The following is a 92894-nucleotide window of genomic DNA, read 5'->3' as shown; positions in this document are numbered from 1 at the left end:
ATCCGCTACGAGGCCATCACCACGCAAGCCGCGCTGGAGGCCTTCATGCGCCGCGTGGAAACCGCGCCGCTGGTGGCCATCGATACCGAGACCACTTCACTTGATCCGATGCAGGCACAGCTGGTCGGCATCTCGATGTCGATCGAGCCGGGCGAGGCCGTCTATATCCCCGTGGCCCACGTCGGTCCCGACGTGGCCGGCCTGGAAGCGCGCGGGCAGCTGGCGCGCGAGTTCGTGCTCGAACGCATGCGCAAGTGGCTGGAGGACCCCGCGCGCGCCAAGCTCGGCCAGCACCTGAAGTACGACGTGCACGTGTTCGCCAACCACGGCATCGCGCTGCGCGGCGTCGCGCACGACACCATGCTGCAAAGCTACGTGCTGGCATCGCACCGCAACCACGGCATGGACAGCCTGGCCGAGCGCGTGCTCGGCCTCAAGACCATCACCTACGAAGAAGTGTGCGGCAAGGGCGCGAGCCAGATCTGCTTCGACCAGATCGATATCGCGCGCGCCACCGAGTACGCTGCCGAGGATGCCGACGTCACGCTGCGCCTGCACGGCAATATGTACCCGCAGGTGGAAGCCTTGCGCGGGCTGCACTACGTCTACGAGCAGATCGAGATGCCGGTCTCGGTGGTGCTGCAGAAGATCGAGCGCAACGGCGTGCTGATCGATGCGGAGCGCCTGGGCGCGCAGAGCGCGCAACTCGGCCAGCGCATGCTGGAGCTGGAAAAGGCCGCTTACGAGGCCGCCGGCCAGCCGTTCAACCTCGGCTCGCCCAAGCAGATCGGCGAGATCCTGTTCGGCCAGATGAAGCTGCCGGTGGTCAAGAAGACCGCCAGCGGCGCGCCGTCCACCGACGAAGAGGTATTGCAGAAGCTGGCCGAGGACTACCCGCTGCCCAAGCTGCTGCTGGACTACCGCGGCCTGGCCAAGCTCAAGTCGACCTACACCGACAAGCTGCCGAAGATGGTCAACGCGTCCACGGGCCGCGTGCACACCAGCTACGGGCAGGCCACCGCGGTGACGGGCCGGCTCGCGTCAACCGAGCCGAACCTGCAGAACATTCCCGTGCGCACGGAGGAAGGACGGCGCATCCGCGAGGCCTTCATCGCCGGCCCCGGCAACGTGATCGTCTCCGCCGACTACTCGCAGATCGAACTGCGCATCATGGCCCATATCTCGGGCGACGAGAACTTGTTGCGCGCCTTCGCCGAAGGCGCCGACGTGCACCGCGCCACCGCGGCGGAGATCTTCGGCGTGGAACAGGCCGCCGTCAACAGCGAGCAGCGCCGCTACGCCAAGGTCATCAACTTCGGCCTGATCTACGGCATGAGCGCGTTCGGCCTGGCCAGCAACCTCGGCATCGAGCGCGAGGCCGCCAAGCATTACATCGACCGCTACTTCATGCGCTATCCGGGCGTGGCGCGCTATATGGAGGAGACACGCCAGACCGCGCGCGAACAGGGCTTCGTCGAGACCGTGTTCGGCCGCCGCCTGTGGCTGCCCGACATCAACGGCGGCAACGGCCCGCGCCGCCAGGGCGCCGAGCGCGCGGCCATCAACGCGCCGATGCAGGGCACCGCGGCCGACCTGATCAAGCTGTCGATGATCGCCGTGCAGGGCTGGCTGGAGCGCGACGGGCTCGGTACGCGCCAGGTCATGCAGGTGCACGACGAACTGGTGCTGGAAGTGCCCGAGGCCGAACTGGAGCTGGTCAAGGTCAAGCTGCCGGAACTGATGTGCGGCGTGACGGAGCTGCGCGTGCCGCTGGTGGCCGAGGTGGGCAGCGGCAGCAACTGGGAGGAAGCGCACTAAGCGCTGCGCCTGCTCCCGCCTCTGCGCTTTTCCCAACACATGGGCTGCGCGCCGGCATTGCCGGCGCGGTGGTATTCCTGCATTCTGGTTTCGATTGAAGCGACCGCTGAATCGGTGAATGGCGTCTTGCCAGTCGTGCTGCTGTGCAGCAAACTGGCGAAAAGCCATGCCGGCCGACGCGCGTCTGGCCCTGCGGCTATAAGCATTTCGACGACACTGGGTAGATCATGAGCACAGAGAGGGCGCATCGCATCATCGTAGTGGGAGGAGGCGCAGGCGGGCTGGAACTGGTGACGCGGCTGGGCGACAAGCTCGGCAAGAGCGGGGCAGCGCAGGTGGTGCTGGTGGACCGCTCGCCGACGCACATCTGGAAACCGCTGCTGCATGAAGTCGCGGCCGGCAGCATGGATCCCAACACCCACCAGCTCGAATACGTGGCGCAGGCGCGCTGGCACGACTTCGAGTTCCAGCAGGGCGAGCTAACCGGGGTCGACCGGTCGCGCAAGACCATCTCGGTGGCCGCCTGCGTCGATCTCGATGGCATGGAGCTGCTGCCCGCGCGCGAATTGCCCTATGACACCCTGGTGCTGGCGATCGGTTGCGTCACGCATTTCTTCGGCGTGCCGGGCGCCGCCGACAACGCCATCGCCCTCGATACCGTGGCCCAGGCCGAGCGCTTCCGCCGCCGGCTGATCGCGGCCTGCGTGCGCGCGCAGAACGCGCGCGGACGCGTCGGCGAGGACGGGCGGCCACGCGTGGACGTGGCCATCATCGGGGCCGGCGCAACCGGCGTCGAGCTCTCCGCGGAGCTGCGCAATACCGCGCACGTGCTCAGCGCCTACGGCCTGCACCAACTCGATCCGCGCCGCGACGTGCGCATCCACGTGATCGAGGCCGGCCCGCGCATCCTGCCTGCGCTGTCCGAGCGCGTCTCCAGCGAAACCACCAAATTGCTGCACAAGCTGGGCATCGATGTCTTCACCGCCGAGCGCGTCACCGAGGTCACCGCGAATGCGGTGCTGACCGCCAGCGGCAAGCGCATCGACGCCGACCTGACGGTGTGGGCCGCCGGCATCACTGCGCCGCCGGTGCTGGCCAGTCTCGGCCTGCCGGTCAGCCGGATGGGGCAGATCGTGGTCAAGCCCACGCTGCAAAGCGAGGGGGATCCCGATATCTTCGCCTTCGGCGACTGCGCCAGCTGCCCGTGGCCGGAGAAGCAGACGGCCGTGCCGCCGCGCGCCCAGGCCGCGCACCAGCAGGCCACCTTCCTCTTCGGCGCGCTGCGCGCACGCATCGAGGGCAAGCCGCTGCCCGCGTTCCAGTTCAAGGACCTGGGCTCGCTGGTGTCGCTCGGGCACTTCAGCGCGGTCGGCAGCCTGATGGGCGGGCTGATCGGCGGCTCGATGTTCATCGAGGGCCTGATGGCGCGGGTGATGTACAGCTCGCTGTACCGCATGCATGTGCTGGCGCTGCACGGCGCCGTGCGCATGGGGCTGGACACCGTCACCCACTGGCTGCGCAGCAAGACCAGCCCGCGCGTCAAGCTCCACTGACGGGGGGCGACAGCCCTCTTGCCCCGCCGCGTGCGTTTCACGCCATGTTTGCTTAGAATCGGTCTCCCGCCCACTCTCCAAGCAGGAGACCGCATGCTGAAGCCAGAAGTGGAAAGCCTTGTACCCGGCCAGTCCTTCGACCGCCGGACGTTCGTCAAGACGGCACTGGGTTCGGCGTTTGCCGCGGCCGCCCTGCCGGTGATGGCGCAGGCCATCAAGACCGACTTCGCCGGGCTGACCGCCGGCGAGGTCACCATCGCCTCGGGCGGCTTCCAGATGCCTGCCTACCGCGCCCAGCCGGAGGGCAAGACCAACCTGCCGGTGGTGCTGGTGGTCAGCGAGATCTTCGGCGTGCACGAGCATATCGCCGACATCTGCCGGCGCTTCGCCAAGCTGGGCTACCTCGCCATCGCGCCCGAGCTGTTTGCGCGCCAGGGAGATCCGGCCAGTTTCGGCACCATCCAGGAACTGCAGGCCAAGCTGGTCTCCAAGGTGCCCGACGAGCAGGCCGTGGGCGATCTCGATGCAGCCGTGGCCTGGGCCGCCGCCAATGGCGGCAATACCAGCCGCCTGGCCATCACCGGCTTCTGCTGGGGCGGGCGCATCACCTGGCTGTATGCCGCGCACAGCAAGCAACTGAAGGCCGCCGTGGCCTGGTATGGCCAGCTGGTAGGCGAGCCGAACCCGCTCAAGCCGAAGAACCCGTCCGACCTGGCAGCCGAACTCGAGGTGCCCGTGCTGGGCTTGTACGGCGGCAAGGATACCGGCATCACGCAGGAACACGTGGCCAGGATGAAGGCGGCCCTGGCGGCGACGGACAATCCCAACGCCCGTGCGTCGGTCTTCGTGGTCTATCCGGATGCCGGGCATGCCTTCAATGCCGACTACCGGCCAAGCTACCGCGAGGCCGATGCCAGGGACGGCTGGCAACACTGCCTGACCTGGTTCAAGCAGCGCGGCGTCTAGGCGCCGCGCGGGGCGCCGTACGACGCATTTGCAAAGTCGGCGCCAATCTACGTACAATGCGGGCTTCGTTTCTTGCAACACTGTTGCGTTTGAGATCGATGCGGCTCCCCAGGGGGCGCATAGCCGATCCCTGGAGCCCATCATCGATTCCACCCTTGTCTACATCCTGCTAGCTGCCACGATTTCGGGGGTGGGCAGTATCTTCGGGGCGGCCCTGCTGTCGCTGACGGTGGCCTCGCGCGTGGTGGAGCGCATGGTGAGCTTCTCGGTCGGGGTGCTGCTGGCTACCGCCTTGCTGCATTCCCTGCCCGAGGCGTTCGAGTCGGGGGCCGATCCGCGTGCCCTGTTCGGCACGCTGCTGGCCGGCTTGCTGGGCTTCTTCCTGCTGGAGAAGATCGCGCTGCTGCGCCACTCGCACCATCACGAGGGCGACGGGCACCACCATCACCACGGCCATGACCGCGAGGAAGCCGGGCGCAGCGGCCTGACCATCCTGGTCGGCGATACCTTCCACAACTTCGCCGACGGCATCGTGATCGCCGCGGCCTTCCTGGCCGACCCGCATATCGGCCTGGTCACCGCGCTGGCCATCGCCGCCCATGAAATCCCGCAGGAAGTGGGCGATTTCATCGTGCTGCTCAATGCCGGCTTTTCCAAGGCGCGCGCCTTCGCGTTCAACTTGCTGTCCAGCCTGGCGGCCATCGCCGGCGGCCTGGTGGGCTACTACCTGCTGGACCAGATGAGCGGCTGGATTCCCTACGTGCTGGTGATCGCGTCAAGCAGCTTCGTCTACATCGCGGTGAGCGACCTGATGCCGCAGATGCAGCGCAAGCCGCGCTGGCGCGAATCGATCATCCAGGTGGTGCTGGTGGCAACCGGCATCTGCGCCATCGTCTTCATCACCAACGGCGTGCACGAGGGGCATGGCCACCGCCACGCCGGCGCGGTGGCGTCGGTCCGTTAAGGAACTACGCGCCGCTCGCCACCGGCCTGGCCGGATCGGCGCACCATTCGCTCCAGGAGCCCGGGTACAGGGCGGCGCCGCGCAGGCCCGCCACTTCCAGCGCCAGCAGGTTGTGGCAGGCGGTCACGCCGGAGCCGCACTGCATGACGGCCTCGCTGGCCGGCCTGGCGCCGAGCACCTGCGTGAATTCCTGCCGCAGCGCGGCGGCGGACTTGAAGCTGCCGTCGGCCAGCAGGTTGTCCTTGAAGAACCGGTTGGCCGCGCCGGGAATATGTCCGCCGACCGGATCCAGGGTCTCGTTCTCGCCGCGGAAGCGGTCGGGCGCGCGGGCGTCCACCACCAGCCGGCCCCGCTCGTCGATATTGGCAAGCACCAGGTTCGCGTCCACCGTTGCCGCCAGCGATGCCTTGCCGGTGAGCGTGCCCGCCGTCGCGGGCTCGGGCGTGCTGCCCGCTTCCAGCGGCAGGCCGGCTGCCACCCACGCGTTCTTGCCGCCGTCCAGCACCGCCACCGCCTCATGTCCCAGCCAGCGCAGCAGCCACCACAGGCGCGCCGCATACATGCCGCCCTGGGCGTCGTAGGCAATCACCTGGCTGTCTTCGTTGACGCCGAGCACGCGCAGGCGCGCGGTCAGCGCGTTGGGGTCGGGCAGGGGATGGCGGCCGTTGCTGCCGGTCTTCTCGCCGGACAGTTCATTGTCCAGGTGCAGGTAGAAGGCGCCCGGCAGGTGGCCGGCATGGTAGGACTCGCGGCCGGCGGCCGGGTTTGCCAGGTCGAAGCTGCAGTCGATCACGACGCTGTGGCGGCCGCTGTCTTCGCGCAGCGCGCGCAGGTCCTGGCTGGAAATCAGGGTGGTGAACATGGAATAGCCTCTGGTTGTGAAAGCACTCTGGCGCGACGCGGGACGGGCACGGCGCGCCACGTTGGATGCTACACCTCGGGGTGGACTTCGGCCTCCGCCGACTTGACCGGGGTATTGCGCGTGGGCTGCTGGTTGGAACCCTCCCGCGCGCGCGTCAGGGTGGTGACGATGCCGCTGGCGATAATGAGGGCCATGCCCAGCCACGACAGCCAGTTGAGCTTGTCGCTCCAGACCAGCATGCCCCACAGGCTGGAAAACACGATGCCGGCGTATTGCAGGTTGGCGGTAAGCAGCGTGTTGCCGCGCTTGTAGGCGCGCGTCATGGCGGTCTGGCCCAGGGTGGCGAGCACGCCGATCCCCAGCAGCAGGCCCGCGCCGTGCCAGCTATGCGCGCTGTGGCCGCTGAACAGCATCCAGGCCAGCCCGACCACCATGCCCACCGCGGAGAAATAGAACACGATGCGGCCCTCGGGCTCGCCCAGCTGACCGAGCTGGCGCACTTCCACATAGGCCAGCGCGGTGAAGATGCCGGAGATCAGGCCGATCAGGCCGCCGGTGAGCTGATCGTGGCCCACCGACGGTTGCAGCAGGCACAGCACGCCGGCGAAGGACATCAGGATGGCGCCGATCAGCTTGCGGTCGGCGCCGCCGGTGCCGGTCAGCGCGGCGCCGGCGCCCAGGATCAGGGCGATCCATACCGGCGACATGTAGTTCAGCGTCATCGCCGTGGCCAGCGGCAGCAGCGTGATCGAGGTGAACCACAGCAGCAGCGCGGTCACGCCGAACAGGCTGCGCTTGATATGCATGACCATGTGCGGCGTGCGTACCGAGACGCCCGACGATGACAGCACCACCCACATGATGATCACGCTCACCAGGCTGCGGTAGAACACGATCTCGCCCGTGGTGTACAGCTCGGACGCCAGCTTGACGCCCACCCCCATCAAGGAAAAGGCGAAGGCGGCGAACAGCATCCAGAGCGATTGCATGGCGGGGGCGAAAAGGAGGAATGAACAGCGCGCGGACCCGGCCCCCGGCGAGAACAGGAGGCCGCGCCCGCGAAAGGCTTCGCGCAGGCGAAGGGCCGGCGCGCGCCGGCGAGGCGTCGGGCGCACACCGGATGGGCGATTGTATCAGTGCGAGTGCACCGCAACAAAGGCAAAACGGACCGCCGGGGCGGTCCGTTTCATCGGTTTTGGGGCTTTTGCCACGGTGGCGGCCGCCAGGCGATCAGTCCTGGAAGGACATGGCGCGGCGATACCATTCATGGAAGTGCTGCATGCCGTCTTCCATGGGGGACTGGTACGGGCCGGTTTCGCTGACCCCGCGCCTGAGCAAAGCCTTGCGGCCCGCATCCATGCGCTCGGCGATCTCGTCGTCTTCCACGCACGTTTCCATGTAGGCCGCGCGCTCGGCCTCGACGAATTCGCGCTCGAACAGCACGATTTCCTCGGGGTAGTAGAACTCCACCACATTGCGCGTCTTGTTCGGTCCGAGCGGATGCAGCGTCGAAACCACCAGCACATGCGGGTACCACTCCACCATGATGTTGGGGTAGTAGGTCAGCCAGATCGCGCCGTACTTCGGCAACACGCCGTTGTTGAAGCGCAGCACCGCCTCGTGCCATTTCTGGTACGTCGGGCTGCCCGGGCGCTTGAGCCCGGCGTGCAGTCCCACCGTCTGGACGCTGTGCCAGTCGCCGAACTCCCAGCTCAGGTCGTCGCAGGAAACGAAGCTGCCCAGGCCCGGGTGGAACGGCACGACGTGATAGTCCTCCAGATAGACCTCGATGAAGGTCTTCCAGTTGTAGTCGCACTCGTGGATCTCGACGTGGTCGAGCATGTAGCCGTCGAAGTCCAGGTCTTCGGCCACGCCCAGGCGGGCGAGGTCGGCGCGCACGTCGCGCTGGCCTTCGAACAGCAGCCCGTTCCAGTTCTGCAGCGGCGAGCGGTTCAGGTGCACGCACGGCTGCTTGTCGAAATGCGGCGCGCCGAGCAGTTCGCCCTTCAGGTCGTAGGTCCAGCGATGCAGCGGGCAGACGATGTTCGGCGTATTGCCGCGGCCGTTGAGCATGATGGCCTGCCGGTGGCGGCAGACATTGGACAGGAGCTCGATTCCATCCGGGTTGCGGACCAGGATGCGGCCCTCTTCCTCGGCGGCGAGCGCCTGGTAGTCGCCTGCTTCGGGGACCATCAGTTCATGGCCGACGTAGCCGGGGCCCTTCTTGAACAGCAGTTCCAGTTCTTGTTGATGCAGCGCCTCGTCGAAGTAGACGTTGACGGGCAGTTGCGAATCAGCCGGCACCAGTTTCAGCGCGGTGCTGAGATTGGACATTATCCCCACTCCCTATGACAGGCGAAAGCAGTGAACAACCCAACCATCGAAAGAAATCGATTTGGGAAAGACAGTCAGTCGCGCCCAGGCCTGCTTCCCGGCCGTGGAGTTGAGATCGCGCTGACGAACCGCGGATTGTACCCGAGCCAAAATGTTAAGGGACTGATTATTTTGCCTTTTTAGCGAAAAAGTCGACCCGGGTCGTCATGGGGGTGCGGTTGCGGGCGCATTCGGAAAGACGACCCAAGCGCACAAGTCACTTTCCGGCAACGCCATGCACACACGCATGCATGGATGGGGCCAATCTCGCGCTTTGGCGTAAAATCCCAGCTTCCCCAGATTCAATGTCCGCAATGCCCAAGACTACGAGCTCCCCGGCCCAGGCCGATCCGGCCTCGGCCGACCAGCGGTCCGCCACCGCGACGCCCGCATCCTATGAGGCCGCCATGGCCGAACTGGAGGCACTGGTGGCCAGCATGGAAGGCGGGGCACTGCCGCTGGAAGATTCGTTGGCGGCGTACAAGCGCGGCGCGGAGCTGGTGAGGTATTGCCAGCAGACGCTCGAGCGCGTGGAACAGCAGGTCAAGGTGCTGGAGGGCGATGTACTGAAGTCCGCCCCGGCCGAGGCCACGATGGCGGGAGAGCAGGAATGAGCGAATCCAGGCAGAATCTCGACGCCGGCGATTTCGCCGGCTGGATGCGCGCCCGGGGCGCCAGGACCGAAACGGCGCTCGAGGCCGAGCTGCCCGCCGTCGATACCGTGCCCGGCAAGCTGCATGACGCGATGCGGTATGCTGTGCTCGGCGGCGGCAAGCGAGTACGGCCGTTGCTGGTGCACGCTGCCGGCGAAGTGGCTGGTGCCACACCCGAGGCCTGCGATGCCGCGGCCTGCGCGGTGGAGATGATCCACGCGTATTCGCTGGTGCATGACGACATGCCTTGCATGGACGACGACGACCTGCGTCGCGGGCGTCCCACCGTGCACAAGGCCTATGATGAGGCGACGGCGCTGCTGGTAGGCGACGCGCTGCAGACCCAGGCGTTCATGGTCCTGGCCGAATCGGCTTCGCTGGCCTCGCTCGATGCTGCCGCGCGCATGCGCCTGGTGGCGGAACTGGCCCGGGCCTCCGGCTCGGTCGGCATGGCGGGCGGGCAGGCAATCGACCTGCAGCACGTCGGCCTGGCCATGTCGCTGGATGAACTCGAAGCGATGCACCGCATGAAGACCGGTGCCCTGTTGCGCGCCAGCGTGCGCATGGGCGCCTATTGCGGCAAGGTGGACGAAGCCGGCCTGGCCGCGCTCGACCGTTATGCCGCGGCTGTTGGGCTGGCGTTCCAGGTGGTGGACGATATCCTCGACGTGACTGCGGATACCGCCACGCTGGGCAAGACCGCCGGCAAGGATGCCGCCAACGACAAGCCGACCTATGTCTCGCTGATGGGCCTCGAGCCCGCCCGCGAGCTGGCAGCGAAATTGCGCGCCTCGGCGCACGAGGCGCTGGCGGTGTTCGGCGCGCGCGCCAAACGCCTGGGCGAACTGGCCGATCTGATCGTGCTGCGCTCGAATTGAACTGATAAGCAGAAAACCGATAACCGGGCACAAGAATCCGGCCGCCGAACGGACATTATGACCTACGCACTGCTCAAAACCATAGAAGACCCCGCCGCCCTCCGCAGGCTGGACCGGCGCCAGCTCCAGACGCTGGCCGATGAACTCCGCGCCTACGTGCTCGAATCCGTGTCGCAGACCGGCGGCCACCTGTCGTCCAATCTCGGCACGGTCGAGCTGACCATCGCCCTGCACTATGTGTTCGACACCCCCGAGGACCGCGTGGTATGGGACGTCGGCCACCAAAGCTACCCGCACAAGATCCTGACCGGACGGCGCGACCGCATGCATTCGCTGCGCCAGTGGGGTGGCATCTCGGGCTTCCCGCGCCGCTCGGAAAGCGAATACGACACCTTCGGCACCGCCCATTCCTCGACCTCGATCTCGGCCGCGCTCGGCATGGCGCTGGGCGCGCGCACGCAGGGCGAGAAGCGCGTAGCGATCGCCGTGATCGGCGACGGCGCGATGACCGCGGGCATGGCCTTCGAAGCCATGAACAATGCGGGCGTCTACAAGGACCTGCCGCTGCTGGTGGTGCTCAACGACAACGACATGTCGATCTCGCCCCCGGTCGGCATGCTCAACCGCCACCTCGCGCGCCTGATGAGCGGCCAGTTCTATGCCTCGACCAAGAAGCATATCGAACGCGTGCTGTCGGTGGCGCCGCCGGTGCTGGAATTCGCCAAGCGCTTCGAGGAACACGCCAAGGGCATGATGGTGCCGGCGACGATGTTCGAAGAGTTCGGCTTCAACTACATCGGCCCGATCGACGGCCATGACCTCGAGTCGCTGGTGCCGACGCTGCAGAACATCCGCCAGCGCGCCCTCGAAGGGGGCGGCCCGCAGTTCCTGCACGTGGTCACCAAGAAGGGCCAGGGCTACAAGCTGGCCGAGGCCGACCCGATCCTGTACCACGGCCCGGGCAAGTTCAATCCGGCCGAAGGCATCCGCCCGTCGGCCAAGCCGGCGCGCAAGACCTACACCCAGGTGTTCGGCGACTGGCTGTGCGACATGGCCGCGGCCGATTCGCGCCTGGTGGCGGTGACGCCGGCCATGCGCGAAGGCTCGGGCATGGTCGAGTTCGAGAAGCGCTTCCCGGACCGCTACTACGACGTGGGCATCGCCGAGCAGCACGCGGTGACGTTCGCCGGCGGCCTGGCCTGCGAGGGCCTGCACCCCGTGGTGGCGATCTATTCGACGTTCCTGCAGCGCGGCTACGACCAGCTGATCCACGACGTGGCGCTGCAGAACCTGCCGGTGGTGTTCGCGCTGGACCGCGCGGGCCTGGTCGGCGCCGACGGCGCCACCCACGCGGGTGCCTACGATATCGCCTTCCTGCGCTGCATCCCCAACATGATGGTGATGACGCCGGCCGACGAGAACGAATGCCGCCAGCTGCTGACCACCGCGTTCCAGCAGGATTGTCCGACCGCCGTGCGCTATCCGCGCGGCGCGGGCGCCGGCGTGGCGACCGAGGCGGCACTGACCGCACTGCCGGTGGGCAAGGGCGAGATGCGCCGCACTGGCGGCGCGCGCGCCGGCCAGCGCGTGGCCATCCTGGCCTTCGGCTCGATGCTGCATCCTGCGCTGGGCGCGGCCGAGGCGCTCGACGCTTCGGTGGCCAACATGCGCTTCGTCAAGCCGCTCGATGAAGAGCTGGTGAAGAAGCTGGCGCGCGAGCACGACTATCTCGTCACCGTCGAAGAAGGCTGCGTGATGGGCGGTGCGGGCAGCGCGGTGCTCGAAGCGCTGGCCGCTGCCGGTGTCGCGGTGCCGGTGCTGCAGCTCGGCCTGCCCGACCGCTTCGTCGACCACGGCGACCCCGCCTTCCTGCTCTCGCAGTGCGGGCTGGACGCTGCCGGCATCGAGCACTCGGTGCGCGAACGCTTCAACCTGGCCGCGGCGACGGTCGCCACGCGCGCGGCCTGATCCTGCCCCGCATGCCCGCTGCCGGCGGGCGTGCGCTTGCCGCGCGCTGATCCCCCTGCGCATCCCCGCGCTCCGTGTGCGGGTATCGTCTCCGCCCGGGCAGCCCCGGGCGATTTCACTTAGAATCCCACGTTCTGTGTTCGCAGCTGCGGGAGGCATGGGTTGCCGTCGCCCGCGGTTTCACACTCGTTGCGCGGCAGTGTTGTCTGCGAAAAATGCCGCGACCGTAGAGGAAACCTAGGAATCCGGTATGAATGACATCAATCCCGCCTTCGTGATGCCCGACGTGCAGTCGAGCCTCGACACCCGCCAGATCCCCATCCAGCGGGTCGGCGTGAAAGGCGTGCGTTATCCCCTGTCGCTGAAGACGCCGGCTGGCGTGCAGGCCACCGTTGGCACCTTCAATCTCGACGTGCACCTGCCCGCCGACCAGAAGGGCACGCATATGTCGCGCTTCGTGGCCTTGCTCGAGGAAGAGCGCGAGCCGCTCGAACCGGCCACCTTCCGCAGGCTGCTCGACAAGATGCTGCTCAAGCTCGAGGCCGAGGCCGGCCGCATCGAAGTCACCTTCCCGTATTTCATCAACAAGGTCGCGCCGGTATCGGGCGTGCAATCGCTGATGGACTATGAGGTCACCCTGGTCGGCGAAGTGCGCAACGGCGCCGCCAAGGTATCGCTGAAGGCATTGGTGCCGGTCACCAGCCTGTGCCCGTGCTCCAAGAAGATCTCGCAGTACGGTGCGCACAACCAGCGTTCGCACATCACCATGAATGTCGAGCTGGCGGGCGACCTGCCGGTCGAGGCGCTGGTGCGCATGGCCGAGGAAGAAGCCTCGTGCGAGCTGTGGGGCCTGCTCAAGCGCCCGGACGAGAAGTTCGTCACCGAGCGCGCCTATGAAAATCCGAAGTTCGTCGAGGACCTAGTGCGCGACATCGCCATGCGCCTCAATGCGGACGAGCGCATCGTGGCGTACGTGCTCGAGGCGGAGAATTTCGAATCCATCCACAATCACAGCGCCTACGCCGTGATCGAGCGGGACAAGCGGGTCGCCTGATCGTCTGCATGCTGCCGGCGGGCGCAGGCAGCATGCGGTCCGCCGGACCTGCCGGGCGCTAGGCCGGCAGCCGGATATCCGACAGTTCCCAGCGCGGCGTCACGCCATAGCTGTAGTCGCGCTGCGCCAGCTGCGGCGCGGCCTGCAGGCGCATCGCGCCGGCGAAGGCGATCATCGCGCCGTTGTCGGTGCAGAACGCCAGGTCGGGGTAATGCACCTCGATCTTCTTCTGCGCGGCGAGCTGGTTCAGCCGCTCGCGCAACTGCCGGTTGGCGCCCACGCCGCCGGCCACCACCAGCCTGCGGTGCCCGGTCTGCTTGAGCGCGGCCATCGACTTGGCGGCCAGCACGTCGACGATGGCGTCGACGAACGAGCGCGCCAGGTTGGCGCGGTCCTGCTCGCACACATTGCCGAGCTTGCGGGTTTGCGTCAGCACCGCCGTCTTGAGTCCGGCAAAGGAAAAATCCAGGTTGCCCGAATGCAGCATCGGCCGCGGCAGCGCGAAGGCGCCGGGCGTGCCGAATTCGGCCAGCCGCGATACCTCGGGCCCGCCCGGATAGTTCAGGCCGAGCAGCTTGGCGGTCTTGTCGAAGGCTTCGCCGGCGGCGTCGTCCAGCGTTTCTCCCAGCAGCGTGTAGTCGCCGATGCCGCGCACCTCCATCAGTTGCGTGTGCCCGCCGGACACCAGCAAGGCAACGAAGGGGAAGGGCGGCGGATCGCGCGTCAGCAGCGGCGACAGCAGGTGGCCTTCGAGATGGTGCACGCCGAGCATCGGCACATTGAGTGCGAAGCCCAGCGCATTGGCGACCGATGCCCCTACCAGCAGCGCGCCGGCCAGGCCGGGTCCCTGCGTGAACGCGATCGCGTCGATGTCGGCGCGGGTGCGCCCGGCCTCGCCGAGGATCTGCTGCAGCAGCGGCAGCACCCGGCGGATGTGGTCGCGCGAGGCGAGTTCGGGCACCACGCCGCCGTAGTCGCGATGCATGGCGATCTGCGAATGGAGTGCGTGGGAGAGCAGGCCGGCCCCGGTGTCGTAGAGGGCCAGGCCGGTTTCGTCGCAGGAGGATTCGATGCCGAGGACAAGCATGGGAAGCGCCGGGCCGGCCTCGGGCGGGGCCGGCAAATCAAGGGGTTGGCGCAGGCCGCGGCCCGTGTGGGCGGTGGCCTGGCGCAAGGCCAGCAGGGTAGCACAGCGGCGCTGGCCCCGCTTTTCGCTACAATCGCCGCTTCTTCAGCAGGCAGGATGGACATGAGCAGCAGGCAGACCACGGGAGCCGGGCAGGGTAGCGCGCGCGCCGGGCGCTTCGACGTGGCGGTGCTCGGCGCCGGGGCCGCGGGCATGATGTGCGCCGCGGTGGCGGGGCAGGGCGGCGCCAACGTGGTGCTGGTCGACCACGCCACGAAGCTGGCGGAGAAGATCCGCATCTCCGGCGGCGGGCGCTGCAACTTCACCAACCTGCAGGCTGGCCCGGCCAATTATCTGTCTGGCAATCCGCACTTTTGCCGCTCGGCGCTGGCGCGCTACACGCCGCAGGATTTCCTCGGCCTGATGCGCCGCCATGAGATCGACTGGCACGAAAAACACCGCGGCCAGCTGTTCTGCAACGACAGCGCCGAGCAGGTGATCGACATGCTGGGCGCCGAATGCGGGGCTGGCGACGTGGCCTGGCGCACCGGTTGCAGCGTCGAGGAGGTGCGCCGCGAAGGCGACGATTTCCTGGTGATGACCACGCAGGGGCCGATCCGGGCCGGCGCGCTGGTGGTGGCGACCGGTGGCCTGTCGATTCCCAAGATCGGCGCCACCGACCTGGGCTACCGGATCGCCCGCCAGTTCGGCCTCGGCATGGTCGAGACGCGCCCCGCGCTGGTGCCGCTGACCTTCGACGGGCAGGGCTGGGCGCCGTTCGCGCCGCTGGCCGGCGTTTCGATGGAGGTGGACATCGCCTCCGGCGGCGGCAAGGCCGCCGGCGCCTTCCGCGAAGACCTGCTGTGGACGCACCGTGGCCTGTCCGGCCCCGCCGTGCTGCAGATTTCCAGTTTCTGGCGGCCGGGTACGCCCATCACCATCGATCTGTTCGACGGCAACGATGCGAGCGACTGGCTGCTGGAGCACAAGGGCAGCAGCCGCAAGCACCTGGCCAACCTCCTGGCCGAGCGCCTGCCGGCGCGGCTGGCCGACGCCTGGTGCGCGGCGGCCGGCCTGAACGGCGCCCAGCCGCTGCACGACATGCCCGACAAGTCCCTGCGCCGGCTCGGCGCGGCGCTCAACGGCTGGCAACTGGTGCCGTCCGGGACCGAGGGCTACCGCAAGGCCGAGGTGACGCTTGGCGGCGTGGACACCCGCGGCTTGTCGTCGAGCTCGATGATGGCGCGTACCGTGCCCAATCTCTATTTCATCGGCGAAGTGGTCGACGTGACCGGATGGCTGGGCGGCTACAACTTCCAGTGGGCGTGGGCATCCGGGGTGGCCGCAGGCCAGTCTGTTGCGGAAATCGCACGGGCCGCGGGACAGGGCGCTGCCTAGGCTGCGCCCTGCGATTTCCTGCAATGCGGACTTGACAACCCCTGTGCTAAACTTTGCGCTTTCGCAAAAACCTCGCAGTACCGTTTAACCGCTGCTACATATTTCAGCACATGACTACCATCCGCCTTAAAGACAATGAGCCGTTTGAAGTCGCCATGCGCCGTTTCAAGCGCACCATCGAAAAGAATGGGTTGATTACCGAGTTGCGGGCTCGCGAGTTTTACGAAAAGCCGACGGCCGAGCGCAAGCGCAAGAAGGCCGCTGCCGAGAAGCGCCACTACAAGCGCATCCGCAGCCAGATGCTGCCGAAGAAGCTGTACTGACCGTACCTTCGCATCTGCGTCAGAACCCGCTGCGGGCAAGGCCCCGGCGGGTTTTTGCATTGGCGGCCGCGCGGCAGGCCGTGTTCCCCGGTCGCCCCCGTCCCGCATCACTCTATCTGGAAGATTGCCATGTCCCTCAAAGCCCGTATCAGCGATGACATGAAGGCCGCCATGCGTGCCCGCGAGTCCGAGCGCCTCGGTACCATCCGCCTGCTGCTGGCCGCCATCAAGCAAAAGGAAGTGGATGAGCGTATCGAGCTCGACGATGCCGCCGTGCAGGCCGTGATCGACAAGCTGATCAAGCAGCGCAAGGACTCCATCACCCAGTTCACGCAAGCCGGCCGCACCGATCTCGCGGACAAGGAAAGCGCCGAGGTGGAAGTGCTCAAGGCCTATATGCCCGCGGCCCTGTCCGACGCCGAAGTGGCCGCCGAAGTGCAGAAGGCCGTGGCCGAGAGCGGCGCGGCCGGCCCGCAGGATATGGGCAAGGTGATGGCCGTGCTCAAGCCCCGCCTGGCAGGCCGCGCCGACATGACGGCGGTTTCCGGCCTGGTCAAGGCCGCGCTGGCCCCGCGCTGAGCGGCAATGCATGCTGCCCCGGGGCGACGGGCGGCCGCTCATCGATGCGCTGCAAAAGTATGTCTTGCGTCGCATTCGGGCCACTACCCCTCGCCGGAGCTCCCTGCAATCCGTTGCGTCTGCACTACAATATAGAGTTAAGGGCCGGGAAAGCGCAGTTCCGGTCACGCTTTTCATCGCCATCATATCGCCGCCGCCCGCTCCCGACGGGCGGTTCGGCACAAGGACGAACAGCCGGGTGATTCCGCAATCCTTCATTCAGGACCTGCTCAACCGTGTCGACATTGTCGACGTGGTGGGCAAATACGTGCAGCTGAAGAAGGGCGGCGCCAATTTCATGGGGCTGTGTCCCTTTCACAACGAGAAGTCGCCGTCGTTCACGGTGTCGCCGACCAAGCAGTTCTATCACTGCTTCGGCTGCGGCGCGCATGGCTCGGCCATCGGCTTCCTGATGGAATACTCCGGCCAGGGCTATCCGGATGCCGTGCGCGAGCTGGCGCAATCGGTCGGCCTGTCGGTGCCGGAGGAGCGCGATCGCCTGCCGCCGGCCCAGCGCGCCGAGCAGCAGGCACGTTCGCTGGCGCTGTCGGACGCCATGACGCGCGCCACCGAGTTCTACCGCAAGCAGTTGCGCGGCGCGCCCCAGGCGGTCCAGTACCTGAAGGGCCGCGGGCTGACCGGCGAGATCGCCGCGCACTTCGGCCTCGGCTATGCGCCGGATGACTGGCAGGGGCTGGAAGCCGTATTCGGCAGCTACCGCGACGACGCCATCGCGGGGCCGCTGGTGGAGGCTGGCCTGCTGATCGAAAGCAGCGAAAAACGCGATGCCGACGGCAAGCCGCGCCGCTACGACCGCTTCCGCGACCGCATCATGTTCCCCATTCGCAACACCAAGGGCCAGGTCATCGGCTTTGGTGGGCGGGTGATGGGGCAGGGCGAGCCCAAGTACCTGAATTCGCCCGAAACGCCGCTGTTCAGCAAGGGCACCGAGCTCTATGGCTTGTTCGAGGCGCGCCATGCGATCCGGGAAACCGGCTACGTTCTGGTGGTCGAAGGCTATATGGATGTGGTCGCGCTGGCCCAGCTGGGCTTTGCCAACGCGGTTGCCACGCTGGGCACCGCGTGCACGGCAGTGCACGTACAGAAGCTGCTGCGCCAGACCGACGCGGTGGTCTTCTCGTTTGACGGCGATGCCGCGGGGCGCCGGGCCGCGCGGCGCGCCCTGGAAGCCTGCCTGCCTTACGTGGCGGACAACAAGACCATCCGCTTCCTGTTCCTGCCGGCCGAACACGATCCGGACAGTTATGTGCGCGAACAGGGGACCGATGCCTTCGCTGCCCAGGTGCGCGACGCCATGCCGCTGTCGCGCTTCTTGCTGCAGGTGGTTGCCGAGGGGCAGGACCTGCGCCAGCCAGAAGGCCGCGCCCGCGCCCAGTATGAGGCCAAGCCGCTGTTGCAGGCCATGCCGGCCGGGGGCCTGCGCCTGCAGATCGTGCGCGAGCTGGCCGATGCCACCGGCACCACGCCGGCCGAGATCGAGGCGGTCTGCGGCCTGGCCAGCTACCCGGCGCGGGTAGGCCGGTTCGCGCAGCCGCGGCCCCGCACCAAGCGTCAGGCGCCCACGGGGCTCGAGCAGCGCGTGTTGCAGCTGCTGATGTGCTACCCGCAGCTCTCGGCCCGGCTCGACGCCGACAGCCGCGCACTGTTGCTGGAAGACGAGCAGGCCGGCGCCGAAGTCCTCGCGCATCTGGTGTCCGCTTGCGACGAGTTGCGTGGCGAAGTGAACTTCGCGGCCTTCAGCGAGCATCTGGCGCAGTCGCCCTACGCCGAGGTCTATGCCAATGTGCGCGCGGCCGTGCTGCGCGAAGAGATCGAAGAGGAGCCCGCCGAGCAGGAGTTCGACGCGGCCATCGCGAAGCTGCTGGCGGAGCCGCTGCGGCGCGAGCTCGATGGCCTGCAGGCGGCGGTGATCGCGGGCACGGCCGATGAGGCCGCCAAGAGCCGCATGCGCTGGCTGGTCAGCGAGATCAACCGCCGGCGGCAGCTGGGATAGGCGCCGCCAGGCCTGCCCGGCGAGGTGCGCCGAAGCGGGCGTGGCGGTGGATGCATTAGGAACAAGTGAAGGCTTGGCCTGGTCGTTTTGAGCTTAAGCCTTGATTTTTCAGGTGAAAACCTCACCTGATGGGAAGCCGGCTAGCTGCAACGTGCTACAATAGTCGGTTTGGATAGCGAAATCTTTCTCTCCAGTTCTGGTGAAAGTGAGCGTGCCAATGGCAAAGGCCAAAGCAACCGAAAAGGTTTCCACTAAAGCTCCCCAAGCGGGGAGCGGCAAGGCGTCCGTGAAATCAACGGCGGCTGCGACGTCAGCCGCGTCAGTCAAGACGCCCGCCCAGCCTGTGCCAGCTAAGACCGCTCGGAGCGCCAAGGCGCCCGCTGCGAGCACTTCCTCCGGAACCCGCATATCCGAAAATTTGAGGCCCTCGACTTCGGCACGCGAGAGCGGCGATAGCGCCAATACAAGCGGCAAGTACGCCGCATCTGTACCAGTGAAAGGCAAGAGTATCACCGTGGCGAAACAGCAGATTACCGAAGTCGAGAGCAAGCGAGCGGCAGCAGCCAGTGCCAAGACCGGAGGCGCCAAGTCGGCCGCCCCCGAGTCGGAGGCCCCGGCACCTGCCACCACTTCCGCCCCCGTTGCATCCGAGCGTCCCGCCGCTCCGGCAGTCAAGCCGGAGCCGAAGAAGCGTGGCCGCAAGCCCAAGGCCGGCATGCAGCACGACGACAGCACCACAGACGACGTGACTGAAGAGCTTTACGAAGATGATATGCCCGCAGCAGCACCTGCTGCGGCGCCCAAGACCGAAAAGCAGAAGGCCCGTGACCGCAAGGCCAAGGAAAAGGCCCTGCTCAAGGAGTTCGCCTCGACCCAGCAGGGCACCGAGGAAGAACTCGAAGCTCGCCGCCAGAAGCTCAAGGCGCTGATCAAGCTGGGCAAGTCGCGCGGTTACCTGACCTACGCGGAAATCAACGATCACCTTCCGGACGACATGGTCGATTCGGAAACGATCGACACCCTGGTCGCCACGCTCAACGACATTGGCATCGCTGTCTACGAACAGGCGCCCGACGCGGAAACCCTGCTGCTCAACGACAACGCACCGTCGGCCACCAGCGAGGAAGAAGCGGAGGAAGAAGCCGAAGCGGCGCTGTCCACCGTGGACTCCGAATTCGGCCGCACCACGGATCCCGTGCGCATGTACATGCGCGAAATGGGTACCGTGGAGCTGCTCACGCGCGAAGGCGAAATCGAAATCGCCAAGCGTATCGAAGCCGGCCTGAAGGACATGGTCATGGCGATCTCGGCTTGCCCGGTCACCATTTCCGAAATCCTGGCCCTGGCCGAGCGCGTTGCCAGCGACGAGATCAAGATCGACGAATTCGTCGATGGCCTGATCGATCCCAACGCCGATGACGTTCCCGCCGCCCCCGCGCCGGTGGCAGCCGCTGCCGCCGCCGAGGAGGAAGACCTGGAGTCCGACGACGAAGAGTCCGAGGACGACGAGGACGACGACGCCGGCGGCCTGGCCGCTTCGGCACGCCAGCTCGAAGAACTGAAGCAGGCCGCGCTGGAGAAATTCCGCGTCATCGCCGAGCAGTTCGACAAGATGCGCCGCTCGTTCGAGAAGGAAGGCTACAAGTCCAAGGCCTACGTCAAGGCCCAGGAAGCCATCCAGGCCGAGCTGATGAGCATCCGCTTCACCGCGCGCAATGTCGAGCGCCTGTGCGACACGCTGCGTGGCCAGGTGGACGAAGTGCGCAAGTTCGAGCGCTCCATCCTCAAGATCGTGGTCGACAAGTGCGGCATGCCGCGCGCGGACTTCGTCGCCCGTTTCCCGGGCAACGAGACCAACCTCGACTGGATCCAGACCATCATCGACGACGGCAAGGGCTACAGCACCATCGTCGAGCGCAACGTGCCGGCCGTGCACGAACTGCAGCAGAAGCTGATCGACCTGCAGGCGCGCGTGGTGCTGCCGCTCAAGGAACTGAAGGACGTCAACCGCAAGATGTCCGAAGGCGAGAAGCGCGCCCGCGAAGCCAAGCGTGAAATGACCGAGGCCAACCTGCGTCTCGTGATCTCGATCGCCAAGAAGTACACCAACCGCGGCCTGCAGTTCCTCGACCTGATCCAGGAAGGCAACATCGGCCTGATGAAGGCGGTGGACAAGTTCGAATACCGTCGCGGCTACAAGTTCTCCACGTACGCCACGTGGTGGATCCGCCAGGCCATCACCCGTTCGATCGCCGACCAGGCGCGCACCATCCGTATTCCGGTGCACATGATCGAAACGATCAACAAGATGAACCGCATCTCGCGTCAGATCCTGCAGGAAACCGGCAACGAGCCGGATCCGGCAACGCTGGCCGAGAAGATGGAGATGCCGGAAGACAAGATCCGCAAGATCATGAAGATCGCGAAGGAACCGATCTCCATGGAAACGCCGATCGGTGACGACGACGACTCCCATCTGGGCGACTTCATCGAAGACACCAACACGCTGGCCCCGGCCGAAGCGGCGCTGCACGGTTCCATGCGCGACGTCGTCAAGGACGTGCTGGACTCGCTCACGCCGCGCGAAGCCAAGGTGCTGCGCATGCGCTTCGGCATCGAAATGAGCACGGACCACACGCTGGAGGAAGTCGGCAAGCAGTTCGACGTCACCCGCGAGCGTATTCGCCAGATCGAAGCCAAGGCGCTGCGCAAGCTGCGCCACCCGAGCCGCTCCGACAAGCTGAAGAGTTTCCTCGAAGGTAGCTGACCGGAGCGCGCTCAGCGCGCCGGTCTGACTTTCCAGGGCCTCTAGCTCATGCCTGGTTAGAGCAGCGGACTCATAATCCGTTGGTGCCGTGTTCGACTCACGGGAGGCCCACCAATGTTGAAAGGCCCCACAGCTTGCTGTGGGGCCTTTTCTTTTTTCCATTGCGCGAAGATCAGCGCTCGCCTAGCTTGCCCGCTCGAGCGCCCTGGCCAGCACCGGTTGCGATTCCAGGAAGCGCGCAAATACGTCGATGCCTTCGTTGGTCAGGTGTTCCTGATCGATAAAAAGAGGCTTGTCGTGCCGACCGTTTATCCAGAGCCTGCATTGCTGCGATGGGCAGAACATATCCGTGACACCGACGAAGGCGATGCCATGCCGGGCTGCCATCGACTGCGCCTCATGCGCGATATCGTGATAGTTCCAGCGCGTCAGGCTGGTGTCGGCCTCCGGGATCGTCTGCGGTATGGGGACGTTCTTCGGCAACGACTTGATGTACCGGGAGATCGGCAGGTAGAACATGGGCGACACGCCGAGCATGACCACGTCGTCCGTCACCGTCTTCGCCGCGACCAGGCCCGGCTCGACGTTTTCCCAGTTCTCGGGGACGTAGCTGAAATTGATCACGATCGCATCGATGTGGATGCGCTTCTTCAGCTGGGCGAGAAGGTCGGCGGAGTCGGGGAAGCACATGACGCCGCCGACCCGCTTGGGACGGTCCCCGGGCGGGCACGAGGATTGATGCAGCATGATGAAATTCAGCGCCGGGAATCCTCGCTGCAAGGCGTGCAAGGTATCGCGGCCAACGCTGTCGCCCATGACAAGGACGTTATGCCTTTTTGCCTGCGAGGTCAGGCAGCGAAGGATCCGTTCCGGGCTGTTGTCGTAGTCATAGCTGCATGTCCAGCGGCTGTCCTGAGCGGGATCATAGTCTCCCGATTCGCCGTCGTAGTTGAGATTCAACGTGTCGAGGTAGTAGGCTTCCTCATCCTCGATATGGGCGATGACCTGCGCCTTGCCGCCGGAATACAGGGCCTTGCGGATCTGGGCAAATGCGCTGTAGCGATAATCCTTGACGAACGGACTCGCGCCAATCGCCACCACCACCAGCATCGACGTGGTGAAAGCCAGGAAAAGCGCGTAGACATCCTTCGTCGCGGGAGCAGCGGCTTTCGTCCGTATGGGTTTCTCGACGTAGTGGTAGGAAATGACGGCACACAGCAGCGTTGCCAACAGGCTGGCGAAGATGAACTTGTTGTCGTCCGACGGCTTTGCCGTGCGTGCGAAGACGAGAATCGGCCAGTGCCACAGGTACAGGCCATACGAAATCAGGCCGATCCCGGCCATGGGCCGTGATTTCAGCATCGGTGCCACGAGGCGGCCACGCCCGAACGCCGCGATGATCAAGGCGGCGCCGATGGTCGGCGGCAGGGCGAACGCGCCCGGGAATGGCGTGCTGTCCGTGTACATCAAGACGGGTGCGATGATCATCGCCACGCCCGCCAACTCCATCGTGTCGGCCACGATGGCGCGGCGCGGCCCGGAGACGACAACGGTTGCGAGCAGGGCACCTGTCAGCAATTCCCAGAAGCGCGACAGGGAGCTGTAGAAGGCCGTGTCGACCAGCCCGTCTCCGATGAGGGTGCAGGCATAAGCGAAGGAGAGCAAGCCCGCCAGCGCCACGCCGAAGGCCAGCCACTTGCCCTTCATCTTGAGCAGCAGCAACAAGATGCAGGGGAAGAGGAAATAGAACTGTTCCTCGATGGCCAGGGACCATGTATGCAGCAACGGCGTGAATTCCCCGGGGCCTTCGAAATATCCGACCGTAGACAGGAAATACCAGTTGGAGGCAAAGCCGAGCGCGGCATATGCGCTCTTGCTGAAACTCTTGAACTGGGTGGCATTCAGCAGGAAGAATGCGCATCCCCATGTGAGAAAGAATACCGGGATAAGCGGCGGCAGCAGCCGGCGAATGCGGCGCTCATAGAACGCGCGTAAGGAAAATGTTCCTTCCCCTGCTTCCTTGAGTACCAGGGAGGTGATGAGGTATCCCGATATGACAAAGAAGACGTCGACGCCGACAAATCCTCCGGAAGCTCGCTCGATGCCGGCATGGAAGAGGATGACACTTAAGACGGCGAGCGCTCTTAGTCCGTCTATTTCGGATCTGTATGGGGGAGGCATTGTCAGTGAATTCTTATCTTGGCCGGGAATGTCCCGGGACATTCCGTGAAATACCGTTTGTATTTCCCGGAATGCGAGGAAGCCAGATATCGATGAGCGCGGCGCACGCGTAGCAGTGATATCTCGCCCAGCGCCGCTGCGCTGCCCGAAGGCAGCGGGCCGTGCGTGCGGCGCGGGCTTGTGCGGAATATCCGATGGGGTGCGTTTCGCGTGCCTGGGCAGTCATCCCTTGCAGGGGACATCGATCGGCGTCACCGATCGCGCGAACGCTCAGGCAGGAACGTTGCCGGGGAAGCTTGCGCAAGCGAATACGAGAGTTGGCATCGCTGGCTGCGGGCTCGCCTTCGGGAAGGTCGTGCTCGTCTGCTTGCTTTGCCGTGAATTGGACCTTGGCCACTGCTGCTACTTGTTGAGACCGGGATGCATGGCGCCATTCGACAGCCATGCGGGCCGATCATAAGGTAGGCAATTTGCGTGGGTCAACGCACGAACGCGCCGAAATACCCGTCTATTCCGCGTGAAACACGGGGCTTTCTGGGCTACGCCGGAACGGCGATGGAGGTGCCGGACTAAGCGGAATCGCTGGCGCGCTCCCACATGGAGATCCGCTACACGGATGGCGCGACGTACGCGAAGTACGCGGCGCAAGCGATGCGGCAGGAAAAGGCCGCGATGGAGAAGCCAGGCCTGGGCAAGCAGGGTGAACGGCGGCGGGCATGCGCAGTGCGCTCGCGCCTTCCGCCATCCGCCTTCGACGCCTAAAGCTGCTGGGCCGCCGCCAGCCCGATGATCTTCTCCCACCGCAGCGCTTCCTTGCGGCTCGCCATCGGTAACTCCCAGCTGGCTTGCGCGTGGTGCTCCAGCGCCAGGCCGACCGTCCACCTGCCGCCGATGTCCGCCGCCTTGGCGCCGGCGATATCGGCGAACAGGAATTTCGCTTGCCGCCCGCCCAGGTCGAGATAGCCGCGCTTGTTCTCGGCGTCGATGCGGATGCTGCCCCACGGGCCGGCCAGGGACACGACGCGTTCGCCGTTGATCTTCTTTCCGTGGATGGCGCGGTAGCGGCGCAGCAGGCTGGCGGCCAGCGCGGCCAGCAGCGCCACGCCGGTGGCAACCGCCGCCGTGCCGGCCAGCGAGCCGTACATGGCGGCCACGGCTGCGTAGAGCCGGACCGCGCCGTAGATGAGGGCCCCGATCAGCGCGAGGCCGGCAATGATGAATGGCACGTCTTCTTCCTTCTTGAGCGGCGTGGGACTTAACGCCGGTTGTGTCGATTATGCCGCCCGCCGCGCCTGCAGCCGGCTAGCGCACGCACAGCGCCGCGACGAAATCGATGAAGGCCCGTACCTTGGCGGGCAGGTGATGCCGCGAGGGATAGAGCGCGTACAGCGGAAAGCGCTCGTCGGGCCAGTCGGTGAGCACCGGCACGAGCCGGCCGTCAGCCAGCAGGCTCTCGGCGCCGAGCTGGAGCACCTGCGCGATGCCGTGGCCGGCCATGCAGACGCTGTGCATGGTGCCGACATCGTTGACCGTCAGCCGCCCCCTGGCCTGGATGAGGATGCGTTCATCGCCGCGATGGAATTCCCACTGGAAGGGCCGGCCTGTCTCCGGATCCCGGAAGTGGATGCAGGCGTGGGCGCCGCTCTCGAGGTCAGACGGCGTCTGCGGCGCGCCATGCCGCTTGAGGTACGAGGGCGCAGCCACGGTCAGCACCGGGATGTCGAGCAGCTTGCGCGCGACCAGCGTGGAGGCGCGCGGAAAGCCGAAGCGGAAGGCCAGGTCGAAACCGTCGCCGATCATGTCGCCGAGGTTGTCGCGCGTGACCAGGTCGAGCGTGAGGTCGGGGTGGTCTTCGACGAATGCGCCGAGGCGCGGGGCGATCACGAGACGCGAGAAGAGCGGGTCCATGTTGACGCGCAAGCGGCCGCGCACCACGCTCACGCCTTTGCCCGCGGAGGCGGTGGTTTCCTCGAGTTGCGCGAGCAGCGGCAGCATGTCTTCGTAGAAGCGGCGGCCATCGTCGGTGAGCGCGACGGTGCGCGTGGTGCGGTCGAACAGGCGGATGCCGAGCCGGGCTTCGAGCCGCGCGATGGCGCGGCTGACGCCGGATTGCGTCATGTCCAGCGCCTCGGAGGCGCGCGCGAAGCCGCCGTTGTCGACCACCGCCAGCAGCACGCCGATGCCGTCCAGGATCCGCTCGTCGAAGCTCATCGATGCCTCGCAGTCATCAATCAAGTGACAGGCATGTTATCGCTAAATTCCCCGGCGGAAACCACAATTCGGTCACCGCGGCGCGTGCCGCGACCGACTGGAGATGACGATGTTTGCTGTGACTGGGATTACCGGGAAGGTGGGTGGTGTGGTGGCGCGTGCGCTGTTGTCCGCTGGCAGGGATGTGCGCGCGGTGGTGCGCTCGGCGCACAAGGGTGCCGAATGGGCCGCGCAGGGCTGCGAGGTCGCGCTCGCCGAGATGAGTGATGCGCAGGCTCTGCAGCGTGCCTTCACGGGCACCGAGGCGGTGTTCGTGCTGCTGCCGCCGAACTTCGATCCCTGCGCCGACCTGTCCGAGTCGCGTGCGATCGTGACGGCATTGCGCCAGGCGCTGCTGGCCGCCCGGCCGCGGCGCGTGGTCTGCCTGTCGACCATCGGCGCGCAGGCAACCCAGCCGAACCTGTTGCAGCAGCTGTCCCACATGGAGCGCGAGCTGGGCACGCTGCCGGTGCCGGTTGCCTTCGTGCGCGCAGGCTGGTTCATGGAAAACACACTGTGGGACATCGAGCCGGCGCTTGCTCACGGTGTGCTCGCCAGCTACCTGCAGCCGCTGGACAAGCCGGTGCCGATGGTGGCGACGGCCGATGTGGGCCGCGTCGCGGCGGAGTTGCTGCAGCAATCCTGGGAAGGGCGCCGGGTCGTGGAGCTGGAAGGGCCGCGCCGCATCGCTCCGCTGGAGATTGCCGCCGCGCTCTCGACACTCCTGGGCCGTGAGGTCAAGGCGCAGGTTGTTCCGCGTGCCTCGTGGGAAGCGCTGTTCCGCGCGCAGGGCATGAACAACCCGGTGCCGCGCGCGCAGATGCTCGATGGCTTCAACGCCGGCTGGATCGACTTCGAGGCGGCGCAGGCAGACACGCGCAAGGGCACCGTGCCGCTGCAGACAGTGCTGGCGGCAATGGTGGAGCGCCAGCAGTGAAGGCGCATCGAGGGCGCATGTCCGGCGGCGGTAGTGCCCGGCCGCCATGTGGGCGGGCGGTGATCCCGCCCGATGCGGTGTGCGGGCTTGCCGGGTGACAGCGCGGTGCTGCTGCCCGGATCGTGCGCGACGACAGCCGTGGTTCGCCGGGTCAGCTCCTGCGCAGCACCGCTTCGATTTCCTGCGCCGCGCGCTGCAGCGCCGGCAGGTAGTGCCGCACGAGATGGGCCTCGTCGCGGCTGCCCAGCACCATGCTGAAGCCCACGCCCGCCACCACCTTGCCGGAGGCCGCGCGCAGCGGCACGGAGATGCCGGCGTAGCCATCCACGAGCTCGCTGATCAGCGTGCAGTAGCCATGGCTGCGCACCTGCCTGAGGGTGCGCGCCAGCGCGGTGCGCGAGCTGACGGTAAACGGGGTGAGCTTGCGCAGTTGGGCGGTGGCGAGGTACGCATCGAGCGCCTCGTCGTCCAGGCCGCCTAGCAGCACGCGCCCGAGCGAGTGCGCATAGGCGGGCATGCGGCGCCCGACTCCCATGTCCACGCGCAGTATCTGCTGCGGCTCCTCGCGCGCCACCAGCGCCACCGATTCGCCATCGAGCACGCCGAGCGAACAGGTTTCACCGGCCTGCTCGGCGAGCGCCTTCAGATAGGGTCCGGCCAGGCGCGGCAGGTCCATCGAGGCGAAATAGGCGTAGCCCAGGTCCATCACGCGCGGCGTGATGGAGAACTCACGCCCGTCCTGCGCCAGGTATCCGTTGTGCTGCAGCGTCAGCAACAGGCGGCGTGCGGCGGCACGGGTAACATCGAGCTGTTCGGCCACCTCTTGCATGGTGAGGCTGCCCGCGCCGGAGGCGAACAGGCGCAGCAGCGCCAGGCCCTTGGTCAGGGAATCGAGCAACTCGCTCTTTTCTTGCGGGTCGGCCGCGGGGACCTCGTCTGCCGCTCTTGCACGGTTCATGGGCTGCTTGTGGATGGGGAACGATCGAAACGGGGGATTTTATTGCCCTGAGCGCACTTGCGCGATACGGACATGCCTCCGTATGATATGCGTTTTGCGAACATTTGTTCGCGGAATGCGGTCCGGCACAGAACGGACTGGAAGAACAGACGGAGACAGCCATGAAGGTCATCAGCGCGCAGCAGGCTGCTGCGCTCGTGCAATCGCAGTGGACCGTGGCCAGCGCCGGTTTCGTGGGCGCGGGCCATGCGGAGGCTGTGACCAGCGCGCTCGAGCAGCGTTTCCTGGAGTGCGGGCTGCCGCGCGACCTGACGCTGGTGTACTCGGCCGGGCAGGGCGACCGCGGCGCGCGCGGCGTCAACCACTTCGGCAATGCCGGCATGACGGGCCGCATCGTCGGCGGGCACTGGCGTTCCGCCACGCGGCTGGCCGCGCTCGCCATGGCCGAGCAGTGCGAGGGCTACAACCTGCCGCAGGGCGTGCTGACGCACCTGTACCGCGCCATCGCGGGCGGCAAGCCCGGCGTGATGAGCAAGATCGGCCTGCATACCTTCGTCGATCCGCGCACGGCGCAGGACAGTCGCTACCATGGCGGCGCCATCAACCGCGGCGGGCAGCAGGCCATCGCGGAGAACCGCGCGAACTGGGTCGAAGCGATCGAATTCCGCGGCGACGAATATCTCTTCTACCCGAGCTTTCGCATCGACTGCGCCCTGATCCGCTGCACGGCCGCGGACAGCCGCGGCAACCTGAGCACGCATCGCGAGGCCTTTCACCACGAACTGCTGTCGCTGGCGCAGGCCGCCCACAACTCCGGCGGCATCGTGATCGCGCAGGTGGAGTCGCTGGTGGACCATCACGACAACCTGCAGGCCATCCACGTGCCCGGCATCCTGGTGGACTACGTCGTCGTCAGCCAGGACCCCGCGCATCACCAGATGACCTTCGCGGAGGCGTTCAACCCCGCCTACGTGACGCCGTGGCGGGGCGAGGAAGCCGAAGCGGCCGGCGAGCATGCCGCGCAAGCCGATGTCGCGCTCGACGCGCGCACCATCGTGCAGCGGCGCGCTGCGCTGGAGCTGGCGCGTCGCCAGCCGCGCGTGGTCAATCTCGGCGTGGGCATGCCGGCGGCTGTCGGCATGCTGGCATCCGGGGCCGGCCTCGATGGCTTCACGCTCACCGTGGAAGCCGGTCCGATCGGCGGCACGCCGGCGGACGGGCTGAGCTTCGGCGCATCGGCGTATCCGGAGGCCGTGATCGACCAGCCCGCGCAATTCGATTTCTACGAGGGCGGCGGCATCGATCTGGCCATCCTCGGCCTGGCCGAGCTGGACGGGCACGGCAACGTCAACGTGAGCAAGTTCGGCGAAGGTGCCGAAGCGCTGATCGCCGGCGTCGGCGGCTTCATCAATATCACGCAGAGCGCCAAGGCCGTGGTCTTCGTCGGCACGCTCACGGCGGGCGGGCTCGAGGTGAGCGTCGAGAATGGGGCGCTGCGCATCGTGCGCGAAGGGCGCGTCAAGAAGATCGTGCCCCACGTCTCCCACCTGAGCTTCAACGGGCCCTATGTGGCGTCGATGGGCGTGCCCGTGCTCTACATCACCGAGCGCGCGGTGTTCGAGATGCGGCCCGACGCGATCGGCGCGGAGTGCCTGACGCTGATCGAGATTGCGCCCGGCATCGATCTGCAGCGCGACGTGCTCGACCAGTGCGCCACCGAGATCGCGGTGGCCAGCGACCTGCGCGTGATGGATGCACGGCTGTTCCGCGCCGGTCCGCTGGCGCTCTGATTCCCTGAGGCTCCCGGCGGCCACACCCCGGGGAAACGGGCAGGCATGCGCCCGCCGGCCATCAAGAATGGCGACCGGCCATGACCGGCCGCGGAGGAGACCATCGAAGCCTTGTCCTGTCGTTCCCCTTGGTTTGCCGGGTGGCCGACGCGTGCGCGGGCTGTGGAGCCGGCCGCGTCATTGCCGGATCACGTTTCATACTCATCATGCAGAAGACAAGCCGCCGTACTTTCACGCGCCGCGCGGGCGCGATCATCCTGGCAGCCGCCTTGCCGCTGTGCGCATCGCAGGCATTCGCCCAGGCCTACCCGTCCAAGCCGATCCGGCTGGTGGTGCCATTCCCGCCGGGCGGGCCCACCGACACCGCCGCGCGCATCATCGGCCAGAAGATCGGCGAATCGCTCAAGCAGACGGTGCTGGTGGACAACCGCCCGGGCGCATCCGGCACGATCGGCGCGGAAGGGGTAGCCAAGAGCGCGCCCGACGGCTACACGCTGATGGTGCTGGCCACGCCGACACTGCTGGCGCCGCACCTGATCGCGCGCAAGGGCTACGACATCTTCAAGGACTTCACGCCGATCGGCGCTGCCTATGACCTGCCTATCGTCATGGTGGTCAACCCGCAAGCCTTGCCCGACGTGACGGACCTGCAGCAATACATCGCGCGCGCCAAGGCCAGGCCCGGTGCGATGAACTACACCAGCGCGGGCAACGGCAGCTTTGGCCACCTCTCGACCGAGCTGCTCAAGAGCCTCGGGCATTTCGACGTGCAGCACGTGCCGTACAAGGGCAGCGCGCCGGCGATCTCCGACCTGCTGGCCGGCCAGGTGCCGATGATGTTCTCCGACATGATCGCGGCGCTGCCGCATATCAAGGCCGGCAAGCTGCGCCCGATCGCAGTCGGCTCGGCCAAGCGCGTGAGTTTCACGCCCGATGTGAAGACGGTGGCGGAGCAGGGCTTCCCCGGCTTCGAAGCCACCGCCTGGGGTGGCCTGCTGGCGCCCGCCGGCACGCCCAAGGACGTGGTCGCGAAGCTGTCGGCCGAACTCAAGGCGGCGCTGGCCGATCCGGTGGTGCAGGAGAAGATGCTGGGCGCGGGCACGGTCGCGGCCTACATGCCGCCCGAGCAACTGGCCACGCGCATGCGCAACGACTACAAGAAGTGGGGCAAGGTGATCCAGGACAACGGCATCAAGGGCGACTGAGGGCCGATGCCTGGACTGGCCGGCGGGAAGGTTGCCGGCCGGGAGTGAAGGAGGCCGCCGGCTGTCTTGTCCGGCGGCCTCTCTCGCCTGTGGGCGCTTGCCAGGCGGTCGCGCTCAGGAATCGGCGCGCGGCGTGCCGTTGGCATGCGCGGCGGCATGCGGGAGCGGGAAGACCTGGGCGTTCCCGCCATCCGGCGAGCCGGCGGCGAGGCCGGGCACCAGGCCCTGCAGCGTGCCGCCGGACAAGCCGACTTCCTTCAGCAGCGAATCGATCAGCGGCGCGTGGGCGCGGTAGGAGAGGGCCGCGGACATCGCCTGCTCCGCAAGGTTGCTGCCGCCGTTGCCGGCATTGCCCCCGCCGTTGCCGGCATCTCCCGGCACTGCGACGCCGCCCCGATTGAGGCCGTCGACCTGGATGATCTTGATGCCGTCGATGGCCTTCATCGGCTCCACGCTCTGCTCGATCACGGCAGGCAGTGCCTGCAGCAGCGCGAGCTTGAACTTGAGGCTGGTCTGGTCCGAAGACAGCGCGTTGATGGCGTCGTTGAGCGCATGCTGCGCCTCGGCTTCGGCCAGCCCCTTCTTGCGCGCGGCCTCGGCGAGTTCGACGATGGCGGTGGCCTGCATCTGCGCGGCTTCGCGCTCGGCGCGCGCCTGCGTGGTCACGTGCACGGCCTGGGTCTCGGCTTCCTGTGCCGCTTCGATCAGCGCGACCTGCTTGGCCCGGTCGGCTTCGGCGGTGCGGCGCGTGGTCTCCACCATCTGCTCGGCCTTGACCGCCTCGGCCAGCGCCTCGTTGGCGCGCGACTGCGCCTGCGATTGCGCTTCGGACTTGGCGGCGATCACGATGGCCTTTTCCTGCGCGGCGATTTCCGTGACCTTGGCCTGCTCGATGGCGGCCATCTGGGTGACGCGCTGCTGCTCGATCTCCTTGACCCGCACGTCGCGCTCGGCTTCCACCTTGCGCGTGCGCACGGCTTGCTCGCGCTGGATCTCGGATTCCTGGACCTGGCGCTCGGCCGTGATGCGGCTTTGCTCGGCTTCCTGTCGCCGCTCGGCCTCATACGATGCGATGCGCGCATTCTGCTCGGCGGTGCGGGTCTTGACCTGCTGCTCCTGCTCGAGCTTCATGAACGATTCCTGCTGCTCGATCGCCAGCTTCTTGGCCAGCGCGTCGCGGTTCTTCTCGCGCACGGCGACTTCGGTGTCCTGCTCCACCTCGTTGCGCTCCTTGCGGCGGCGCTCGGTTTCCTGCGTCAGCTTGGTCAGGCCCTCGGCATCGAAGGCGTTGTTGGGATCGAAGAATTCCTTCGAGGTCTGGTTGAAGTTGGTGAGCGACACGCTCTCCAGTTCCAGGCCGTTCTTGGTGAGGTCTTCGGCCACCGTATTCTGCACGCCCTGCACGAACTGCTCGCGTGCATCCTGCAGGTCCTGCATGCTCATCTGGGCGGCGGTGGAGCGCAGCGCGTCGACGAACTTGTCGTCCACGAGCGCGCGCAGGCTCTCCGGCGCGAGCGTGCGCTGGCCCAAGGTCTGCGCGGCGGTGGAGACGCCTTCCACGGTGGGCTTGACGCGCACGAAGAAGGCCACCACCACGTCGACCCGCATGCGGTCCTTGGTGATCAGGCTGTCGCGCGAGGCGCGGCTGACCTCGAGCTTGAGCGTGTTCATGTTGATCGGGATGATTTCATGGAACACCGGCAGCACGATGGCGCCGCCGCTCATGATGACCTTCTGCCCGCCGAGGCCGGTGCGCACGAAGGCGCGTTCCGCGGAAGCGCGCGTGTACAGGCGCGAGAAGATCAGGCCGACGATGCACAGGCCGATCACCCCGGCCAGCCCGATGACACCCCAGAAGATGATGGAATCCATTTTGGTTTTGACACTCCCTTAGTTCATGGAAAGACCGTGGGACAGCGAGAAGGCGAGGGCTGCGCGGCGCTAGAGCAGGTCCGGCCGCGGGTTGGCGATGACACGGTACAAGGTGGCCGAGACGCGCGCCACCACCAGCACGCTCTCGCCGCGTGGCAGGCGCTGCGCGGGCTCGTCCGGCTCCACGCGGATGTAGTGGGGTTGTCCGTATTCGTCGACCAGGCGCGCCTCGGCGGGCGTGCCGGCGGAGGCCTCGCCGGCCGTGATCTGCGCGATGCGGCCGACGAAATCCAGTTCGGACACCGCGGAGGATTCGTCCTGCGGGAAATAGCGCGCCACCACGCTGCCGGCTTTCCTGACGAAGGGCAGCGCGCCGAGCGTGGCCAGCGCCACCGCCACCGGTACCGGCAGCATGTGGCCGGCCAGGGCCGCCAGCATCCACTGCAGGATCAGGCCGGCGATGGCGAACCCCGTCAGGAACAGCACGACCAGCATCAGCAGCGGCACCCGCCCCACATGCAGCCAGCCGAGGAACTGGCCGATGACCCCTGCATCCGAGCCGGTGGCATCGGCGTGGTCGAGCGCGAAATGGGTGACGAGGAAATTATCGGCGTGCTCGGACAGGCCCAGGCCCAGCAATACGGCCAGGGCCTCCAGCAAGCCAATCACCACCATCAGGCCAATCGCTACTACGAACGGGGCATTGCCCGGCAATAACAGCTGATTCATTTTGGCTTCTTGTTGTGATGAATCGGTCAGGGGCGGCGGGCGCGGCGGCGGCTGCCGCGCGGCTCAGGCGGGGTTGCCGCCGCGCCCCGCCTGCCCGGCCGTCGCCGCCTTGAGGCGCTCCAGTCTTTCGCTGATGCGCTGTTCCTTGTGCAAGGTCTCGAGCCGCTTGAGCAGCGAGGGGTCTGCGTCCGAGCCGCCGGTGCCCAGCCCGGCGATGCCGGTGGCGCTGGTCATGGTGCGGTTGAAGCCTTGTTCGAGCTGCCCGGCGCGGACGGCCGCGTTGCCGGCGGCGCTGCTGCCGGCGTTGGCGGCCGCGCCGCCAGCCGTGACGCCGGCCGCGACGCGTGCGGCCACCATCGCGGCCAGGGCCTGCTCCATCTCGGCGCGCTTGGCGCGCAGGCCGAGCAGGTCGGATTCCGTCGCTGCCGATTTTTCCACGGCTTCCTGCAGGCCGGCGTTGAGCGTGCCGAGCTGGTCTTCGAGGTCGATCTGGCGCGAGGTGCCTGCGCGTGCGGCCGCTTCGTCGCCGCGGTCGAGCGCGACGCTGACCTGCTCGTCGAGCTTCTCGATCTCGTTGTTGACGCGCGCGATGGCCTTGGCGGCCTGGTGCTTGGCCGCTTCGTGCTGGCCGAGGCCGATGCGGGCCTGGGCGATGACTTCGTCGAACTCGCGCAGGTATTGCTCGAGCACGGCTTGCGGCGTGCGGCTTTCCAGCGAGCTGACCAGCGCGTGGACATTGGCGGTCAGCAGTCGCTTCACTCGGTTACCCAGGCCTTCTGTCGTCATGGTGTGGTTCCTCGGTGCATCGATTGGGCGCCTCGCCGCGGCGAGCGTCGAGGCGGACTGGTTCTAGCCGGCCGGGCGCGCGCTCCTGATCAATGTTGCCAGTTCTAACACTTCCGGGATATAGGCGTCCAGTACGGCCGGATCGTAGGCCGGCGTGCGCTGGGTCACGGCCAGGCGCAGCATGCCGAGCAGCATGCGCATGGCGCGCGCGGTCAGGCGGGCTTCCAGTTCGCGCGCCTGCGCGGGCGCCTGGTCGCCGGCCGGCACGCCGGCGATCAGGCTGGCCATCAGTTCGGGCAGTTGCATGGCCAGCGTCGGGACGATTTCCGAATGCAGTTGGTGATCCAGTTCCAGGGCTTGCGCAGCGTCGAGCAGCGGGCGCACCTGGTCGCGCAGCAGCGACAGGCAGCCGATGTAGTCCGACGATCCCTCGGCACGCCGGCGCGCATCGGCCAGCAGCGCGCGGATCTTGTCGCTGGGGCTGCTGGTGCCGGGCAACCGGAGGTTTCCCAGCCAGGCGAGGTCTTCTTCGGGAATGCGGACGGAGACGGTTTGCATTGGGGGCGGCCTGGAAGTGATGCGCTGAACCCAGCATAGGACACGCGTAAGCATTTGTATACGTTTGAAATTTAAAAATGGCAAACAATGGCGGACGAGGCGAGGAAACGGGGCGAAGAAACGGAGCGAAGGGCGGGGAGCCGGCCTGGCGCGGCGCGCGTGGGGCGTTTGCGGTACTGCCGTGTGCACCCGCACGGCCAGGCCCGCCTGACATCAGCCTGAAATCAGTCGCGCTTAAACTGCCTTGGGCGCCACACCCGTACTACCCATCGGAGCGGCTCTGATGCTACAATCTAAGTCTTTGATTTACATGAGCTATTGATCTCGCGGCGGAATTCCCCGCGAAAGGCACTGGCAGTGCACGGCAAGCGGCGGCAGTCACGCTGCCCGGCCGCGCCCCGAAATCCACGCGCAGATCTTCCCCGCTCGGTTCAAGACGCGTGTCCGCTGGCGCCGGGTTCGCCTCCTGCAAGACACGGAAACCATGACGACTACGACCACCGAGACCGCCGCGACCACCGGCCAGACCACCCCCGAGATCACCTTCGACAGCTTTGGACTCGACGCGCGCATCCTGCGCGCGCTGACCGAGCAAGGCTATACCAAGCCCACGCCGATCCAGGCGCAGGCGATCCCCGTGGTGCTGCTGGGCAAGGACGTCATGGGCGCGGCCCAGACCGGTACCGGCAAGACCGCCGGTTTTGCGCTGCCCATCATCCAGCGTCTGCTGCCGATGGCCAGCGCCAGCGCATCGCCCGCCCGCCATCCGGTGCGCGCACTGATGCTGACGCCCACGCGCGAACTCGCCGACCAGGTCTACGACAACGTGGCCCGCTACGCCCAGCACACCGACCTGCGCAGCACGGTGGTGTTCGGCGGCGTCGACATGAACCCGCAGACCGAAGCCCTGCGCCGCGGCGTCGAGATCCTGGTGGCCACCCCGGGCCGGCTGCTTGACCACGTGCAGCAGAAATCGGTGAACCTGTCGCAGGTGCAGATGCTGGTGCTGGACGAGGCCGACCGCATGCTCGACATGGGCTTCCTGCCCGACCTGCAGCGCATCATCAACCTGCTGCCGGCACAGCGCCAGACGCTGCTGTTCTCCGCCACGTTCTCCACCGAGATCAAGCGTCTCGCCTCGAGCTACCTGCGCCAGCCGGTCACCATCGAAGTCGCGCGCAGCAACTCGGCCAACGAGAACGTGCGCCAGGCCGTGTTCCAGGTCGAGGACGGCCACAAGCAGGCCGCCGTCGTGCACCTGCTGAAGAAGCGCGCCGGCGAAGGGCTGTCGCGCCAGTGCATCGTCTTCGTCAACAGCAAGATCGGCTGCTCGCGCCTGGCCCGCCATCTCGAGCGCGAAGGCATCAACGCGGCCGCCATCCATGGCGACAAGACCCAGACCGAGCGCATGCAGACGCTCGACGGCTTCAAGCAGGGCGCGATCGACGCGCTGGTCGCCACCGACGTGGCGGCGCGCGGCCTGGACATTCCCGACATGCCCTGCGTGATCAACTTCGACCTGCCGTTCAGCGCCGAGGACTACGTGCACCGCATCGGCCGTACCGGCCGCGCCGGCGCCACCGGCGATGCGCTGTCGATCTACGTGCCGAGCGACGAGCGCCTGCTGGTGGATATCGAGAAGCTGCTCAAGCGCAGCATCCCGCGCAGCGCGCTGGAAGGGTTCGACCCCACCGGCGCCAATGCGCGCGCCGAAGAAAGCGAGCGCCGCCGCGCCCGCACCGATGTGCGCCGCAGCCGCCCCGGCACGGAAGAAGAGCCGCGTCCGCGCAGGCACGATCCCGTCAGCTCGCGCAATGCCTTCCGTCCTTCCGACGATCCTTTCTTCTCGCGTCCCTACGAGCCCAGCGGCGGTGCCGCGTCCGTGCAGCCGGAAGCCGCCGACCACGCCGCCGCGTTCGGTCGCGGCCGGCCCGCGCCCAAGCGCCCGCTGGCGGCGCTGCTGGGTGGCGTGCCCAGGAAGTCCTGACCTGTCGACGGCGCGCCTGGCGCGCCGCATCCGGCGATGCCCGCGCGCGCGGGCGCCGGGAAAGCTAGCGTTGTCCCCTGCGCTGCCGTTCGAGCAGCGCTTCCCACCCGGCGGTAGCCTCCGCCAGCCAGCCCTGCATCGAATCCGCTCCGCTCGCCAGGCCGAGGTGGGCGCCCGCCGCGCGCAATGCCGCCAGCGGCTCCAGTGCATCGACCGATTCCGCGCCGCTCTGCTTGCTGAGTTTCTCCCCGATCTCGTTGGTGACCACCGGCACGTGCAGGTATGACGGCGTAGGCAGGCCGAGCAGGTGCTGCAGGTGAATCTGCCGCGGCGTGGAATCGAGCAGGTCGGCGCCGCGCACGATATGCGTGATGCCTTGCTGCCCGTCATCCACCACCACCGCGAGCTGGTAGGCCCACAGGCCGTCGGCACGGCGCAGCACGAAATCGCCGACCTCGGTCGCGAGGTTCTGGCATTGCCGGCCTTGCCAGCGGTCGTCGAAGCAGATCAGCGCCGCGTCGCCATCCGGCACCCGCACGCGCCAGGCGCGCGGCAGCTTGCCGTGCAGGCCGTCGCGGCAGGTACCCGGATAGCCGAGCGTCTGGTGGCGCTCGCGCGCATGCAGCAGCGAGTCGGCGATTTCCTTGCGCGAGCAGCCGCAGGGGTAGGTCTGGTGGCCGGCATCGAGCCGGCGCAGTGCATCGGCATATGACGCCTCGTGGCGGCTTTGCCACTGCGGCGGCGCGTCCGGATGCAGGCCGAGGCGTTCCAGCGTATGCAGGATCTGCTGGTCTGCGCCGCGCACGCAGCGCGGATAGTCGATGTCTTCGACGCGCACCAGCCAGCGGCCGCGGTGCGCGCGCGCATCGAGCCAGCTGGCCAGCGCGGTGACCAGCGAGCCCATGTGCAGCGGGCCGGTGGGCGAGGGGGCAAAGCGGCCGCAATAACCGGGGGCCGGGGCGTGGGACGTCATCTGGACTTCATCGGAACATCATCGATACCGCAGCCGGTGTCAGTCGGGCTGCCCCGGCTGCTGTTGCAGCAATGCCTGCACCAGGCGCGGGTCTTCGAGCTTGCTGGCCCACCATTGCAGCGCCTTGCCGCGCGTGCTGGTGCGCCAGGCCACCTTGAAATTGCCGGGCGCGCGCACCTCGAGCGTCTCGCGCGCCTGCAACACGCCGCTCTCGATGAAAGGCTGCGCCATCGGCGCCGGCAGCCAGCCGCAGCCCAGGCCGCGGATCTGCGCCTCGAGCTTGTCGCGCATGGTGGGCACCACCAGCACGTCCTGCCCGGCCAGCACGCCGTGGGTGCGGGCAGGCAGGTTGCGCGAGGTGTCGCCGACGGCCACGATGCGGTGCTTGGCAATCTGGATGGTGGTGAGCGGGCCGGGCTCGGTGGCCAGCGGGTGATGCGCGGCCACCGCGAAGACGAAGGGCATGGTGCCCATCGGCCTTACCTGGAAGCCCTGCGTGCTCGGCGCGTCGTAGGCGCCGCCGATCACCAGGTCGGCGCGGTTGCTGACCAGCGCGTCCCAGGCGCCACCCAGCACTTCCTTGGCGAAGCGCAGCCGGGTGGCGGTGTTCTCGGCATAGAAATCCTGGATCACCGGCAGCAGCGCGCGGAAATTGATGAGGTCGTCCACCACGATGGTCAGCGTGGCTTCCCAGCCGGTGGCCAGCCGCTTGACGCGGCGCGCCAGGTCGTCGGCGGCGTGCAGCAGGTGGCGGCCTTCGTCGAGCAGGGCGCGTCCGGCGGGCGTGAGCTCGGCGCGGTGGCGGCGGCGGTCGAACAGCAGCACGTCGAGGTCTTCTTCCAGCTTGCGCACCACATAGGTCAGCGCCGACGGCACTTTGCCCATCTCGTGGGCGGCTGCGGCAAAGCTGCCTTTGCGCTCGATGGCATCGAGGACTTCCAGGGATTCGAGAGAGAGGGCCATGTTCAGAAATTCTGAATGATTGCTACGAAGATCGTCCCGCTTAATATACTCCTGCGCCCATAAACTGCCTAGTATCGAAACGTAGCGCAAGGCCAGGACTCAGTCTCTGTGCCGATGTGGCCTGAAGGAGGGCCGTCAAAATGATTGAAATCAGAAAGGCGGGTGAACGCGGATACGCTGATCATGGCTGGCTCAAGTCTTACCACAGCTTTTCCTTCGCGGACTACTACGATGCCGGCCACGTCCAGTACGGGCCGCTGCGTGTGATCAACGAAGACCGCGTCGCGCCAGGCATGGGTTTCGGCACGCACGGTCACCGCGACATGGAGATCATCAGCTATGTGCTGGAGGGCGAACTGGCCCACAAGGACAGCATGGGCAACGGCAGCGTGATCCGTCCGGGCGATGTGCAGCGCATGAGCGCCGGCACCGGCGTGCGCCATTCGGAGTACAACCACGCGGCGCACGACACCACGCACTTCCTGCAGATCTGGATCCTGCCGGAGGCGGCGAATCTCGAGCCCGGCTACGAGGAGCGGCGTTTCGAAGCCGCCGACAAGCGCGGACGCCTGCGCCTGGTGGGCAGCCGCGACGGCGCCGAAGGCTCGGTGGTGATCCACCAGGACCTGCGCCTGTACGCCGGGTTGTTCGACGGTGACGAGTCCGCCACGCTCGCGCTCGCCCCGCAACGGCGCGCCTACGTGCATGTGGCGCGCGGCCGCGTCAATATCAACGGCAAGGCGCTCGAAGCCGGCGACGCCGCGAAGATCGAAGGCGTGGACGCCGTGGCCCTGTCCGGTGGAGACAACGCGGAAGTGCTGGTCTTCGACCTGCCCTGAGGCGCCCGCGGCGGTCCTGGCAAGCCCCGCAGCCCGCCGGCGCACCGGCGGTCTGCGGGGCTTTGTCTTGGCGGGTTTGGCGTGTGCTATCTTCTCGCTATAGATAAGCGCACGGGCCGGCACTTGCCGCTTCCGGCGCGCTCCGGCCATCGACCCCCAGACCAGAGATGACTTTTGTATCCGTTCTCCTCGCGCTGATCGCCGAGCAGTTCCGCGCCCTGGGCCGCAACAATCCGATCTACGACATCGTGCGCGTGCTCGCCGAGCGGGCCGAACACGCGTTCGACACAGGCCGTCCGCGCGATGCCGCGCTGGCCTGGTTCACGGTGGTGTTGCCGCTGACGCTCACGGCCATGGTGGTGCACTACCTGCTGGCTTCGATCAGCGTGGCGCTCACGCTCGCCTGGAATGTCCTGCTGCTCTACCTGACGCTCGGATTCCGGCAGTTCAGCCACTTCTTCACCGACATCCACGAAGCCCTCAACCGCGACGACCTGCCGCGCGCCCGCGCGCTGCTGCACCAGTGGACCGGGCTCGATACCGTGGAAATGCCGGTCACCGAGATCGTGCGCCACACGCTCGAGGCCGCCATCGTGGCGGTCCACCGCCATGTGTTCGGCGTGTTCTTCTGGTTCCTGGTGCCGATCGGCCCGGGCGGGGTAGTGCTGTACCGGATCACCGAATACCTGGCGCGCCACTGGAACCTGCCTTCCACTGAGCGCAGTCCCGCGCTCGGTCGCTTTGCCGCGCGTGCCTTCTATCTGCTGGACTGGATTCCCTCGCGGCTGACCGCGGTGGGCTTTGCCATCGTCGGTAACTTCGAAGACGCGGTCTACGCGTGGCGCAACCATGCGCGCAAGTGGAACGACGCGGTCAACGGCATCTTGCTGGCCAGCGGCGGCGGCGCGCTCGGCGTACGCCTCGGCGTGCCGCTGGCGGAGGCCGACTCCGCCGTGGTGCTGCGCACCATCGTGGCCGGCCCGGCGGTGGACTATGCGCCGGGCATGGAGGGCGACAGCGAGCCCGAGCCGGTCGCGCCCGAGTTCGGCGCGGAACCCGGCGTGCGCACGCTGCAATCGGCCATCGGCCTGGTGTGGCGAGCCGTGGTGCTGTGGATGCTGCTGCTGGCGATGCTGTCGCTGGCGCTGTGGGTGGGCTGAAGCGCCAGGCGCCAGGCTAGCCCTGGCGCGGCGCCCCGCATTGCCAGCACGAGCCGAACTGCGCCTCGTGCCATTCCCCGCAGGACAAGCACTGCCAGCCTGGCCCGGAGGGCGGGTTGGCGGCCGCGCGCAAGACCGCCCATGCCTGGGCTTCCATCTCGTCGTCGATCAGCCAGACCTGGGGCGCGCTTTCGCGGAACGGAATGTCGCCCATCGCGCCGACCAGCCAGGTATTGCGCAGGTCAGCGCGGATGCCGGCGGCTTCCAGCAGGTTCTGGCAATGCGCCGCATGCACGAGCGAAGGGGTGGAGAGCAGTAGTTTCATGAGGATCGGGCGCGCCGGGTGGGCGCCCGATCACCTTACCACGGCTTTTGCTGGCGGGATTCGTGCAGCAGCTGCGTGTAGAGCTGATGGCGGCGTTCCGAGATCTCGCCTGCCTCGATGGCCGCCAGCACGCCGCAGCCGGGCTCGTTGATGTGGTGGCAGTTGTAGAAACGGCACTCGGTCAGGCGCGCCCGGAACTCGGGGAAGGCGCGCTCGAGCATGCCCTCGCTGAGATGATGCAGGCCGAATTCCTGGAAGCCGGGCGAGTCGATCAGGCAGCCGCGCTGGCGCTCGCCATGGTCGGCATCGCTATCCACGCTTGCCGGCAGGTGGTAGAGCCGCGTGAACGTGGTGGTGTGCTTGCCCGAATCCAGCTTGGCCGAGATCTCCCGCGTCTGCGCTTCGACGCCCGGGATCAGCAGGTTCAGCATCGAGGACTTGCCCATGCCGGACTGGCCGATCAGGATGCTGGCGCGCTGCGCCAGGCGCGGGCGCAACTGCGCCAGCGCGTCTTCCGGCGCACCGTGCACGGACATGTAGAGGATCTCGTAGCCCAGCGCCTGGTAGGGCGCGAGCCGGCTGCGGGCTTCGTCGAGGCGCGCGGTCAGGTCGACCTTGTTGAGCACGATCAGCGGCCGGATTTCCAGCGCTTCGGCCGATACCAGCGCGCGCCCGAGCAGGTCTTCCGAGAAACCCGGCTCGGTCGCCAGCACGATCACCACCTGGTCGATATTGGCGGCCAGCAGCTTGGACTTGAACTGGTCCGAGCGGTGCAGCAGGTTCTTGCGCGGCTTGACGCTGGTGATGACGCACTGGTCCGCGGAGGCGTACTCGATATTGACGCGGTCGCCCACGGCGCACTCGCTGCGCTTGCCGCGCGGAAAGGCGTGCAGGCGGCTGCCGTCGCCCAGTTCGATCACATAGTGGCGGCCGTGCGCGGCGACGACCAGCGCTTCTTCCGTGGCTGCACCATTGCCCTTGGCAGCGCTTGCGGCGCGCTGCTGGCCCCCTCTGGCGGCGCGGCTCATGCGTGCGCCAGCAGGCGGTCGATCCGCTGTGCCGCGGGCGGATGCGAGTAGTAGAAGGCGCTGTAGAGCGGATCGGGGGTCAGGGTCGAGGCGTTGTCCTTGTACAGCTTGACCAGCGCCGAGATCAGGTGGCCGGCGTCGGTCTGTCCCGCGGCAAAGGCATCCGCTTCGAATTCGTGGCGGCGCGAGGTCTGGCTGGCCAGCGGCCCGAGCAGGAACGTAAACACCGGCAACGTCAGGAAGAACAGCACCAGCGCCAGCGCATGGTTGCTGGTGCCGAGGTTGGGCAGCACGCCCAGGCCCGTGTAGAACCAGGTGCGGCTGGCCAGCCAGCCCAGCGCGGCCAGGAAGGCCAGGCTCAGCGCGAAGCTGACCACCATGCCCTTGAGGATATGACGGCGCTTGAAATGGCCGAGCTCGTGCGCCAGCACCGCTTCGATCTCGTCGTCCGCCAGGCGCTCCATCAGCGTATCGAAGAAGACGATGCGCTTGGCGGCGCCGAAGCCGGTGAAGTAGGCGTTGCCGTGCGCGCTGCGCTTGCTGCCGTCCATCACGAACAGGCCGCGGCTGCGGAAGCCGCACTTTTGCAGCAGGCGCGTGATGCGCGCCTCCAGCGAGGCATTGGCCAGCGGCTCGAAGCGGTTGAACAGCGGCATGATCACCGACGGCGCGATCATCTGCACGAACACGGTGAATGCGATCCAGGTGAGCCAGGTCCAGGCCCACCAGTATTGGCCCATATGCTCCATCAGCCAGAGCACGGCCAGCAGCAGGGGCAGGCCGAGCGCGCAGCCGACCGCGGTCATCTTGACCAGGTCGACGAGGTAAAGCTGCCAGCTCATGCGGTTGAAGCCGAAGCGCTGTTCGATGACAAACTGCCCATAGACCGAGAAGGGCAGGTCGACCAGGCCGCCGACCACGGCCACGCTGGCGATCAGCGCGACGCTGTAGGCATAGCCCGGGCCGAAGGTGTCCAGCCAGAACTGGTTGATCCACTGCAGCCCGCCCAGCATGGTCAGGACGATCAGCAGCGCGGCGCCGGCCAGCACTTCCAGCATCGACAAGCGGGTGCGCGCGATGGTGTAGTCGGCTGCCTTCTGGTGCGAAGCCAGCGTGATGGTGTCGGCAAAGCGGCCGGGCACCGCGTGACGGTGTTGCGCCACATGGCGCACCTGGCGGGCTGCCAGCCAGAGCTTGGTCAGCACCATCAGCATCAGGGCGGCGAGGAACAGAAACGTGAACATCGGGCGGGGCCTTGTCGTGTGAACCGTTGCCGTGCAGGGCCGAAGGCCGGCCGCGGCGGCGGATATGCGAGAATTATAAGTTGTTCGCGCCTGGCGCCCCGTGTTCATCGTCCGGGCCCGGGTGCGCCCCTTCTTGCTTCTCCTTCGATTGCAGTCCAGATGACCAGCCAAAACACGCACGCCGGCGCCGGCGCCAAATCCGTCAAGAGCGAAAACAACCTGATCTGGCTCGACATGGAGATGACCGGCCTGATGCCGGACCAGGACCGCATCATCGAGATCGCGATCGTGGTGACCGATTCGGAACTCAATATCCTGGCCGAAGGCCCGGTGCTGGTGATCCACCAGGAAGACGCCGTGCTCGACGGCATGGACAACTGGAACAAGGGCACCCATGGCCGCTCCGGCCTGATCGACAAGGTCAAGGCATCGACCCTGAGCGAAGCCCAGGCCGAGACCGAGCTGCTGGCCTTCGTCAAGCGCTGGGTGCCGGCTGGCAAGTCGCCCATGTGCGGCAACTCGATCTGCCAGGACCGCCGCTTCATGGCGCGCTACATGCCCAAGCTGGAGGCGTTCTTCCACTACCGCAACCTCGATGTGTCTACCCTGAAGGAGCTGTGCAAGCGCTGGGAGCCGGCCATCCACAAGGGCTTCGTCAAGCGCCAGCTGCACACGGCCCTGGCCGACATCCTGGAATCGGTGGAAGAGCTGCGCTACTACCGCACGCATTTCATCCGCCATCCGGCGCCCGCCGCGGCTGTGGCCGCCGATGCGCCCGTGGCGCCGTCCGCCCCGGCGGCCTGATACGAGCATTCCACGCCACTCACGAGGCGCCTCGCGGGGCGCCTTGTTAATTACCGCAGCCACCTTTCATGTTCGCGCGCATCGTCTCGATCATCACCCCGGTCATCCTGATCATCCTGGTGGGCTGGCTGTACGGGCGGCGCGCGCATCCCGACATGGCGGGCATCAACCGCGCCACGCTGGACGTGATCGCGCCGTTGCTGGTGGTCTCGGCCTTCGTCAGCAAGGATTTCGTGCTGGCCGACCAGTTCGAGCTGCTTGGCTGCGCGGTGGCCGTGGTGCTGGGTTCCGGTGTGCTCGCATGGCTCGGTGCGCGCCTGCTGCGGGCTGACCCGCGCACCTTCGTGCCGCCGATGATGTTCAACAACTGCGGCAACATGGGCCTGCCGCTGTCGGTATTCGCCTTCGGGCAGGTCGGGCTGGCGCCGGCGGTGGCGCTGTTCGCCGCCTCCAACCTGATGCACTTCACCATCGGCATGAAGATCGTCAACCGCCATGCGCGGGTGGCGCAGATCGCGCGCAACCCGATGGTGCTGGCGACCGTGGCGGGGGTGGGGTTGTCGCTGGCGCGGCCGTGGTTCGCGTTGCCCGAGCCGGTGCTGCAATCGGTCAAGCTGCTGGGCGACGCTACCGTGCCCCTGATGCTGTTCGCGCTCGGGGTGCGCATGAAGGACGTGAACCTGCGCAACTGGACCATGGGCGCGATCGGCGCCGCGGTATGCCCGCTGACAGGCATTGCGTGTGCCTTGCTGCTGGCGCAGGTGGTGCCGCTCACCCAGCTCCAGCGCGGGCTGCTGTTCGTGTTCGCGTCGCTGCCGCCCGCGGTGCTCAACTTCCTGGTGGCCGACCACTTCCGCCAGGAGCCCGACCAGGTGGCTTCGATCGTGCTGCTGGGCAATGTCGGCGCGGTGGTGTTCGTGCCGCTGGGGCTCTACCTCGGGCTGCGCTGAAGCCTGGCCGCTCAGGCCGCGGGCCTGGCGCGGATGGCCTGCTTGGGCCGCCATATCCTGGCCACCGCCTCGTCGGATTCGATGTACGGTCCGCCGATCAGGTCCACGCAATAGGGCACGGCGGCAAAGATGCCCTGCACGATGGTCTTGCCATCGTCAGAGCGCAGGCCTTCGAGCGTTTCGCGGATGGCGCGCGGTTGCCCCGGCAGGTTGATGATCAGCGCGGCGCGGCTGGCGGTCTCGCGGATCACCGCCACCTGGCGCGACAGGATCGCGGTCGGCACGAAATGCAGGCTGATCTGGCGCATCTGTTCGCCAAAGCCGGGCATTTCCTTGGTGCCGACAGCCAGCGTGGCTTCCGGCGTGACATCGCGGCGCGCCGGACCGGTGCCGCCGGTGGTCAGCACCAGGTCGCAGCCGGCCACGTCGACCAGTTCGATCAGCGTGCGCGAGATCAGCGCCTGCTCGTCGGGCACCAGCCGTTCGACGGCCTGCCAGGGCGAGGTCAGGGCGCGGCCGAACCAGTCCCGCAGCGCCGGGATGCCTTCGTCCTGGTAGGTGCCGGCCGAGGCGCGGTCGGAGATCGAGACGAAGCCGACCACCAGTTCGTCCGGATGCTTGCGGGCCACGGGATGGGTCGTCGCGGGGGTGGTGGTCTGCGTCATCTTGGCTCCGGGTTTGCGGTCATTCGTCGCTGGCTTCGCCGTCCGGCAGTGGCTCGGCTTCGCCGGCGGCTGCCTGGGTGCCGTCCAGCGCACTCTTGACCGCCTGGAACAACTCGCGGAAATAGCGCGGCGGCTTGCTCAGTTCGCGTTCCTTGCGGGCATTGCGGATGATGTTGCGCAGCGCCTGCACATCGGTATCGGGGTGTTCGGCCAGGAACTTCGTCAGCGCGGCGTCATCGGCCAGCAGCAGTTCGCGCCAGCGCTCGACCAGGTGCAGCTTGGCCGTCTCGGACTTGCTGGCGCCCTTGAAGGCTTCCAGCACGCGCTGGATGGCATCGACCTCGGCGTCGTCCAGCCTGCGCATGACCTTGCCCACGAACTGCATCTGGCGGCGCTTGCCTTCGTGGTTGGTGATGCGGCGCGCATCGCGGATGGCGTCGGCCAGCGCTTCGGGCATGGGTACGCGCGCCAGGCGATCCTTGGGCAGCGCTTCGAGTTCCACGCCCAGGTCTTGCAGGGCGAGCATATCGCGTTTTTTCTGTGACTTGCTCTTGGGCAGGTCGTCTTCGTCCGGTTCGGGGGCGAACTGGCCGGGGAAGCCGGAGGCGTTCCGGGGGGAGGTGCGGGAGTTTCGCGTCATGGGTGGCATTTTATCTTGCTATGATTCTTGTTTGGACTTTTGATGACCGCGCCCACAATGGATCAATCCGCAGACCAGACCGCCCATTTCACCTATACCCAGGCTCAGCTCAGCGAGATGGCCGCCGATGTGCTGCGGGTGGCACGCGAACTGGGCGCCACCGACGCGGCCACCGAGATCTCCGAAGGCAGCGGCTTGTCGGTCTCGGTACGCAAGGGCGAGGTGGAGACTATCGAGCAGAACCGCGACAAGGTGGTGGGCGTCACGGTGATGATCGGCAAGCGGCGCGGCAATGCCAGCACCTCGGATTTCTCGCCGGCGGCGCTGCGCGCCACGGCCGAGGCCGCCTACAACATCGCCCGCTTCACGGCCGAGGACGATTGCGCCGGCCTGGCGGAGGAAGAACTGCTCGAACACAACCCGCGTGATCTCGACCTGTTCCATCCGTGGAACATCGACGCCGCGCAGGCCATCGAGCTGGCGTGCCGCGCCGAGGCCGCCGCCTTCGCCGTCTCGCCGCGCATCCGCAACAGCGATGGCGCCAGCGTGTCGGCCCAGCATTCGCAGTTCGTGCTGGCCACCTCGCGCGGCTTCACGGGCGGCTACCCGTACTCGCGCCACTTCATCTCCTGCGCGCCGATCGCCGGCACCGGCAGCGGCATGCAGCGCGACGACTGGTACTCGTCCAAGCGGGCTCCCGGCGCGCTGGCCGCGCCCGAGGATATCGGCCGCTATGCCGCCGAGCGCTCGCTGGCACGCCTGGGTTCGCGCAAGCTTTCCACGCGCCGTTGCCCGGTACTGTTCGAGGCGCCGCTGGCGGCAGGCCTGCTGGGCGCCTTCGTGCAGGCGGTGTCGGGCGGCGCGCTGTACCGCAAGTCGACGTTCCTCTACGACACGCTGGGCAAGGCCGTGTTCGCCCCGCACATCCATATCCACGAGCAGCCGCACCTGCCGGGCGCCATGGGCAGCGCGCCGTTCGACGAGGAAGGCGTGAGGACCCATGCGCGCGACGTGGTCCGCGGCGGCGTGGTGGAGGGCTACTTCCTTTCCACCTATTCGGCGCGCAAGCTGGGCATGAAGACCACCGGCAATGCCGGCGGCTCGCATAACCTGACGCTGTCCAGCAAGCTGACCACGCCCGACGACGATTTCGCCGGCATGCTGCGCAAGCTCGGCACCGGCCTGCTGGTCACGGAGCTGATGGGGCAGGGCGTGAACTACGTCACCGGCGACTATTCGCGCGGTGCCTCGGGCTATTGGGTGGAGAACGGCGAGATCCGCTATCCGGTGGAAGAGATCACCATTGCCGGCAGCATGGCCGGGATGTTCCGCCAGATCGTCGCCATCGGCGCCGATACGCTGGTGCGCGGCACGAAGGAAACCGGCTCGATCCTGATCGAGCAGATGACCATCGCCGGCAACTGAGGCGGGCGCTGCAAACGACCGCGCAGCGGCCTGTTGCCAGGGCCGCCGCGCGGTTCTTGCTTCCAGGCCCGGTTTATTCCTCGCCGGAGGGCGGGCGCTCGTAGGTCACGAAGGCGTAGTCGAAGCCATTGGCCTCGGAGTGATGCGATTCGCGTGCGGTGGCCAGCCACTGGCGCGGGTCGATCGGCGGGAAAACCGCGTCGCCTTCGATATCCGCATCGATCTCCGTCACCACCAGGCGGTCGGCGCTGGGCAGGGCCTCGGCGTACAACTGCGCGCCGCCGATCAGGAAGATCTGCGCCGTGCCCGCGCACAGCCGCTGCGCTTCTTCGAGCGAGTTCGCCACCTCGCATCCTTCGATGCGCAGGTCGGGGTTGCGGCTCACCACGATATTGCGGCGGCCCGGCAGCGGCCTGCCGATGGATTCCCAGGTCTTGCGGCCCATCAGGATGGGGGCGCCCATGGTGGTGCGCTTGAAGTGCGCGAGATCCTCGGGCAGGCGCCACGGCAGCGCGTTGTCGCGGCCGATCACATTGTTGCGGGCCTTGGCCACGATCAGGGTCAGCAATGTCATACGGCCACCGGTGCCTTGATGGCCGGGTGAGGTTCGTAGCCGTCAAGCTCGAAATCCTCGTAGCGGTAGTCGAAGATGCTCTGCGGCTGGCGCTTGATGACAAGCCGCGGCAACGGGCGCGGCTCGCGCGACAGCTGCGTCGCCACCTGCTCGGCGTGATTGCTGTAGATGTGGCAGTCGCCGCCGGTCCAGATGAAATCGCCCACGTCCAGGCCGGTCTGCTGCGCAATCATGTGCGTGAGCAGTGCGTAGGAGGCGATGTTGAACGGGACGCCCAGGAAGATATCGGCCGAGCGCTGGTACAGCTGGCAGGACAGGCGCCCGTCCGCCACGTAGAACTGGAAGAAGGCGTGGCAGGGCGGCAGCTTCATCTGCGGGATCTCGCCCACGTTCCAGGCCGACACGATCAGGCGGCGCGAATCCGGATTGCTGCGGATCTGCGCCATCAGCTCGCTGATCTGGTCGATGTGCCGGCCGTCGGGCGTCGGCCAGGCGCGCCACTGCGAGCCGTAGACCGGGCCCAGTTCGCCGTTCTCGTCAGCCCATTCGTCCCAGATGCTGACCCCGTTCTCCTTCAGGTACTTGATGTTGGTCGAGCCCTGCAGGAACCACAGCAGTTCGTGGATGATCGACTTCAGGTGCAGCTTCTTGGTGGTCACCACCGGGAAGCCCTGGCGCAGGTCGAAGCGCATCTGATAGCCGAACACGGAGCGCGTGCCGGTGCCGGTGCGGTCGGCTTTTTCGGTGCCATGCTCTTGCACATGGCGCATGAAGTCGAGGTACTGTTTCATCGGCGCGGGTGTTGGGGAAAGTGACGCGACAGCGGTGTGGGCATGAAGTGCAAGCTGCCGAACGATGGGCGGCTTGCCGAAGGATGTGCGATTTTATCGCAAACGCGGCCGGGGGACTTCCTGTCGCCGCCGGTGCGGCGCCAAGCAAAAACGGGCCGCCTCGCGGCGGCCCGTCTGCCGGGCGCAGCGCCCCGGCGGGCGCTGCCTGCTTCCTGTGCCGGCCTTACTGGCTGGCCGCCGCCGGAGTGCGGCGCTTCTGCTTCAGGTAGCCGGCGCCGAGCACGCCGCCCACGATCAGCACGAACAGGCCGTAGTAGAGCATGGCGTTGCTGTCGAAGAACGCCTTCACCAGCGGCTCGCTGACGATCATCTTCACCGCGGTGAAGGCCAGCACGCCGGCGCCAATGTAGATGATCGAGGGGAAGCGGCCCATCAGCTTGAGGACCAGGCTCGAGCCCCACACAACGATCGGGATGCTGATCAGCAGGCCCAGCACCACCAGCAGGAAGCTGCCGTGCGCAGCGCCGGCCACCGCCAGGACATTGTCCACGCCCATCACCGCGTCGGCGATGATGATGGTCTTCATGGCGCCCACCAGCGTGGTCGCGCCAGCGCCGTGTTCGTCGCCGTTGCCGTCGTCGGAGAGCAGCTTGTAGGCGATCCACACCAGGGCCAGGCCACCGATCAGCAGCAGGCCGGGGATCTTGAGCAGCCAGACCACGCCAATGGTCATTGCCGAGCGCACCACCACCGCGCCGACCGTACCCCAGATAATGGCTTTCTTCTGCAACTGGGGCGGCAGGTTGCGTGCGGCCAGCGCGATCACGATGGCGTTGTCGCCCGCGAGCACCAGGTCAATGACGACGATGGAAAGCAGCGCCGTCAGGAACTGCATCGTGAACAGATCGGTGAACCATTCCATGAAATCTCCTCGAAAAACGAATAGCCGGAAGCCAAAAGCTGCACTTGCGCACAGTGTTTGCCTGGAGACATGAAGTTCGGGAGCTTGGGGGCGCCTTTGCAAACCATGAAACCAGGTTGCAAAGGTCTTGCTCGACCGCCGTTTGTACATTGCTGTCTTGTTGGCGGTCAGCACAACCGGAGGCCCTGAGGACTCGGAATGACGATTGTGCTAAGGGCTGGGCCCCGGAGCTACTCCCCTTTGAGGGACGTTCCATCCGGGCAAGCCCGCGATGAATACGCTGAGGCGGATTATAAACGAAGCCGCGCTTTCCGTGCGATGAAAAATGTGGTTTATGGCGTACATATTCAGGGGCGTAGCCAGCGCTTCAGGCGTTTTTCCGCCGCGGGCCCGTTTTTGCGATCTATCCTAGAAGACCGGCATCGGCCGATGCGCTCCAGACGTCACCGGAGGCGCGCGCCATGCCGGCCCCGCGCATGCCGTGACGTGCGGGCCCCTGGGGGTTTTATGCATCGCCCATCGACCATCAAGGAAACGTCATGCCGGCCGTCCCGACCCCGCTGCAGCCACGACACGAACATCCCCAAGCCAAGCGCACTTCCGGCGCATCCTTGAAACCCAACGGCAGCCAGGCCGGTGCTGTCGCCGCCAACGGGATCGCGCTGCCCAATCCGGTGCCGCGGCTGGACTTCATCCAGCAGTATCACGAAGACAACGGCGCGTTGCGCGGAGAAATCACGCGAGGCCTGCTGGCCGAGGCCGCCAGCATCAGCCCCAAGTTCTTCTACGACGTGCTCGGCTCGCGCCTGTTCGAGGCCATCACCGACCTGCCCGAGTATTACCCGACGCGTACCGAGGCCGCCGTCTTCTCCACCTTTGCACCCGCCATGGCCGCGCGCGCCGGCAGCAGCTGCGTGCTGATCGACCTCGGTGCGGGCAACTGCCAGAAGGCCGCGCGGCTGTTCGGCAGCCTGCAGCCTGCGCAATACGTGGCGCTCGACATCTCGGTGGAATTCCTGCGCGCCACCCTGTTCTGCCTGCAGCAGCAGCATCCGCAGATTCCCATGCTCGGCCTTGGCGCCGACCTGTGCGCGCCGCTCGACCTGCCGCCCGAGGTCAGGCACGGGCGCCGGCTGTTCTTCTACCCGGGCTCGAGCATCGGCAATTTCGCGCCAGACCAGGCGCAGGCCTTGCTGCAGCGACTGCGTGCGGCCGCGGGCCGCGGCGACGGCGTGCTGATCGGCGTGGACCTGCTCAAGGAAGAGCAGGCGCTGGTCGCGGCCTACGACGATCCGCTGGGGGTGACCGCCGCCTTCAACCGCAACGTGCTGCGCAACCTGAACCGCATCGTCGGCAGTGACTTCGCCCTCGAGGACTGGCGCCACGCCGCCAGCTTCGACCGCCAGGGCTCGCGCATCCAGATGCACCTGCGTGCCGAGCGCGATGTCACCGTGCGCTGGGCGGAAGGCAGCCGGGCGTTCAGCGCGGGCGAGACGATCCATACCGAAGACTCGTATAAATACCGCCCGCGCGACTTTGCCGCCTTGCTCGGGGCAGCCGGATTCGACGATCCCGTATGGTGGACCGACCCGCGTGGGTGGTTCGCGGTGTTCCACGCGCGGGCGTGAGCGTTCCACGCCCGGCGCCGCGGGCCGCCGGAGCCCCGGCGGCAGGGGTGTCATAATGCCTGCGTTCCCGCGACGGGGGCGGCGCGCCAAGCATGCGCGCCGTACTTCCGGCGCGCGGCCATGCAACCGTGGGCGATCCCATTCACCGGCAGGTTTTTTCGATGAGCGGCTTTTCCATGCTTCCCGATCTTCACTTCAACGGCGGCAAGACGGTCTGGACCGACCCTCGGCGCTTGCCACGAGAAGGCCTGGCGCAGGCGCTGGTGGAGACCCGCAACCGGACCCTGGCATGGCTCGCCGCCTTTGGCCAGACCCGCCGGGGCTGGGATGTGCAGCGCCAGGATTTCGCCGAGCCGCCATTGTGGATGCTGGGGCATATCGCCTGGCATGCCGAGTGGTGGTGCCTGCGCGAGGTACGCGTGCGTGAGCACGACGGCGTGCCGCTCCAGGTGGCCGGGGCGCCGTCGCTGCTGGCCGGCGCCGATGCATGGTTCGATCCCGAGCGCATCGATCCCGACGCGCGCTGGGAGGTCGCCTTGCCCGATGTGGCAGTGGTCAAGCGCTATGCCGCCGACGTGCTCGACGCCACCTTGCGCCGCCTGGCGACGCTGCCCGACGATAGCGACGCCACGCTCTACGCCTGGCGCCGCGCCCTGTTCCACGAAGACCGCCAGGGCGAGGCCATTGCGGCGTTGCTGCAGGCGCTCGGCGTGGCGCCGGTGGAGCCCGCGGTGGCGTTGCCTTCGCTGTCGGTGCCGCATGGCGGCACGCTGCAGTTTCCCGGCGGTCGCTTCGTACAGGGCTGGGCCGATCAGGACGGCTTCGCGCTGCCCGATGAACTGCCGCCGCAGCCCACCTATGTTCCCGCCTTCGAGATGGATGCCGCGCCGGTCAGCAACGCGCAGTTCCTCGAGTTCGTCGAGGACGGCGGCTACGAGCGCGCCCACTGGTGGACGCCGGCGGGCCGCCGGTGGCTGATGATGCAGGAGCGCTCGGCGCCACGCTATTGGGCGCGCCACCCGGACTCCAGGGCCTGGATGGCGCAGCGCTTCGGCAGCCTGCGCACGCTGAATCCGGACGAAGCCGTGCGCCATGTGAGCCTGTTCGAGGCGCAGGCCTGGTGCGTCTGGGCCGGCCGGCGCCTGCCGATGGAGTCAGAGTGGGAACTGGCCGCCGTGCAGAATCGCGGGGGCCTGCGCTGGGGCATGGTGCGCGAGTGGACGGCAACGCCGTACGAGCCCTACGCGGGGTTTGAAGCAGGCCCGGGCGATGCGGATTTCGCCGACTGTTTCGCCACCCACCAGGCGGTGCGGGGTGCGTCGTTTGCCAGCCCGGCACGGCAGCATCACCCGCGCGCGCGGCTGGCGCTGTTGCCCGAGGACGATTTCGCCTTCGTCGGCTTTCGCAGTTGTCCGCTCTAGGGGGCGCCCGGCGCGCACTGCCATGCAGGCGGCAAAAGAAAAAGGCACCCGAGGGTGCCTTCTTCTTTTGCCGGAAGGGGCTGTGCGCCGTGGCGGCCAGCCCTGTCTCCGATCAGCGCTCGAAACGCGAGCGGCCGCCGCCGTTGCCGTTGCCATTGCGCTGGCCGCCGAAGCCGCCACGGTTGCCGTCGCGGTTACCGTCGCCGAAGCTGCGCGGAGCGCCGTCACGGTTGCCGTAGCTGCTGCGGCCTTCGCCGCCACGGTAGCCACCGCCGTTGCCGGCCGGTGCGCCGCCGCCGAAGCTGCGGTTGTTGTCGCCGAAGCTGCGCGGTGCTGCGCCGTCACGGTTGCCGAAGCCACGGTTGTCGCCGCCGCGGTAGCCGCCTTCGTTGCCGAAGCTGCGCTGGCCGCCATTGCCGGCGTTGCCGCCGGCACCGGTGTTGGCGCTCTGGCCGCGGTAGCCGAAGCCGCCGCGGTCACCGAAGCCACGGTTGCCGTCGCGGTCGCCGAACGGGCGGTCGCCGGCCGGGCGCGGTGCGCCGTCGCGGTTGCCGTAGCTGCGGCTTTCGCCGCCACCGAACTTGCGGTCGCCGAAGCTGCGGTTTTCGCCGCCGCGGTAGCCGCCGCCGTTGCTGTTGCCACGGTAGCCGCCGCGGTCACCACCCGGCTTGCCGCCGAAGCCGGTGCGCGGCTTGGGCGAGCGGCGCGGTTCCAGGCCTTCGATCACCGAAGCGTCGATGCGGTTGTTGGTGAAGCGCTCGATGCGCTTCCACTGGAACATGTCGCCATGGTTCACAAGGTTGATGGCGACGCCCGAGCGGCCCGCGCGGCCGGTACGGCCGATACGGTGCACGTAGTCCTCGGCCTGCTTGGGCAGGTCGAAGTTCACCACGTGGGTGATGTCGGGCACGTCGATGCCGCGCGCGGCCACGTCGGTGGCCACCAGGATGCGCAGGTTGCCACGGCGCAGCGAGGTCAGGGTGCGGTTGCGCGCGCCCTGGGTCATGTCGCCGTGCAGTGCGCCGGCCGCGAAGCCGGTGTCCGACAGGCGCTCGGCCAGCGAGTCGGCATCGCGCTTGGTGGCGGTGAAGACGATCGCTTGCTTGAGGCTGACATCGCGCAGCAGGTGGTCGAGCAGCTTTTCCTTGTGCGACATGTCGTCGGTGAAGTGCAGGCGCTGTTCGATATTGCTCTGGTCGGCGCGGGCAGCGGCGATCTCGATGCGTTGCGGGTCGCGCAGCTGGCGCGAGGCGAGCTGGGCGATGCGGCCGTCCAGCGTGGCCGAGAACATCAGCGTCTGGCGGGTGGCCGGGGTGGCGGCGACGATGGCGTCGATGTCATCGGCAAAGCCCATGTCCAGCATGCGGTCGGCTTCGTCGAACACCAGCATGTCCAGCGCCGACAGGTCGATGCGGCCGGCTTCGATGTGGTCGAGCAGGCGGCCCGGCGTTGCCACCAGGATGTCGGGCATCTTCGACAGCATGGCCAGCTGCTTCGGGTAGGGCATGCCGCCCAGGATGCTGGCGCACACGATGCGGCGCAGGTGGCGGCCGTACTTTGCGGCGGCTTCGGTCACCTGCAGGGCCAGTTCACGCGTCGGCGTCAGCACCAGCAGCGCCGGCTGCGCCGGTGCGGGGCGGGGGCGCTTGCCCTTCATGCGCTTGGCCGGCTCGTCAAAGCGCGGGCGGTTCGGCGCAGCCTTTTCGCTGATGCGCTGGATGGCCGGCAGCATGAACGCGCCAGTCTTGCCCGAGCCGGTCTGGCTGGAAACCAGCAGATCGCGGCCGGCCAGGAAGGCGGGGATTGCCTGCGCCTGCACCGGCGTGGGCGTGGTGTAGTTCAGTTCGGCGAGGGCGCGCAGGATGGCTTCGTCCAGGCCGAGCTTGGCAAAGCCGTTGTCGGCAGCAACCGGAGCGGCGGCGGCAGGCTCGGCGGCCGGGTTGAGCATGGCGTCGATCTTCTCGAGCGGGCTCGGTTCCTGGGCTGCGGGCGTGGCGATGATGGCGGCTTCGGTCGATGCGTCAGCGGCGGAGGCAAAATCCTGCTCCGCACGGATGTCGTGCTGGGTCATGTCGTAACTTTTATTTAAATGCATGGCACCCCATGCCAATCGAGTGTGCAGGGGCGGGCGCAGTGCAAAGTCTTAAAAAAGGCTTCGGCGCCAATCGGTGAGGCCGTTACGACAGACACGCTGGCAGTACGGCGGCAGGCAGGGCGGCATCGGCACAAGGCCGGGTGCGTATTCCCTGGCAGGCAAACAGCTCGATACAAGCTGTTCAACAGGATCGGAGACGAGGCGACGTCGGTGAGAAATGCGTTCTGTCGGGTATCACCACTTGGCCATCAGGACGGGCCAGCCGGCGGGACCGGGGAGCAGAGCTTGAGAGCGGGGGCGGTATCGCCTGCCGCAGGTCGCGGCTGGCGTGTTGCACAACTCACAGTGCGAACTCACGGCGCGTATTGTAGCAGAAACAAAAGTAATTTGTTGCGCTGCGATAAGAATTCTCTATGTGCGCTGGCGAGTCTCTGCTGCGTGGCCCTTTGTCCGCTTTGCCGGTCAAGGGCCTTGCCGCCGCGGGAGTTGCATCCGCCGGTAGTCTGCCTATACTGAATCCGTCGGGCTCACCTACGCCCGGCAAGGTAGCGGACCAAGCATACCGCTGACCTTCCTTGGCGCTTTGATTTAAGTGCTGCTCGCCGCTGGTATCGCGGCAGTCGGCGTCACTGCCAGTATTCCTTCGGCTCTCCGGGTGGTCCGGAGGGACGTCCGCGTCATGGGCGGAATCATGGGAATCCTGCTTGCACGACTGTTTGCCGGGATAACGCCGATGTGACCAGGAAGGTCCGGACCGTCCGCAACCGGCCCGCCAGCAGACTGGCGGGCTTTTTCATGTCAGGTGTCTTCAATCCCGAGGCCCATCCGCCCGCCTCACTCCCGTTGCGTCACGCCTGCCGCTTTCATTGCCGCGGCCAGCGTTTGCGCCGTGCGGTTTTTGATATACTCCGGGCCTGCTCCCGGATCCGTGCCATCGAGGCGCGCCACACATCCGCGGGGTCTATCCGCTCGCCGTAGTTCAATGGATAGAACGAGCGCCTCCTAAGCGCTAGATACAGGTTCGATTCCTGTCGGCGGGACCAGTGCAACGCTGGTTCTTCGCGGTTCGTCGGACGATGCCCCGTTTCAGGCTATGTAGTGTCCGTCTCCGTCTAGTGTCCGTCTCTGTCTCCGTCTGCAGGGAAGCCCGGAACCTGCGGCACTCTCCCGGGCTTGACTATGCGCCGCCGGATCACTCAATGCGCCCCCGTCTTCGAAAACAACTGGATCACCGCCACCCCCGCCACGATCAGGCCGATGCCCAGCCATGCCGCCAGGTCCGGGATCTGCCGGTACAGCACGCCGGCGATCAGCGTGACCAGCACGATGCCGGCGCCGCACCAGATGGCGTAGGCAATGCCGACCGGCACGGTTTTCATGACCTGCATCAGCAGGAAGAAGGCGGCCACATAGCCGCTTACCACCAGCAAGCTGGGGAGCAGGCGCGTGAAATTGTCGGCGGCCTTGAGGCTGCTGGTGGCAATCACTTCGGCCACGATGGCCAGGGCCAGGAGCACGTAGCTGTTCATCGGTCGTTTTCCTGCATTGATTGTCGCCGGGTGCGCATTTTCCCACATGGCGTCGGCCGGGCCGGGAAGGGGGTGTACAGTGCGTAACCGGGCGGGCGCGGGCGCGCGGCCACGGACAACCCCCTACTTTCAGGTGGTTGCCCCGCGCCGGGATGCGGCCTTCAATCGCAGTTAGGGTTCCTCAGAGAGCCTGGTATGTCGCGGTAGTGCCGACCAGCTGGCAATACGATAAAGCCGGAGGCGGGTGAGTCAGGTTCACAGGGGGGCGCCATGAAAGGCGACGACGAGTTGCAGACCGTTTGGCCGCAGGTGGATGGCGCGCTGGCGGGGCAGGGGGTCTGGCAGAACACGATTGCCGCCGCGGATGTGGCGCTGGAGGAGGCGTCGCGCATCCAGCGGGGCGTCCAGCACAATCTGCGTTTGCAGCAGGAGGTACGGGCGCTGCGCGAGGAACTGCGCAAGGCGCATGGCGAACTGGACCGCTACCGTGGCATGCATGCGCGGGTGGTGGTGGGCATGCGGCAGCTCGAAGAGGACAACGCCGGCGAGGTCAGCCGCCTGCGCGCCGAGAGCGAGATGCTGATGGTGCGCCACCGGGTCTACAAGCTGCTGGCCGAGCACTACGCGCTGACCGCGCTGAGTTTCGATCCCGCCGTCTTCGCCGAGCACCGCGACCGCGTGCTGCAGCACATTCTCTTCCAGCGCCGCAAGGGCGCGCCGCTATCCGGCATGTGCGCCGCCGATATCGCTTTCCTGCTGCTCTGAGCGGCACGCCCGGCAAGAGTCCGGGGCCGTCTCGCTTCATCTTGACTGCGCGTCGCGGCCCTGGCCGCTTGCCGGGGCGGCGCGCGGGCGCAGCACCAGCAGCGCCAGCATGCCACCCACCACGCCCCAGAAGGCCGAGCCCACGCCCGCCAGCGTCATGCCGGAGGCGGTGATCATGAAGGTCAGCAAGGCCGCCTCGCGTTCGGCTGGCACCTGCATGGCCGTGGTCAGCCCGCTGGCGATGGAGCCGAGCAGGGCGAAGGCCGCCACCGCCACCACCAGCGCCTTGGGAAAGGCGGCGAACAGCGCCGCGATGCTGGCGGCAAGCACACCCGCCACCAGATAGCCGATGCCGCAAACCACGGCTGCCGTGTAGCGGCGGTCGCGGTCGGGGTCGGCCTGCGGGCCGGTGCAGATCGCTGCCGTGATCGCGGCCAGGTTGATGCCGTGCGAGCCGAACGGCGCGAGCAGGGCGGAGGCGATGCCGGTCACGGCGATCAGTGGCGAGGCGGCAACGTGATAGCCGTCGGCGCGCAGCACCGCCAGCCCGGGCACGTTCTGCGAAGCCAGCGCGACGATGAATAGTGGCACCGCGATGCTGACGAACGCCTGCACGGAGAAGGCCGGCGTGGTCCACACCGGCGCCGCCAGCGCGAAATGGAACGCTTCGAAATGCAACTGGCCCAGCGCGCCGGCCAGTGCCACGCCCGCCACCAGCACGCCAGGCACCGCGTAGCGCGGCCACCAGCGCCTGCCGGCCAGGTAGAGCGCAAACATCACCAGCAGCAACACGGTCTGCTGCTGGACCTGTACGAACACATCGACGCTGATGCGGAACAGGATGCCGGCCAGCAGCGCGGAGGCAATGCTGGCCGGCAGGGCGCGCATCAGCTTGTCGAACCAGCCCGTCAGCCCTGCCGCGGTCATCAGCAATGCTGCCATCACGAAGGCGCCGATGGCTTCCGGGTAGGGCACGCCGGGCAGGCTGGCGATGAGCAGCGCCGCGCCGGGCGTGGACCAGGCGATCACGATGGGCGCGCGCGTCAGCAGCGACAGCCCGATGGTGGTGACACCCATGCCGATCGATAGCGCCCAGATCCACGATGCGACCTGCGCATCGGAGAGATGCGCGGCCTGGCCGGCCTGGATCATCAGCACCAGCGAGCTGGTGTAGCCGGTCAGCATGGCTATCAGGCCGGCGACGAGCGCCGGGACGGAGAGATCGGAGAGCTTGGGCGGGACAGTGGCGGGCATCGGGCAGGGTTGCCGGCGATACCTCACGAGGCCTGTGAGCCCCGGAGCGCGCGGCAGGGAAACGAGACGGCGAAGAAAGCGAAGAACCGCGGATGCGGCCGGGCCGCCATCTTCGCACGAGTCTCCTCTTTTTTGTCGCCTGCCTGCCCGCGCCAGGGCGTGGCCGCCCCGGGACGCGTCCCGGGGCACCGGCTCAGTCGGCGACCTTGTCGCTGGGGAACTTGAACGAATCCCGCAGCAGGTAGCTCATCGGGATATCGAGGTTGACCCCGTTCGGCGGGATCGGCGACTGGAACCACTTCTTGTAGAGCTTCTGCGTATCCTGCGAATAGATCGAGGCGATCAGTGCCTTGTCCACCAGGTGCTTGAACTCTGCATCCCGGCGCGACAGCATGATCGCGTAAGGCTCGATCGTCAGCAGTTCGCTGGTAATGGTGAAGCTCGCCGGGTTCTTCGCATTGGCGCGCAGGCCGTAGAGCAGCACGTCGTCCATGATGAAGGCGTCGGCCTTGCCTTGCTCGACCATGGCGAAGGCCTCGGCATGGTCCTTGGCTTCCAGCACCTTCATCTGCATGGCGCCGGCACCGTTGATCTGGCGCACCATGGCCAGCGGCGTGGTGCCGGTCGTCGAGACCACGGTCTTGCCGCGCAGGTCGCTCAGCTTGCGGATGCCCGAGTCGCTCTTGACCAGCATGCGGCTGCCGGCGATGTAGTGCGGGATGGTGAAGGCGACCTGTTCGCGCCGTTCGCGGTTGTTGGTGGTGGAGCCGCACTCGAGATCGGCCTTGCCTTCGACGATGGCGGGGATGCGGCTGGCCGGCGTGACCGGCACGTATTCCACCCTCAGGCCCGGCATCTTCAGGGCGTCGCGCAGCGAGTCGGCCACGCGCAGGCAAAGGTCGACCGCGTAGCCGAACGGCTTGCCGTCCGCCACGAACGAGAACGGCACCGAGCTTTCGCGGTGGGCGATGCGCAGCGTGCCGCTCTGCTGGATGCGCAGCAGGACGGGTGTCGCCGACGTCTGGGCCACGGCAGGCGGCATGCCCGCGGCCACCGTCAGCATCAGTGCAAGCGTGGACAGCAAGGGCAGCGCGCGGCCCCGGGCAGGCGCGAACCCCGGCCGGGCGTCGCGCAAGCAATGCGAACGCGGATAGATCATGGAATTCCCCGTACAAAGAAAAGCGGCTGGAACGACTAATCGCAGAACAAGCGTTGTCTGGCGTCGGGCTGCCCGCACCGGTTGCTGACCGGCTTTTTGTAAGTTGCTGCCGTCGTGCTGCGGCTTGCTTGACCGGCGGCCATTGTTCCATGGCCGTGCGCGGCTCGACAATACGCGCCCAGGGGAGTGTTGCGCGGCGCGCAACTGCGCACTAAAACGGGGGTTTGAACAGGGCATCCGGGTGCGTCGCGCACCGTGGGCGAGAGCGGTGCACGTTGACGGGGCTTTCCCTTACGGATTTGTCCGACTAGAGCGGCGCCGGGGCCCTTGCTATCCTGCATTCGTGCCTTGCGAGCAGGGCACCGAGGAGAGACTCTTGGGCCCGCGCCAGCGCGGGCCCTTCTTTTTTTCCGGCGCATGCCGGGCCGGTCGCCGGCCCCCGCCGCCGGGCCGCGAGGCCACACTGGTCTACAATGCCGGCTACCTGGCATCCTGGCGCCCGGTCCGGCGCGACGCGCTGCCCGCGTGGCGCTGGGCGAGCACCGTTCTGCCGCGCCTTCGTCGTGCCTTGCGCCCGTGGGCGCCAGCGCCGCGCCCGTGCCGCCACCTCTGTCTTCCTTTTCGTACTGCTGCTCCCATGGCCCTGTTTTCGATTTCCGACGCCCAGCTCGCCTTTGGGCATGTGGCCTTGCTCGACCATGCCGACTTCTCCCTGGAAGCCGGCGAGCGCGTCGGCCTGATTGGCCGCAACGGCTCGGGCAAGTCCTCGCTGCTCAAGATCGTGGCCGGCCTGTCCGCGCCGGACGATGGCCTGATCGCGCGCCAGAGTGGCGTGACCTCGGCTTATGTGCCCCAGGAGCCGCAATTCGAGCCCGGCCAGGTGGTATTCGATGCGGTATCCCAGGGCCTGGGCCAGGTCCATGACCTGCTGGTCGCATACGAAGCCGCGCTGGCCGCGCTGGACGACAACCACGACGAGGCCGCGCTGGCCGAGTTGCACCGCCTGCAGTCCGAGGTCGACGCCGCCGGGGCGTGGCAAGTGCGCACGCGCGTGGAAACCACGCTGGCGCAGCTTGGCCTGAGCGCCAATGTGCGGGTGGATGCCTTGTCCGGCGGCATGCAGAAGCGCGTGGCGCTGGCGCAGGCGCTGGTGGCCGAGCCCGACATCCTGCTGCTCGACGAACCCACCAACCACCTGGACGTGGAAGCCATCCGCTGGCTTGAAGACCTGCTGCTGTCCTTCCGCGGCAGCGTGCTGCTCATTACCCACGACCGTGCCTTCCTCGACCGCGTGGCGACCCGCATCGTCGAGCTGGACCGCGGCCGGCTGGTGTCCTTCCCCGGCAACTTCGCCGCCTACCAGACGCGCAAGGCCGAGCAAATGGCGGCCGAGCAGGTCGAGCAGGCGAAGTTCGACAAGCTGCTGGCGCAGGAGGAAGTGTGGATCCGCAAGGGCGTGGAGGCGCGCCGCACGCGCAGCGTGGCCCGCATCCAGCGCCTGGTGACGATGCGCAGCGAGCGCGCCTCGCGGCGCGACGTGCAGGGCAACGTCAAGCTGGAGGTGTCGCAGGGCGAACGCTCCGGCAAGATCGTGGCCGAGCTGACCGACGTCAGCAAGGGCTTCGTCGACAAGGTGGTGGTGCGCGATTTCACCGGCACCATCATGCGCGGCGACAAGGTCGGCCTGATCGGCGCCAACGGCGCCGGCAAGACCACGCTGCTGCGCCTGATCCTCGGCGAGCTGGCACCGGACGGCGGCACCGTGAAGAACGGCAGCAATATGCAGGTGGCGTATTTCGACCAGATGCGCACCCAGCTCGACCTGGAGCGCTCGCTGGCCGATACCATCAGCCCGGGCAGCGACTGGGTCGAGATCAATGGCCAGCGCAAGCACGTGATGAGCTACCTGGGTGATTTCCTGTTCGCGCCCGAGCGCGCGCGTTCCCCGGTGAAGTCACTGTCCGGCGGCGAGCGCAACCGCCTGCTGCTGGCGCGCCTGTTCGCCCGCCCGGCCAATGTGCTGGTGCTCGACGAGCCGACCAACGACCTCGACATCGACACGCTGGAGCTGCTCGAGGAACTGCTGCAGGACTATAGCGGCACCGTGTTCCTGGTCTCGCACGACCGGGCCTTCCTCGACAACGTGGTGACCTCGACCATTGCCGCCGAAGGCGACGGGCGCTGGCGCGAATACGTGGGCGGCTATTCCGACTGGCAGGTGCAGTCGGCACGCAGCACGGCCATGCAGGAAGCGCGCGGCGGCGAGCGCAAGGCCGCCGAGGCAGCCAAGCCGCGCGAGGCCCGCGCGGCCGCGCGCGTCAAGCTGTCGTACAAAGAGCAGCGTGAACTGGACGGCCTGCCCGAGCGCATCGCCGCGCTCGAGAAGGAGCAGCAGACCGTGTCCGCGCAACTCGCGGACGGTACGCTCTACGCCAGCGATCCCGCCAAGGCGACGCAGCTCGGCACCCGCCACGACGAGATCGAGATGGAACTGCTGGAGACGCTGGAGCGCTGGGAAGTGCTGGAGGCGAAGACAAAGGGCGAGGCGCAGTAAAGTCCGGACGCCGCCGCGCTGCTGCCAGGCTCCGCCAAGGCCGCCCGCGGTGCCCGAGGTCGTTTCCTTTCTCCCCTCATGGGGAAGGGGAGGAATCAATCAGGGCGTGGCCGGGCCCGCTAGCCGCACCAGGCCAGCACCATATTGGTCAGGTCGACCATGAAGGCCGGCCGCAGGTAGCCCAGGAAGGCCAGCGCCAGCACCATGGCCGCCACCGCGAAGCCGGTGGCGCGCAAGACGGTGGCGCGCGCGATCATGCCGCCACCACCCGCGGGCGCGAGATGGCGTGCTCGCGGATCGGCAGGTTGACCAGTGCGGCGAGCGCGCCCAGCCCGATGGCGATCATCCACACCGTGTTGTAGTTGCCGGTGCGGTCATAGAGGAAGCCGCCCAGCCACGCCCCCAGGAAGCTGCCGATCTGGTGCGAGAAGAACACCACCCCGGACAGCATCGACAAGTACTGCACGCCGAACACCTGGGCGATGATGCCGTTGGTCAGCGGCACCGTGGACAGCCACAACAAGCCCATCAGCGCGGCGAACACCCAGGTGCTGGCGGCCGTGAGCGGCAACAGCAGGTAGGCCGCGATCACCACCGAGCGGGTGATGTAGATGAACGACAGCAGGTACCGCTTGGGCATGCGCTGGCCCAGCGCGCCGGCAGTGTAGGTGCCGAACACATTGAACAGGCCGATCAGCGCCAGCGCCACGGTGGCGACCTTGGGATCGGTCAGGCCGCGGTCCTTCAGGTACGGCGCAAGGTGCACGCCGATGAACACGACCTGGAACCCGCACACGAAGTAACCCAGCGTCAGCAGCTGGAAGTTGCGGTTGCCGAAGGCCTCCCGCACGGCCTGGCCGATGGTCTGCTGGAAACCGCCCGCATGCGCTTCGGCTTTCGGCTCGCGCAGGCTGAAGGCCAGCGGCAGCATCAGGCAGGCCAGCACCGCCAGCACGAGCAGCGCGTTTTGCCAGCCGGCCGTGGAAATCAGCGTCTGCTCCACCGGAATCATCAGGAACTGCCCGAACGAGCCCGCCGCCGCGGATATGCCCATGGCCCACACGCGCTTCTCGGCGCTGGCCACGCGCCCGATCACGCCGTAGACCACGCTATACGTGGTTCCCGATTGCGCGATGCCGATCAGGATGCCGGCGCCCGAGGCAAAGGCGGTGCCGGAGCTGGCCATGGCCATGACCAGCAGGCCTGCCACATAGAGCGCCACGCCGATCAGCATGATGCGGAACGCGCCGAACTTGTCGGCCAGCGCCCCGGTAAACGGCTGGGTCACCCCCCACATCAGGTTCTGCAGCGCCAGCGCAAAGGCGAAAGTCTCGCGGCTCCAGCCATGCGCCTGGGTGATCGGCAGGTTGAACAGCCCGAATCCGTGCCGGATGCCCATCGACAAGGTGACCAGCAAGCCACCGCAAATCAGCACGGTGGTGAGGGAAAGTGGTTTCTTCTGCATGGTGTTCTGCATCTTGGCGTGCGTCCCTTGGCTCTGTTTGTCGTGTTGTTCTAATTTTGTTCTGGTTCTTCTCTCGTTCTGCTCTCATCCTTCGCCGGCGCCTGCCGCAGGCGCCCTTGCCGGCTGCCCCGGCAAGGGCGCAGCCTGGCCGCGCAGCCCGGTGCGGGGGAGTTTACTCCGCATCCGGGGGCCGCGTGGCGCGCCGGGACGGCGCAGCAATGTGCCGCATCGGGCGCGGGCTGATGCGATCGAGAATGGTGGCAAGACGGTCACGCGCTTCCATTACAATGCAGGCTGCCCGGCCACCCTGGCTGGCGCGCGGCGGACCGCCGTGGCGCCGGGCTGGCCGAGAATCCCACTAAGCAAGCGACTCCATGGCGAGCAAAACCAGTCAGTACAGCGAATCTTCCATCCGGGTCCTCAAGGGCCTGGAGCCGGTCAAGCAACGGCCCGGCATGTACACCCGTACCGACAACCCCCTGCACATCGTGCAGGAAGTGATCGACAACGCCTCCGATGAAGCCCTGGGCGGGTATGGCACCGAGATCATGGTCACCCTGCACCGCGACGGCAGCGTCAGCGTGGAGGACGACGGCCGCGGCATCCCGGTCGGCATCCATCCCGAAGAGCAGGTCCCGGTGGTGGAGATCGTCTTCACGCGCCTGCACGCGGGCGGCAAGTTCGACAAGGGCAAGGGCGGCGCCTATGCCTTTTCCGGCGGCCTGCACGGCGTCGGCGTTTCGGTCACCAACGCGCTGTCGACGCAGCTCGACGTCACCGTCTGGCGCGACGGCAACAACGCCACGCTGACCTTCTCGGGCGGCGACGTCACCGTGCCGCTGGCCACCCGCAAGCTCGAGCGCGGCGAGAAGAAGAGCGGCACGCGCGTGCAGGTGTGGCCGGACCCCAAGTATTTCGATTCGGCCACCATCCCGCTGGCCGAGTTGCAGCGTCTGCTGCGCAGCAAGGCCGTGCTGCTGCCAGGCGTGAAGGTCACCCTGCTGCATGAGAAGAACGGCGAGCGCCAGACCTGGCAGTACGACCAGGGCCTCAAGGGCTACCTGGTCGAAGCGCTGGCGCAGGGCAGCGGCGCCGAACTGGTGGTGCCGATGTTCGAGGGCGAGCATTTCGCCGACCCGGACGCCAACGCCGCCGAAGAAGGCTTTGCCGAGGGCGAGGGCGCAACGTGGGTGGTGGCCTGGACCGAGGACGGCGCGCCGGTGCGCGAGTCCTACGTCAACCTGATCCCCACGCCGGCCGGCGGCACGCACGAGTCCGGCCTGCGCGAGGGCCTGTTCCAGGCGGTCAAGAGTTTTATCGAGATGCACGCGCTGCAGCCCAAGGGCGTCAAGCTGATGAGCGAAGACGTGTTCGCGCGCGCCTCGTTCGTGCTGTCGGCCAAGGTGCTGGACCCGCAGTTCCAGGGCCAGATCAAGGAGCGCCTGAACAGCCGCGACGCGGTGCGCCTGGTGTCCACCTTCAGCCGTCCCGCGCTGGAGCTGTGGCTCAACCACCATGTCGAGTACGGCAAGAAGCTGGCCGAGCTGGTGATCCGCCAGGCCCAGGCGCGCACGCGCGCCGCGCAGAAGGTGGAGAAGAAGAAGGGCTCGGGCGTGGCCGTGCTGCCGGGCAAGCTGACCGACTGCGAATCCACCGACGTCACCCGCAACGAACTGTTCCTGGTCGAAGGCGACTCCGCCGGCGGCTCGGCCAAGATGGGGCGCGACAAGGAGTTCCAGGCCATCCTGCCGCTGCGCGGCAAGGTGCTCAATACCTGGGAGACCGAGCGCGACCGCCTGTTCGCCAACAACGAGGTGCACGACATCGCGGTGGCGATCGGCGTGGACCCGCACGGCCCCAACGACGAGCCCGACCTGTCCAACCTGCGCTACGGCAAGATCTGCATCCTGTCCGACGCGGACGTGGACGGCGCGCACATCCAGGTGCTGTTGCTGACGCTGTTCTTCCGCCATTTCCCCAAGCTGATCGACAACGGCAATGTGTGCGTGGCACGCCCGCCGCTGTACCGGGTGGATGCGCCCGCGCGCGGCAAGAAGCCGGCGCAGAAGCTCTACGCGCTCGACGACGGCGAGCTGGTGGCGATCCAGGACAAGCTGCTCAAGGACGGCGTCAAGGAGAACAGCTGGCAGATCTCCCGCTTCAAGGGCCTGGGCGAGATGAATGCCGAGCAGCTCTGGGAAACCACCATGAACCCCGATACGCGCCGCTTGCTGCCGGTGGCGCTGGGCAGCTTCGACCTGCCGCAGACCGTGGGCGTGATGAACATGCTGATGGGCAAGGGCGAGGCCGCGCAGCGGCGCACCTGGCTCGAAGAGCGGGGCAACGAGGTGGTGGCCGACATCTGAGCGGCCCGCTTCCGAGATCCGCATGACGCGAGGAAACCCGATGGCGAATACCAGACCTGAGAGCAAGCGGTGGCGGCGCATGGCTGCCGTCCTGCTGCTGGCCGGCCTGGCTTGCGCGCCGGCGGCCCACGCGGCGCTTTATGGCTATATCGACGACGACGGCGTGGCGCATTTTGCCGACGAGAAGCTCGATGAGCGCTATACGCTGTTCATGCGGAACGGCGGCGAGCTGCGCGTCTCGCCGGGCCGCGCGGGCGCGGGCGCGGGCGCTGGCGCTGGCGCTGGCGCTGGCGGCCAGATCGACCTGGAGACGCACAAGCTCTACCGCTATATCGTCAACCACCCGAACATCGCCACGGTCGAGCCGATCATCCGCCAGGTGGCGCAGGCGCAGAACGTGGACCCGGCGCTGGTCAAGGCGGTGATGGCGGTGGAGTCGGGCTTCAATGCCGGCGCGGTGTCGCCCAAGGGCGCGATCGGGCTGATGCAGGTGATTCCCGACACCGGCGCGCGCTTTGGCGTCGCCGCCGACGCGCGCCGCACGGTGGAGCAGAAGCTGGCGGACCCGCGCACCAATATCTCGGCCGGCGTGCGCTACCTGCGCTGGCTGATGGAGCTGTTCCCCGGCAACCTCGAACTGGTGCTGGCGGCGTACAACGCGGGAGAGGGCGCGGTGCAGCGCTACAACAACCGCGTCCCGCCGTTCCCGGAGACGCAACAGTATGTCAGCACGGTGCTGCAGTTCTACCGCTTCTACCAGCCGGGCGGCACGCCCGCGAGCGTGGCGGGAGGCGGCGCGGGCGGCGTGAGCCGCGTCAAGATGGTGATCGGCGGGCGCCGCAACATGCCCTGACACCGACAACGAACAATATGCAACCGGCGCGCCGCGCTACAGACAGGCGCGCCGTCTTCCTGCCAAGCCATGGAACAACAAGACACTCTGTTTGACCCAGGTTCGCCCGATGGTGGCGCGGACTCGCTGACGCTCGCGCACTACGCCGAGCGCGCCTACCTCGACTACGCCATCAGCGTGGTCAAGGGACGCGCGCTGCCGGAAGTGGCCGACGGCCAGAAGCCGGTGCAGCGCCGCATCCTGTTCGCCATGCACGAAATGGGCCTGCGCTCCGACGCCAAGCCGGTCAAGTCCGCGCGCGTGGTGGGCGACGTGCTGGGCAAGTATCACCCGCACGGCGACCAGTCCGCCTACGACGCGCTGGTGCGCCTGGCGCAGGACTTCTCGCTGCGCTACCCGCTGATCGACGGCCAGGGCAACTTCGGCTCGCGCGACGGCGACGGCGCGGCGGCCATGCGCTACACCGAGGCGCGCCTCACGCCGATCTCGCGCCTGCTGCTCGACGAGATCGACCAGGGCACGGTGGACTTCGTGCCCAACTACGACGGCTCGATGGAAGAGCCCAAGCTGATGCCCGCGCGGCTGCCCTTCGTGCTGCTCAACGGCGCATCCGGCATCGCCGTGGGCATGGCCACCGAAGTGCCGCCGCACAACCTGCGCGAAGTGGCGGCGGCCACCGTGGCGATGATCCGCAATCCCAACATCACGCTGGCCGAGCTGCTGGCGCTGATGCCGGGTCCTGACTATCCGGGCGGCGGCCAGATCATCTCGCCGGCCTCGGATATCGCGCAGATCTACGAGGGCGGCCGCGGCAGCCTGAAGGTGCGCGCGCGCTGGATCATCGAGGACATGGCGCGCGGCCAGTGGCAACTGGTGGTGACCGAACTGCCGCCAAGCACGTCGGCGCAGAAGGTGCTCGAGGAAATCGAGGAAATCACCAACCCGAAGGTCCGCACCGGCAAGAAGTCGCTCACGCCCGAGCAACTGCAGCTCAAGCAGGGCATGCTGGCCGTGCTCGACGCGGTGCGCGACGAGTCCGGCAAGGACGCGCCGGTGCGCCTGGTGTTCGAGCCCAAGAGCAAGAACATCGAGCAGCAGGATTTCATCCAGACGCTGCTCGCGCATACCAGCCTGGAGTCGGGCGCGTCGATCAACCTGGTGATGATCGGCACCGACGGCCGGCCGCGCCAGAAGGGCCTGCCCGAGATCCTGCGCGAGTGGATCGCGTTCCGCTTCGAGACCGTCACGCGCCGCACGCGCTATCGCCTGGGCAAGGTCGAGGACCGCATCCACATCCTCGAAGGCCGCATGCTGGTGTTGCTCAATATCGACGAGGTGATCCGCATCATCCGCGAGAGCGACGAACCCAAGCCGGCGCTGATGCAGGCCTTCGGCCTGTCCGACCGCCAGGCCGAGGACATCCTGGAAATCCGCCTGCGCCAGCTGGCCCGGCTCGAAGCCCTGCGCATCGAGAAGGAACTGAAGGAGCTGCGCGAAGAACAGGCCGACCTCGACGTGCTGCTCAAGTCCGAGACCGTGATGCGCCGGCGCATCATCAAGGAGATCGAGACCGACGCCAAGCAGTTCAGCCCCGAAGACAAGGACCCGCGCCGCACGCTGATCCAGGAAGAACGCCGCGCCGCCGCCGAAGTGCGCGTGGTCGACGAGCCCGTCACCGTGGTGGTCTCGCAGAAGGGCTGGGTGCGCACGCGCCAGGCCCACGGCCACGACGCGCAGCAGTTCACCTTCAAGGCGGGCGACGCGCTCTACGGCACCTTCGAGTGCCGCACGGTGGACGTGATGCTGGTGTTCGGCACCAACGGCCGTGTGTACACGGTGCCGGTGGCCGGGCTGCCCGGCGGGCGTGGCGACGGCGTGCCGGTGACCACGCTGATCGAGCTGCAGGCCGGCAGCCAGATCGCCCATACCTTCGCCGGCGGACTCGACCAGCGCATGCTGATCGCCACGCAGGGCGGCAACGGCTTCCAGACCAAGGTGGGCGACATGGTCAGCCGGCAGAAGGGCGGCCGCGCCTACCTCACGCTGGACGAAGGCGACGCCCCGCTGGTGCCCGCGCCGATCGGCGAGGAGGCCACGCATGTGGCCTGCCTGTCGGCCAATGGCCGCATGCTGCTGGTCGCGCTCGACGAGATCAAGTCCCTGTCGGCCGGCGGCCGCGGCGTGATCCTGATGGAGCTCGAGCCCAAGGAAACGCTGCTGCAGGCCATCGCCGTGGGCGCGCCGGGGCTGGTGCTGTCCGGTGCAGGGCGTGGCGGCAAGCCGGGCTCGCAGAAGGTGGCGGGGCAGAACCTGCTGCCGTATGTGGGCAAGCGCGCCCGCAAGGGCCGCGCGCTGGAGGCCAGGCTCAAGGACCCGCGCATCGATCCCGTGAGGATCGAGCCGCCGGCAGGCGGCAACTGATCTGCCAACCAGGCCCTGCGCGACAAGCGCAGGGCCTTTTTCATTTCCGGCACGCCGCCCAGGGCATCCGCCCGGCCGGCGTGCCGTCTTGCTTGCTTAGTGACATGCCAGTTTCTCCCGTCCCCGGCGGCGACGCGCTTGCGCCGCCGCCCACGCCGCGCCACCTGTTCATCGAATTTGCGCGCATGGGCCTGTCCGGCTTCGGCGGCGTGCTGCCCTTCGTGCGGCGCGCGGTGGTCGACCGCAACCGCTGGCTGGGCGACCGCGACTTCGTCGAGCTGCTGAGCCTCGGGCAGGTGCTGCCCGGGCCCAATGTGATCAACCTCGCGCTCATGCTGGGCCTGCGCTTTGCCGGCCTGCGCGGCGCGCTGGCGGCGTTCGCGGGGCTGGTGATGGTGCCGATGGTGGGGGTGCTGGCGCTGATGCTGCTCTACGAGCACTACCGCGATGTGGCGGCGGTGCAGCGCATGCTGACCGGCATGACCGCGGTGTCGGCGGGCCTGGTGCTGTCGACCGGCTTCAGGCTCGCGCAGAGCCAGCCGCGCACGGTGCGCGGCATCATGATCGGCGTGGCGGCCTTCGCCGGCATCGGGCTGCTGCGCTGGCCGCTGGTGCCGGTGATGGCGGTGCTGGTGCCGCTCGGCCTGGTGCTCGAGTGGCACGCGGAGGGCCAGGCGCTGCGGGCACACGCGGCGGCGCAGGCGGCCCTGCCGCCGGCGGCGATCGAGCTGCCGCCGGTGCCCCCGGGCGATGGCGGCGTCGACCCTGCCCCGGGCGAGGAGCCGCGCCAATGAACCCGCCCAATGTGCTCAGCAGCCTGCTCACCCATTTCCTGCTGCTGTCCTTCCTGGCCATCGGCGGCGCCAGCTCCACCATCCCGGACATGCACCGCTTCCTGGTGGAGTCCAACGGCTGGATGACCGATACGCAGTTCTCCGCCATGTATGCGATCTCGCAAGCCGCGCCGGGGCCGAACATCCTGTTCGTCGCGCTGTTCGGCTGGCAGGTGGCGGGGCTGGCCGGGGCCATCGTCGGCATGATCGGCATCTGCGGCCCGTCGAGCGTGATCGCGCTCGGCTTCGAGTATTTCGCCGGGCGCTCGCCGCATGCGCGCTGGCCGGGGCTGATCCGGCGCGGGCTTGCCACGCTCACCATCGGCCTGCTGTTTTCCACCGGCTGGATCCTGGCCGCGAGCGTGGATCACCGCTGGACCGCGGTGGCGGTGACGCTGGTCACCATCGTGCTGATGCTCAAGACGCGCGTGCACCCGCTGATGCTGGTGGCGCTGGGGGCGGGGGCCGGCTTGCTGGGCCTCGTCTAGCGCGCGGCGCCGCGGCCGCGGCCATGCGCCGGTGCGGCGCACGGCGGATGCGCTGAACGCGGCGCACGAACGCTGTCTGCCGCGCGTGCTATTCCACGCCGACGAAGCCGCCGGTCTGGTGCGCCCACAGCCGCGCGTAGAGGCCGCCGTGCGCCAGCAGCTCGGCGTGCGTGCCGCTCTCCGCGATGCGCCCGTTGTCCAGCACCACCAGGCGGTCCATGCGCGCGATGGTGGAGAGCCGGTGCGCGATGGCGATCACGGTCTTGCCCCGCATCAGCGTTTCCAGGTTCTCCTGGATGGCGGCTTCTACTTCGGAATCGAGCGCCGAGGTGGCTTCGTCGAGGATCAGGATCGGCGCGTCCTTGAGCAGCACGCGCGCCACCGCGATGCGCTGGCGCTGCCCGCCGGAGAGCTTGACGCCGCGCTCGCCGACCTGGGCGTCGAGCCCGGTGGCGCCGTGGGCGTCGCGCAGTTGCGGGATGAAGCCGGCGGCGTGGGCGTCCGCGGCGGCGGCCATCAGTTCCGCCTCGGTGGCATCGGGGCGGCCGTAGCGCAGGTTGTCGCGGATCGAGCGGTGCAGCAGCGAGGTGTCCTGCGTCACCATGCCGATCTGCGCGCGCAGGCTCTCCTGCGTGACCGCGGCAATGTCCTGGCCGTCGATCAGGATGCGGCCCTGCTCGACGTCGTACAGCCGCAGCAGCAGGTTGACCAGCGTGGACTTGCCCGCGCCGGACGGGCCGACCAGGCCGATCTTCTCGCCAGGGCGCACTGTGAGGTCGATCTTGTCGATCACGCCAGCGCCCTTGCCATAGTGGAATCCCACGTCCTCGAAGCGTACCTCGCCGCGCGTCACGCGCAGCGGCGGCGCGCCCTCCCGGTCGGTCACCTTGCGCGGCACCGAGATGGTCTGCATGCCGTCCTGCACCTGGCCGACATTCTCGAAGATGCCGTTGATCACCCACATGATCCAGCCCGACATATTGACGATGCGGATCACCAGCCCGGCCGAGAGCGCGATCGCGCCCACGCTGATGCGGCCGTCGCTCCATAGCCACAGGGCCAGCCCGGTGGTGCCGGCGATCAGTGCGCCGTTGAGCGCGGTGACGGTGAAATCCATGGCGCTCACCATGCGGCCCGAGCGGCGTGCCTTGTCGGTGAGGTCGGCCATGGCCTCGCGCGCGTAGTCTTCTTCCAGGCGCGTGTGGGCGAACAGCTTGAGCGTGGTGATATTGGTGTAGCCGTCGACGATGCGCCCCATCAGCCGCGAGCGCGCGCCGGTGGCGGCCACCGAGCGCGCCTTCACGCGCGGCGTGAAGTACAGCATGGCCGCCGTGTAGCAGCAGATCCATAGCAGCAGCGGCAGCATCAGCCGCCAGTCGGCCTGCGCGAACAGGTAGAGCGAACTGGCGGCGTAGATCAGCACGTGCCAGATCGCATCCACCGCCTGCACGGCGGAGTCGCGCAGCGAGAAGCCGGTCTGCATGATGCGCTGGGCGATGCGCCCGGCGAAGTCGTTCTGGAAGAACCACATGCTCTGCTTGAGCACGTAGCGGTGGTTCTGCCAGCGTACGAGATTGCCCAGGCTGGGATTGATGACCTGGTGCACCAGGATGTCGTGCAGGCCGTTGAAGAGCGGGCGCAGCAGCAGCGCCACCACGGCCATCCAGGCCAGTTCGCCGGCATGGCGCCGGAAGAACTCCGGGCCCGGCGTGGCTTGCGCGAGATCCACCAGCCGGCCGAGGAAACCGAACAGCGCGACCTCGATCAGCGCGCCCGCCAGCCCGACCGCCAGCAGGAACACAAAGACCGGCCACACCTCGCGCAGGTAGTAGGCATAGAAGCGCCAGATCTGCCCGGGCGGCTCGGTGTCGGGCAGGCTGCGAAACGGGTCGATCATTCGTTCCAGCAAGCGCAGCAGCATGGGTCTCCTGGGGTCTCGGGGCCGCTCCGGCGCCGACCCGGCACTGACCCGGCACCACGGACTGCCATGATACCCAGATCGGGTGCGCGCGCCGGAAGCCGTCCCCTGCACTCGTGGCCGGATCCCGGACGCTCCGGCGCGCCAGGTCCTTCGTACCAGGTGCGCTGCAAGCGCCGCTTTCTGGCCATATTGGCCGCTTCCGCCATTCGCGATGGACGATATCCGGGAAATCACCAATACATCTATGCTTGTCTATACAACACTATACACGCACAGCACAGCCACACAGCGGCATGTGCAGGCCTCATTCCCGCGACATTCAGGCGCCATCCCAGCGCCATCACCAAGGAGTCCCCCGTGAGCGACAACTTCCGCTTCCGCGATGTAGAGATCCGCGCCCCGCGCGGCAGCCAGCTGAACGCCAAGAGCTGGCAGACCGAAGCGCCGCTGCGCATGCTGATGAACAATCTCGACCCGGAAGTGGCGGAGAACCCCAAGGAACTGGTGGTGTACGGCGGCATCGGCCGCGCCGCGCGCAACTGGGAGTGCTACGACAAGATCGTGGCCACGCTGAAGACCCTGAACGACGATGAAACCCTGCTGGTGCAGTCGGGCAAGCCGGTGGGCGTGTTCAAGACGCACAGCAACGCCCCGCGCGTGCTGATCGCCAACTCCAACCTGGTGCCGCACTGGGCCAACTGGGAACACTTCAACGAACTCGACGCCAAAGGCCTTGCCATGTACGGCCAGATGACCGCCGGCAGCTGGATCTACATCGGCAGCCAGGGCATCGTGCAGGGTACCTACGAGACCTTCGTCGAAGCCGGCCGCCAGCACTACGACGGCAGCCTCAAGGGCCGCTGGGTGCTGACCGCCGGCCTGGGCGGCATGGGTGGCGCGCAGCCGCTGGCCGCCACGCTGGCCGGCGCCTGCTCGCTGAACATCGAATGCCAGCAGGCCAGCATCGATTTCCGCCTGCGCACGCGCTACGTGGATGAGCAGGCCAGCGATCTCGACGACGCGCTGGCCCGCATCGCCAAATACACCGCCGAAGGCCGTGCCGTCTCCATCGCGCTGTGCGCCAACGCCGCCGAAGTGCTGCCGGAACTGGTGCGCCGCGGCGTGCGCCCGGACATGGTCACCGACCAGACCAGCGCCCACGACCCGCTCAACGGCTACCTGCCGGCAGGCTGGACCTGGGGCCAGTACCGCGACCGCGCGCAGACCGACCCGGCCGCCGTGGTCAAGGCCGCCAAGCAGTCGATGGCCCTGCACGTGCAGGCCATGCTGGACTTCCAGAAGATGGGCGTGCCCACCTTCGACTACGGCAACAACATCCGCCAGATGGCCAAGGAAGAAGGCGTCGAGAACGCCTTCGACTTCCCCGGCTTCGTGCCTGCGTACATCCGTCCCCTGTTCTGCCGCGGCGTGGGCCCGTTCCGCTGGGCCGCGCTGTCGGGCGACCCGCAGGACATCTACAAGACCGACGCCAAGGTCAAGGAGCTGATCCCCGACGACGCCCACCTGCACCGCTGGCTCGACATGGCGCGCGAGCGCATCAGCTTCCAGGGCCTGCCGGCGCGCATCTGCTGGGTTGGCCTGGGCCTGCGCGCCAAGCTCGGCCTGGCCTTCAACGAGATGGTGCGCAGCGGCGAACTGTCGGCGCCGGTGGTGATCGGCCGCGACCACCTGGATTCCGGCTCGGTGGCCAGCCCCAACCGCGAAACCGAAAGCATGCGCGACGGCTCCGACGCCGTGTCCGACTGGCCGCTGCTCAACGCGCTGCTCAACACGGCCAGCGGCGCCACCTGGGTCTCGCTGCACCATGGCGGCGGCGTGGGCATGGGCTTCTCGCAGCATTCCGGCGTGGTGATCGTGTGCGACGGCACCGATGAAGCCGCGGCCCGCATCGCCCGCGTGCTGCACAACGATCCGGCCACCGGCGTGATGCGCCATGCCGACGCCGGCTACGAGATCGCCATCGACTGCGCCCGCGAACAAGGGCTGAACCTGCCGATGCTGGGCCGCTGAGCGGGCTGCCGAGCATTCCCCCTCGCCTGCGCGGATCGCCATGATGGCGCGCAGGCCGCCCCCAACCCTTCGCCAGGGATACTGATCATGTCTTTCGACACCACCGCCCCCGTCGCGCCTGCCCTGAGCGGCGCCGCGCCCGCGCCGCTGTCCAGGTTCAAGTCCATTGCCGCCATCACCATCGGCAACGGCCTGGAGTTCTACGACTTCGTGGTCTACAGCTTCTTCGCCACGCTGATCGGCCGCCTGTATTTCCCCGTGGCCGACGCCACCGGCCAGTTGCTGCTGTCTTTCGCCACCTTTGGGGTGGGCTTCCTGATGCGCCCGCTGGGCGGCCTGGTGATCGGCATGTACGCCGACCGCGTGGGGCGCAAGCCGGCGGTGGCACTGACGCTCTGGCTGATGGGCCTGAGCGCGGTGATCTTCGTGGTGACGCCCACCTATGCCCAGATCGGCATCCTGGCGCCGGTGCTGATCCTGCTTGCGCGGCTGGTGCAGGGCTTTGCCATCGGCGGCGAGATGGGGGCCTCCACGGCGCTGCTGCTGGAATACGCCGACGATCGCTCGCGCGGCTTCTACACCAGCTGGCAGCCGTTCAGCCAGGGCCTGGCGGCGCTGCTCGGCGCGCTGGTCGGCCTGCTGCTGAGCAATGTGCTCGATCCTGCCGACCTGCAGGCCTGGGGCTGGCGCGTGGCCTTCGCCATCGGCATCCTGGTGATTCCGGTGGGCCTGGTGATCCGCCGCCGGCTGGAGGAGACCGCGCCCGCGGCCAATGCATCGGAGCGCGGCTCGTCCATGCAGTTGCTGCGCGAGCATCGCCGCGCGCTGGTGGCCAGCGTGCTGCTGATGATCGGCGTGGCTTCGTCGACCTATATCGTCGTCTACTACCTCAGCAACTACGCGGTCTCGCAACTGCACATGCCGCTGTCGCTGGGCATCTGGGCGGCCTGCGTGGCGGCCGGCGTGCAGGTGGTGCTGTCGCCGTTCGCGGGCTGGCTCGCCGACCGCTTCGGCCGCCGCCCGGTGGTGCTGTGGTCGCGCGTGGCCCTGCTGGTGATGATCTATCCCGCCTTCGTGCTGATCAATGCCGAGCCCAGCCTGACACGCCTGCTGATCGTGGTGGGTTGCCTGTCGGTGCCGATGTCGATGACTTCGCCTGCCTCGATGGTGCTGGTCAGCGAAGTGCTGCCGCAGCGCTTGCGCGCCACCGGCCTGTCGATTGCGTATTGCATTGCCATCGCCATCTTCGGCGGCTTCGCGCAGTTCTTCTCGACCGAGCTGATCCATCTCACGGCCAATCCCAATGCGCCGGCCTTCTACGTGATCGGCTGCGGCCTGGTCTCGCTGATCGGCCTGGCGATGGTGCCCGAAACGCTGGGCCGGCGCCTGAAGTGAGCAGGCAGTCATGAGCGAGATGGACCCGATGGCTTCGGTGAGCCCGGCGCAGGACGCGGCGGGGGCGGCAGGCGGCGGCGCTGTCTGGCGCGGCCGCACCGATGGCAACGAGCGTGGCGACACGCGGCGGCTGTTCAATGTGGTGCGCACCGGCGGCAGCGCGCGCGTGGCCGGCGCGCCGGCGTTGCTGGGCTTTTGCTGCGACGCCGGCGTGCTGCGCAACCAGGGCCGGCCAGGCGCCGCCGGCGGCCCGCGCGAAATACGCCGCGCGCTGGCCGGCATCCCGGCGCACGGCCTCGCCGCGTTCCATGATGCGGGCGATATCGTCTGCAGCGACGGCGACCTCGAATCCGCGCAGCAGGCGCTGGCCCAGGCCGTGGCCACGGAACTCGCGCAGGGCGCCTTCGCGCTGGTGCTCGGCGGCGGCCACGAGATTGCCTGGGGCACGTGGCAAGGCCTGCGCGCGCATCTCGACGCGCGCGGCGACAACGGCCGCGTGCTGGTGATCAACCTCGATGCGCATTTCGACCTGCGCACGGGCCGTCCCGGCAGCTCGGGCACGCCGTTCGACCAGATCGCCGAAGCTTGCCGCACGCGCGGCCAGCGCTTCGAATACAGCTGCCTCGGCGTGAGCCGTCTCGGCAATACCGCCGCGCTGTTCGCGCATGCTGACGCGCTCGGCGTGCACTACGTCGAAGACGTGCAGATGCAGGAGCGGCACCTCGATGCGCGGCTGGCCGAACTGCAGGCACGCATCGACGCGGTGGACCACGTCTACCTCACCATCGATCTCGACGTGCTGCCCGCAGCGGTGATGCCGGCGGTGTCGGCGCCCGCGGCGTATGGCGTACCGCTGCCGGTGGTGGAGGCGGTGGTGGCATGCGCGCGTGCCAGCGGCAAGCTGCGCGTGGCGGATCTGGCGGAGTTCAATCCGCTGTATGACCGCGATGCCTGCGGCGCGCGGGCAGCGGCGCGGCTGGCATACAGGTTGATGGCGGGCTGATGGCCCGTGACCCCGAACCGCGCGCCAAAGCAAAAACCCCCGCCTTCGACAGCGGGGGTTTTGCCTTTGCAGCAGCGAACCGGATGCCGCGCCGCGCTAGTGGATCACCATCTGCGTGAACGGGTGCACATACGCTTGCAGCGTAATGAACAGGCCGACGAGGATCGCCAGCGAGATCGAGTGGAAGAACACATAGCGCAGGATCTCGCCCTCGTGCCCGTACCACTTGGTGGCGGTGGACGCCACCACGATGGACTGCGCGTCGATCATCTTGCCCATCACGCCGCCTGAGCTGTTGGCCGCGGCCATCAGGACCGGCGACAGGCCGAGCTGCTCCGCGGTGGTTTTCTGCAGGCCGCCGAACAGGACGTTGGACGCGGTGTCCGACCCGGTCAGCGCCACGCCCAGCCAGCCCAGCAAGGTGCCGAACAGCGGGTAGAGCACGCCGGTGTGCGCGAAGGCCAGGCCCATGGTGGCATCGAGGCCCGAATAGCGCGTCAGGTAGCCGATGCCGAACATCGCGCAGATGGTCAGCAGCGAATACTTCACCAGCTTGATGGTTTCCCAGTACTCCTTGAACAGGCGCGGCACCGAGTAGCCCATCAGCAGGCCGCCCAGCAAGGCCGAGGCCAGGATGCCGGTGCCCGCCATCGACAGCACGTTGAAGGCGAACACCGCGCCTTCGGCGGTGGGCTTGGGTACCACCGGAGGTACCTTGAGCACGGCTTTGTCGAGGCCGGGGATGGGGAAGCGCCATTGCCAGATGCCGTCCATCAGCTTCTTGAACTCCGGGATGCCCCAGACGAAGACGAACACGGTCAGGATCACCCACGGCATCCAGGCCTTGACCACCGAGATGCCGACGGAGGCGGCGCTGGCGCGCGCTTCCGCGGCCACGGCTTCGGGGTCGTCGACCTTGGAGTCGTCATGGCGGCCCAGGATCCGCGTGGAGGTCCAGATTTCCCTGGGCTTCCAGACCTTCAGGAAGAGCGTCAGCGAGGCCATCGAGATCAGCGCGGCGATCACGTCCACCAGCCACGGGCCATGGAAGTTCGATACCAGGAACTGGGGAATGGCAAAGGTGACGCCGGCCACCAGGATGGCGGGCCAGATCGCCAGCATGCCGCGGAATCCCGCGAAGGCCCAGATCAGCCAGAACGGCACCAGCACCGAGAAGAAGGGCAACTGGCGGCCGACCATGGCCGAGAGGTGCAGCAGGTCCAGGCCGGTGACCGAAGCCAGGCCGATCAGCGGCGCGCCCAGTGCGCCGAATGCCACCGGCGCGGTATTGGCGATCAGCGCCAGGCCTGATGCGGCCAGCGGCGAGAAGCCCAGGCCGATCAGGATGGCACCGGTCACGGCCACCGGCGTGCCGAAGCCGGCCGCGCCTTCGAAGAAGGCCCCGAAGCTAAAGGCCACCAGCAGCAGTTGCAGGCGCCGGTCTTCGGTGATGCCGGAGATCGAGTTCTGCAACACCTTGAACGACCCGTTGAGTGTGGTCAGCCGGTGCAGGAAGATGATGTTGAGAACGATCCAGCCGATCGGGAACAGGCCGGAGACGATGCCGAGTCCGGCCGCCTTGCCGGCCATGGCTGCCGGCATGCCGAACACGGCGGAGGCGATGACCACGCCAATCACCAATGCCAGCCCGGCGGCCAGGTGAGCCTGCAGATGAAAGAAGGCAAGTGCCGCCAGCAGCACGGCCACGGGAACCCCGGCAGCCAGCGTGGACAACGCCATGCTGCCTAGCGGGTCATAGATTTGACTCCACACGATTGAATCCTCCTCGGGTTGGGCGGCAGGTTTTCTCTTCTTTTACTCCGGCCTGCCATTTCTCGGCTCTTCTGGCTTTTGCCCTGGCGTCCTTGCGGGGCGCGCAACGGACAAACTTCGGATTTTAGGGATGGGTTCCTGCCGCGCCGCCCTAAATCGGATCACCAGCATCATGAGCCGGATTCAGGGATCAGGGTTCGCCTGGGGGCAGGCTGGCGCACACCCGCACCTAGGGCAGATTACTCCAAACGTGCCGTTCCGCAAATGTATGCCCGCCACGGCTGGCCGGTGGCAGAATGCCCGGATCGTTCGCACGCTCGTCCCGCGCGGCGCAATTCCCCCGCGATCCCGAAGGAGCTTTGTCATGCACCATGCCATTCCCGGCGGCGCGTTGTTCGCCGCCTTCCTCCTGGCCAGCCTGGTGCTGGCGCTGACGCCAGGGCCCGCGGTGATCTACATCGTCACGCGCACCCTGTCGCAAGGCCGGCGCAGCGGCCTGGCCTCCGTGGCCGCCGTGGCGCTGGGCAACCTGGTCAATGCGCTGGCGGCGGCGCTGGGGCTGGCGGCACTGTTCGCGGTGTCGGCGCTCGCGTTTGCCGTGGTCAAGTACGCAGGCGCGGCCTATCTCGTCTACCTTGGCGTGCGGGCCCTGCGCGCGCGCCCGGCGGATGACGCCGCCGGGCAGGCACCGGCGGCCAGCCTCGGCAAGGTGTTCCGCGACGGCATGGTGGTGGCCATGCTCAACCCGAAGACGACCCTGTTCTTTGCCGCTTTCCTGCCGCAGTTCATGGACCCGGCCGCGCCCGCGCTGCAGCAGAGCATGGCGCTGGGCGGCATCTTCGTGCTGGTCGCGTCCTTCACCGATTGCTGCTACGTGCTGGCCGCGGCGGCGGTGCTGCCGCTGCTGGCGCGCGCTCGCGGCGCAAATGCCGTTGGCCGCTATGTGACGGGCGGGGCGCTGATCGGACTGGGCGTGCTCGCCGCGGTATCGGGCGGGCGCCACGGCAAATAAGCCGGGCCGGCCTCACCTCAGGCCAGCGGCAGGACGAGGATGCCCGCCGCGGCGGGCCGGGCGCGCATGGCGGCCACCCAGCGTTCGAGGTGAGGGCGCGGCTGGCGCGGCGCCGGCATGCCAAGCCAGCGGTGCGCCGAGCAGGCCAGCGGGATATCGGCCATGGTGAAGCGGTCGCCGCAGATGAATTCGCGGTCGGCCAGGGCTTCGTCGAGACGGGCCGCGAGCGGTTCGGTGCGTTCGAGGGAGCGGGCGACCAGGGCCTGGTCGCGTTGCCCGGCCGGCACCCGCACGAGCTGGCGGAAGGCGTCTACCATGGCGGGACTGAAGGCATTGGTCTGCCAGTCCATCCAGCGGTCGGCCAGGGCGCGCGCCTTGACGTTGCCGGGCCACAGCGAGTCGTCGCCGTCATGCGCGCACAGGTAGCGCACGATGGCATTGGACTCCCACAGCACGAAGGGCTCGCCGCCCAGGTCGGTGCCGCGGAAATCCTCGATCACCGGGATCTGCCGGTTCGGGTTGAGCCGCACGTAGGCCTCGGTGTCGAGGTCGCCCTCGCGGATGCCGATGTCGATGCGCTCATGGTCCAGATGCAGCTCGCGCGCGCACCAGACCACTTTCTGCACGTTGATCGATGAGAGTCGACCCCAGATACGCAGCACGAACACCTCCTCCTTCTGGCGGGGGCCGCGGACCGGCCCGGACGAACGGGTGATGGCCGTTATCTTGCCATGAAGCCCGCCGCCCAGGTATCGGCCAGGAGATGTAGCCGTGTTGCATGGTGTGGCCCGCCGGGGCGACCCGGCCGGCCAGCCAGCTCAGCCGGCTCAGGCTGCCTTGGCCTGCGGCGCGTGCTTGGCGATGGCTTCGCGGAACAGCGTGCCGAGGATGGCCACGCCCTGCTCGATACGCTCCGGCGCCACCGTGACGAAGGCCAGGCGCAGCGCATTGCGGCGCGGATTGCTGGCGTAGAACGGCGCGCCCGGCACGTAGGCCACGTTGCGCCTGACCGCCTCCTGCAGGATCTCCATGCTGTCCAGCCCTTCGGGCAGCTCCATCCAGATGAACATGCCGCCTTCCGGCGCGTTCCAGGTCACGCCTTCGGGCATGTGGCGCGCGAGCGAATCCAGCATGGCCTGGCATTGCGCGGCATACAGCGTGCGGATGGTGGGGATGTGGGTGTCCAGCAGGCCGTCGCGCACCACCTCGTAGGCCAGGCGCTGCGTGAAGCTGGGCGTGTGCAGGTCCGAGGCCTGCTTGGCCTGGCACAGCTTGAAGTGCAGGTCGGGCGGGGCGATCACGTAGCCCAGGCGCAGGCCGGGCGCGAGGATCTTGGAGAACGAGCCCATGTAGATCACGCCGTCCGGGTTCATCGACAGCAGGCTCGGCAGCTGGTCGCCGCGGTAGCTCAGCTCGCCGTAGGGATCGTCCTCGACCAGCAGCACGCCCAGTTCGCGCGCGCGCGCCACCAGCGCCTGGCGGCGCTCCAGCGGCATGCGGCGGCCGGTGGGATTCTGGAAGTTGGGCAGGGCGTACAGGAAGCGCGCGCCGGCGGTCAGCTCGGGCGTGAGCGCTTCGGGCAGCAGGCTCTTGTCGTCGCCCGGCACCGAGACGAATTCCGGCTCGAACAGCGAAAACGCCTGCAGCGCGCCGAGGTAGCTGGGCGTCTCCACCAGCACCGGGCTGCCCGGGTCGATCATCACCTTGGCGATCAGGTCCAGCGCCTGCTGGGAGCCGGTGGTGATCAGCACGCGTTCCACGCCCACGTTGTGACGCCTGGCGATGAACTCGCGCAGCGGCATGTAGCCTTCGGTGGCGGCGTACTGCAGCGCGGCCTGCGGGTTGTCGGCGAAGATCCGGGCTACCGCCTGTTCCATGGCCGCTACCGGGAACGTGGCCGGCGAGGGCAGGCCGCCGGCGAAGGAAATGACTTCCGGACGCTCGGTGACTTTCAGGATTTCGCGGATGGCCGAGCTGGTCAGCTGTTGTGCCCGGCGGGAGATGGCCCAGTTCATGATGGTCTCTTGGTATGGGAGTCGAGCGCTCTCGACTCAGTCAACGATAAAAAGCCGCGCGCCGGTCGGCGTGGACGAACGGTGCGGCTCGGCATGGTCGGCAACCTGGTAGCTCGTGCCAGCGCGGAGCACGAACTGCCGGCCGTCTTCCAGCTCGGTATGCAGCTCGCCTTCCAGTACAAACAGGATGTGGCCCTTGGTGCACCAGTGATCGGCGAGGTAACCGGCAGAATACTCCACCATGCGAACCCGGATATCGCCGAACTGGCGGGTGCGCCAGAGGGCTTCCCCGGAATCGCCGGGGTGGCGGGTCGGGGCGATCCCGGACCAGTCGGTGGTGCCGAAGGGCAGGTTGTCGATACGCATGGGGCGGGGCGTGAATCCTGTCGTTCCGTTCTGTTCTGTTCTGCCTTGCAGCCGGCGGGCCGGCTGCGCGGGTTCTGCATGCGGCCACGGATGGCCGCGGCGCTTACTTGACTTCGACGATCATCTCGATCTCGACGCACGCGCCCAGCGGGATCTGCGCCACGCCGAAGGCGCTGCGGGCATGCTTGCCGGCGTCGCCGAAGACTTCCACGAGGAATTCCGAGGCGCCGTTGGTCACCAGGTGCTGCTCGGTGAATTCCGGGGTGGAGTTGACCAGGCTCATCACCTTGACGATGCGGGTGACGCGGTTCAGGTCGCCGCCGAGGTGGCCATGCAGCGTGGCCAGCAGGTCCACGGCAATGGCGCGCGCGGCGGCCTTGCCGTCTTCGGTGGCGAGGTCCTTGCCGAGCTTGCCTGCCCAAGGCTTGCCGTCCTTGCGTGCGATGTGCCCCGAAAGGAACACGGTGTTGCCGGTCTGGGCGGCCATCACATAGGCCGCGGCGGGGGCGCCGGCGGTGGGCAGTTCGATGCCAAGGCGGGCAAGGGTGTCGTAGACGGACATAGGGTCTCCTGTCAGTGGGGTCGTCCCGTAGGGATGGGGTGGGGTTCTTCGACGGCGGGCGCGGTGCCCGCGGGGGCGCTGCGCACGGCGGTGCGGCGGCCCAGGGCCACCACGCCGATCACCGCCACCGCGAAAGCGAGGGTGACGGCGTCGAGCGGCTCGGCCAGCAACAGGGCGCCGCCCGCCAGCGTGAGGAACGGCTGCAGCAATTGTATCTGGCCCACGCGGGCGACGCCGCCTTTTGCGAGGCCGGCGTACCAGAACAGGAAGCCGATGAACATCGAGAACACCGACACATAGCCCACGCCGAGCCAGGCGCGCGGCGAGGCGGCGGCGATCTGGCCGGCATGCGTCAGCGCCAGCCAGGCCACCACCGGCAGCAGCAATGGCAACGCCACCGCCAGCGCCCAGCTGATGGTTTCCAGCCCGCCCAGCTCGCGCGACAGCTTGCCGCCTTCGGCATAGCCCAGCGCGCCCAGCACCATGGCGGCGAACAGCAGCCAGTCCGCGTGCTGCAGCCCGCCGGCACCCTGCCACAAGGCAAAGGCGACCACCAGCGCGCTGCCGGCCGCCGCCGCCAGCCAGAACGCCGGCGAGGGACGCTCGCGGCCGAACCAGGCGGCAAACACCGCGGTAGCCAGCGGCAGCAGGCCGGTGATGATGGCGCCATGCCCGGCCGGCACTTCGCGCATGGCGAGCGAGGAAAACAGCGGGAAACCGACCACCACGCCCAGCGCCGTCACCCCCAGGCGCCACCACTGGTTGCCGCGCGGGCGGCGCGCGGCGGCGAAGGCGCCGCGCTGCCACAGCAGTGCCAGCGCCGGCAGGGTTGCCACCACGGCGCGCCCCAGCGCCACGAAGGTAGCGTCCAGCTCCGCCACCGCCATGCGGGTGAAGGGCAGGGTCTGGCTGAATATGACCACGCCGACCAGGCCCAGCAGCATGCCGCCGCCGTGGGTGGCCTGCGCGGTTGCGTCGAGGCGTGGCAGGGAAGAAGGGTTGGCAGCCATGGTTGTGCGTCAGTGAGAAGCGGGGCCGCCGGACAGCGCGATCCACAGGGCGGTCAGGGCCAGCGACAGGCCCATCGCGCGGTTGAACCAGCGGATGCGGTTACCCACCTGCAGCCAGTGCCGCAGGCTGGCGCCGATCGCGCCGTAGAGACCGTTGCTGAGAAAGCCGAACACGCCGAACACCGCGCACATCAGCAGCACGCGCTGCAGCGGCGACTGCGCGCCGGCCATGTACGAGGCGGCGGTGGCCAGCGCCAGCATCCACGCCTTGATATTGGCGTACTGCAGGATCACCGACTGCCACACGGAAAGCGGCCGCAGCACCTGCTTGTCGCTCAGCACGGTGCTGCGCGCAAGACGCAGTGCCAGCCACAGCAGGTACAGCACGCCGGCCGCGTGCACCAGCAGCCCCAGCGCGGGGCTCGCCAGCACCAGCGCGCCAACGCCGGTGGCGCACAGGGCCACGATGCTGGCAAAGCCGAAGGCCACGCCCACGCAATGCGGCAGCGTGGCGCGCAGGCCGAAGTTGGCGCCGGTGACGGCGGCGATGGTGGTGTTGGGGCCGGGCGTGAAGGCGCCCACCGCCAGCAGCGTGAGCAGCGCGGCGAACTGCGCCATGGACAGCCCGGTCAGCAAGGCCGGGCCTGCGAGCGCGCCCGTCATGCCGCGAACTGCACCACCACGCGGCGGTTGGTGCGGCTTTTCTTTTCGATCTTGGTCACCACCACCGCGCCGATCTCGCCGGTGGCGGCCACATGGGTGCCGCCGCAGGGCTGGCGGTCCACGCCGGGGATCTCGATGATGCGGATGGCGCCGCTGCCGGCCGGCGGCGCCGCGCCCACGGTGCGCACCAGCTCGGGCTGCGCCGCCAGTTCCTCGGGCGTGATGCGCTCGACGCGGACCTGGCTGTCGGCCGTGATGAGGGCGTTGAGCTGCTCGGTGAGCACGCTCTTGTCGAGCGTGGATTCGGGCAGGTCGAAGTCGATGCGCGCCGAATCCGGCGAGATGCCGCAGCCGGTCACCGGCACCGGGATCAGCGAGCCCAGCAGGTGCAGGCAGGTGTGCAGGCGCATCAGGCGGTGGCGGCGCTCCCAGTCGATGGCGACGGCGACGATGTCGCCCGGCGCGGGCAGCGCGGCGCCCGGGGCCGGCACATGCAGGATATGGCTGCGGTCCGGCGCATGGATCGTCTCGAGCAGGGCGATGGTGGCGCCGTTGGCCAGCCTGAGCGTGCCGGTATCCCCCGCCTGGCCGCCGCTGCGGGCGTAGCACACGGTCTGGTCGAGTTCGATGCCGTCGGCATGCACTGCGACCACGGTGGCCGTGCAGCTGCCAAGATAGGCGTCGTCGTCGAAGCGCTTGCGGGTGGCGGACATTGCTGAAGTCTCCTGCGGTTACTGTTCTTGTCGTTCTTGTCGTTCTTGTCGTGAATGCGGTCCTGCTTGCCGCCTTCGCCGGCTGCGGCGCGGCGCGGCGCGTCAGCGCAGCGTGCGTACGCCGTCCGGCGTCTCTATCTCCGCGCTCAGCTCGGCCATGTCCGCGCTTTCCAGCGCGAGCAGCCCGCCGCCGAGCCATTGCATGGCCGGCCCGAGCCGCGCTGCCTGCGGATGCCGTCCGCGCAGCGCGCGCAGCGCCAGGCCCTGGTCGGGCAGCCGCGCGCACGGGTGGGTCGGCACGTCCCACTGGATCAGGGTGGGCAGCACGCCGTCTCCGGCCACGGCCGGGCCGTCATCGCCGGCCGGCCAGGACGGCAGGCTGCCGTCCTCCGGCACGGTGATGCGCCAGCGCAGGTCGCCGCGGGTCATCGGAATCGCCGGCGCGATACGCGCGGGATATTGCGACTGCCACAACGACAGATCGGTCGGGCGCTCCACCCGGGCCGCCCAGTGCAGCAGGAAGGGCCCGTTGCGCAGGCGGGCCTGCACCGCCTCGGAATCCAGTCCAAACCAGCGCGGCCGGCCGGGAGGCGGAGCCTCGGGGTCGATGGCGATGACTTCCAGGTAGACGCTGCCCGACAGCCTGAGCAGGCGGTTGTGCGTGCCCATGCCGGGATGCGCGCCGCCTGGCTGCACCGGCACGCCCAGCAGATCGGCGACATGCCGCGCGCCCGCGTCAAGCGTGGGGGCGGCGATCACGAGATGGTCGAGAGCTAGCGGCATTGTGTGTTGATGGTAGACAAGGTTGTCGGTACAGTACCTATACAGTTATGCAGATCATTCACAGTACAGTGGCGGGAGCAGGATATGAACAGCGAGGATCTGGCCGCGCCCGGCCTCAAGGATAAGGCAGGCGGCGTTGCCGGCGCGGTTGCGGCCGAGCCGGCGCGCGCCCTGCGCCTGGTGGCGCCGCCGACCGAACGCATGCCCAGCCCGGTGCCGTCGGCGCAGATGACGCTGGTCGAGCAGCTCACGGAGTGGGCCCGGCTGCGCATCGACGAGCGCATCTTCCGCGCCGGCATGCGCATGCCCTCGATCCGCCAGCTGGCGCAGGAAAAGGGCATCTCCCGCTTCACCGTGGTGGAGGCCTACGAGCGGCTGGTGGCGCTGGGCTACCTGGAATCGCGCCGCGGCTCGGGTTTCTACGTGCGCGAGCGCACCCCGCAGGCGCCAGCCGTGGCGCCGGTGGCCACCGGGTCGCGCAATATCGACGTGACCTGGCTGCTGCGCAGCATGTTCCACTCGAGCGAGCCCCACAAATCGCCCGGCATGGGCTTCCTGCCCAACGACTGGCTCGACGGCGAGCTGATCGCCAGCGCGCTGCGCGGGCTGGGCCGCCAGCCGGGCAGCCATTTCCTGGTCAGCGGCACGCCGCAGGGTTTCCTGCCGCTGCGCCAGCAACTGCGCAACCGCCTGGCCGAGCTGGAGATCGGTGCCGTGCCCGAGCAGATCGTGCTGACCTCGGGCATCACCCAGGCGCTGGACCTGATCGCCCGGCTCTACCTGCGCGCCGGCGACGCGGTGCTGGTGGGCGACCCGGCCTGGTTCGTGATGTTCGGCCGCTTCGCCGCGCAGGGCGCGCAGCTGATCGGCATGCCCTATACCGCCGAAGGTCCGGACCTGGAGGCGCTGGAGCGCATCCTGCAGGCACGCCGCCCCCGCCTGATGGTGATCAACTCGGTGCTGCACAACCCCACCGGGACCTCGCTGTCGGCCGCCAAGGCCTTCCAGTTGCTGCGCCTGGCCGAGCAGTACGACCTGCTGATCGTCGAGGACGATATCTACTGCGACCTGTGCCCGCCCGGCCATGCCGCCACGCGGCTGGCCAGCCTCGACCAGTTGCGCCGGGTGATCTACCTGGGCAGCTTCTCCAAGACGCTGGCCGCCAACCTCCGCGTGGGCTTTATCGCCGCGCACCCGGAGATCGCCGCCAACCTGACCGACAGCAAGCTGCTGGCCGGCCTGGCCTCGCCGGAAATCAACGAGCGCGTGCTCTACAAGGTGCTTACCGAGGGCCATTACCGCAAGCATGTGGAGCGGGTGCGCACCAGGCTGGACCGCGCCCGCGACGACACCCGCCGTACGCTGGAGCGCCTCGGCCTGACCCTGTTCCCGGGACAGCATGCCGGCATGTACCTGTGGGCGGATACCGGGCGCGACACCAACGCCATCGCCACCGCCGGGCACGAGGAAGGCTACCTGTTCGCGCCGGGCAGCCTGTTCTCGCCGTCCCAGATGCCGTCGGGCTGGATGCGCTTCAACGTGGCCAGCAGCCAGGATCCGGACATGCTGGCCTTCCTGGAGCGTCAGTTGGGGCGGCGTTAGCTGCACTTGAAAATCATGCCCCGCGTCCCTATGTTGGGGACAACGGCCCGGCGCCCATGTGCCGCGGCCAAGAACCAGATTTTTCGTTTCAGCCAAGTTTGCCAAGAGGAGAACCATGACCGCACCGCACGAGACGATGAGCTTCCAGGCGGAAGTGAAGCAATTGCTGCACCTGATGATCCACTCGCTGTACAGCAACAAGGAAATCTTCCTGCGCGAGCTGATCTCGAATGCTTCGGATGCCACTGACAAGCTGCGCTTCGAGGCGATTGCCAACCCGGCCCTGCTCGAGAACGACGCCGACCTCGCCATCCGCATCGAGGCGGACGCCAAGGCCCGCACGCTGAAGATCACCGACAACGGCATCGGCATGAGCCGCGACGAGGCCATCCGCAACCTCGGCACCATCGCCCGCTCGGGCACCAAGGAATTCTTCCAGCAGCTCTCCGGCGACCAGCAGAAGGACGCCGCGCTGATCGGCCAGTTCGGCGTGGGCTTCTACTCGGCCTTTATCGTGGCCGACAAGGTCACGGTGGAAACGCGCCGCGCGGGCTTGCCCGCCAGCGAGGCGGTGCGCTGGGAAAGCGCCGGCGACGGCGAGTTCAGCGTGGATGCCATCGACCGCGCCGAGCGCGGCTCCACCATCACGCTGCACCTGCGCGAAGGCGAGGACGATTTCCTCTCGGGGTGGAAGATCAAGGGCATCATCCAGAAGTACTCCGACCATATCTCGCTGCCGATCCGCATGCCCAAGGAAGTGTGGGATGCCGAGACCAGCGCGTACAAGGAAACCGGCGAGTGGGAGAGCGTCAACCAGGCCAGCGCCCTGTGGACGCGTTCCAAGTCGGACATCACCGACGAGCAGTACACCGCCTTCTACCAGCACATCTCGCACGACAACCAGGCCCCGCTGGCGTGGACCCACAACCGCGTCGAAGGCCGCAGCGAATATACCCAGCTGCTGTACGTGCCGGCGCGCGCGCCGTTCGACATGTTCGACCGCAACCACAAGGGTGGCCTCAAGCTCTACGTGAAGCGCGTCTTCATCATGGACGAGGCCGAGCAACTGCTGCCGTCCTACCTGCGCTTCGTCAAGGGCGTGGTGGATTCGGCCGACCTGCCGCTCAACGTGTCGCGCGAACTGCTGCAGGAAAGCCGCGACGTGAAGGCCATCCGCGAAGGCTGCACCAAGCGCGTGCTGTCGATGCTGGAGACGCTGGCCGACAGCGAGGACGAAGCCGAACGCGCCAAGTACGACACCTTCTGGCAGCAGTTCGGCCAGGTGCTCAAGGAAGGCCTGGGAGAAGACGCCGGCAACCTCGAGCGTGTCGCCAAGCTGCTGCGCTTCGCTTCCACCCATGAGGACAGCGCCGAGCAGAAGGTGGCGCTGGCTGCCTACGTGGGCCGCATGAAGGAAGGCCAGGACAAGATCTACTACGTCACGGCCGACAGCTGGGCCGCGGCCAAGTCGAGCCCGCACCTGGAAGTGTTCCGCAAGAAGGGCATCGAAGTGCTGCTGCTGACCGACCGCGTGGACGAATGGATGCTGTCCTTCCTGCGCGAGTTCGACGGCAAGGAACTGGTGTCGGTGGCACGCGGCGACCTCGAGCTCGGCGCGCTGGCCGATGCCGGCGAGAAGGCTGAGCAGGAGAAGGCCGAAGGCGACTGGAAGGAAGTGCTCGAACGCGCCAAGACCGTGCTCGACGGCAAGGCCAAGGACGTGCGCGTGACGCTGCGCCTGACCGAGTCCGCATCGTGCCTGGTGTCGGACGAAGGCGACATGAGCGGCTACCTGCAGCGCCTGCTCAAGCAGGCCGGCCAGAAGGCGCCCGACGCCCAGCCGATCCTGGAGCTGAACCCGGACCACGCGCTGGTGCAGAAGCTGCGCGCGCTGGCCGAGGCCGGCCCCGCCGACGAGGCCTTCGGCGACCGCGTGCATGTGCTGTTCGACCAGGCCTTGCTGGCCGAAGGCGGCACGCTGGAAGATCCGTCGGCCTACGTGCGCCGGATCAACAAGCTGCTGGCCTGAGCACGGCTCCGATCCTGACCGGGGGCTGGCCGCCCTCTCCCGCTCGCGGGGGAGGGCGGTGCCGAACATGGCCGTAGACGAAGAACAGACAATGGCGCTCAAGCGCTGCTTCCCGCCCGTGGTCGACGCCGACACTCGGGTGCTGATCCTTGGCAGCCTGCCCGGCGAGGTGTCGCTTGCGCAGAGCCAGTATTACGCGCACCGGCAGAACCGTTTCTGGCACCTGACCGGCGCGGTCATCGGCGAGGACCTGGTGGGGATGGACTACGCTGCGCGCCTGCGCACGCTGCTGGCCCACCGTATCGGCCTGTGGGACGTGGTGGCCGAAGCGCGCCGCGAGGGCAGCCTCGACAGCAACATACGCGACCACGCCGGCAACGACCTGCCCGGCCTTGTCGCCTCGCTCCCCGGTCTCGAAGTCATCGCCTTCAATGGCGGCACGGCCGCGCGCATCGGCGCCAGGGCGCTCGACCAGCATGCCGCGCGGCATCACATCGTCAAGCTGCCCTCCAGCAGTCCCGCCTACACGCTGGCCTATGCGGAGAAACTGCGTGCCTGGCAGGCGCTGCGGGCGTGGCTGTCCGGTCCCCGCGTCACAGGCTGAGCTTGTAGCCCTCGTGGCTGGCCACGAAACCCAGCCTCTCGTAGAAACGGTGCGCATCCGGACGGCCCTTGTCCGTGGTGAGTTGCACCAGCGAGCAGCCACGCGAGCGGCATTGGCCGATCGCCCATTCGAACATCCTCTGTCCCAGGCCCGTGCTGCGCTGGGCCGCGGCGACCCGCACCGCTTCGATCTGTCCGCGCCATGCACCCCGGCGCGCGATGCCCGGGATAAACGATAGCTGCAGCGTGCCGACCACCATGCCGGCGTGGACCGCGACCACGAGGCGCTGGTTGGGGTCGGCCTCGATCGCCGCGAAGGCGCGCAGGTAGCGCTCGTCCAGCGGCGAGCCGACGGTTTCGCGCTGGCTGCCGAGTGCATCGTCGGCCAGCAATCCGACGATGGCGGGGAGGTCGTCCGCCACCGCCGCCCGAAATATCACTTGTTCCATGCCCATGCCCATGCCGCGCGACAAGATGCGCGCCGCTTCGGTGAAGAGGCAGGTATCTTGTCACGCGGCCGGGCGCGGCGCCAGTCGCCACGACGGCCGGCACCGTTGCCGATGTGCGGGTGCCAGGGCGCTTATTGCGCGCTGGCCTGGACGGCGTCGAGGATGACCCTGGCCACGTCGGCCGGCCGTGACTGCTGCGGCACGTGGCTGCTCGGCAGGCTCGTGACCTTGGCGCCGATCTTCCTGGCCATCGCGCGTTCGAGGTCCGGCTGGATCATGCGGTCCTTCTCGCTGACGATGTACCAGGAGGGGCGGGTGGTCCACGCGGCCGTGGTGACCTTCTCGCCGAACGACTTTGCCTGGATGGGACCTTGCGTGACGGCCATGACGCGCGCCTGCGCGGCCGGCACGTCCTGCGCGAAGTCCTGGGCCATCGCCTCGGGCGGCAGCGACAGGTAGCCTTGCGCATCGGCGACCAGCTTGCTGATGCCCGGCGGCGTGGGATAGCCCTTGCCGACGTCTTCGGTGGACTGGCCGGCGTCGGGCGCGAACGCGGCGACGTACACCAGCGCCGCCACCTTGTCGTCGTTGCCGGCCTCGGTGATCACGGTGCCGCCCCAGGAGTGGCCGACCAGCACCACCTTGCCTTTCTGGCTGTCGATGGCGCGGCGGGTCGCGGCGACATCGTCCTGCAGCGAGTTCAGGCCGTTCTGCACGGCCTGCACCTTGATGCCTTTGGCTTGCAGCAGCGGGATCACCTTGGCCCAGTCCGAGCCGTCGGCGAAGGCGCCATGCACGAGCACGACCGCGGGGGCCTGGCCGGCGGGCGCGGCGGCGTGGGCGAAGGTGCCGGCGGCCAGCGCCAGGGCGCCTAGGGCAAGCGAAATGGTTTTACGATGCAGCATGGAGGATCTCCGGTTGGTTGCTCGGCACGGGGTATGTGACTGGAGCCCAGTATCCGGAATTGCGCCGCCGGCGGGGATCGGTCGATTAACCGACCCCTGGCGACGCCGCCGTGTGCTTTTGTGTTCCCATTCGTCATCCGGGCATTCCCGGCTATCCTGCCTGTTTCGCCGCAGTCGCCCGCAGCCGTCCGCAACCGCTCGCAACCGCTCGCAACCATTACCGAACGCCACATGCAAAGCCCAGACACCGTGCCGGTCCGCGACGCCATTCTGGCTCTGGCCTTTATCGGCGACCTGAGCATGGGCCGGCCGACCGACCACTCGCCGCGTACCGCGTGGCTGGCCGCGCAGCTCGCCGCGCTGGCAGGCTGCGGCGCGTCCGGCAGCAGCGCGGCGCAGCAGGTGGCGCTGCTGCGCTGGTCGGGCTGCACCGCCAACGCGGCCGGCTTCGAGGCGCTCCTCGGCGACGACGTGGGCGGCCGCGATGCCATGCTCACGCAGACCTTGCCCGCGCTCAGCCACGCGCAGCAGCGCGACATCGTCCCGCTGGCGGAAATCCACTGCGAGGTGTCGGGCGAGATCGCGGCCATGCTGGGCATGCGCGGCGAGGTGGAGCACGGGCTGCGCAATATCTTCGAGACCTACGACGGCAGCGGCATGCCCGGCGGGCTCCGGCATCCGGAGGTGCCGGAGCTGGTCTATCACGTGGCGCTGGCCAGCGACCTGGAGATCCTCAGCCGCGCCCACGGCCTCGATGGCGCGCTGGCGCGCATCGCGGCGGCGGGCAATCGCAAGTATCCGGACGCGCTGGTGGAGCCGCTGCGCCGCCGCGCGCGCGACTGGCTGGCTGAGCTGGACGGCGAGGCGCCCGGCGTGCCCGGCATGCCCGCCGCGGAGGAAGTCCGCCTGACCGTGATCGCCGACGTCATCGATCTCAAGCTGCCGTGGATGACCGGGTACTCGCGGCAGGTGGCGGAGCTGGCGCGTGCGAGCGCCGCGCTGCAGGGGCTCGATGCCGGGCTGCAGGCGCGGCTGCACCGCGCCGGCCTGATCCACGGCATGGGCCGCGCCGCGCTGCCCAACCGCTTGTGGAACACGCCGGGCCGGCTGCCCCCGTCGGACTGGGAACACATCCGCCTGGTGCCTTACTGGACCTCGCGCGCGGCCCGCCAGATCGGCGACCTTGGCGCGGAAGCGGAGCTGGCCTCGTATGCGTATGAGCGGCTCGACGGCAGCGGCTATTTCCGCGGCCTCGGTGGCGACGCGCTGTCGGCCGCGCACCGCACGCTGGGCGCATCGGCGGCGTGGGCCGCGCTGCGCGCGCGCCGCCCGTGGCG

At 67.8% G+C, this 92894-nt stretch carries 80 protein-coding genes, 2 tRNA genes and 1 pseudogene; 42 read left to right on the top strand and 41 right to left on the bottom strand.

What is annotated here, in order from left to right:
• The 4 genes from polA to AC1DKV_RS15375 all read left to right on the top strand — a co-directional run.
• On the top strand, positions 1–1818 hold a 1818-nt coding region (gene polA, locus AC1DKV_RS15390; RefSeq protein WP_477137629.1), incomplete at its 5' end, for a DNA polymerase I.
• 227 nt (positions 1819–2045) lie between these two features.
• Positions 2046–3371: an NAD(P)/FAD-dependent oxidoreductase gene (locus AC1DKV_RS15385; RefSeq protein WP_441613135.1), complete on the top strand. Its 1326-nt coding sequence runs from the start codon at positions 2046–2048 to the stop codon at positions 3369–3371.
• Positions 3372–3464: 93 nt separating this feature from the next.
• Positions 3465–4337 (top strand): dienelactone hydrolase family protein, encoded by an 873-nt coding sequence (locus AC1DKV_RS15380; protein ID WP_441613134.1) that lies wholly within the window; start codon positions 3465–3467, stop codon positions 4335–4337.
• A 130-nt stretch (positions 4338–4467) separates the two neighbouring features.
• Entirely contained in the window at positions 4468–5301 is an 834-nt protein-coding gene (locus AC1DKV_RS15375) for a ZIP family metal transporter (protein ID WP_441613322.1), read from the top strand.
• Positions 5302–5305: 4 nt separating this feature from the next.
• Here AC1DKV_RS15375 and AC1DKV_RS15370 read toward each other — a convergent pair whose 3' ends face one another.
• The 3 genes from AC1DKV_RS15370 to AC1DKV_RS15360 form a co-directional block, all read right to left on the bottom strand.
• A complete protein-coding gene (locus AC1DKV_RS15370) occupies positions 5306–6163 on the bottom strand; it encodes a sulfurtransferase (RefSeq protein ID WP_441613133.1) in 858 nt (285 codons plus the stop codon).
• Between the two features lie 68 nt (positions 6164–6231).
• Positions 6232–7152: a DMT family transporter gene (locus AC1DKV_RS15365; protein ID WP_441613132.1), complete on the bottom strand. Its 921-nt coding sequence runs from the start codon at positions 7150–7152 to the stop codon at positions 6232–6234.
• A gap of 241 nt (positions 7153–7393) precedes the next feature.
• A complete protein-coding gene (locus AC1DKV_RS15360; protein WP_441643183.1) occupies positions 7394–8497 on the bottom strand; it encodes an aromatic ring-hydroxylating oxygenase subunit alpha in 1104 nt (367 codons plus the stop codon).
• 353 nt (positions 8498–8850) lie between these two features.
• Here AC1DKV_RS15360 and AC1DKV_RS15355 point away from each other — a divergent pair, with 353 nt between their 5' ends.
• From AC1DKV_RS15355 to folE2, 4 genes are all read left to right on the top strand, one after another.
• The gene (locus AC1DKV_RS15355; RefSeq protein WP_441613130.1) at positions 8851–9150 is read left to right on the top strand and encodes an exodeoxyribonuclease VII small subunit; all 300 of its coding nucleotides are present in this window, start codon (positions 8851–8853) and stop codon (positions 9148–9150) included.
• A complete protein-coding gene (locus AC1DKV_RS15350) occupies positions 9147–10067 on the top strand; it encodes a polyprenyl synthetase family protein (RefSeq protein WP_441613129.1) in 921 nt (306 codons plus the stop codon). The genes AC1DKV_RS15355 and AC1DKV_RS15350 overlap by 4 nt, the downstream gene beginning before the upstream one ends.
• Positions 10068–10124: 57 nt before the next feature.
• Positions 10125–12035 (top strand): 1-deoxy-D-xylulose-5-phosphate synthase, encoded by a 1911-nt coding sequence (gene dxs / locus AC1DKV_RS15345; protein WP_441613128.1) that lies wholly within the window; start codon positions 10125–10127, stop codon positions 12033–12035.
• Between the two features lie 250 nt (positions 12036–12285).
• On the top strand, positions 12286–13089 hold the full coding sequence (gene folE2, locus AC1DKV_RS15340) for a GTP cyclohydrolase FolE2 (RefSeq protein ID WP_441613127.1): 804 nt from the start codon (positions 12286–12288) through the stop codon (positions 13087–13089).
• Between the two features lie 58 nt (positions 13090–13147).
• Here folE2 and tsaD read toward each other — a convergent pair whose 3' ends face one another.
• Positions 13148–14176, bottom strand: coding sequence for a tRNA (adenosine(37)-N6)-threonylcarbamoyltransferase complex transferase subunit TsaD (tsaD, locus tag AC1DKV_RS15335; protein ID WP_441613126.1), 1029 nt, complete (start codon positions 14174–14176; stop codon positions 13148–13150).
• A 162-nt stretch (positions 14177–14338) separates the two neighbouring features.
• Here tsaD and AC1DKV_RS15330 point away from each other — a divergent pair, with 162 nt between their 5' ends.
• From AC1DKV_RS15330 to dnaG, 4 genes are all read left to right on the top strand, one after another.
• Complete coding sequence (locus tag AC1DKV_RS15330) at positions 14339–15613, top strand: BaiN/RdsA family NAD(P)/FAD-dependent oxidoreductase (protein ID WP_441613125.1); 1275 nt, start codon at positions 14339–14341, stop codon at positions 15611–15613.
• Between the two features lie 110 nt (positions 15614–15723).
• Complete coding sequence (rpsU, locus tag AC1DKV_RS15325; RefSeq protein ID WP_017226050.1) at positions 15724–15936, top strand: 30S ribosomal protein S21; 213 nt, start codon at positions 15724–15726, stop codon at positions 15934–15936.
• 129 nt (positions 15937–16065) lie between these two features.
• On the top strand, positions 16066–16515 hold the full coding sequence (locus AC1DKV_RS15320; RefSeq protein ID WP_441613124.1) for a GatB/YqeY domain-containing protein: 450 nt from the start codon (positions 16066–16068) through the stop codon (positions 16513–16515).
• Positions 16516–16753: 238 nt separating this feature from the next.
• Positions 16754–18568, top strand: a complete 1815-nt coding sequence (gene dnaG, locus AC1DKV_RS15315; RefSeq protein ID WP_477137628.1) for a DNA primase — start codon at positions 16754–16756, stop codon at positions 18566–18568.
• A gap of 108 nt (positions 18569–18676) precedes the next feature.
• Here dnaG and AC1DKV_RS15310 read toward each other — a convergent pair whose 3' ends face one another.
• On the bottom strand, positions 18677–19072 hold the full coding sequence (locus tag AC1DKV_RS15310) for a hypothetical protein (RefSeq protein ID WP_441613122.1): 396 nt from the start codon (positions 19070–19072) through the stop codon (positions 18677–18679).
• Here AC1DKV_RS15310 and rpoD point away from each other — a divergent pair.
• The gene (gene rpoD, locus AC1DKV_RS15305) at positions 19062–21335 is read left to right on the top strand and encodes an RNA polymerase sigma factor RpoD (protein ID WP_441613121.1); all 2274 of its coding nucleotides are present in this window, start codon (positions 19062–19064) and stop codon (positions 21333–21335) included. The genes AC1DKV_RS15310 and rpoD overlap by 11 nt on opposite strands.
• 35 nt (positions 21336–21370) lie before the next feature.
• A tRNA-Ile gene (locus tag AC1DKV_RS15300) sits at positions 21371–21449 on the top strand.
• Between the two features lie 69 nt (positions 21450–21518).
• Here the strand turns inward: AC1DKV_RS15300 and AC1DKV_RS15295 are convergent.
• The gene (locus AC1DKV_RS15295) at positions 21519–23516 is read right to left on the bottom strand and encodes an acyltransferase family protein (protein ID WP_441613120.1); all 1998 of its coding nucleotides are present in this window, start codon (positions 23514–23516) and stop codon (positions 21519–21521) included.
• Between the two features lie 597 nt (positions 23517–24113).
• Between AC1DKV_RS15295 and AC1DKV_RS15290 the strand changes: the two genes are divergently transcribed.
• Positions 24114–24278 carry a hypothetical protein gene (locus tag AC1DKV_RS15290; RefSeq protein ID WP_441613118.1) on the top strand — a complete coding sequence of 55 codons (165 nt, stop codon included), beginning with the start codon at positions 24114–24116 and terminating at the stop codon, positions 24276–24278.
• On the opposite strand, the gene AC1DKV_RS15285 is transcribed toward AC1DKV_RS15290, so the two are convergent.
• The gene (locus AC1DKV_RS15285) at positions 24275–24742 is read right to left on the bottom strand and encodes a hypothetical protein (protein ID WP_441613117.1); all 468 of its coding nucleotides are present in this window, start codon (positions 24740–24742) and stop codon (positions 24275–24277) included. The genes AC1DKV_RS15290 and AC1DKV_RS15285 overlap by 4 nt on opposite strands.
• A gap of 76 nt (positions 24743–24818) precedes the next feature.
• The gene (locus AC1DKV_RS15280; RefSeq protein WP_441613116.1) at positions 24819–25727 is read right to left on the bottom strand and encodes a LysR family transcriptional regulator; all 909 of its coding nucleotides are present in this window, start codon (positions 25725–25727) and stop codon (positions 24819–24821) included.
• A gap of 109 nt (positions 25728–25836) precedes the next feature.
• On the opposite strand from AC1DKV_RS15280, the gene AC1DKV_RS15275 reads away from it, so the two are divergent.
• Positions 25837–26703 carry an NmrA family NAD(P)-binding protein gene (locus tag AC1DKV_RS15275; protein WP_441613115.1) on the top strand — a complete coding sequence of 289 codons (867 nt, stop codon included), beginning with the start codon at positions 25837–25839 and terminating at the stop codon, positions 26701–26703.
• Between the two features lie 151 nt (positions 26704–26854).
• Here the strand turns inward: AC1DKV_RS15275 and AC1DKV_RS15270 are convergent, their stop codons facing one another.
• On the bottom strand, positions 26855–27661 hold the full coding sequence (locus tag AC1DKV_RS15270) for an IclR family transcriptional regulator domain-containing protein (RefSeq protein ID WP_441613114.1): 807 nt from the start codon (positions 27659–27661) through the stop codon (positions 26855–26857).
• Positions 27662–27822: 161 nt separating this feature from the next.
• Here AC1DKV_RS15270 and AC1DKV_RS15265 point away from each other — a divergent pair, with 161 nt between their 5' ends.
• A complete protein-coding gene (locus AC1DKV_RS15265; protein ID WP_441613113.1) occupies positions 27823–29451 on the top strand; it encodes an acyl CoA:acetate/3-ketoacid CoA transferase in 1629 nt (542 codons plus the stop codon).
• Positions 29452–29657: 206 nt separating this feature from the next.
• The gene (locus tag AC1DKV_RS15260; protein ID WP_441613112.1) at positions 29658–30656 is read left to right on the top strand and encodes a Bug family tripartite tricarboxylate transporter substrate binding protein; all 999 of its coding nucleotides are present in this window, start codon (positions 29658–29660) and stop codon (positions 30654–30656) included.
• A 114-nt stretch (positions 30657–30770) separates the two neighbouring features.
• Here the strand turns inward: AC1DKV_RS15260 and AC1DKV_RS15255 are convergent, their stop codons facing one another.
• The 4 genes from AC1DKV_RS15255 to AC1DKV_RS15240 form a co-directional block, all read right to left on the bottom strand.
• On the bottom strand, positions 30771–32528 hold the full coding sequence (locus tag AC1DKV_RS15255; RefSeq protein ID WP_441613111.1) for a flotillin family protein: 1758 nt from the start codon (positions 32526–32528) through the stop codon (positions 30771–30773).
• Positions 32529–32597: 69 nt separating this feature from the next.
• The gene (locus AC1DKV_RS15250) at positions 32598–33257 is read right to left on the bottom strand and encodes a YqiJ family protein (RefSeq protein ID WP_441613110.1); all 660 of its coding nucleotides are present in this window, start codon (positions 33255–33257) and stop codon (positions 32598–32600) included.
• Positions 33258–33320: 63 nt separating this feature from the next.
• Positions 33321–34043: a PspA/IM30 family protein gene (locus tag AC1DKV_RS15245; RefSeq protein WP_441613109.1), complete on the bottom strand. Its 723-nt coding sequence runs from the start codon at positions 34041–34043 to the stop codon at positions 33321–33323.
• A 63-nt stretch (positions 34044–34106) separates the two neighbouring features.
• A complete protein-coding gene (locus AC1DKV_RS15240; protein WP_441613108.1) occupies positions 34107–34601 on the bottom strand; it encodes a hypothetical protein in 495 nt (164 codons plus the stop codon).
• 484 nt (positions 34602–35085) lie between these two features.
• On the opposite strand from AC1DKV_RS15240, the gene AC1DKV_RS15235 reads away from it, so the two are divergent.
• Positions 35086–36588, top strand: coding sequence for a DEAD/DEAH box helicase (locus AC1DKV_RS15235; protein WP_441613107.1), 1503 nt, complete (start codon positions 35086–35088; stop codon positions 36586–36588).
• A 64-nt stretch (positions 36589–36652) separates the two neighbouring features.
• On the opposite strand, the gene gluQRS is transcribed toward AC1DKV_RS15235, so the two are convergent.
• Both gluQRS and AC1DKV_RS15225 read right to left on the bottom strand, forming a co-directional pair.
• A complete protein-coding gene (gluQRS, locus tag AC1DKV_RS15230; protein WP_441613106.1) occupies positions 36653–37561 on the bottom strand; it encodes a tRNA glutamyl-Q(34) synthetase GluQRS in 909 nt (302 codons plus the stop codon).
• Positions 37562–37600: 39 nt separating this feature from the next.
• Positions 37601–38524 carry a LysR family transcriptional regulator gene (locus AC1DKV_RS15225; RefSeq protein ID WP_441613105.1) on the bottom strand — a complete coding sequence of 308 codons (924 nt, stop codon included), beginning with the start codon at positions 38522–38524 and terminating at the stop codon, positions 37601–37603.
• A gap of 140 nt (positions 38525–38664) precedes the next feature.
• Between AC1DKV_RS15225 and AC1DKV_RS15220 the strand changes: the two genes are divergently transcribed.
• Both AC1DKV_RS15220 and AC1DKV_RS15215 read left to right on the top strand, forming a co-directional pair.
• Positions 38665–39363: a pirin family protein gene (locus AC1DKV_RS15220; RefSeq protein WP_441613104.1), complete on the top strand. Its 699-nt coding sequence runs from the start codon at positions 38665–38667 to the stop codon at positions 39361–39363.
• Positions 39364–39530: 167 nt separating this feature from the next.
• Complete coding sequence (locus AC1DKV_RS15215) at positions 39531–40523, top strand: CobD/CbiB family protein (RefSeq protein WP_441613103.1); 993 nt, start codon at positions 39531–39533, stop codon at positions 40521–40523.
• A 16-nt stretch (positions 40524–40539) separates the two neighbouring features.
• On the opposite strand, the gene AC1DKV_RS15210 is transcribed toward AC1DKV_RS15215, so the two are convergent.
• From AC1DKV_RS15210 to AC1DKV_RS15200, 3 genes are read right to left on the bottom strand one after another with little or no spacing between them, the layout of a single operon-like run.
• Entirely contained in the window at positions 40540–40848 is a 309-nt protein-coding gene (locus AC1DKV_RS15210) for a putative signal transducing protein (RefSeq protein WP_441613102.1), read from the bottom strand.
• 35 nt (positions 40849–40883) lie between these two features.
• On the bottom strand, positions 40884–41876 hold the full coding sequence (rsgA, locus tag AC1DKV_RS15205; protein ID WP_441613100.1) for a ribosome small subunit-dependent GTPase A: 993 nt from the start codon (positions 41874–41876) through the stop codon (positions 40884–40886).
• Entirely contained in the window at positions 41873–43120 is a 1248-nt protein-coding gene (locus AC1DKV_RS15200; protein ID WP_441613099.1) for a M48 family metallopeptidase, read from the bottom strand. Before AC1DKV_RS15200 ends, rsgA begins: the two co-directional genes overlap by 4 nt.
• A gap of 159 nt (positions 43121–43279) precedes the next feature.
• Between AC1DKV_RS15200 and orn the strand changes: the two genes are divergently transcribed.
• Together orn and AC1DKV_RS15190 are read left to right on the top strand one after the other, a co-directional pair.
• Entirely contained in the window at positions 43280–43924 is a 645-nt protein-coding gene (gene orn, locus AC1DKV_RS15195) for an oligoribonuclease (RefSeq protein ID WP_441613098.1), read from the top strand.
• 68 nt (positions 43925–43992) lie between these two features.
• Positions 43993–44874: an AEC family transporter gene (locus AC1DKV_RS15190; protein WP_441613097.1), complete on the top strand. Its 882-nt coding sequence runs from the start codon at positions 43993–43995 to the stop codon at positions 44872–44874.
• A gap of 11 nt (positions 44875–44885) precedes the next feature.
• On the opposite strand, the gene mog is transcribed toward AC1DKV_RS15190, so the two are convergent.
• Entirely contained in the window at positions 44886–45539 is a 654-nt protein-coding gene (gene mog / locus AC1DKV_RS15185) for a molybdopterin adenylyltransferase (RefSeq protein ID WP_441613096.1), read from the bottom strand.
• Positions 45540–45558: 19 nt separating this feature from the next.
• Positions 45559–46179, bottom strand: a complete 621-nt coding sequence (yjgA, locus tag AC1DKV_RS15180; protein ID WP_441613095.1) for a ribosome biogenesis factor YjgA — start codon at positions 46177–46179, stop codon at positions 45559–45561.
• Positions 46180–46236: 57 nt separating this feature from the next.
• Here yjgA and pmbA point away from each other — a divergent pair, with 57 nt between their 5' ends.
• Entirely contained in the window at positions 46237–47604 is a 1368-nt protein-coding gene (gene pmbA / locus AC1DKV_RS15175) for a metalloprotease PmbA (protein ID WP_441613094.1), read from the top strand.
• Positions 47605–47677: 73 nt separating this feature from the next.
• Here the strand turns inward: pmbA and AC1DKV_RS15170 are convergent, their stop codons facing one another.
• The 3 genes from AC1DKV_RS15170 to AC1DKV_RS15160 form a co-directional block, all read right to left on the bottom strand.
• Positions 47678–48178, bottom strand: coding sequence for a dihydrofolate reductase (locus AC1DKV_RS15170; protein ID WP_441613093.1), 501 nt, complete (start codon positions 48176–48178; stop codon positions 47678–47680).
• Positions 48175–48969: a thymidylate synthase gene (locus AC1DKV_RS15165; protein WP_441643179.1), complete on the bottom strand. Its 795-nt coding sequence runs from the start codon at positions 48967–48969 to the stop codon at positions 48175–48177. The genes AC1DKV_RS15170 and AC1DKV_RS15165 overlap by 4 nt, the downstream gene beginning before the upstream one ends.
• A 223-nt stretch (positions 48970–49192) precedes the next feature.
• Positions 49193–49891 carry a TerC family protein gene (locus AC1DKV_RS15160; RefSeq protein WP_441613091.1) on the bottom strand — a complete coding sequence of 233 codons (699 nt, stop codon included), beginning with the start codon at positions 49889–49891 and terminating at the stop codon, positions 49193–49195.
• 539 nt (positions 49892–50430) lie between these two features.
• Here AC1DKV_RS15160 and egtD point away from each other — a divergent pair.
• The gene (gene egtD / locus AC1DKV_RS15155; protein ID WP_441613090.1) at positions 50431–51519 is read left to right on the top strand and encodes an L-histidine N(alpha)-methyltransferase; all 1089 of its coding nucleotides are present in this window, start codon (positions 50431–50433) and stop codon (positions 51517–51519) included.
• A 161-nt stretch (positions 51520–51680) separates the two neighbouring features.
• On the top strand, positions 51681–52940 hold the full coding sequence (locus tag AC1DKV_RS15150; RefSeq protein ID WP_441613089.1) for an SUMF1/EgtB/PvdO family nonheme iron enzyme: 1260 nt from the start codon (positions 51681–51683) through the stop codon (positions 52938–52940).
• 112 nt (positions 52941–53052) lie between these two features.
• Here AC1DKV_RS15150 and AC1DKV_RS15145 read toward each other — a convergent pair whose 3' ends face one another.
• Positions 53053–55011 carry a DEAD/DEAH box helicase gene (locus tag AC1DKV_RS15145; protein WP_441613088.1) on the bottom strand — a complete coding sequence of 653 codons (1959 nt, stop codon included), beginning with the start codon at positions 55009–55011 and terminating at the stop codon, positions 53053–53055.
• Between the two features lie 992 nt (positions 55012–56003).
• Here AC1DKV_RS15145 and AC1DKV_RS15140 point away from each other — a divergent pair.
• Positions 56004–56078 (top strand) — tRNA-Arg (locus AC1DKV_RS15140).
• Between the two features lie 153 nt (positions 56079–56231).
• On the opposite strand, the gene AC1DKV_RS15135 is transcribed toward AC1DKV_RS15140, so the two are convergent.
• On the bottom strand, positions 56232–56564 hold the full coding sequence (locus AC1DKV_RS15135; protein ID WP_441613087.1) for a DMT family transporter: 333 nt from the start codon (positions 56562–56564) through the stop codon (positions 56232–56234).
• A gap of 270 nt (positions 56565–56834) precedes the next feature.
• On the opposite strand from AC1DKV_RS15135, the gene AC1DKV_RS15130 reads away from it, so the two are divergent.
• Positions 56835–57329: a hypothetical protein gene (locus tag AC1DKV_RS15130; RefSeq protein WP_441613086.1), complete on the top strand. Its 495-nt coding sequence runs from the start codon at positions 56835–56837 to the stop codon at positions 57327–57329.
• Between the two features lie 36 nt (positions 57330–57365).
• On the opposite strand, the gene AC1DKV_RS15125 is transcribed toward AC1DKV_RS15130, so the two are convergent.
• Complete coding sequence (locus AC1DKV_RS15125; RefSeq protein ID WP_441613085.1) at positions 57366–58583, bottom strand: benzoate/H(+) symporter BenE family transporter; 1218 nt, start codon at positions 58581–58583, stop codon at positions 57366–57368.
• A 193-nt stretch (positions 58584–58776) separates the two neighbouring features.
• On the bottom strand, positions 58777–59646 hold the full coding sequence (locus tag AC1DKV_RS15120; RefSeq protein ID WP_441613321.1) for an amino acid ABC transporter substrate-binding protein: 870 nt from the start codon (positions 59644–59646) through the stop codon (positions 58777–58779).
• A 733-nt stretch (positions 59647–60379) separates the two neighbouring features.
• Between AC1DKV_RS15120 and AC1DKV_RS15115 the strand changes: the two genes are divergently transcribed.
• Positions 60380–62296 (top strand): ATP-binding cassette domain-containing protein, encoded by a 1917-nt coding sequence (locus AC1DKV_RS15115; protein WP_441613084.1) that lies wholly within the window; start codon positions 60380–60382, stop codon positions 62294–62296.
• Between the two features lie 119 nt (positions 62297–62415).
• Here AC1DKV_RS15115 and AC1DKV_RS15110 read toward each other — a convergent pair whose 3' ends face one another.
• Together AC1DKV_RS15110 and AC1DKV_RS15105 are read right to left on the bottom strand one after the other, a co-directional pair.
• Positions 62416–62553 (bottom strand): hypothetical protein, encoded by a 138-nt coding sequence (locus AC1DKV_RS15110; protein ID WP_441613083.1) that lies wholly within the window; start codon positions 62551–62553, stop codon positions 62416–62418.
• A complete protein-coding gene (locus AC1DKV_RS15105) occupies positions 62550–63761 on the bottom strand; it encodes an MFS transporter (protein ID WP_441613082.1) in 1212 nt (403 codons plus the stop codon). Before AC1DKV_RS15105 ends, AC1DKV_RS15110 begins: the two co-directional genes overlap by 4 nt.
• Positions 63762–64135: 374 nt before the next feature.
• Between AC1DKV_RS15105 and AC1DKV_RS15100 the strand changes: the two genes are divergently transcribed.
• The 5 genes and pseudogenes from AC1DKV_RS15100 (at position 64136) to AC1DKV_RS15080 (ending at position 70722) form a co-directional block, all read left to right on the top strand.
• Entirely contained in the window at positions 64136–66127 is a 1992-nt protein-coding gene (locus AC1DKV_RS15100) for a DNA topoisomerase IV subunit B (RefSeq protein WP_441643178.1), read from the top strand.
• A gap of 40 nt (positions 66128–66167) precedes the next feature.
• Positions 66168–66980, top strand: coding sequence for a lytic transglycosylase domain-containing protein (locus tag AC1DKV_RS15095; protein WP_441649649.1), 813 nt, complete (start codon positions 66168–66170; stop codon positions 66978–66980).
• 69 nt (positions 66981–67049) lie between these two features.
• Entirely contained in the window at positions 67050–69401 is a 2352-nt protein-coding gene (parC, locus tag AC1DKV_RS15090) for a DNA topoisomerase IV subunit A (RefSeq protein WP_441613079.1), read from the top strand.
• Positions 69402–69505: 104 nt separating this feature from the next.
• Positions 69506–70066: pseudogene (locus AC1DKV_RS15085) on the top strand (chromate transporter); the annotation flags it as partial.
• Positions 70067–70191: 125 nt separating this feature from the next.
• The gene (locus tag AC1DKV_RS15080; protein ID WP_441613078.1) at positions 70192–70722 is read left to right on the top strand and encodes a chromate transporter; all 531 of its coding nucleotides are present in this window, start codon (positions 70192–70194) and stop codon (positions 70720–70722) included.
• An 88-nt stretch (positions 70723–70810) separates the two neighbouring features.
• Here the strand turns inward: AC1DKV_RS15080 and AC1DKV_RS15075 are convergent, their stop codons facing one another.
• Positions 70811–72643, bottom strand: coding sequence for an ABC transporter ATP-binding protein (locus AC1DKV_RS15075; protein WP_441613077.1), 1833 nt, complete (start codon positions 72641–72643; stop codon positions 70811–70813).
• Positions 72644–73000: 357 nt separating this feature from the next.
• Between AC1DKV_RS15075 and hutU the strand changes: the two genes are divergently transcribed.
• From hutU to hutG, 3 genes are all read left to right on the top strand, one after another.
• Positions 73001–74674, top strand: a complete 1674-nt coding sequence (hutU, locus tag AC1DKV_RS15070) for a urocanate hydratase (RefSeq protein WP_441643177.1) — start codon at positions 73001–73003, stop codon at positions 74672–74674.
• An 87-nt stretch (positions 74675–74761) separates the two neighbouring features.
• Entirely contained in the window at positions 74762–76069 is a 1308-nt protein-coding gene (locus AC1DKV_RS15065; RefSeq protein WP_441613075.1) for an MFS transporter, read from the top strand.
• A 28-nt stretch (positions 76070–76097) separates the two neighbouring features.
• Positions 76098–77072, top strand: coding sequence for a formimidoylglutamase (gene hutG, locus AC1DKV_RS15060; RefSeq protein WP_441613320.1), 975 nt, complete (start codon positions 76098–76100; stop codon positions 77070–77072).
• Positions 77073–77168: 96 nt separating this feature from the next.
• On the opposite strand, the gene AC1DKV_RS15055 is transcribed toward hutG, so the two are convergent.
• A complete protein-coding gene (locus tag AC1DKV_RS15055; protein WP_441613074.1) occupies positions 77169–78845 on the bottom strand; it encodes an L-lactate permease in 1677 nt (558 codons plus the stop codon).
• 364 nt (positions 78846–79209) lie between these two features.
• Here AC1DKV_RS15055 and AC1DKV_RS15050 point away from each other — a divergent pair, with 364 nt between their 5' ends.
• Positions 79210–79857, top strand: a complete 648-nt coding sequence (locus AC1DKV_RS15050) for a LysE family translocator (RefSeq protein WP_441613073.1) — start codon at positions 79210–79212, stop codon at positions 79855–79857.
• Positions 79858–79874: 17 nt separating this feature from the next.
• Here AC1DKV_RS15050 and AC1DKV_RS15045 read toward each other — a convergent pair whose 3' ends face one another.
• The 8 genes from AC1DKV_RS15045 to AC1DKV_RS15010 form a co-directional block, all read right to left on the bottom strand.
• On the bottom strand, positions 79875–80519 hold the full coding sequence (locus AC1DKV_RS15045; protein WP_441613072.1) for a glutathione S-transferase family protein: 645 nt from the start codon (positions 80517–80519) through the stop codon (positions 79875–79877).
• A 165-nt stretch (positions 80520–80684) separates the two neighbouring features.
• Entirely contained in the window at positions 80685–81872 is a 1188-nt protein-coding gene (locus AC1DKV_RS15040; RefSeq protein WP_441613071.1) for an aminotransferase-like domain-containing protein, read from the bottom strand.
• Between the two features lie 36 nt (positions 81873–81908).
• A complete protein-coding gene (locus AC1DKV_RS15035) occupies positions 81909–82238 on the bottom strand; it encodes a DHCW motif cupin fold protein (protein WP_441613070.1) in 330 nt (109 codons plus the stop codon).
• Positions 82239–82341: 103 nt separating this feature from the next.
• Complete coding sequence (locus AC1DKV_RS15030) at positions 82342–82800, bottom strand: RidA family protein (protein WP_441613069.1); 459 nt, start codon at positions 82798–82800, stop codon at positions 82342–82344.
• 11 nt (positions 82801–82811) lie between these two features.
• Entirely contained in the window at positions 82812–83744 is a 933-nt protein-coding gene (locus AC1DKV_RS15025) for a DMT family transporter (RefSeq protein WP_441613319.1), read from the bottom strand.
• A gap of 75 nt (positions 83745–83819) precedes the next feature.
• Positions 83820–84473, bottom strand: coding sequence for a LysE family translocator (locus AC1DKV_RS15020; RefSeq protein WP_441613068.1), 654 nt, complete (start codon positions 84471–84473; stop codon positions 83820–83822).
• A complete protein-coding gene (locus tag AC1DKV_RS15015) occupies positions 84470–85186 on the bottom strand; it encodes an alanyl-tRNA editing protein (protein WP_441613067.1) in 717 nt (238 codons plus the stop codon). The genes AC1DKV_RS15020 and AC1DKV_RS15015 overlap by 4 nt, the downstream gene beginning before the upstream one ends.
• A gap of 102 nt (positions 85187–85288) precedes the next feature.
• Positions 85289–85969: a VOC family protein gene (locus AC1DKV_RS15010; RefSeq protein ID WP_441613066.1), complete on the bottom strand. Its 681-nt coding sequence runs from the start codon at positions 85967–85969 to the stop codon at positions 85289–85291.
• Positions 85970–86053: 84 nt separating this feature from the next.
• Between AC1DKV_RS15010 and AC1DKV_RS15005 the strand changes: the two genes are divergently transcribed.
• The 3 genes from AC1DKV_RS15005 (at position 86054) to AC1DKV_RS14995 (ending at position 90204) form a co-directional block, all read left to right on the top strand.
• Positions 86054–87571: an aminotransferase-like domain-containing protein gene (locus tag AC1DKV_RS15005; RefSeq protein WP_441613065.1), complete on the top strand. Its 1518-nt coding sequence runs from the start codon at positions 86054–86056 to the stop codon at positions 87569–87571.
• 115 nt (positions 87572–87686) lie between these two features.
• The gene (gene htpG / locus AC1DKV_RS15000; protein WP_441613064.1) at positions 87687–89600 is read left to right on the top strand and encodes a molecular chaperone HtpG; all 1914 of its coding nucleotides are present in this window, start codon (positions 87687–87689) and stop codon (positions 89598–89600) included.
• A gap of 91 nt (positions 89601–89691) precedes the next feature.
• Complete coding sequence (locus tag AC1DKV_RS14995) at positions 89692–90204, top strand: DNA-deoxyinosine glycosylase (RefSeq protein ID WP_441613318.1); 513 nt, start codon at positions 89692–89694, stop codon at positions 90202–90204.
• Here the strand turns inward: AC1DKV_RS14995 and AC1DKV_RS14990 are convergent.
• Together AC1DKV_RS14990 and AC1DKV_RS14985 are read right to left on the bottom strand one after the other, a co-directional pair.
• On the bottom strand, positions 90194–90658 hold the full coding sequence (locus AC1DKV_RS14990; RefSeq protein ID WP_441613063.1) for a GNAT family N-acetyltransferase: 465 nt from the start codon (positions 90656–90658) through the stop codon (positions 90194–90196). The genes AC1DKV_RS14995 and AC1DKV_RS14990 overlap by 11 nt on opposite strands.
• 125 nt (positions 90659–90783) lie before the next feature.
• Positions 90784–91557, bottom strand: coding sequence for an alpha/beta fold hydrolase (locus AC1DKV_RS14985; protein WP_441613062.1), 774 nt, complete (start codon positions 91555–91557; stop codon positions 90784–90786).
• Between the two features lie 231 nt (positions 91558–91788).
• Here AC1DKV_RS14985 and AC1DKV_RS14980 point away from each other — a divergent pair.
• Positions 91789–92894: HD-GYP domain-containing protein (locus AC1DKV_RS14980; protein ID WP_477137627.1), on the top strand; the 1106-nt coding region annotated here is incomplete at its 3' end.

The sequence above is a fragment of the Cupriavidus sp. 05T41 genome (assembly GCF_056396525.1).
Note: the sequence above shows the minus strand (reverse complement) of the source record. Positions and strands in the feature narration are given on the sequence as shown.

Excerpts from the sequence above, each read along its gene's own strand:
- AC1DKV_RS15385 (WP_441613135.1), top strand. The coding sequence starts at position 2,046 with ATGAGCACAGAGAGGGCGCATCGCATCATCGTAGTGGGAGGAGGCGCA.
- AC1DKV_RS15380 (WP_441613134.1), top strand. The coding sequence starts at position 3,465 with ATGCTGAAGCCAGAAGTGGAAAGCCTTGTACCCGGCCAGTCCTTCGAC.
- AC1DKV_RS15370 (WP_441613133.1), bottom strand. The coding sequence starts at position 6,163 with ATGTTCACCACCCTGATTTCCAGCCAGGACCTGCGCGCGCTGCGCGAA.
- AC1DKV_RS15365 (WP_441613132.1), bottom strand. The coding sequence starts at position 7,152 with ATGCAATCGCTCTGGATGCTGTTCGCCGCCTTCGCCTTTTCCTTGATG.
- AC1DKV_RS15360 (WP_441643183.1), bottom strand. The coding sequence starts at position 8,497 with ATGTCCAATCTCAGCACCGCGCTGAAACTGGTGCCGGCTGATTCGCAA.
- AC1DKV_RS15355 (WP_441613130.1), top strand. The coding sequence starts at position 8,851 with ATGCCCAAGACTACGAGCTCCCCGGCCCAGGCCGATCCGGCCTCGGCC.
- AC1DKV_RS15350 (WP_441613129.1), top strand. The coding sequence starts at position 9,147 with ATGAGCGAATCCAGGCAGAATCTCGACGCCGGCGATTTCGCCGGCTGG.
- dxs (WP_441613128.1), top strand. The coding sequence starts at position 10,125 with ATGACCTACGCACTGCTCAAAACCATAGAAGACCCCGCCGCCCTCCGC.
- folE2 (WP_441613127.1), top strand. The coding sequence starts at position 12,286 with ATGAATGACATCAATCCCGCCTTCGTGATGCCCGACGTGCAGTCGAGC.
- tsaD (WP_441613126.1), bottom strand. The coding sequence starts at position 14,176 with ATGCTTGTCCTCGGCATCGAATCCTCCTGCGACGAAACCGGCCTGGCC.
- AC1DKV_RS15330 (WP_441613125.1), top strand. The coding sequence starts at position 14,339 with ATGAGCAGCAGGCAGACCACGGGAGCCGGGCAGGGTAGCGCGCGCGCC.
- rpsU (WP_017226050.1), top strand. The coding sequence starts at position 15,724 with ATGACTACCATCCGCCTTAAAGACAATGAGCCGTTTGAAGTCGCCATG.
- AC1DKV_RS15320 (WP_441613124.1), top strand. The coding sequence starts at position 16,066 with ATGTCCCTCAAAGCCCGTATCAGCGATGACATGAAGGCCGCCATGCGT.
- AC1DKV_RS15295 (WP_441613120.1), bottom strand. The coding sequence starts at position 23,516 with ATGCCTCCCCCATACAGATCCGAAATAGACGGACTAAGAGCGCTCGCC.
- AC1DKV_RS15290 (WP_441613118.1), top strand. The coding sequence starts at position 24,114 with ATGGAGATCCGCTACACGGATGGCGCGACGTACGCGAAGTACGCGGCG.
- AC1DKV_RS15280 (WP_441613116.1), bottom strand. The coding sequence starts at position 25,727 with ATGAGCTTCGACGAGCGGATCCTGGACGGCATCGGCGTGCTGCTGGCG.
- AC1DKV_RS15275 (WP_441613115.1), top strand. The coding sequence starts at position 25,837 with ATGTTTGCTGTGACTGGGATTACCGGGAAGGTGGGTGGTGTGGTGGCG.
- AC1DKV_RS15270 (WP_441613114.1), bottom strand. The coding sequence starts at position 27,661 with ATGAACCGTGCAAGAGCGGCAGACGAGGTCCCCGCGGCCGACCCGCAA.
- AC1DKV_RS15265 (WP_441613113.1), top strand. The coding sequence starts at position 27,823 with ATGAAGGTCATCAGCGCGCAGCAGGCTGCTGCGCTCGTGCAATCGCAG.
- AC1DKV_RS15260 (WP_441613112.1), top strand. The coding sequence starts at position 29,658 with ATGCAGAAGACAAGCCGCCGTACTTTCACGCGCCGCGCGGGCGCGATC.
- AC1DKV_RS15255 (WP_441613111.1), bottom strand. The coding sequence starts at position 32,528 with ATGGATTCCATCATCTTCTGGGGTGTCATCGGGCTGGCCGGGGTGATC.
- AC1DKV_RS15250 (WP_441613110.1), bottom strand. The coding sequence starts at position 33,257 with ATGAATCAGCTGTTATTGCCGGGCAATGCCCCGTTCGTAGTAGCGATT.
- AC1DKV_RS15245 (WP_441613109.1), bottom strand. The coding sequence starts at position 34,043 with ATGACGACAGAAGGCCTGGGTAACCGAGTGAAGCGACTGCTGACCGCC.
- AC1DKV_RS15240 (WP_441613108.1), bottom strand. The coding sequence starts at position 34,601 with ATGCAAACCGTCTCCGTCCGCATTCCCGAAGAAGACCTCGCCTGGCTG.
- AC1DKV_RS15235 (WP_441613107.1), top strand. The coding sequence starts at position 35,086 with ATGACGACTACGACCACCGAGACCGCCGCGACCACCGGCCAGACCACC.
- gluQRS (WP_441613106.1), bottom strand. The coding sequence starts at position 37,561 with ATGACGTCCCACGCCCCGGCCCCCGGTTATTGCGGCCGCTTTGCCCCC.
- AC1DKV_RS15225 (WP_441613105.1), bottom strand. The coding sequence starts at position 38,524 with ATGGCCCTCTCTCTCGAATCCCTGGAAGTCCTCGATGCCATCGAGCGC.
- AC1DKV_RS15220 (WP_441613104.1), top strand. The coding sequence starts at position 38,665 with ATGATTGAAATCAGAAAGGCGGGTGAACGCGGATACGCTGATCATGGC.
- AC1DKV_RS15215 (WP_441613103.1), top strand. The coding sequence starts at position 39,531 with ATGACTTTTGTATCCGTTCTCCTCGCGCTGATCGCCGAGCAGTTCCGC.
- AC1DKV_RS15210 (WP_441613102.1), bottom strand. The coding sequence starts at position 40,848 with ATGAAACTACTGCTCTCCACCCCTTCGCTCGTGCATGCGGCGCATTGC.
- rsgA (WP_441613100.1), bottom strand. The coding sequence starts at position 41,876 with ATGAGCCGCGCCGCCAGAGGGGGCCAGCAGCGCGCCGCAAGCGCTGCC.
- AC1DKV_RS15200 (WP_441613099.1), bottom strand. The coding sequence starts at position 43,120 with ATGTTCACGTTTCTGTTCCTCGCCGCCCTGATGCTGATGGTGCTGACC.
- orn (WP_441613098.1), top strand. The coding sequence starts at position 43,280 with ATGACCAGCCAAAACACGCACGCCGGCGCCGGCGCCAAATCCGTCAAG.
- AC1DKV_RS15190 (WP_441613097.1), top strand. The coding sequence starts at position 43,993 with ATGTTCGCGCGCATCGTCTCGATCATCACCCCGGTCATCCTGATCATC.
- mog (WP_441613096.1), bottom strand. The coding sequence starts at position 45,539 with ATGACGCAGACCACCACCCCCGCGACGACCCATCCCGTGGCCCGCAAG.
- yjgA (WP_441613095.1), bottom strand. The coding sequence starts at position 46,179 with ATGACGCGAAACTCCCGCACCTCCCCCCGGAACGCCTCCGGCTTCCCC.
- pmbA (WP_441613094.1), top strand. The coding sequence starts at position 46,237 with ATGGATCAATCCGCAGACCAGACCGCCCATTTCACCTATACCCAGGCT.
- AC1DKV_RS15170 (WP_441613093.1), bottom strand. The coding sequence starts at position 48,178 with ATGACATTGCTGACCCTGATCGTGGCCAAGGCCCGCAACAATGTGATC.
- AC1DKV_RS15165 (WP_441643179.1), bottom strand. The coding sequence starts at position 48,969 with ATGAAACAGTACCTCGACTTCATGCGCCATGTGCAAGAGCATGGCACC.
- AC1DKV_RS15160 (WP_441613091.1), bottom strand. The coding sequence starts at position 49,891 with ATGGAATGGTTCACCGATCTGTTCACGATGCAGTTCCTGACGGCGCTG.
- egtD (WP_441613090.1), top strand. The coding sequence starts at position 50,431 with ATGCCGGCCGTCCCGACCCCGCTGCAGCCACGACACGAACATCCCCAA.
- AC1DKV_RS15150 (WP_441613089.1), top strand. The coding sequence starts at position 51,681 with ATGAGCGGCTTTTCCATGCTTCCCGATCTTCACTTCAACGGCGGCAAG.
- AC1DKV_RS15145 (WP_441613088.1), bottom strand. The coding sequence starts at position 55,011 with ATGACCCAGCACGACATCCGTGCGGAGCAGGATTTTGCCTCCGCCGCT.
- AC1DKV_RS15135 (WP_441613087.1), bottom strand. The coding sequence starts at position 56,564 with ATGAACAGCTACGTGCTCCTGGCCCTGGCCATCGTGGCCGAAGTGATT.
- AC1DKV_RS15130 (WP_441613086.1), top strand. The coding sequence starts at position 56,835 with ATGAAAGGCGACGACGAGTTGCAGACCGTTTGGCCGCAGGTGGATGGC.
- AC1DKV_RS15125 (WP_441613085.1), bottom strand. The coding sequence starts at position 58,583 with ATGCCCGCCACTGTCCCGCCCAAGCTCTCCGATCTCTCCGTCCCGGCG.
- AC1DKV_RS15120 (WP_441613321.1), bottom strand. The coding sequence starts at position 59,646 with ATGCTGACGGTGGCCGCGGGCATGCCGCCTGCCGTGGCCCAGACGTCG.
- AC1DKV_RS15115 (WP_441613084.1), top strand. The coding sequence starts at position 60,380 with ATGGCCCTGTTTTCGATTTCCGACGCCCAGCTCGCCTTTGGGCATGTG.
- AC1DKV_RS15110 (WP_441613083.1), bottom strand. The coding sequence starts at position 62,553 with ATGATCGCGCGCGCCACCGTCTTGCGCGCCACCGGCTTCGCGGTGGCG.
- AC1DKV_RS15105 (WP_441613082.1), bottom strand. The coding sequence starts at position 63,761 with ATGCAGAAGAAACCACTTTCCCTCACCACCGTGCTGATTTGCGGTGGC.
- AC1DKV_RS15100 (WP_441643178.1), top strand. The coding sequence starts at position 64,136 with ATGGCGAGCAAAACCAGTCAGTACAGCGAATCTTCCATCCGGGTCCTC.
- AC1DKV_RS15095 (WP_441649649.1), top strand. The coding sequence starts at position 66,168 with ATGGCGAATACCAGACCTGAGAGCAAGCGGTGGCGGCGCATGGCTGCC.
- parC (WP_441613079.1), top strand. The coding sequence starts at position 67,050 with ATGGAACAACAAGACACTCTGTTTGACCCAGGTTCGCCCGATGGTGGC.
- AC1DKV_RS15080 (WP_441613078.1), top strand. The coding sequence starts at position 70,192 with ATGAACCCGCCCAATGTGCTCAGCAGCCTGCTCACCCATTTCCTGCTG.
- AC1DKV_RS15075 (WP_441613077.1), bottom strand. The coding sequence starts at position 72,643 with ATGCTGCTGCGCTTGCTGGAACGAATGATCGACCCGTTTCGCAGCCTG.
- AC1DKV_RS15065 (WP_441613075.1), top strand. The coding sequence starts at position 74,762 with ATGTCTTTCGACACCACCGCCCCCGTCGCGCCTGCCCTGAGCGGCGCC.
- hutG (WP_441613320.1), top strand. The coding sequence starts at position 76,098 with ATGGCTTCGGTGAGCCCGGCGCAGGACGCGGCGGGGGCGGCAGGCGGC.
- AC1DKV_RS15050 (WP_441613073.1), top strand. The coding sequence starts at position 79,210 with ATGCACCATGCCATTCCCGGCGGCGCGTTGTTCGCCGCCTTCCTCCTG.
- AC1DKV_RS15040 (WP_441613071.1), bottom strand. The coding sequence starts at position 81,872 with ATGAACTGGGCCATCTCCCGCCGGGCACAACAGCTGACCAGCTCGGCC.
- AC1DKV_RS15035 (WP_441613070.1), bottom strand. The coding sequence starts at position 82,238 with ATGCGTATCGACAACCTGCCCTTCGGCACCACCGACTGGTCCGGGATC.
- AC1DKV_RS15030 (WP_441613069.1), bottom strand. The coding sequence starts at position 82,800 with ATGTCCGTCTACGACACCCTTGCCCGCCTTGGCATCGAACTGCCCACC.
- AC1DKV_RS15025 (WP_441613319.1), bottom strand. The coding sequence starts at position 83,744 with ATGCTGCTGGGCCTGGTCGGCGTGGTCATATTCAGCCAGACCCTGCCC.
- AC1DKV_RS15020 (WP_441613068.1), bottom strand. The coding sequence starts at position 84,473 with ATGACGGGCGCGCTCGCAGGCCCGGCCTTGCTGACCGGGCTGTCCATG.
- AC1DKV_RS15015 (WP_441613067.1), bottom strand. The coding sequence starts at position 85,186 with ATGTCCGCCACCCGCAAGCGCTTCGACGACGACGCCTATCTTGGCAGC.
- AC1DKV_RS15010 (WP_441613066.1), bottom strand. The coding sequence starts at position 85,969 with ATGCCGCTAGCTCTCGACCATCTCGTGATCGCCGCCCCCACGCTTGAC.
- AC1DKV_RS15005 (WP_441613065.1), top strand. The coding sequence starts at position 86,054 with ATGAACAGCGAGGATCTGGCCGCGCCCGGCCTCAAGGATAAGGCAGGC.
- htpG (WP_441613064.1), top strand. The coding sequence starts at position 87,687 with ATGACCGCACCGCACGAGACGATGAGCTTCCAGGCGGAAGTGAAGCAA.
- AC1DKV_RS14995 (WP_441613318.1), top strand. The coding sequence starts at position 89,692 with ATGGCGCTCAAGCGCTGCTTCCCGCCCGTGGTCGACGCCGACACTCGG.
- AC1DKV_RS14990 (WP_441613063.1), bottom strand. The coding sequence starts at position 90,658 with ATGGGCATGGAACAAGTGATATTTCGGGCGGCGGTGGCGGACGACCTC.
- AC1DKV_RS14985 (WP_441613062.1), bottom strand. The coding sequence starts at position 91,557 with ATGCTGCATCGTAAAACCATTTCGCTTGCCCTAGGCGCCCTGGCGCTG.